Source organism: Ningiella ruwaisensis, assembly GCF_004798935.1.
GTDB lineage: Bacteria > Pseudomonadota > Gammaproteobacteria > Enterobacterales > Alteromonadaceae > Glaciecola > Glaciecola ruwaisensis.
The window spans coordinates 230,687-346,029 of sequence record NZ_RAHT01000004.1 but is presented as its reverse complement, the minus strand read 5'-3'; the positions used below and the strand labels follow the sequence as shown (position 1 = coordinate 346,029).

103 protein-coding genes and 1 pseudogene (2 of these 104 running past the window's edge) are annotated in these 115,343 nt (G+C 43.7%); 55 read left to right on the top strand and 49 right to left on the bottom strand.

Features of this window, described 5'->3' with window-relative positions:
- Window positions 1-420 carry the 5' end (the start) of a signal recognition particle-docking protein FtsY gene (gene ftsY / locus D6V41_RS10610; RefSeq protein ID WP_241664516.1) on the bottom strand. 876 nt of this gene lie to the left of the window's left edge, so only the first 420 of its 1,296 coding nucleotides appear in the window; its start codon is at window positions 418-420; its stop codon lies off the left edge, out of view.
- A 100-nt stretch (window positions 421-520) separates the two neighbouring features.
- Here ftsY and rsmD point away from each other — a divergent pair, with 100 nt between their 5' ends.
- Entirely contained in the window at window positions 521-1,189 is a 669-nt protein-coding gene (gene rsmD, locus D6V41_RS10605) for a 16S rRNA (guanine(966)-N(2))-methyltransferase RsmD (protein WP_206663256.1), read from the top strand.
- Between the two features lie 76 nt (window positions 1,190-1,265).
- Here the strand turns inward: rsmD and D6V41_RS10600 are convergent, their stop codons facing one another.
- From D6V41_RS10600 to D6V41_RS10585, 4 genes are all read right to left on the bottom strand, one after another.
- Window positions 1,266-2,105: a hypothetical protein gene (locus D6V41_RS10600; protein ID WP_136251476.1), complete on the bottom strand. Its 840-nt coding sequence runs from the start codon at window positions 2,103-2,105 to the stop codon at window positions 1,266-1,268.
- Window positions 2,106-2,226: 121 nt separating this feature from the next.
- Window positions 2,227-2,808: a hypothetical protein gene (locus D6V41_RS10595; RefSeq protein ID WP_136251475.1), complete on the bottom strand. Its 582-nt coding sequence runs from the start codon at window positions 2,806-2,808 to the stop codon at window positions 2,227-2,229.
- A gap of 439 nt (window positions 2,809-3,247) precedes the next feature.
- Window positions 3,248-3,865, bottom strand: a complete 618-nt coding sequence (locus tag D6V41_RS10590; RefSeq protein WP_136251474.1) for a YjaG family protein — start codon at window positions 3,863-3,865, stop codon at window positions 3,248-3,250.
- A 38-nt stretch (window positions 3,866-3,903) separates the two neighbouring features.
- On the bottom strand, window positions 3,904-4,503 hold the full coding sequence (locus D6V41_RS10585; RefSeq protein WP_136251576.1) for a YhgN family NAAT transporter: 600 nt from the start codon (window positions 4,501-4,503) through the stop codon (window positions 3,904-3,906).
- Window positions 4,504-4,645: 142 nt separating this feature from the next.
- Here D6V41_RS10585 and D6V41_RS10580 point away from each other — a divergent pair, with 142 nt between their 5' ends.
- Window positions 4,646-4,828: a helix-turn-helix domain-containing protein gene (locus tag D6V41_RS10580; RefSeq protein ID WP_136251473.1), complete on the top strand. Its 183-nt coding sequence runs from the start codon at window positions 4,646-4,648 to the stop codon at window positions 4,826-4,828.
- Window positions 4,829-4,870: 42 nt separating this feature from the next.
- Here the strand turns inward: D6V41_RS10580 and pepB are convergent, their stop codons facing one another.
- Window positions 4,871-6,181, bottom strand: coding sequence for an aminopeptidase PepB (pepB, locus tag D6V41_RS10575; protein WP_136251472.1), 1,311 nt, complete (start codon window positions 6,179-6,181; stop codon window positions 4,871-4,873).
- 71 nt (window positions 6,182-6,252) lie between these two features.
- Here pepB and sfsA point away from each other — a divergent pair, with 71 nt between their 5' ends.
- The 7 genes from sfsA to panC all read left to right on the top strand — a co-directional run bounded on the left by sfsA (window position 6,253) and on the right by panC (window position 12,184).
- Window positions 6,253-6,951, top strand: coding sequence for a DNA/RNA nuclease SfsA (gene sfsA, locus D6V41_RS10570; RefSeq protein WP_136251471.1), 699 nt, complete (start codon window positions 6,253-6,255; stop codon window positions 6,949-6,951).
- A gap of 226 nt (window positions 6,952-7,177) precedes the next feature.
- A complete protein-coding gene (gene dksA / locus D6V41_RS10565) occupies window positions 7,178-7,624 on the top strand; it encodes an RNA polymerase-binding protein DksA (protein WP_136251470.1) in 447 nt (148 codons plus the stop codon).
- Window positions 7,625-7,641: 17 nt separating this feature from the next.
- Window positions 7,642-8,571, top strand: coding sequence for a tRNA glutamyl-Q(34) synthetase GluQRS (gene gluQRS / locus D6V41_RS10560; RefSeq protein WP_168711013.1), 930 nt, complete (start codon window positions 7,642-7,644; stop codon window positions 8,569-8,571).
- A gap of 54 nt (window positions 8,572-8,625) precedes the next feature.
- On the top strand, window positions 8,626-9,981 hold the full coding sequence (pcnB, locus tag D6V41_RS10555) for a polynucleotide adenylyltransferase PcnB (RefSeq protein WP_136251468.1): 1,356 nt from the start codon (window positions 8,626-8,628) through the stop codon (window positions 9,979-9,981).
- The gene (folK, locus tag D6V41_RS10550) at window positions 9,971-10,477 is read left to right on the top strand and encodes a 2-amino-4-hydroxy-6-hydroxymethyldihydropteridine diphosphokinase (protein ID WP_136251467.1); all 507 of its coding nucleotides are present in this window, start codon (window positions 9,971-9,973) and stop codon (window positions 10,475-10,477) included. Before pcnB ends, folK begins: the two co-directional genes overlap by 11 nt.
- A complete protein-coding gene (gene panB, locus D6V41_RS10545) occupies window positions 10,478-11,272 on the top strand; it encodes a 3-methyl-2-oxobutanoate hydroxymethyltransferase (RefSeq protein ID WP_136251466.1) in 795 nt (264 codons plus the stop codon).
- Between the two features lie 60 nt (window positions 11,273-11,332).
- Window positions 11,333-12,184 carry a pantoate--beta-alanine ligase gene (gene panC / locus D6V41_RS10540; protein WP_136251465.1) on the top strand — a complete coding sequence of 284 codons (852 nt, stop codon included), beginning with the start codon at window positions 11,333-11,335 and terminating at the stop codon, window positions 12,182-12,184.
- A 35-nt stretch (window positions 12,185-12,219) separates the two neighbouring features.
- Here the strand turns inward: panC and D6V41_RS10535 are convergent, their stop codons facing one another.
- The 12 genes and pseudogenes from D6V41_RS10535 to D6V41_RS10480 all read right to left on the bottom strand — a co-directional run bounded on the left by D6V41_RS10535 (window position 12,220) and on the right by D6V41_RS10480 (window position 23,133).
- Window positions 12,220-13,362 (bottom strand): hypothetical protein, encoded by a 1,143-nt coding sequence (locus D6V41_RS10535; RefSeq protein ID WP_136251464.1) that lies wholly within the window; start codon window positions 13,360-13,362, stop codon window positions 12,220-12,222.
- Between the two features lie 109 nt (window positions 13,363-13,471).
- The gene (gene hemB, locus D6V41_RS10530) at window positions 13,472-14,461 is read right to left on the bottom strand and encodes a porphobilinogen synthase (protein WP_241664515.1); all 990 of its coding nucleotides are present in this window, start codon (window positions 14,459-14,461) and stop codon (window positions 13,472-13,474) included.
- Between the two features lie 67 nt (window positions 14,462-14,528).
- The gene (locus tag D6V41_RS10525) at window positions 14,529-16,448 is read right to left on the bottom strand and encodes a sensor domain-containing diguanylate cyclase (RefSeq protein WP_136251462.1); all 1,920 of its coding nucleotides are present in this window, start codon (window positions 16,446-16,448) and stop codon (window positions 14,529-14,531) included.
- 2 nt (window positions 16,449-16,450) lie between these two features.
- Complete coding sequence (locus D6V41_RS10520; protein ID WP_136251461.1) at window positions 16,451-18,334, bottom strand: sensor domain-containing diguanylate cyclase; 1,884 nt, start codon at window positions 18,332-18,334, stop codon at window positions 16,451-16,453.
- Between the two features lie 11 nt (window positions 18,335-18,345).
- On the bottom strand, window positions 18,346-19,143 hold the full coding sequence (locus tag D6V41_RS10515) for a TatD family hydrolase (protein WP_136251460.1): 798 nt from the start codon (window positions 19,141-19,143) through the stop codon (window positions 18,346-18,348).
- Window positions 19,144-19,701: a hypothetical protein gene (locus tag D6V41_RS10510; protein ID WP_136251459.1), complete on the bottom strand. Its 558-nt coding sequence runs from the start codon at window positions 19,699-19,701 to the stop codon at window positions 19,144-19,146.
- Entirely contained in the window at window positions 19,694-20,455 is a 762-nt protein-coding gene (gene tatC / locus D6V41_RS10505; RefSeq protein WP_136251458.1) for a twin-arginine translocase subunit TatC, read from the bottom strand. Before tatC ends, D6V41_RS10510 begins: the two co-directional genes overlap by 8 nt.
- Before the next feature lie 80 nt (window positions 20,456-20,535).
- Window positions 20,536-20,832 (bottom strand): annotated as a pseudogene (gene tatB, locus D6V41_RS10500) (Sec-independent protein translocase protein TatB); the annotation flags it as partial.
- A 5-nt stretch (window positions 20,833-20,837) separates the two neighbouring features.
- A complete protein-coding gene (gene tatA / locus D6V41_RS10495) occupies window positions 20,838-21,113 on the bottom strand; it encodes a Sec-independent protein translocase subunit TatA (protein WP_136251456.1) in 276 nt (91 codons plus the stop codon).
- Between the two features lie 206 nt (window positions 21,114-21,319).
- On the bottom strand, window positions 21,320-21,895 hold the full coding sequence (locus D6V41_RS10490) for a glutathione S-transferase family protein (RefSeq protein ID WP_136251455.1): 576 nt from the start codon (window positions 21,893-21,895) through the stop codon (window positions 21,320-21,322).
- Window positions 21,896-21,947: 52 nt separating this feature from the next.
- Window positions 21,948-22,292: an iron-sulfur cluster insertion protein ErpA gene (erpA, locus tag D6V41_RS10485; RefSeq protein ID WP_136251454.1), complete on the bottom strand. Its 345-nt coding sequence runs from the start codon at window positions 22,290-22,292 to the stop codon at window positions 21,948-21,950.
- A 118-nt stretch (window positions 22,293-22,410) separates the two neighbouring features.
- Entirely contained in the window at window positions 22,411-23,133 is a 723-nt protein-coding gene (locus D6V41_RS10480; RefSeq protein ID WP_136251453.1) for a DUF6776 family protein, read from the bottom strand.
- A gap of 60 nt (window positions 23,134-23,193) precedes the next feature.
- Between D6V41_RS10480 and D6V41_RS10475 the strand changes: the two genes are divergently transcribed.
- Both D6V41_RS10475 and D6V41_RS10470 read left to right on the top strand, forming a co-directional pair.
- Window positions 23,194-24,876: a chloride channel protein gene (locus D6V41_RS10475; RefSeq protein ID WP_241664514.1), complete on the top strand. Its 1,683-nt coding sequence runs from the start codon at window positions 23,194-23,196 to the stop codon at window positions 24,874-24,876.
- A gap of 8 nt (window positions 24,877-24,884) precedes the next feature.
- Complete coding sequence (locus D6V41_RS10470) at window positions 24,885-25,313, top strand: CopD family protein (RefSeq protein WP_136251452.1); 429 nt, start codon at window positions 24,885-24,887, stop codon at window positions 25,311-25,313.
- Here D6V41_RS10470 and D6V41_RS10465 read toward each other — a convergent pair.
- Window positions 25,310-25,948, bottom strand: a complete 639-nt coding sequence (locus tag D6V41_RS10465) for a UPF0149 family protein (RefSeq protein WP_136251451.1) — start codon at window positions 25,946-25,948, stop codon at window positions 25,310-25,312. The two genes, D6V41_RS10470 and D6V41_RS10465, sit on opposite strands and share 4 nt — an antisense overlap.
- Window positions 25,949-26,023: 75 nt before the next feature.
- On the opposite strand from D6V41_RS10465, the gene D6V41_RS10460 reads away from it, so the two are divergent.
- Window positions 26,024-27,292, top strand: coding sequence for an Nramp family divalent metal transporter (locus tag D6V41_RS10460; protein WP_136251450.1), 1,269 nt, complete (start codon window positions 26,024-26,026; stop codon window positions 27,290-27,292).
- A 10-nt stretch (window positions 27,293-27,302) separates the two neighbouring features.
- On the opposite strand, the gene D6V41_RS10455 is transcribed toward D6V41_RS10460, so the two are convergent.
- Window positions 27,303-28,349 (bottom strand): murein hydrolase activator EnvC family protein, encoded by a 1,047-nt coding sequence (locus D6V41_RS10455; RefSeq protein WP_241664513.1) that lies wholly within the window; start codon window positions 28,347-28,349, stop codon window positions 27,303-27,305.
- A gap of 207 nt (window positions 28,350-28,556) precedes the next feature.
- Window positions 28,557-30,089 carry a 2,3-bisphosphoglycerate-independent phosphoglycerate mutase gene (gene gpmI, locus D6V41_RS10450; protein WP_136251449.1) on the bottom strand — a complete coding sequence of 511 codons (1,533 nt, stop codon included), beginning with the start codon at window positions 30,087-30,089 and terminating at the stop codon, window positions 28,557-28,559.
- 358 nt (window positions 30,090-30,447) lie between these two features.
- Between gpmI and D6V41_RS10445 the strand changes: the two genes are divergently transcribed.
- From D6V41_RS10445 to gpsA, 4 genes are all read left to right on the top strand, one after another.
- Window positions 30,448-30,876, top strand: coding sequence for a rhodanese-like domain-containing protein (locus D6V41_RS10445; protein WP_136251448.1), 429 nt, complete (start codon window positions 30,448-30,450; stop codon window positions 30,874-30,876).
- A gap of 48 nt (window positions 30,877-30,924) precedes the next feature.
- The gene (grxC, locus tag D6V41_RS10440; protein WP_136251447.1) at window positions 30,925-31,182 is read left to right on the top strand and encodes a glutaredoxin 3; all 258 of its coding nucleotides are present in this window, start codon (window positions 30,925-30,927) and stop codon (window positions 31,180-31,182) included.
- Window positions 31,183-31,258: 76 nt separating this feature from the next.
- Window positions 31,259-31,768, top strand: a complete 510-nt coding sequence (secB, locus tag D6V41_RS10435) for a protein-export chaperone SecB (RefSeq protein WP_136251446.1) — start codon at window positions 31,259-31,261, stop codon at window positions 31,766-31,768.
- A gap of 16 nt (window positions 31,769-31,784) precedes the next feature.
- Window positions 31,785-32,789, top strand: coding sequence for an NAD(P)H-dependent glycerol-3-phosphate dehydrogenase (gpsA, locus tag D6V41_RS10430; protein ID WP_136251445.1), 1,005 nt, complete (start codon window positions 31,785-31,787; stop codon window positions 32,787-32,789).
- Window positions 32,790-32,810: 21 nt separating this feature from the next.
- Here gpsA and trmL read toward each other — a convergent pair whose 3' ends face one another.
- The 4 genes from trmL to D6V41_RS10410 all read right to left on the bottom strand — a co-directional run bounded on the left by trmL (window position 32,811) and on the right by D6V41_RS10410 (window position 36,791).
- Window positions 32,811-33,275, bottom strand: a complete 465-nt coding sequence (trmL, locus tag D6V41_RS10425) for a tRNA (uridine(34)/cytosine(34)/5-carboxymethylaminomethyluridine(34)-2'-O)-methyltransferase TrmL (RefSeq protein ID WP_136251444.1) — start codon at window positions 33,273-33,275, stop codon at window positions 32,811-32,813.
- Entirely contained in the window at window positions 33,269-34,312 is a 1,044-nt protein-coding gene (locus D6V41_RS10420; protein ID WP_136251443.1) for an alpha/beta fold hydrolase, read from the bottom strand. The genes trmL and D6V41_RS10420 overlap by 7 nt, the downstream gene beginning before the upstream one ends.
- A gap of 185 nt (window positions 34,313-34,497) precedes the next feature.
- Entirely contained in the window at window positions 34,498-36,033 is a 1,536-nt protein-coding gene (locus tag D6V41_RS10415; RefSeq protein WP_136251442.1) for an ATP-binding protein, read from the bottom strand.
- Between the two features lie 32 nt (window positions 36,034-36,065).
- The gene (locus D6V41_RS10410; RefSeq protein WP_136251441.1) at window positions 36,066-36,791 is read right to left on the bottom strand and encodes a response regulator transcription factor; all 726 of its coding nucleotides are present in this window, start codon (window positions 36,789-36,791) and stop codon (window positions 36,066-36,068) included.
- Window positions 36,792-37,010: 219 nt separating this feature from the next.
- Between D6V41_RS10410 and D6V41_RS10405 the strand changes: the two genes are divergently transcribed.
- The gene (locus D6V41_RS10405) at window positions 37,011-37,853 is read left to right on the top strand and encodes a Spy/CpxP family protein refolding chaperone (RefSeq protein ID WP_136251440.1); all 843 of its coding nucleotides are present in this window, start codon (window positions 37,011-37,013) and stop codon (window positions 37,851-37,853) included.
- A 63-nt stretch (window positions 37,854-37,916) separates the two neighbouring features.
- On the opposite strand, the gene D6V41_RS10400 is transcribed toward D6V41_RS10405, so the two are convergent.
- Both D6V41_RS10400 and D6V41_RS10395 read right to left on the bottom strand, forming a co-directional pair.
- Complete coding sequence (locus D6V41_RS10400; protein WP_136251439.1) at window positions 37,917-38,498, bottom strand: DUF6436 domain-containing protein; 582 nt, start codon at window positions 38,496-38,498, stop codon at window positions 37,917-37,919.
- Window positions 38,499-38,557: 59 nt separating this feature from the next.
- On the bottom strand, window positions 38,558-40,051 hold the full coding sequence (locus D6V41_RS10395) for a methyl-accepting chemotaxis protein (RefSeq protein WP_136251438.1): 1,494 nt from the start codon (window positions 40,049-40,051) through the stop codon (window positions 38,558-38,560).
- A 342-nt stretch (window positions 40,052-40,393) separates the two neighbouring features.
- Between D6V41_RS10395 and argC the strand changes: the two genes are divergently transcribed.
- From argC to argA, 6 genes are all read left to right on the top strand, one after another.
- On the top strand, window positions 40,394-41,416 hold the full coding sequence (gene argC, locus D6V41_RS10390; protein ID WP_136251437.1) for an N-acetyl-gamma-glutamyl-phosphate reductase: 1,023 nt from the start codon (window positions 40,394-40,396) through the stop codon (window positions 41,414-41,416).
- Window positions 41,417-41,438: 22 nt separating this feature from the next.
- Entirely contained in the window at window positions 41,439-42,212 is a 774-nt protein-coding gene (gene argB / locus D6V41_RS10385) for an acetylglutamate kinase (protein ID WP_241664512.1), read from the top strand.
- 76 nt (window positions 42,213-42,288) lie between these two features.
- Window positions 42,289-43,212, top strand: a complete 924-nt coding sequence (locus D6V41_RS10380) for an ornithine carbamoyltransferase (RefSeq protein WP_136251573.1) — start codon at window positions 42,289-42,291, stop codon at window positions 43,210-43,212.
- A 45-nt stretch (window positions 43,213-43,257) separates the two neighbouring features.
- Window positions 43,258-44,472: an argininosuccinate synthase gene (locus tag D6V41_RS10375; RefSeq protein WP_136251435.1), complete on the top strand. Its 1,215-nt coding sequence runs from the start codon at window positions 43,258-43,260 to the stop codon at window positions 44,470-44,472.
- Window positions 44,473-44,556: 84 nt separating this feature from the next.
- On the top strand, window positions 44,557-45,960 hold the full coding sequence (gene argH, locus D6V41_RS10370; protein ID WP_136251434.1) for an argininosuccinate lyase: 1,404 nt from the start codon (window positions 44,557-44,559) through the stop codon (window positions 45,958-45,960).
- Between the two features lie 39 nt (window positions 45,961-45,999).
- A complete protein-coding gene (gene argA, locus D6V41_RS10365; protein ID WP_136251433.1) occupies window positions 46,000-47,325 on the top strand; it encodes an amino-acid N-acetyltransferase in 1,326 nt (441 codons plus the stop codon).
- 25 nt (window positions 47,326-47,350) lie between these two features.
- On the opposite strand, the gene D6V41_RS10360 is transcribed toward argA, so the two are convergent.
- The gene (locus D6V41_RS10360) at window positions 47,351-49,045 is read right to left on the bottom strand and encodes an NAD-dependent malic enzyme (RefSeq protein ID WP_136251432.1); all 1,695 of its coding nucleotides are present in this window, start codon (window positions 49,043-49,045) and stop codon (window positions 47,351-47,353) included.
- Window positions 49,046-49,079: 34 nt separating this feature from the next.
- Entirely contained in the window at window positions 49,080-51,863 is a 2,784-nt protein-coding gene (locus D6V41_RS10355; protein ID WP_136251431.1) for a penicillin-binding protein 1A, read from the bottom strand.
- Window positions 51,864-52,001: 138 nt separating this feature from the next.
- Between D6V41_RS10355 and pilM the strand changes: the two genes are divergently transcribed.
- The 8 genes from pilM (at window position 52,002) to D6V41_RS10315 (ending at window position 59,905) form a co-directional block, all read left to right on the top strand.
- Complete coding sequence (gene pilM, locus D6V41_RS10350) at window positions 52,002-53,066, top strand: type IV pilus biogenesis protein PilM (RefSeq protein ID WP_136251430.1); 1,065 nt, start codon at window positions 52,002-52,004, stop codon at window positions 53,064-53,066.
- Window positions 53,054-53,632 (top strand): PilN domain-containing protein, encoded by a 579-nt coding sequence (locus D6V41_RS10345; RefSeq protein ID WP_136251429.1) that lies wholly within the window; start codon window positions 53,054-53,056, stop codon window positions 53,630-53,632. The genes pilM and D6V41_RS10345 overlap by 13 nt, the downstream gene beginning before the upstream one ends.
- Window positions 53,633-53,634: 2 nt before the next feature.
- A complete protein-coding gene (locus D6V41_RS10340) occupies window positions 53,635-54,234 on the top strand; it encodes a type IV pilus inner membrane component PilO (RefSeq protein WP_136251428.1) in 600 nt (199 codons plus the stop codon).
- The gene (locus D6V41_RS10335) at window positions 54,231-54,764 is read left to right on the top strand and encodes a pilus assembly protein PilP (protein WP_136251427.1); all 534 of its coding nucleotides are present in this window, start codon (window positions 54,231-54,233) and stop codon (window positions 54,762-54,764) included. Before D6V41_RS10340 ends, D6V41_RS10335 begins: the two co-directional genes overlap by 4 nt.
- The gene (locus tag D6V41_RS10330; protein WP_136251426.1) at window positions 54,764-56,518 is read left to right on the top strand and encodes a type IV pilus secretin PilQ; all 1,755 of its coding nucleotides are present in this window, start codon (window positions 54,764-54,766) and stop codon (window positions 56,516-56,518) included. Before D6V41_RS10335 ends, D6V41_RS10330 begins: the two co-directional genes overlap by 1 nt.
- 252 nt (window positions 56,519-56,770) lie before the next feature.
- The gene (gene aroK / locus D6V41_RS10325) at window positions 56,771-57,286 is read left to right on the top strand and encodes a shikimate kinase AroK (RefSeq protein ID WP_136251425.1); all 516 of its coding nucleotides are present in this window, start codon (window positions 56,771-56,773) and stop codon (window positions 57,284-57,286) included.
- Between the two features lie 37 nt (window positions 57,287-57,323).
- Window positions 57,324-58,397: a 3-dehydroquinate synthase gene (gene aroB, locus D6V41_RS10320; protein ID WP_136251424.1), complete on the top strand. Its 1,074-nt coding sequence runs from the start codon at window positions 57,324-57,326 to the stop codon at window positions 58,395-58,397.
- A gap of 59 nt (window positions 58,398-58,456) precedes the next feature.
- Complete coding sequence (locus D6V41_RS10315; protein ID WP_136251423.1) at window positions 58,457-59,905, top strand: SPOR domain-containing protein; 1,449 nt, start codon at window positions 58,457-58,459, stop codon at window positions 59,903-59,905.
- A gap of 64 nt (window positions 59,906-59,969) precedes the next feature.
- Here the strand turns inward: D6V41_RS10315 and D6V41_RS10310 are convergent, their stop codons facing one another.
- Window positions 59,970-60,566, bottom strand: a complete 597-nt coding sequence (locus tag D6V41_RS10310) for a DNA N-6-adenine-methyltransferase (RefSeq protein WP_136251422.1) — start codon at window positions 60,564-60,566, stop codon at window positions 59,970-59,972.
- Window positions 60,567-60,930: 364 nt separating this feature from the next.
- On the opposite strand from D6V41_RS10310, the gene D6V41_RS10305 reads away from it, so the two are divergent.
- A complete protein-coding gene (locus tag D6V41_RS10305; RefSeq protein ID WP_136251421.1) occupies window positions 60,931-63,387 on the top strand; it encodes a putative bifunctional diguanylate cyclase/phosphodiesterase in 2,457 nt (818 codons plus the stop codon).
- Window positions 63,388-63,412: 25 nt separating this feature from the next.
- Here the strand turns inward: D6V41_RS10305 and D6V41_RS10300 are convergent, their stop codons facing one another.
- From D6V41_RS10300 to D6V41_RS10290, 3 genes are all read right to left on the bottom strand, one after another.
- Window positions 63,413-63,592: a DUF2970 domain-containing protein gene (locus D6V41_RS10300; protein ID WP_136251420.1), complete on the bottom strand. Its 180-nt coding sequence runs from the start codon at window positions 63,590-63,592 to the stop codon at window positions 63,413-63,415.
- Between the two features lie 16 nt (window positions 63,593-63,608).
- Window positions 63,609-63,920: a hypothetical protein gene (locus tag D6V41_RS10295; protein WP_136251419.1), complete on the bottom strand. Its 312-nt coding sequence runs from the start codon at window positions 63,918-63,920 to the stop codon at window positions 63,609-63,611.
- A gap of 164 nt (window positions 63,921-64,084) precedes the next feature.
- Window positions 64,085-64,726 carry a TorF family putative porin gene (locus tag D6V41_RS10290; protein WP_136251418.1) on the bottom strand — a complete coding sequence of 214 codons (642 nt, stop codon included), beginning with the start codon at window positions 64,724-64,726 and terminating at the stop codon, window positions 64,085-64,087.
- A gap of 376 nt (window positions 64,727-65,102) precedes the next feature.
- Between D6V41_RS10290 and rpe the strand changes: the two genes are divergently transcribed.
- The 8 genes from rpe to D6V41_RS10250 all read left to right on the top strand — a co-directional run bounded on the left by rpe (window position 65,103) and on the right by D6V41_RS10250 (window position 73,563).
- Complete coding sequence (gene rpe / locus D6V41_RS10285; protein ID WP_136251417.1) at window positions 65,103-65,765, top strand: ribulose-phosphate 3-epimerase; 663 nt, start codon at window positions 65,103-65,105, stop codon at window positions 65,763-65,765.
- Between the two features lie 9 nt (window positions 65,766-65,774).
- A complete protein-coding gene (gene trpS / locus D6V41_RS10280) occupies window positions 65,775-66,785 on the top strand; it encodes a tryptophan--tRNA ligase (RefSeq protein WP_136251416.1) in 1,011 nt (336 codons plus the stop codon).
- A gap of 6 nt (window positions 66,786-66,791) precedes the next feature.
- Window positions 66,792-67,370 carry an anthranilate synthase component II gene (locus D6V41_RS10275; RefSeq protein ID WP_136251415.1) on the top strand — a complete coding sequence of 193 codons (579 nt, stop codon included), beginning with the start codon at window positions 66,792-66,794 and terminating at the stop codon, window positions 67,368-67,370.
- Window positions 67,371-67,373: 3 nt separating this feature from the next.
- A complete protein-coding gene (locus D6V41_RS10270; protein WP_136251414.1) occupies window positions 67,374-68,576 on the top strand; it encodes an HDOD domain-containing protein in 1,203 nt (400 codons plus the stop codon).
- A 354-nt stretch (window positions 68,577-68,930) separates the two neighbouring features.
- Window positions 68,931-70,154: an aspartate aminotransferase family protein gene (locus tag D6V41_RS10265; protein WP_136251413.1), complete on the top strand. Its 1,224-nt coding sequence runs from the start codon at window positions 68,931-68,933 to the stop codon at window positions 70,152-70,154.
- 15 nt (window positions 70,155-70,169) lie between these two features.
- Window positions 70,170-71,207, top strand: a complete 1,038-nt coding sequence (gene astA / locus D6V41_RS10260; protein WP_136251412.1) for an arginine N-succinyltransferase — start codon at window positions 70,170-70,172, stop codon at window positions 71,205-71,207.
- A 53-nt stretch (window positions 71,208-71,260) separates the two neighbouring features.
- Window positions 71,261-72,745 carry a succinylglutamate-semialdehyde dehydrogenase gene (astD, locus tag D6V41_RS10255; RefSeq protein WP_136251411.1) on the top strand — a complete coding sequence of 495 codons (1,485 nt, stop codon included), beginning with the start codon at window positions 71,261-71,263 and terminating at the stop codon, window positions 72,743-72,745.
- Window positions 72,746-72,756: 11 nt separating this feature from the next.
- Window positions 72,757-73,563 (top strand): DUF1338 domain-containing protein, encoded by an 807-nt coding sequence (locus D6V41_RS10250; RefSeq protein ID WP_136251410.1) that lies wholly within the window; start codon window positions 72,757-72,759, stop codon window positions 73,561-73,563.
- A gap of 67 nt (window positions 73,564-73,630) precedes the next feature.
- Here D6V41_RS10250 and D6V41_RS10245 read toward each other — a convergent pair whose 3' ends face one another.
- Window positions 73,631-74,506, bottom strand: a complete 876-nt coding sequence (locus D6V41_RS10245; RefSeq protein WP_136251409.1) for a putative RNA methyltransferase — start codon at window positions 74,504-74,506, stop codon at window positions 73,631-73,633.
- Window positions 74,496-76,883, bottom strand: coding sequence for a DNA topoisomerase IV subunit A (gene parC / locus D6V41_RS10240; RefSeq protein ID WP_136251408.1), 2,388 nt, complete (start codon window positions 76,881-76,883; stop codon window positions 74,496-74,498). The genes D6V41_RS10245 and parC overlap by 11 nt, the downstream gene beginning before the upstream one ends.
- Window positions 76,884-77,057: 174 nt before the next feature.
- Here parC and D6V41_RS10235 point away from each other — a divergent pair, with 174 nt between their 5' ends.
- Window positions 77,058-80,273, top strand: coding sequence for a hybrid sensor histidine kinase/response regulator (locus D6V41_RS10235; protein WP_168711012.1), 3,216 nt, complete (start codon window positions 77,058-77,060; stop codon window positions 80,271-80,273).
- Here D6V41_RS10235 and D6V41_RS10230 read toward each other — a convergent pair.
- From D6V41_RS10230 to D6V41_RS10220, 3 genes are all read right to left on the bottom strand, one after another.
- Window positions 80,265-80,990 (bottom strand): DUF2982 domain-containing protein, encoded by a 726-nt coding sequence (locus tag D6V41_RS10230; RefSeq protein ID WP_136251406.1) that lies wholly within the window; start codon window positions 80,988-80,990, stop codon window positions 80,265-80,267. The two genes, D6V41_RS10235 and D6V41_RS10230, sit on opposite strands and share 9 nt — an antisense overlap.
- 87 nt (window positions 80,991-81,077) lie before the next feature.
- The gene (locus D6V41_RS10225) at window positions 81,078-84,236 is read right to left on the bottom strand and encodes an efflux RND transporter permease subunit (RefSeq protein WP_136251405.1); all 3,159 of its coding nucleotides are present in this window, start codon (window positions 84,234-84,236) and stop codon (window positions 81,078-81,080) included.
- Complete coding sequence (locus D6V41_RS10220) at window positions 84,233-85,537, bottom strand: efflux RND transporter periplasmic adaptor subunit (RefSeq protein WP_136251404.1); 1,305 nt, start codon at window positions 85,535-85,537, stop codon at window positions 84,233-84,235. Before D6V41_RS10220 ends, D6V41_RS10225 begins: the two co-directional genes overlap by 4 nt.
- 164 nt (window positions 85,538-85,701) lie before the next feature.
- Here D6V41_RS10220 and D6V41_RS10215 point away from each other — a divergent pair, with 164 nt between their 5' ends.
- From D6V41_RS10215 to D6V41_RS10200, 4 genes are all read left to right on the top strand, one after another.
- Window positions 85,702-86,349: a TetR/AcrR family transcriptional regulator gene (locus tag D6V41_RS10215; protein ID WP_136251403.1), complete on the top strand. Its 648-nt coding sequence runs from the start codon at window positions 85,702-85,704 to the stop codon at window positions 86,347-86,349.
- A 106-nt stretch (window positions 86,350-86,455) separates the two neighbouring features.
- Entirely contained in the window at window positions 86,456-87,472 is a 1,017-nt protein-coding gene (locus tag D6V41_RS10210; RefSeq protein ID WP_136251402.1) for an aspartate carbamoyltransferase, read from the top strand.
- Between the two features lie 3 nt (window positions 87,473-87,475).
- Entirely contained in the window at window positions 87,476-88,762 is a 1,287-nt protein-coding gene (gene hemL, locus D6V41_RS10205) for a glutamate-1-semialdehyde 2,1-aminomutase (protein WP_136251401.1), read from the top strand.
- Between the two features lie 8 nt (window positions 88,763-88,770).
- Window positions 88,771-89,817, top strand: a complete 1,047-nt coding sequence (locus D6V41_RS10200) for an adenylate/guanylate cyclase domain-containing protein (protein ID WP_241664511.1) — start codon at window positions 88,771-88,773, stop codon at window positions 89,815-89,817.
- Between the two features lie 49 nt (window positions 89,818-89,866).
- Here the strand turns inward: D6V41_RS10200 and D6V41_RS10195 are convergent, their stop codons facing one another.
- Window positions 89,867-90,784 (bottom strand): Dyp-type peroxidase, encoded by a 918-nt coding sequence (locus tag D6V41_RS10195; RefSeq protein ID WP_136251400.1) that lies wholly within the window; start codon window positions 90,782-90,784, stop codon window positions 89,867-89,869.
- A 47-nt stretch (window positions 90,785-90,831) separates the two neighbouring features.
- The gene (gene ggt / locus D6V41_RS10190) at window positions 90,832-92,535 is read right to left on the bottom strand and encodes a gamma-glutamyltransferase (RefSeq protein ID WP_136251399.1); all 1,704 of its coding nucleotides are present in this window, start codon (window positions 92,533-92,535) and stop codon (window positions 90,832-90,834) included.
- Between the two features lie 240 nt (window positions 92,536-92,775).
- Here ggt and D6V41_RS10185 point away from each other — a divergent pair, with 240 nt between their 5' ends.
- Window positions 92,776-95,370, top strand: a complete 2,595-nt coding sequence (locus tag D6V41_RS10185) for a hybrid sensor histidine kinase/response regulator (RefSeq protein ID WP_136251398.1) — start codon at window positions 92,776-92,778, stop codon at window positions 95,368-95,370.
- Between the two features lie 250 nt (window positions 95,371-95,620).
- On the opposite strand, the gene D6V41_RS10180 is transcribed toward D6V41_RS10185, so the two are convergent.
- From D6V41_RS10180 to mrcB, 4 genes are all read right to left on the bottom strand, one after another.
- Window positions 95,621-96,859 (bottom strand): ammonium transporter, encoded by a 1,239-nt coding sequence (locus D6V41_RS10180; protein ID WP_136251397.1) that lies wholly within the window; start codon window positions 96,857-96,859, stop codon window positions 95,621-95,623.
- Between the two features lie 26 nt (window positions 96,860-96,885).
- On the bottom strand, window positions 96,886-97,224 hold the full coding sequence (gene glnK, locus D6V41_RS10175; protein WP_136251396.1) for a P-II family nitrogen regulator: 339 nt from the start codon (window positions 97,222-97,224) through the stop codon (window positions 96,886-96,888).
- A gap of 601 nt (window positions 97,225-97,825) precedes the next feature.
- Window positions 97,826-97,984, bottom strand: coding sequence for a type II toxin-antitoxin system Phd/YefM family antitoxin (locus D6V41_RS18465; protein ID WP_277750972.1), 159 nt, complete (start codon window positions 97,982-97,984; stop codon window positions 97,826-97,828).
- Window positions 97,985-98,030: 46 nt separating this feature from the next.
- Window positions 98,031-100,364, bottom strand: a complete 2,334-nt coding sequence (gene mrcB / locus D6V41_RS10165) for a penicillin-binding protein 1B (protein ID WP_136251395.1) — start codon at window positions 100,362-100,364, stop codon at window positions 98,031-98,033.
- A gap of 183 nt (window positions 100,365-100,547) precedes the next feature.
- Between mrcB and D6V41_RS10160 the strand changes: the two genes are divergently transcribed.
- From D6V41_RS10160 to D6V41_RS10130, 7 genes are all read left to right on the top strand, one after another.
- Window positions 100,548-100,811 (top strand): DUF6489 family protein, encoded by a 264-nt coding sequence (locus D6V41_RS10160; protein WP_136251394.1) that lies wholly within the window; start codon window positions 100,548-100,550, stop codon window positions 100,809-100,811.
- A 15-nt stretch (window positions 100,812-100,826) separates the two neighbouring features.
- The gene (locus tag D6V41_RS10155; RefSeq protein WP_136251393.1) at window positions 100,827-102,626 is read left to right on the top strand and encodes a PHA/PHB synthase family protein; all 1,800 of its coding nucleotides are present in this window, start codon (window positions 100,827-100,829) and stop codon (window positions 102,624-102,626) included.
- Window positions 102,627-102,684: 58 nt separating this feature from the next.
- A complete protein-coding gene (gene phaR / locus D6V41_RS10150) occupies window positions 102,685-103,110 on the top strand; it encodes a polyhydroxyalkanoate synthesis repressor PhaR (protein ID WP_136251392.1) in 426 nt (141 codons plus the stop codon).
- Window positions 103,111-103,304: 194 nt separating this feature from the next.
- The gene (locus D6V41_RS10145) at window positions 103,305-104,054 is read left to right on the top strand and encodes a phasin family protein (RefSeq protein WP_136251391.1); all 750 of its coding nucleotides are present in this window, start codon (window positions 103,305-103,307) and stop codon (window positions 104,052-104,054) included.
- Between the two features lie 29 nt (window positions 104,055-104,083).
- The gene (locus D6V41_RS10140) at window positions 104,084-104,431 is read left to right on the top strand and encodes a phasin family protein (RefSeq protein WP_136251390.1); all 348 of its coding nucleotides are present in this window, start codon (window positions 104,084-104,086) and stop codon (window positions 104,429-104,431) included.
- A 170-nt stretch (window positions 104,432-104,601) separates the two neighbouring features.
- Window positions 104,602-105,819 (top strand): polyhydroxyalkanoate depolymerase, encoded by a 1,218-nt coding sequence (locus tag D6V41_RS10135; RefSeq protein WP_136251389.1) that lies wholly within the window; start codon window positions 104,602-104,604, stop codon window positions 105,817-105,819.
- Window positions 105,820-106,064: 245 nt separating this feature from the next.
- Window positions 106,065-107,258, top strand: coding sequence for a lytic murein transglycosylase (locus D6V41_RS10130; RefSeq protein WP_136251388.1), 1,194 nt, complete (start codon window positions 106,065-106,067; stop codon window positions 107,256-107,258).
- A gap of 67 nt (window positions 107,259-107,325) precedes the next feature.
- On the opposite strand, the gene D6V41_RS10125 is transcribed toward D6V41_RS10130, so the two are convergent.
- From D6V41_RS10125 to D6V41_RS18175, 3 genes are all read right to left on the bottom strand, one after another.
- Window positions 107,326-109,032: a S8 family serine peptidase gene (locus D6V41_RS10125; protein WP_136251387.1), complete on the bottom strand. Its 1,707-nt coding sequence runs from the start codon at window positions 109,030-109,032 to the stop codon at window positions 107,326-107,328.
- A 345-nt stretch (window positions 109,033-109,377) separates the two neighbouring features.
- Window positions 109,378-110,100: an acetoacetyl-CoA reductase gene (phbB, locus tag D6V41_RS10120; protein WP_136251386.1), complete on the bottom strand. Its 723-nt coding sequence runs from the start codon at window positions 110,098-110,100 to the stop codon at window positions 109,378-109,380.
- A gap of 186 nt (window positions 110,101-110,286) precedes the next feature.
- The gene (locus tag D6V41_RS18175; RefSeq protein WP_168711010.1) at window positions 110,287-110,460 is read right to left on the bottom strand and encodes a hypothetical protein; all 174 of its coding nucleotides are present in this window, start codon (window positions 110,458-110,460) and stop codon (window positions 110,287-110,289) included.
- Between the two features lie 121 nt (window positions 110,461-110,581).
- Here D6V41_RS18175 and purU point away from each other — a divergent pair, with 121 nt between their 5' ends.
- Together purU and D6V41_RS10110 are read left to right on the top strand one after the other, a co-directional pair.
- A complete protein-coding gene (gene purU / locus D6V41_RS10115) occupies window positions 110,582-111,430 on the top strand; it encodes a formyltetrahydrofolate deformylase (protein ID WP_136251385.1) in 849 nt (282 codons plus the stop codon).
- A gap of 199 nt (window positions 111,431-111,629) precedes the next feature.
- Window positions 111,630-113,831, top strand: coding sequence for a M3 family metallopeptidase (locus D6V41_RS10110; RefSeq protein ID WP_136251384.1), 2,202 nt, complete (start codon window positions 111,630-111,632; stop codon window positions 113,829-113,831).
- A gap of 100 nt (window positions 113,832-113,931) precedes the next feature.
- On the opposite strand, the gene D6V41_RS10105 is transcribed toward D6V41_RS10110, so the two are convergent.
- Together D6V41_RS10105 and D6V41_RS10100 are read right to left on the bottom strand one after the other, a co-directional pair.
- The gene (locus D6V41_RS10105) at window positions 113,932-115,236 is read right to left on the bottom strand and encodes a 3-deoxy-D-manno-octulosonic acid transferase (RefSeq protein WP_136251383.1); all 1,305 of its coding nucleotides are present in this window, start codon (window positions 115,234-115,236) and stop codon (window positions 113,932-113,934) included.
- Window positions 115,233-115,343: the 3' portion of an ATP-binding protein gene (locus D6V41_RS10100; protein WP_136251382.1), read on the bottom strand. It continues 2,181 nt past the right edge of the window; 111 of the gene's 2,292 nt are visible here — the last part of the coding sequence; its start codon lies off the right edge, out of view; its stop codon occupies window positions 115,233-115,235. The genes D6V41_RS10105 and D6V41_RS10100 overlap by 4 nt, the downstream gene beginning before the upstream one ends.

Below are 115,343 nucleotides of genomic sequence, written 5' to 3'. Positions count from 1 at the left end.
GATAAAACCACTGCCGATATTCTCTTTAGTGCGTGACAAACTCGCGCGTAATTTTGAAAAAAAACCGCTTTCGCTTTTCTCTTTTTGAAGGGCTGCTTCTTTATTTAATGGCTCTTGTTTTAGCTGCTCTTGTTTTAAGAAATCTTGGTTAGCAACTTCCGGACTTGCGGCTTCTTTTGTTACCTCTTCTTTTGTTACCTCTTCTTGAGTTTTCTCTTGTTGAGTTTTCTGGGTCTGCGTCGCTTTTTCCTGTGCAGAAGGGGCCCCATTTTCTTGCGATTCTTTTAGCTCAGTTTTTTCCTGCTCGGCTTTTTCCTGCTCGGCTTTTTCCTGCTCGGCTTTTTCCTGCTCGGCTTTTTCCTGCTCGGTGGGGAGCGCCTCTTTATTTTTCTCTTTGTCTTTTTTAAACCAGTTAAACAACGCAATGCTCCTAAGGTTTTACATAATACTAAGTACGCATCTTATCTTGTGCTGCGATTTCATTTACCATAAGTGCATTATAATAGCACTTTGAAGTGAAATGATGCCATTCTCAAAGCCCAAGCGTAACAAGTTCCGAAAAAAAACCGATTCAAATGCGATAAAACCCGGAGCAAAAGCGATTAACGCAAGACAAAGCGGACAAATACGGATCATCGCTGGTAAGCATAAAGGGCGAAAGCTCCCCGTTCGAATGGTAGAGGGTTTGCGCCCAACAGGCGACCGCACCAAAGAAACGCTATTTAACTGGCTAATGCACGATATTGTGGACGCACGCGTATTGGACCTTTTCGCAGGAGCAGGAAGCTTAGGCTTTGAGGCCTACTCCAGAGGGGCTAAAAGTGTGCTCATGGTCGAAATGGATAAAGCCAACGCCAAACAATTAGAAGAAAATCGATTACAATTACAAACAGGAAGCTCGGTCGAAGTACATTGCGATGACGCGCTACTCTTTTGTAAAAAGCTGTCTGCTGAAGTCTCTGAGTCTCCGCCTTTTGATATTGTCTTTATCGATCCGCCCTTTTCAAAGCATTTGGCACTGAAGGCCATAACGCAGCTATTTGACAACAGACTATTGCAACACGGTTCGCTTGTTTATTTGGAAACTGAACATGGGATAAGCTTGGATGCAACACTCGCCTCTAAGTTGAGCTTGCTAAGAGAAAAAGCCACGCAACAGGCCAGCATTAGGCTGTTTCGAGTAAAATAAATTAGCTATTTGCGGGTAAGGATAAAAAATGTCGAATTCGCCTAGTCTTAACATCGCGATTTTAATCAGTCTCGACTTAATCTGACATTTCTATTGCAAAATATTCGTTTATTTTTTCAAATACCTGGTTTTCTCTGCCTTCAGCAGGCCAACCAACAATCTGCGCTACTAACTTTCCGTCAGATAGAAAGTATATAGTTGGTGTTCCCCAGTATGTAATGAACGGCCAATCTTCAACTGCTTGAACGAAATTATATTCTATATGTGTATGTTCTTTATTGAATGAATAAACGTTAGAAAATCTCGACTCTTCGAATTGCTTGGTCAACCAAACAACCGAAAACTCCGAGCTTTGCAGTTCTTCAGCTCGTTTCTCATACCAACTGGTGAATCGTTTAGATGGACTACAGAGAGTGGAACCGACAACTACCAAAAAATTTCCAGAAGATAAATCTATGTAGTCTTCGTACAGAAGCTTTGGATTTGTTACACGTAAATACTTATGCCCCTTTTGTTGATTCTTTTTTTTACTCTTAATCTCCGGAATAATATAAGTAGAACTCTCACCAGAAATCAATTTGTAATTCTGTAGCTCGTCAAACTGCCAACCTTTCCACAATTTTTGCTCTAATTGTTTTCTGTAATTCTTATGATTGCTGTTGTCTTCAGAGATTTCAGAAACAAATTTTGAAAAAAGTAATAAGCTTGCATCAGTCGGAGCGTAAAAGTTTATATGATTTAACACCATGAAAAAAGTGTGTATTTCTTCATCAGACCAAGTTAACATCACTGTTGGGGAATAGACGTTTTCTATGCACATCGAAAATAGCTCTTGGAACTTATTTAAACGGTTGTCTAGCACAAACGTTTCGTCGCCCACTGACTCTTCTGAGGCAAGAGTGCTTTCTATCTCCAAAATTCTCTGCCAAGTATCGTTTATTGTCTCACAGCTAGCGAAAGTACTCTCGCTAGCTGTGAGACACAAAACAATTATACATCTGAATAACAACATGTAAATTTGTTCACATAACGTCAAATCAGCAACTGCTCATGCAAATGTATGTAGCTGTTTCTTGACAATTTGCTCTAGACACGCATTTATACCCCTTGTGGTCTTCCCCACCTATTCCAATTACACCACCAGAAAATCCATTAACTCCCATTGATGGTGAAGAATTGGGAAAACCTTTATTTTCAAGAAGCAAATAGTCTAGGGTTGTTTCAATTCTCGCATTTGTCAATACATGAACGACATGCTGTTTTCCGAAAAGCTGAAGCAATTTATAAGCTTGAGTGGGCGTTAGTTCGTTTTCCAAAACACTATAATTAAAACTTACCAACCCTGAATCATTAAAAACAAGACTATTTAAAAAAACAGCCTTTGAACGTTCAGACAATAAATTAAAACTACTATCAGACTGTAACGCATGAAATTCTGCGTCATTTTTGTTTTTAACAGGCGCCAACTCAAAAGCTATTTGGCGCTGTAAGGCGACCTCTTTGTGTACGGCTTTTGCTAATGAGGAGTCTGGCATTTCACCCAAAGATTTTGCCTCTAGACCAGAGGTAGCCACAAAAGCTAAAAATGCGAGGGTATATTTGAATATAGCTTCTTTCATTTAATCAATCCTTAATCCGTCCAGCTACTGCCTTGAAACTGGCTAAATGTAGTAATGAACGCTCCTGTGATGAAACGCTTCATGCTTTCATCGTAATCGGAGCTTATATAACTGTCAAGTGAGTCTTTAGTTAAAAACATCCAGAGCCACGGCAGGTTTATAGCATAACTAACCAACTCGTCTTTTCGCTCTAATTTGTCATCCGAGCGAGCTGTTTTCCGCTTGTCTGCTACTCAGTCGAAAAAAAGTATTATTTCATTTCTTGATCAATACTTAACGAACGACCAAAACGTTCTTTGCGCCGTTTTGGGCATACATCTTGCCGTCACCATCCCTTAAAGTCACATCAAATTTAAATGGTTTTTTGTAAATAAATCAAAAAATGTAATGCAATAAATGTATACACGCTATTACTTTAACCTAAGAATGCTGATGACCATTAAAATTCTATGCCTAAAGAGCTCACTCCACTATCTATTATATCTTTTCTCAAAGCCTTTATATCCTGGCTTTGAATACCTTTTTGCTCACAAAAGTCGAAAAGCGCTTTAAGCGAATCAATCTCATACTGCATAAGTGGATGTGCTTTAAGTTCAGCACCTGTCAATTCTTTATCTTCAAGCCCCATGATATGTCGCTCTACGCTACCTTGGCTAAGTTTTGCCACAGTTACAGCCTCGTTGGGTTCTTCATTGCTAATTAACTGGTATGACGCATGCAAAGCCATGCAAAAATCAAGTGCCGCGTAGGCCCCAAGATTATCGTAAAGCTGAACATCGGGCGTGATTTCTTCAAGCTTTTCCATCTGCACATCCACATTTAGCTTCATGGCTTTATTGGTGCTTACTTCCCATAAAAGATTCACAAGGTTTTTTGCTACATCAGGCCACTGGGCGTTGCGATTTGCATCGCTGAAGTCTGTCAATTCACAAAACAAAAGGTAGTTTGGCAGCATTCGTTGAATAAGCGCGCTACACAAAAGTATAGCACTCGATTTTGAGAGTGAACGGATTTGTGCAAACATATTGAGCTTGCTATGTGGTTCAGTGTTTTTCATAAACGACTCGTTTCAATAGTAAAAATAATACGCCCTGCTTACTGCATTACATGCTTGATAAACGATGTTACGCCATTCAAAAACATTTGTATGGCAATCATAACAAGTATCATCCCCATCAATCGCTCTACCGCTCTAAGGCCCTTCTCACCTAGCCATTTATGCACCTTGTTTGACATAAGTAAAATAAGCGCACTTAAGACCCACGCCGCAAATAGCGCAAGACTCCATTGCATCATTTGATCAGGCTCTTGATTTGCTAACAAAATTAGCGCAGCCATAGTGGATGGCCCGGCAATCATCGGTACAGCAAGCGGCACAATAAAAGGCTCTTCACCGGGCGGCAGATTCATCACGCCGCCTGGTTTTGGAAATATCATTCTCAGTGCAATAATAAAAAGAATGATACCACCGGCGATACTAACGGTTTCCTGTTCAATTTGTAAAAAGTCTAAGAGCGCCTGTCCGCTGTGCAAAAATACCATAAGAATGATCAATGCAACGATCAATTCTCTTAATACAACTTTCGTTTTTCGCTCTGGTTCTATACCTTTTAAAACAGACATAAAGATTGGCAAGTTACCCAGTGGATCCATAATCAAAAACAGCATTGTAGCCGCAGCTAACACTTCTAACATCATCACCAATCAACTCTTTATCTTATGAAAGCGCTAATAAATTGCGTAACCCGTACATTTAAAAGCAAGTTTTTTCTAATCTTTTGTATTTTCAGGTCGTTACATTGTAAACCAAAACTTATTTTTATATTTGGAGCAAATCATGTCACTAATGTCCGTAAGCGAAGTTGCTGAATTTCTTGAAGTGCAAGATGTTCGCGTACAGCGCCTTGAACGTGAAAGCCTGCTGTTGTCAAAAGACAAAGATGGCGAAGGCAATCCGCTTTTTGATAAGAACGACGTTGAAAAATATAAAGAACTTGCAGAAAGACTGGGCGGCCTGTAGTACTCGCCCGGTCTTTTCTTCTAACACTCAATAAGCAGCCAATTAAGCTTGTTCATTTATTAGTGCCGCAATGCTTCTTATTCCCATGCCGCTCCCACCGCTTGGCATTGTTTCCGTTCCGTCTCGATTGTAAGCTGCAGCTAAATCAATATGTAACCAGCCTTTTCCGTCTTCGTTGACAAAGCGCGATAAAAAACCAGCAGCATTGGATGCCCCACCTGCACCGCCTCCTTTCTGCGGTCGAGAATTCGCTGTATCGGCAAAAGGCGATGGGCATTTAAAGCGATGCGCCTTTGTTAAAGGTAATGGCCAGTGTGGCTCGTTCACCGATTCACTGACTTTTAAAAATCGGGATTGCAGCGCCTTATCTAAACTAAACAGGGCGTTATAGTCACGACCAAGCGCCATCACTGCTGCGCCAGTGAGTGTGGCCGCATCGATAATGACCTTCGCTCCAGATTCACTTGCCGCCATCAGACCATCAGCCAGTACCAATCGCCCCTCAGCATCAGTATTAACAATTTCTACTGTCGTCCCATTTTTATAGGTAATAATATCACCCAGTTTGTAAGCATGGCCGCTAATAAGATTCTCAGCGCAGCACAGAAACAGTTTAATTCTTTTTTTAGTGCCTTGCATGATGGCAAGTCCCATTGCCCCTGCCACTGTAGCCGCTCCGCCCATGTCGCATTTCATATCCAGCATACCTTCGCTGGATTTTATGCTGTAACCGCCACTGTCAAAGGTTATACCTTTTCCAACTAGTGCGTAATCTACTGTCGCGTCTTCATCAGCGCCAGGGTTATAGTCAATCTCAAGCAATACGGGGGGGCGCTCACTACCTCGACCTACTTCGTAAATGCCTTGCCAACCGGCTTGCTTTAGCTCTTCCCCTACCCATTTGCGTACACTTACCGCTGCATTATTTAGTCCACTTATCCAATCACTGACTTGTGATGATAAGGCTTCAGGACTCATTTGTTCAGGTGTTTGATTAACCAGGTCGCGCGTAAATCGTAAGGCCTGATACATTTGTTCTAGATCTGTTTTATCAGCGGTGTTACACCATTTTACTTCGCCTTTGGATTTTGGCGAACCAAAACCTAGTGCAAAAGCCCACTGCTGCTCTAAATCCCAATCACCTTCAAGCTTAGCGTCGCCAGTAAAGGAAGTACTTAGTTTTCTTGCGCATTTTGAAATGAGAGCCAGCGACTCTTGTTGCTCGTCTACAATTTGATTGTTATCTTGATTTAAATGAATAATCGCGCCGCTTTCATTGTAGGATAACGGGAGAGTAGCCTGAACATGGCTTGGGGCTGGGGTATTACTCAGTTTTACTGTAAATGCTGTCATTCTTCCTCCAGAATATGCGCGAATATTGAATAATGTTTGAAGCTAAACATTTTAGGCCAAGATAATAACAAATGTACAAGTTCACATCCGCATTAATTCAAGGCAAATTAGTTAAACGATACAAACGCTTTCTGGCCGACGTAGAACTATCAAGCGGCAACATAATAACCGCCCATTGCCCAAATACAGGCGCAATGACCGGTTGTGATGCCCCGGGCGCTGACGTATGGCTAAGTAAAAGCACTAACACCAAGCGCAAATACGCCTACACCTGGGAGTATTCATCGGACGGCAGTGGCAATAAAATTGGTGTGAACACGGCTAATGCAAATCGCGTTGTAAGAGATGCCTTGCTAAACAGGCGCATACCAGAACTAGCTCATTATTCCCGGCTACAGGCAGAAGTTAAACGCGGCGCCAGCAGAATAGACTTTAAACTCACAGAAGATGGCGCGATTGACGCGTTCTGTGAAGTTAAATCAGTGACTTTACGAAAATCAGACAATGCCTATTTTCCTGACGCAGTGAGCACACGTGGACAAAAGCATTGCCGCGAATTGGCTGAAATAGCAAAAAATGGCGAGCTAGCCTATTTATTATTTTGTATTCAATTGGAGAACATCAGGTCATTTGGCATTGCCCATTTTATTGATCCCAAGTATCAGGAAGCGTTTGAATACGCAAAAGAAAATGGCGTCGAAATGCTGGCGTATGGTTGTCAGATGACAGAACGGGGCATTGAATTAAGCCACAAGGTCGAAATTTCTTAGTAAAAAAAGATTGCAATTTCTAAAAAAATGACCATATTACCGTCCTTAATTTTTTTCGGGTAACCTTCAAGCGAAAACAACACGCTTGTATAAATAGTAAACAAATACTAAGGTGCCCGCGTCGGTGGACGATACATGTAATGACTTGTGAGGCCTTAAACAAGGCTTCATTGCCAAAATGGATGGCATCTGCGGTATACATGTTTTTTGCTTAGGAGAATGGCAAATGCCAACAGAAAAATCAAAATCAATTGGGCTTTTAGCCCTTGCAGAGCTGTCGCCTTATGAAGAGAAGGCGGGCGAAGAATATATGAATGATGACCAGCTCGGTCATTTTAAAAAGATTTTGTTTGCTTGGCGAGACCAGCTGAGAAAGGAAGTAGATCGCACTGTACATCACATGCAGGATGAAGCGGCAAACTTTCCGGATCCGGTTGACAGAGCGGCACAGGAAGAAGAATTTTCGCTTGAACTTCGCACGCGCGACCGCGAGCGAAAACTGATCAAGAAAATCGAGAAAACCCTCAAGCGCATTGAAGAAGATGATTTTGGTTTTTGCGACTCATGCGGAATTGAAATTGGGATCAAGCGACTTGAAGCGCGACCTACCGCTGACCTTTGCATCGATTGCAAAACCATGGCAGAAATTAAAGAGAAACAGCTCCAAGGGTAATGCACCCAAGATCACAATTGCAGTCTAATTATGTAGGGCGCTTTGCGCCCTCCCCCTCTGGCCCACTTCATTTTGGCTCGCTTATTTGCGCCCTTGCAAGTTATCTGCATGCCAAACAACATCAAGGTAAGTGGCTAGTACGCATCGAAGATATTGATACACCTCGCATAGATACAAAATATAGCCAGATGATTCTTGATTCATTGCGTGCTCATGGAATGCAGTGGGATGATGAAGTGCTGTATCAAAGCCAGCGTCATGCAATTTATGAAGATGTACTCGCTGATTTGCATTATAAAAAACAACTATATGCTTGCGAGTGCAGTCGCAGGCAAATTCGTGAGCGCACGCCCCCTGCTGCGCAATACTACGACCAGCATTGTCGTGAAAAAGGACTTGGCTTTGAGAACAAAGCTATTCGCTGGAAAAACAACGCTCATCGACAAATGTTTGATGATTTACACTACGGTAGGGTTACGGTAGAGGACAAGTTTGCCTTTGAAGACCCAGTACTTAAACGTGCAGACGGTATTTATGCCTATCATTTAGCGGTTATTGCAGATGATATCGCCCAAGGGGTTAATTTTATCGTGAGAGGCTCTGATTTACTCGATTTGAGTCCTCTTCACCTCAGCTTATTTGAAGCATTTCGTTACCCTGTGCCGCAGTTTTTTCATATTCCCGTTGCAGCCAGTGAAGCCGGTCAGAAACTATCCAAGCAACATCACGCGCCTGCCATTAAAAACGAACTGGCTTTAAGCAATTTGAAGAGTGCTTTGCACTTTTTAGCGTGCGAACATCGTGACATCGACCAAATAGATGATGCAGAAACACTTTTGTCCTGGGCAATTTCCCATTTTTCATTTGATAATATTTCAGCAAAAAGAGAAATTCTGGTTTCGCGTATAAATGACGTATACTGCTTATCCAGAGAAAATAAGAAATAACAATTTTCGTAAAATTTAAGTCAAGCAATTACTTACAGGAACGCACGCATTTTCATGACTCAAACCTCGCAAGAAAAGCCGCTACGCCTAGAAGCCACAGTAATAAAGCGTGATGACCATCACATGCGCCTGAGCGATTTAAGCCCAAACACGCAACGCGTGCTCAAAACCTTGGTTGCACATAATTATCAGGCCTATGCGGTCGGAGGATGCGTTCGCGATCGTCTGCTTGGGCTCAGCCCTAAAGACTTTGACGTTGTGACGAATGCAACTCCTGAGCAAATCAAAGCATGCTTTCGTAACTGTCGATTGATTGGCCGCAGATTCAGACTTGCTCATATTACTTTTGGCCGAGAAATAATTGAGGTCGCAACGTTTCGTGGCCATCATGTTGAAGATGCAAAAGATACGCATGCAAAGCAAAACCGCGACGGGCAACTGATTAGAGACAATATTTTTGGCACAATTGAAGAAGATGCGGCTCGCAGAGATTTTAGCTTTAACGCCATGTATTTTGATGCCACAAATGAAAACATCCTCGATTTTGCAAACGGTATGCATGCCATCAAGCATCAGCAAATTGAAATGATTGGCGATATCGCAACGCGGATCAAAGAAGATCCGGTTCGCATGCTGCGTGCAGCGCGCTTTAGCATTAAGCTCAATATGCGAATTGATGATGAAATGAAAGGTATTATTGCGGCTCATGCGCATCTACTTGCGAATATTCCGCCTGCACGATTGTTTGAAGAAGTCAGTAAGCTCTTACTATCAGGCCGCGGCTTTAAAACGCTACTTTCTCTGCAAGAGCTTGGCTTGTTTAAAGTCTTGTTCCCTATTTTAGATGGCATGCTTAATGACCCAAAAGGCAAAGAGCAACTGCTTATACAAAAGATGCTGAAAAATACGGATGAACGTATTGCAAACGATATGCGCATTACGCCTGCGTTCTTGTACGCTACGATTTTGTGGTATCCCATGGAAGAACGTGCACAGCAGTTAATTTTCGATACTCAGTTAAATCCGCATGATGCAATGAATATTGCCAGTGCGGAAATCATACAGCGTCAAGTCCAGCGCATAATGGTTCCCAAACGTTTCACCATTGTTGTTCGCGAAATTTGGTCTTTGCAGCGCCGTCTACAAAAACGCTTTGGCAAGCGAGTATTTCAGTTGCTAAGTCATCCGCGGTTTCGTGCAGCTTATGACTTTTTGCTCCTTCGTGCTGAAGTTGAAGGGGGTCAAACGCTTGAGCTCGCGCAGTGGTGGACAGACTTTCAGGAAGCAAAAGACGACAAGCGAGCCAACATGTTAAAAGCGCTCAATCCTAAATCCGGAAAACGCCCCAGAGGGGGTAAAAAGCGCACTAAACCTAAAACAGAGACAGGACAGCCGAGCAATGATGTCTGATACGGCTTTTATTGGCTTAGGTAGTAATTTAGCGCAACCGGCAGAGCAGCTAAAAGGTGCCCTACGTGATCTTCACCAGCATGAAAAAGTATCGTTGCAGCGTTGGTCTCATTTATATCAAAGTGCTCCCATGGGACCAAAAGATCAGCCTGACTACGTAAACGCGGTATGTCAGGTTACAACCTCATTAAGGCCCGAAGAACTGCTAGATGTGCTTCAAGCGATTGAGCAATCACATGGTCGTGAACGCAAAGGCCATAAATGGGGCCCTCGAACGCTTGATTTAGACATGCTGATGTTTAACGATTTGCGTTTAAATACTGAACGTCTAACCTTACCGCATTACGGTATGCGAGAACGCGAGTTTGTGTTAGTTCCCTTGTTTGAAATTGCACCTGATTTAATTATGCAAGATGGTTTACCGCTGGCCGCATGGATCCATAAATGCGGCTTGGACGGTCTTAAGCGACTATCTGAAAAAATTGAGATTGTTTAGATGAAAAAAGTTACCGTTTCCAGCTTGTTAAACATGAAAAAAGATGGCGAAAAGATCGCCGCACTTACCGCATACGATGCCAGTTTCGCCAAGCTTTTTGATGAAATGCAAATAGATGTTCTATTGATTGGTGATTCACTTGGCATGGTATTGAAGGGCGAAGATAGCACGCTTGGTGTCAGCATTGATGATGTGGCGTACCATACTCAATGCGTGAGAAACGGCGCTCAACGTGCTTTTGTAGTGGCTGATATGCCATTTATGACCTATAGTACTCCGGCACTTGCATACGAGCAAGCGGCAAAACTGATGCGCTCTGGCGCTAGCATGGTCAAACTGGAAGGTGGAGAATGGCTTTTAGAAACGATTCATGGCTTAGTGGAGCGCTCTGTTCCGGTGTGTGGGCATTTGGGCTTAACTCCGCAGTCAGTAAATGTTTTTGGTGGTTTCAAAGTTCAGGGCCGTGAAAAAGACAAAGCCGATGCGCTACTGCAATCAGCAATACAATTAGAGCAGGCGGGTATTCAGCTTCTTGTTTTAGAATGCGTGCCTGCATCGCTTGCAAAAAAAGTAAGTGAGGCACTTACAATTCCTGTCATTGGCATCGGTGCAGGTTGCGATACCGACGGGCAAATTCTGGTTATGCACGATATGTTAGGCATAAGCGCCAATTACATGCCTAAATTCAGTAAAAACTTTTTGATTGAAACGGGCGACATCCGAAAAGCTGTTCAACACTATATAGACGATGTAAAATCTGCGGCATTTCCGGCAAGCGAGCATTGGTTTGAATAATGTAAGCTTGTTTTAACGATTCTGTCTCCACGCTTAAATAAGAGCGTTTCATGAAAGCTTATGCAAATAATCACCGATATTACACAACTTCGCGAGTTAAGACGAACCTGGCAAAGCGCTAAAGAAGCAATTGCGTTTGTACCCACAATGGGCAATCTGCATCAAGGTCATTTAGCGCTTGTTGCTGAAGCTAAAAAGCACGCAAGCAAAGTGGTTGTGTCTATTTTTGTTAATCCCTTGCAGTTTGGTCCCGACGAAGATCTCGACGCGTATCCCCGGACGATTGAGCAAGATAAATCCTCGCTTGAACGTTTAGGCGTGGATATACTTTTCATGCCTAGCGTTAGCGATATCTATCCGCGAGGTCTAGAGCAGCAAACCTTTGTTGAAGTACCTGGCTTGTCCTATATGATTTGTGGTGCAAGTCGTCCCGGCCATTTTCGCGGCGTGGCAACAATTGTGTGCAAGTTGTTTAATATGGTGCAGCCAAATATGGCGTTTTTTGGCGAGAAAGACTTTCAGCAATTACAAGTTATCAAAGCCATGGTGACAGACTTATCGATGAACTTGAGCATTCATGGCGTTGCCACGATGCGCGAGTCGGACGGTTTGGCAATGAGCTCCAGAAACAACTATTTAAGCCAGGAACAAAGAAAAATCGCGCCTCGCCTGTATGAGGTAATAAGCGATATGGCAAGCGCAATAGAAAAAGGGCGCCGCGATTTTTCAGTACTGATAGTGGGTGCAAGACAGCAATTAGTCGAGGCTGGCTTGAAACCAGACTATATTGAAGTTAGAGCCGCTGAAAGCTTGCTTCAAGTCGGCCATGAGGATAAGCACCTTGTTATCCTTGCCGCTGCGTTTTTGGGCAAAACGCGACTGATTGACAATATTCAGGTAAAACTGAACTAGGCGAGAAAATTCTCACCTAGTTCCGTGAAATAAACTTAAAGACACCTTTCTGGGAAATGGTAAACCGTTCTTGAACAACTTCTCCCGTTATGGTCAGTGGCGCAGGTTTGTACGCTGACAGAACGTACGCAAAACTGCGGCCCAGTTGGAGAGTCTCGTCGCATTGTAAGCTCATTAGATGACTCCAGTCCAGCACCTACAAAGCTTCCCCACGCTGGTTCCTCTGCCAATTCCGTCATTAAATCTCGATAACATGAAAATTCATCGGTTGTGGTATTATTTGATTGGTCGATTACGCCGTTTGGAAAAGCGTTATGAAAATCCAATCCATCGATTCTTGAAAAGTGCCTGTCGATTATCGGGTTTACTATAATAGATCCGGACCCCGGCCCAAAAATATTTCCCTTAAATTCTAAATCAAAAACCAAACGATTTCGATTATCGCCAACGATTGCAGCAACAGGTTTTTCTTTTGTATCCCATTGGATACTAAAGCCCACCGAGTTCTGACCTAACTGCACACCCAAACCTGAAATGTCTACATCTTCATGAGCGTCGTAGGGATTGGTTCCCTGCAGTTGGGAGACAACTTCACGAGCTACAAAATCAAGCACTGCTCTTTGATCTTGTGGATTGCCCATAAACTCCTGAACAATACTACACGATGCCGAGCCTGAAGATGAGTTATTCATAAATGCATTAGAATGTTCTGTAAACGTATTGTGGCTCGAACTTCCTAAAAAGTTTTGCGGTGCTGTAAGTTGTAACAAGCCATTATTTGTTGCAGCAACTACATCATCAAAAAAGGTAAAAAACGCACTCGCTGTTTCACGCTCCTGAGTAGACATTGTGCGTGCTTGTGCATCAACCTGAATCATATATTGCTGCGGATAACTCGCTCTGACAACGTATTTCCATGCGAGTTTTTGCTGAGGATTTAATATAACCACTGTTTTGGAGGTTGGGTTACAAAACATAGGCGTTTCACCAATGATTGCCGGACCTCCTCCTAAGTCTGTAAATTCGCATTCTGGCTGAATAAATTTTGTTGCAGCTCGGGCTTTCGCTTCTGCCTGACCACAATCATGACAAACATAAGCGTCAATCATCTGTGCATTAGACAATGCAGAGGCAAATATGAAACCAGTAGCAGTTAATCGTTTAATAAATTTAAGCATATCTAAATTCCTTTTTTTACTTCAACGAAGTTTTATGTTACCCCCCCCCCTCGTCGCCATGTCAACCAGTCATTGCAAACCAATCATTCAAAGTTTTTTATTATGAAATTCAGTTATTTAATATCTCAGCCGCCTGCTTGGCAAAGTAGCTCAAAATACCATCTGCACCTGCTCTTTTGAAGCACAGCAATGATTCGAGAATGACCGCTTCTCTTTTTAAGTAGCCTTTTTCAAAGGCAGCCTGATGCATGGCATATTCGCCACTCACCTGATAGGCAAAAGTGGGCACTTTAAGTTCTGACTTACAGCGCTGCACAATGTCTAAATAAGGCATGCCGGGTTTCACCATTACCATATCGGCCCCTTCTTCTAAATCAAGCTCAATTTCATGTAGTGCTTCGTCAGAATTCGCCGGATCCATTTGGTAAGTTTTTTTATCGCCGCCTTTGATGTTAGCGGCCGAGCCGACTGCGTCTCTAAATGGACCATAATAGTTAGAGGCATATTTTGCGGCATAGGCCATGATGCAGGTGTTTTCCCAGCCTTCGGTCTCAAGCGCCATTCGAATCGCTCCAATCCTGCCGTCCATCATATCTGATGGTGCAACGATGTCAGCTCCTGCCTCGGCATGTGACAAGGCTTGCCTGATTAACACTTCTGTGGTTTGGTCATTTAATACATAGCCTGCTTCATCAATAATGCCGTCTTGCCCGTGAATGGTAAAAGGGTCAAGTGCAACATCGCTTATCACCGCAATTTCGTCGCCAAATTTGTCCTTGAGTGCCTTAATCGCCTGCTGTGCAATCCCATTAGGATTGAAGGCCTCAGATGCGCTTAAATTCTTTTTGTCTTGCGGCGTTACCGGGAACAATGCGAAGGTTTTTACGCCAAGAGCGACACACTCACTCACTTCTTTAATCAGTAAGTCAATACTTAAACGCTCAATGAGTGGCATGGAGTGTATCGCCTCACGCTCACTTTTACCTGGCAACACAAAAACGGGATAAATAAGATCACTTGTACCTAGCGAATGCTCACTTACTAAGGAGCGCAGCGTAGCTGTGCGACGAAGACGACGTAAACGGGTGTGAGGAAACATAGCGATCCTTCCTGGTTTTTTCATGAATTTTGTAAATTCTGACTAATTTTTTTAAAAAAGCAGCAGTTTAGTTTGCAGAAACGACTTGATTGCGTCCGTTTTGTTTAGCGGCATACAACAGCGTGTCCGCTTTTGCGAGCATGTCTTTGTAGTCTTTTGGACGCGCCAAAATGCTGCAGGTGATACCAATACTCACGGTGCACGTAATCACCTGTTCGTTATGAACAATCTCAGTTTCACTAAGCTTAAGTCTAACATCTTCCATTAGTTTGGTCATAGACTCTAAAGACAAATTCTGCCCAACAACAATAAATTCCTCGCCTCCAAAACGACAAGCAAATAAAGCATGTTTTTCACAGAAATGATGCAGCATATTCGCAAATGTCTTAAGCACGGCATCGCCTGCCTGATGACCATGTTTGTCATTTATTACTTTAAAATGGTCGAGATCTAAAACTGCGATCGCTAATGGACGTTGATTGTCGACGGAATATTCACTTGCACATGCAATGTGCTCACTAAAAAGGTATCGATTAGGCAAACCGGTTAATCCATCCACATTGCGCATGTGCTTGAGTTCTTGGCTTGCTTTCGACAAATGCTGCAATGCAGACTCCAATTGTGCAGTTTGCTCCTGAACCTCTCGTTCCAGCTTATCTTGCGCATGACGCTGTGTTTCAATCAAGCTATCTTTCGCCTTTAGCATCTCCCGCTCTTTAACTAAGGCAAGCTCCCTATCTCGTCTTGTCAGCCGTTGATTAATACGATACATATTAATCAGCGCCAAACCAATTAAAAGCGTCTCCAGATTAAAGCCTGCAATAATCAAATAAGTCGGTGCTATATCCAGGCTAATAAAATTAAACCTTTCCAAAATAGAAATTAATGCAGAGCCAAACACAATCAGCCAGACGACAGAGAAGAAAACGCTTCGTTGTCTATGTTGACTTGCGCAGTTCAGGCAAATAAAAAACGTCAGGCCAGTAAAACATGCCAAACTTATTATGCTAAGACTACTTAACCAGGCCTGATAGTAAAAAATACCCAGAAAAATTAATGCAACATAATATTTTATTTGCCATCGAATCAAACGTGAACCTACATCGGAACGCTTTTTGAAACCCAGAACCTCCTGAGTAAAGAGCAATAGAAACAGCATCATAATATTGATTGAAAGGGTGCTAGCCGTTTGTTGCAAGTAAGGTATGTCTGGCCAGAGATAATGATAAGCAAAGCCAGTAGCGGCCGCTATATGAAGCGCAAACGCTAATAAGTAACCAGCATAAAAGGCATATTCTTTGTTATTCGATGTTGCAAACATCAAAAGCGCGTAACAAAAAAGTGCGAGTATGTAACCAAACACCAATCCGTAAAAAATGTTTTCATCACTTGAATATTTTAAATACTCAGCAGAATTCCAGATTTGCGCATTCAGGTTTAATAACACAGAGGTTTGTGCCCGGATATAGATGTCGGCGTCTTGATTGTGCTGAGGGAGTTCAAGCATAAAGTTTGAGGCAGCAATCGGGCGCTTTTCAAATAGCTGCTTGTCACCTAAGATGTAATGCTCAAATACACCATTTTGTTTGTCGACAAAGTATATCTCCAGGCTATCGATTAACACATCTTCAAAAAGCAAAAGTTGCTGCTCTAGGTTGGATCCGCGTTTTAAGGGCAAGCGCAGCCAATGTACTTTCGTTGTTGCACCAAAGTTAAATTCGTTAACCGCTTGCCAGTGCGTTGCCTCTAAACTCAGTACATCGTGAATATCGTATTCGCCAGATTCATCTATAAAAAGTTCAACTTGTGTTAAGGTTTGGCCGATGTGTTTTTCTTCACTAAGACTGAGAGTGACATAGACCAGTAACAAAAACGATGCTAAAACAAAAAAGTAATTCAAGCTTTGGCCGAAAAAGGAAAGATTTACACCTTGATTTTGCTGCTCATGCGCAGGACTATCAGCTTCGAAATCAGTTATAAATGCCATCGCTATAAGGCCTGCGCAATAACTTTATTACGGCCTGACTCTTTCGCTTCATATAGAAGTCTATCGGCCTTATCTAGCAAGGCTTCCTGCTCTTTATCTCCAGCGATTTCTTTTGCGCTAAGACCAATGCTTACCGTCATTTTTATAGACTGATTTTCAAACTCTGCCGGAGATTGCTCGAGAGCTTTGCGGACCTTCTCCATTAATGTCTGCGCCCCTTCTAAATCCGTTGCAGGCAGGATTGCGACAAACTCTTCACCTCCATAACGGCAAATAACGTCTGAGGGACGTTTGATATGGTTTTGCAAAATACTTGCGAAATGTTTGAGGCAAGCATCGCCTGCAATGTGACCAAAGTTATCGTTAATTTTTTTAAAGTGATCAATATCAAGCATGGCTAATGCAAGGGGTCGCTTTTCTCGTCTCGAGCGCCTGGATTCTGCTAATAGTCGCTTGTCAAAGTAGCGTCTGTTCATTAACCCAGTGAGCGGGTCAATGGCGCTGAGTCGCTCTAGTTCTCTGTTCGCTTCTGAAAGCTCACGAAGCGCAATTTCCAGTTCTAGGGTTCGCTCCTCAACACTATATTCCAATGCCTCTTTTGTTTGCATTTGTAGCTGTAACAGTTCATCTTTTGCAGCCATCGCTTTTCGTTCATTTTCTACTGCTAAGGCTCGGGCAGTTTCTGCTTGCTTGTACTGACTTGAAAAACTAATCGCCAAGGCCAGGGCAAGCAAAAGCGTTTCTGCAATTGCGCCTACCATCAGTAAATAACTGGCATCAATAGGTAATTCGTATAATCCAAGGTTTTCGAGCGTCAGAGCAATGCCTGAAATCAAAAGTGCTGCCCAGGCACCTGAAAAATAGCGAGCAATTAAATTGCCTTTGAAGGCTAAATTGAGACTTGCTATCAAAATCACAGGCGTAGTCACCGCAATCATGATAAGAATACTTTTGAGCAGTATGGAATAGGGTAAGAAAAAGCTCAAAATGGCAAGAATAATAAAGATATACTTCACTGCATTGAGTATTTTATTGGCGCGTTTGCTTGTATTTTTTAGGTCCAGCACTTGTGCTGAAAAAATGATGATCAGGATTAAAGTGAAACATGCGAAAAGCGTAATGGCACGCTCCTGAAACCAAATGTTATTCGACCACAAATAGCGAAAACCTATGCCGTGTAAGGTGGCAGTTACCATTGCCAAACTAGTGACATAACCAGTGTAGACAGCAAAGGTTAAGTTGCGAGTAGTAGCGTAGATAAACAGATTGCTTAACGCCATTGCAATCATGTATCCAAAAAACAAGCCCATAAAGAGCTTATGCGAACCACTGTACTCAATAAAATCACCTTTTTCCCAAAGTCTGGCGGGCACCTTAATAGGCCCCTCGCTTTCTACGCGCAAGAGGATCAGGAGTTGATTGGTAGTGGTAATGATCGGGAACAGAAACTGCTCATGCTGTATCGGTCTATAAACGAAAGCTTTTTTATCGCCGGCGGTATATGTCGCAATCTCTTCTATGATTCGTCCATTTTCATCAAGCGCATACACCCAAATATCAAGCTGATCCAACAAGCCATAGTTAAGTTCAAAAATATACTGTTCTTTTTCAGCGACCTGCCCAGGGGAAATACGCACCCAGTGAGGGGCATCCGATAGACCCAAATTGTCTTTCACCAAAGGACTGAAGCGGCTTTCATGGATATTTATGATTGACAGAGGCTCAAGCTCTTCACTGACGACAAAACTTGATTCAAGGGAAATGCTTTTTTCTTCTATTGTCGAGGTCAAAGAAACCGTAAGCGCAAGCAATGCAAACACAAACAACGAGACTAAAGCAACGATCCAGTAGCTTCTGTCAGTCGGTATGACCTGATTGCCTTGCATTGACTTCCTCTTTATTTAAATAGAGAACACGCATTCTCATAAGCAGCTAGCGCAACTTCACCCACGCTAATGCCTTTAAGTTCAGCTACTTTTTGCGCAATAGCTGATAAATATTTTGGCGCATTATCTCTTTGCCGTGGCCTGAGCGTCTTCGGAAAAAGATAAGGGGCATCTGTTTCAAGCAGTATTCGTTCTAGCGGGAGCACTTTTACAGCGTCTTGAAGGGTCTGACCTCGTTTGTCGTCGCAAACCCAGCCAGTTATACCGATATAACAATCAAGCGCCAAATAGGCTTTTAATTGTTCAACTGTACCTGTAAAACAATGAGCTACCTTAAACGGCAAGCTACTACTGACATGCTTTAACATACCATGTTGCTTTTCAAACGCTTCCCGCTCATGCAAGTAGACGCCTTTGTTAAGACTTTTTGCTAACTGCAACTGCACGTCAAAAGCCTTGAGTTGCGCCTGTGGACTGGAATAATTGCGATTAAAATCAAGCCCGCATTCGCCTACAGCACTTATCGTATTATCGGCTAAAATCTGCTCAAGTTTAGCCCAAGTGACTGGATCGGCTTGTTCTGCATAGTGAGGATGAACACCCGCCGTTTGATGGAGGAAAATAGGGGATGCTTGCGTTGATTGCTCGGTATTGATTTTACGACACAAGTCTCGAGCGGCGAAAGACTCTTCAATATCACTCGAGATAACGAGGATATCACTGACGCCGGCCAATTTACTCTCGTCTAAAACTTGAAGAATATCGAAACGCGGGTCAAGTAAGTTGACACCGGTATCAAACCACCTCACTTACTTTACACGCTCGACAAGCACTCTGCGATTAGAGCCGGAGCGCTTCAAATAATGAGAAGTTAGCGCACCCTTTTCAATGATAATCGTGTCATCTTCCCTAAAAGGTGCGCGACTGGTTTGCTTTTCACGCCATGCTTGTCCGTTGGCAAGATAAAACGTACGAACATCGCGAAGGTTTTTCGATATGTCAACGATTGAACTTTGAATACTTTCCAGGGTGTCTTTTTCTTCAAAATCTTTTTTTAAGTCTTCGGCACCAAATTGTTCAATCATCGCTTCCTGGCTTTGGGCCGCTGTTATGCTCTCACTAAGACCATTGTTATTTAAAGGGGCGTCTGTGATGCTCGTGTTGATGCTTTGTCCATTTACTGTTGCTCTAAAGACTTTGTCGTAACAGGCTAAACGCGCTTTATCTTCCTCTATCTGAATACAAGCCTCAACGCGGCTCGTCATTGAAGATTCATGCTCATTTGCAAAAGCAGGGACTGCAAGGCAGCAGATAAAAAAACTTTTAAGCGATATCACCAGACAGCTTGCATTAAAGCGCTTATTCATGACTTTCCTCCGTTTGAGACTCTGCTTCCTCTCCCTGCTCGCGTTTTTTAGTATACAAACCGCCAACTAGTACACCTATTTCAAAAAGCAACCACATGGGTAAGGCAAGAAGCGTTTGGGAAATAACGTCAGGCGGTGTCATTAACATACCCACCACAAACACACCCACAATCACATAGGGGCGCTTTTTTCTTAAACTTGCAGGTGTGGTTACGCCTGTCCAGCACATCAAAATAATGGCGACAGGTATTTCAAAGGCAACGCCAAAGGCAAAAAACAGTTTTAATACAAAATTTAGATAGCTGGATATATCGGTACTGATTAGCACTCCGTCCGGTGCAACACTGTTGAAGAACATAAATGCAAGCGGAAAAACAACATAATAAGCAAACGCCATTCCCGCATAAAATAATAGCGTGCTGCTTATAAGCAAAGGCGCAATAAGCTTTTTCTCGTTGCGATATAACCCTGGAGCAACAAAACCCCACACCTGATAGAGTACAACGGGGATCGCGATAAAAAAGGAGAGAACAAGCGTTAGCTTAAAGGGAGCCAAAAACGGTGATGCCACATCGGTAGCTATCATACTAGCCCCTACTGGCATGGCGGCAACCAAAGGTTCGGCTATGTAGGCATAAATATCTTGCGCAAAATAAAACAAGCATAAAAAAACAATAAATACTGCCAGCAATGCTCTCAGTATTCTGGTGCGTAGTTCAATTAAATGCGAAATAAAACTGCTGGGTTCACTCATTTCTTATCGTCTTCATCAGCGACTTTTGGACTTGCATCAGGCGCGTTGTCTTTCGCTTGTTCACCCGTTCTCGTTTTGTTTTCCGACTTATAAGGACGCTGAACGGATTCCGCTGCGCGCTTTAGCTCATCAACGCTTTTTTTAATATCACCGCCAATATTATCCATACCAAGCTTTTCAGCTTTCTTGAGATTTTCATGCAGTTCGTGGGTTTTTAGCTGCTCGGAAACTTCTTGCTTAAAACCATTGGCAACGCTTTTGATACTTTTTATGGTATCCGCAGTTGAGCGAATAAACGAAGGTAAACGCTCCGGGCCAATCACCAATAAGGCAATAACACCAATGACCAAGATTTCCCAAAAGCCAATATCAAACATAGGTACTAGTCTTTAGTCGTCGCTTTTTCAGTGCTTTTTGTGTCTTTTTCGGCAGTTGTCTGATTAGTAGGCGATGTTTTTTTGTCTTCGACGGCTTGAAAATCAGCATCTTGTGAAGCGCTCTCTTCTGACTTCTTGTCGTCATCTTCACTTATGGCTTTTTTAAAGCCTTTAAACGCCGATCCTAAATCCGTTCCAACATTTCTCAACTTTTTTGTTCCGAACAGAAGTACCACAATTAAAAGAACAATTAATATTTGCCAAACGCTTATGCCACCCATAGCGACTCCCTTAAAACTGCACAATGTTGATAGGTGTTTCCAATCATTAGCTAAGTAATTGACACTAATGAACAAAAACACCTAATTATTTCAAAGACTCTTATAGGATTATTAAGTTTGAGTCTACACCATCGCAAAAATATTTTGCCTTCGACAAGTATATCATTGCTTGTACAAAGGCATTAAAAAAATTTCAGGGATTTTGCTTAGTCTTTTCTTGGATCGGTCTGTTGCACGCTCTCAATACTCAAACAGCGCTGATGGAAGTCCATTAAATTTGGATAGGAAGACAGCTCAAACAACTCTCTGAACGCAAGCCAGTCAATGAGTGCAAACAAACTCATACACAAGAAATGCCACTCTTTGAAAGCTTGAGTATTCACCATATGCTCAAGATGCTCAAACACCGCTTCAATGCGCTCGCGCTGTAGTTTAAAATAAAGCGCGTCAGCCTCGGTATCAATTCCTGAACGTTTCAGTAAAAACATCTGCACAAAAGAATCACCTGCTGCATCCACCTCAGTAAGCAAGTTTTCTTGCTCAACATTGATGGATTCTACTAAGCCCTTATCGGCTAAATAATTAAAGATGACCCGCGAATCCAATACGATTTGCGTATTGTCATCCAGCATAGGGATTTTTAAGGTAGGATTATGCTTTTTAAGCATTGCTCTATCTTTTGGTGCGTAAATATCTACCACCACAAACTCATGCTCAATTTCAGCCATTAACAGCCGTAGTCGTCGCACATATGGACTAGGTTTCGATCCGTACAATTTCATAATTGTTCCTTAAATGTAAAACCCGCTTGTTGAGCTTGCAGTGTATGGAATACTAAATACTGAAGGACGCACCACACCCACAAGTTGTTGTCGCATTTGGATTGTTTACCAAAAAGCGCGATCCTTCCAAACCCTCAGTGTAGTCTACAATGCCACCCACAAGATATTGCAGGCTCATAGGATCAACCACTAGCGTAACGCTTTCTTTTTCAATCGTCATATCACCTTCGTTTACTTTTTCATCAAAAGTGAAGCCATATTGAAAGCCGGAACAACCGCCGCCAGTAACATAAACGCGTAATTTAAGGTTTGGGTTCTCTTCCTCTGCTATCAAAGTTTTGACTTTCTTCGCCGCCGCATCAGAAAATTCAATCGGCATAGCCGTTTCTACAGACATCTATTGCTCTCCGAGATACTTTGCATATTTAACAAAACAGCATTGCACCCTTTATCGATTATCTTATCTTTCATAAGAGTGCGGGATTATCTAATACCTGACTAGTTTAATCAAGTATTCACTCTGTGGTGCTCTCTTCAGTACTGAGGGCTTCATTCCAGGTAATACTTGTATTGTAGTCACCCTGCTTGCGTTTATATTTATAGACACTTGCTCGAATTTCAAAGCGTTCAACGATAAAATTTTCAGGGATAGTAAACGATCGGGAAATGACCTGAAAATATTTAAAACCAAACTTTAATGGTTCATCACCTCCAGACATCAGAGTGGAGAAGTCATATTGCTGCGAATTACCGTTTAATGCACCATGAACCCAAATTTCAAGCTCTCCGCTCACACTCGCTTTTATATTTTCGTGCTGAAGCAACACCATACTTAGCGAAAAAGTATTGTTCACGGGCGTAGGACTGACTTCAAGGCGCTCGACAACAAACCCGTCCTGCGTTAGTTCTGGTGCCATAACACGCTGATAAAAGCCTAACTGCTCTTTCAACTGTGAAATTTGCTGCTTTGCTTCCATGAGAGTTTTTTGATGCTGCTGGTTAGCCAAATTTGCAACATCCAGCGCTATTTTATTGCTGTTAATTTGTGAAAGTAGTTGCTGATTCTCTTCAGTAAGCGTTTTAACGTTTTGCTGTAGTATCTGTAAATTATTGCTCTGCTGCTGTCCCTGCCAAGACGCTGTGACATATCCCAAATAAAAAATAAGACCAATAATGAGCAGAATCACCCCATAAAATCTGACAAAGCCTAAACGCCTTTTATCAATTCCAAAAATCAAAAACCTCTCCTTTATCAAGGGATTATGATATGCTTGTCCCTTCATTAAAAGGTGATAAGCATGTCGTCACGTTCACAAATGTTGCAGTCGCTTCGCGCGGCGCTCTCGCACCCGAGCACATCTGTTCAACTCTGCCTGGTTGGGCTTGCAGGCGGATTAATAGCTGCGTTTGTGATCATTATATTTCGTTTAATCTTGTCATTATTGCACGTGTCTTTGCTTGACGGAATCGGCAATTACGCGCATTTAGATGATGTTCATCGTCTCGCATTGCCTATTATTGCTGTCATCCTAATTATTATCGTGGCGAAATTTACCGGATTCAAACACTATCGAATGGGAATTCCTTTCGTTATTCACCGTGTAAAACAGTTTTACGGCCACATACCTCTTCGCACAACAATCAATCAGTTTTTTGGCGGCATATTAGCCTTAGCAAGCGGCTTTGTAGTAGGTAAAGAGGGGCCAACTGTTCATTTGGCTGCTTCTGCCAGTCATTATGTCGGTCGATTTTTACGTTTGCCTTTTAACAGTCTACGCATCCTGGCTGGTTGCGGCATTGCAGCAGGAATTTCCGCAGCATTTAATACCCCTTTCGCTGCAGTAATTTTTGTTATGGAAGTAGTGCTTAGGGAATATAAGGTCCATATTTTTATTCCCATCATGCTTGCTGCTGCATGCGGTTCGGTGCTCACCCGCGCCGTGTTCGGCGATGTAAGTGAACTGAGCTTTTTAAATTTTGAGCCGGTTGCAGTCAGTCAGCTTCCCTATCTAGTGTTGATGGGCGCAATCATCGGCATTTTCGCGTCTGCGTTCAATAAGCAGCTGATGTGGACGATGCAAATTTTCAGACCGGTTAATATGATTGGTAGACTGCTAATTGCAGCTGTTATAACCGGTACCATGGGCTACTTTATGCCGCAAAGCTTAGGCGCAGAGTTTATAAATGTGGATAAACTACTGACCAGTGATTTTGAGGTGAGCTTTCTTGTCGCTATATTTGCCGCCAAATTCTTTTTAGCGGTGGTAGCGATTGCACTTGGTGTTCCAGGTGGCATCATTGGCGCGGTGATGGTAATTGGCATGCTTTTAGGTGTGTTATTACTGCAACCGCTTAATGTAATTATTGAGCATGATATGACCACTACCTATGCTCTATTAGGTTTGGCAGGCTTTTTAGCGGCTGTATTACATGCCCCTATGGCGGCACTTTCAGCGGCAATGGAATTGGCAGCCAGTCCACAAGCTGTTTTGCCCTCGATGATTGTAATCGTGAGTGCTTATGTGACTGCAAAGCAGCTATGCAACAATAAATCTGTCTTTATTCAGCAGCTTGATTATCAAAACTTGCCCTACACTACTTCTCCTATTCGGGACATGCTGCAGCAAACCGGTGTCTTGGCAATGATGAAAACGGATATTAAACATTTCAGCATGGCGCAAGACAAAGATCTCTATGACTTTTTGCAGGCGCATCCAGATAAAACGGTCATCAATCAGGCTTCGGACAAATTATCTTCTGCCAAAATCGTTGAGCTGAATATCAGTTTAGACGACAACCAACAACCTATCACCATGCACGAAACAATTGTATTGAGCGAACAACACACCATTGCCGATGTACACGATGTGTTGCAAACTAAACGTCAGGGTGCGGTTATCGTTGTTGATCATAATCAGAGCATCATTGGCGTGATCACCTGGAATATGGTGCATAACTATTTGCTTAGGCAGCAACATTAGGAGTTGATGTGACAATACTATGGCTAAAAGCCTTCCACGTATTTTTTATGATTGCCTGGATGGCCGGTATTTTTTACTTACCACGATTATTTGTTTATCACGCTGAAACAAGAGAAAAAAGCGTAAGCGAACAATTCAAGGTGATGGAGAGACGGCTATGGTTATTTATCACCCCGTTTGCTTTACTTACTCTCGTCTTGGGTGTCGCCATCATCTACATCTACGGCCTTGACTGGCTTCGCGCAAGCGGCTGGCTTCATGCAAAACTGACCATTGTTACCTTGTTCTATATTTATCATATGTATCTTTGGCATTTGGTGAACGTCTTCGCCAAAGATGCCAACACGCACAGCCCCCGGTTTTATCGATTTCTGAATGAAGTACCTGTTCTAGCACTGCTGGCAATCGTTGTACTGGCAATCTTAAAACCGTTTTAACTGGCGTTTTGGGGTGTCTGCTCAAAAGTCTCGAATTGATTGGGCAGATGCTGTGCCAATTTGCCTGATATTGTCACGTATTGCGTCAGGGTAGCATCTAAGGTTTCAGCAATTGCCGGCAAGCTTGTTTTAAGTTTTTCAATATCATCGCCTCGCTCTTTCGCTTGGGAAATCGCTGCATTGATGTCTGCGAATGTGGAAAATACAATCAAACAGTGTTTCAAATCTTTCGCCAACTTCGGCGCCGCCTCTGGCTCGTTTTTTTGCATACGTTGCCAGGCGTGCCGCCACACCGATTCGCTTGACTGGTGAGCGAGCATCAATCCTTTGCAATATTGCTCCAGCTCAAAGGATTCATTGGCATCTTTAAATTTCGCGTAATTTGGGAGTGTCATTTTCGCGCTTTTCATTTCAGCCAATACATGCTTAAAATGCGAAAACAATACGTCAAACAATTGCTGCGCCTGCTCATTATCGCGTATCTTATTATGCGTTTTGATTACCCATGGTAGCCAAGTATCCGGTAGCGGAATTTCAGGAACGGCGCAGGCACCTGTAATCGCCCCCTCAACAAAATACTGTGTGTGAAGAAAGTGCACTTGCTCTTTATTTGCATACAATTGTGAAAGGGTCATGCCAAACAGTTGTGTTAATGTTTCAATACATGCAATCATACCTTAAGAACTCGCAAATACAATCAAGGAGTTAGCGTGCGCTCAGCAGTCAAAGGACTCATTGTAACTGCCGCTTTTATCGGCCCGGGTACTGTCACCACGGCTTCTATCGTAGGCGCTGAATTAGCGTATCAATTGGTTTGGGCTTTGGTATTTGCTCTAATTGCCACCTGCGTTTTACAGGAGATGGCATCACGTCTTGGCAGAATAACAGGTATAGGGCTTTCTGAAGCTATTCTTACACAGTCATCAAGCCGTCTCTGGCAGATTTTGGCAAGTTTTCTTATTTGTACAGCAATTGGAGTGGGCAATGCGGCATACGAAGGCGGCAATCTAACCGGGGCAGCGCTCGGACTAAGTGCCAGCTTTGGGCTAAGCATTGAAATATGGGCAATAATACTGGGGATTATCGCCGCTTCCCTGCTGCTATCAAATGCATATAAAGTAATTGAAGCCGTTCTGGTTTGCCTGGTTGGCATTATGTCGGTGGTTTTTATAAGCCTGATGTTTGTTGCCGGCATAGATACATCCGCGCTTGTCGCAGGAATAAGAATGGAATCGTGTCTGTTTTCTGATTTTGCCTTGCTATTGGCTATTATCGGCACCACGATCGTACCTTACAATCTATTTTTGCATGCAGGAATGAGTGCAAGAGATCGTCAACTGGAATTAGGTAATAGGGCGTTTCCTTTACAAAATAAAGAACAAAACAAGCAACAAAATACCGCGGAAAACACCGAGCAAAATACGCAGCAAAACATGGAAAGTAATGCAGGCCTTTTTGCGTCCATTGGAATAGGAGGCTTAGTTACTTTTGCCGTCATGTCATCAGCAGCAACGGCCTACTTTTCCACAGGATTAAGCATCGACACCAGCAATATCGCTGCCCAACTGGAGCCGCTTTTAGGCGAATATGCCAAATTATTCTTTGCGCTGGGGTTGTTTGCTGCAGGTCTAACAAGCGCAATTACCGCACCTCTGGCAGCGAGCTATGCAATTTCAGGCTTGTTTAAATGGCAAGCTCAGCTAAGCGATTGGCGCTTTAAAGCGGTGAGTATTTCAATCATAGTTACTGGAGTGATGGTATCGGTTTCTGGCATTAAACCCTTCGTACTTATTGTACTTGCGCAAGCCACTAATGCTATTTTGCTGCCTATTTCAGCTATACTTTTACTGATTGTGTGCAACAATAAACGCTTGATGGGCGCGCATCGAAATTCGGGTTTGAACAATATGCTGGGGATTTTCGTTGTGATGGTCGTATTGTGTCTTGGCGCTTATAAGCTTTTTCAACTCGTGACTTAATAGCGAAGATCTAGCTTCGTCGTAGCCATTGGCTGGGATCAAGCGCTTTTCCTTTATGTCGAATCTCAAAATATAAGCCCGGTTGCGCCTGGCCACCACTATTGCCTACCAGGCTTATGGTATCACCGGCTTCAACACTATCACCAACGCTTTTCAGTAAGGCTTGATTGCGACCGTACACACTCATATAACCCTCACCATGGTCAACAATGGTGACCAATCCAAAGCCTTTTAGCCAATCTGCATACAAGATTTTTCCGGCAGCTACTGAATTAACGGGTGTTCCGGCCGCAGAGTTAATAACTATTCCTTTCCAGCGCACCTGTCCTTGTCGACGTTTACCAAATAAACGGTTTATGCTCCCTGAAGTTGGGACCTGAAGCTGTCCTTTCAAACGAGTGAGTCCCGATAAAGCGATTTGAGCTTGCTGACTTTTTTGCGCAGCGCGCCTGGCTTCAAGCTCTGCCTGCTCAATGGCATTCAATAAGCTTTGCTCCTGGCGCTCTAACTGGGCAACACGAGCCTGGTCAGACTCGATTTCGGCATTTAGCTTTTTAAGTGAGGCATTACGCGCCTGCTGTCGCTCTCGCAAAGATTCTGCTTGTTTGCGCTGCTGCGCAATCAAAATAATTTGCTGATTTTCTTTCTCGTTTAACTCATTTTGAACTCTTTCCAAGGTTGATATCAAACGTCGAAATTGGGTAATTTGCTCCAGTCGCGCATTGTTAAGGTACTGATAGTAAGTAATTACCCGCTCAAACTTTCCGGCTTCATCTTGGTTAAAGATCATCTTGGCAAAATCATAGTTACCAGCCATAAAAGCGCTTTTGATTTGATTCGCCAAAAAGGCTTCCTGTGTGTTTATTTGCGATTGCGTCTGCTTTTTTTCCGACTCCAATTTATTAATTTCGGAACGAGTAACTTTAAGCGCATTGTCAGTTTGATTAAGTTGCGTTGCCGCTTCAGCGATTTGAAGTTCAGCAAGCTTAAGCTCTTGTTGCAACCTTTCAGAATCTTCCAGTTTTTCTTCTAATTGCGCTTTTGTCTGTTCAATCAATGACTGAATGTTTTCTAAATCAAGACGAGAGTCCTGAGCAAGAGAATGAGGAGAACAAATACAAAACAGAAAGAGTGTGACAAGGTAAAAAAAAGTGGGCCTGCACATACGCAACAAAGATATTTGTAATTCGTCAAATATGTTTAGTTTGCTAGTAAAATGTGACCCACTATTTATATGCATCTGCAACAACTATTGTCTCAATGTCTAGTTATCGAGCGTTACGATAGGTTTGCCCGTCATTTCTTCAGGTTGCTCCATTCCCATCAAATGGAGCATGGTAGGCGCAACATCACTTAACGTGCCACCTTTTTGAGCGCTTGCCTTTCTACCAACGTAAATAAATGGCACAGGTTCGGATGTATGAGCAGTGTGTTCAACGCCAGTGCTTGGGTCAACCATTTGCTCCGCATTGCCATGATCGGCAGTGATCAGACATTCACCGCCCACTTCCTGCAAGGCATCGACAATTCGACCGATACAGGCATCTACCGCTTCACAAGCTTTCACAGCCGCATCAAAATTGCCAGTGTGTCCTACCATATCGCCATTAGGAAAATTGCAAATAATCGCATCATACTTGCGAGCGCGAATGGCATCGCATAGCTTATCGGTTAATTCTTCTGAACTCATTTCAGGCTGTAAGTCGTAGGTCGAAACATCAGGCGACTTCACTAAAATTCTATCTTCACCTTCGTATTCATCTTCTTTCCCACCGCTGAAGAAAAAGGTCACGTGCGCGAATTTTTCGGTTTCAGAAATACGAAGTTGAGTCTTGCCGTTTTTTGCAAGCCATTCTCCCATAACATTCACCAAATTTTCTTGCCCAAAGGCGCAAGGTACTTTAAGCGTGGTTTCGTACTCGGTTAGCATCACAAAATGCGTATCCGGAACGCGGTTTCGCTTGAATCCTGAAAAATCTTCATCAACTAAGGCATGTGAAAGTTCACGGGCGCGGTCAGCTCTAAAATTCATAAACAAAATAGTGTCGCCATCCTGCACGCCAGGATAATCTCCTATTGTCGTTGCCTTAACAAACTCATCGCTTTGATCGCGCTCGTAAGACTCAGCGATAGCGGTGCAAGCGTCCTTGGCCTTGTATTCACCTTTCGCATCTACAATTAAGTTATATGCTTTTTCGACTCTATCCCAGCGATTATCTCTGTCCATTGCAAAATAACGACCCACAATAGACGCTATTTCCACTCCCTCAAGTTTGTCGCATAACTGCTGAGCTTGAGCGAGGTATTTTTCTGCGCTGCGCGGTGGAGTATCACGACCATCTAAAAATGCATGCAAATACACACGTTTAGCCCCTTTTTTGTGAGCAAGGGAAAGTGCAGCAAAAATATGGTCTTGGTGGGAATGCACGCCGCCATCTGACAGTAAGCCCAATACATGTATTGCTTTATCATTTGATATTGCGTGGTCCAGGCCATCACTGATTGCTTTATTTTCACCAAATTCGCCATCATTAATGGACTTTGTAATTTTGGTGAAGTCCTGATACACGACACGACCTGCACCTAAATTCACGTGCCCCACTTCCGAATTGCCCATTTGCCCCTCAGGCAAGCCTACGTCAAGACCTGAGCCTGAAATTAATGTTGAAGTATATTCGCGAGATAAACGATCCAGGTTGGGCGTTTTGGCAGCCGCAATAGCGTTATTTGTTGTATCTTCTCTATATCCCCAACCGTCTAGGATAAGCAGGGCCAATGGCTTTTTTTGCGATGTCATTTCAATCCTTTTACTTTCGTCTGAATGATATGTGAATAATTAAAGCACGCTCGAATACTACAATCTATCAGTTATACAATTTATCAGCAATAAGTCAGCAATAAGGGACCAATTCATCATCATTATTGAAAATCATCCCTTTGCTCGTCAAACACGGTGGCAGCGTGCTTTGACTTAAGGCGTGTTTTTTCACTCGGTTTTCTATATAATTCGCGTTCGTTTTTGCCAGTGCTAGATTGTTAATGCAGTTCTGCGTGTGTGAATCGACTGAATTGTTTATGTGGTTTGCGCGGTTTTGCGTACATAAACCACTATAACTATTGTTATCAATATCCGTAGTGAGCAGGAATCCGTCTTCATGGAACAGGTCTTAGAATTTGCAAAGTCCACCCCCATTTTATCCATTATATGGGTTGTATTGCTGGTGTTGGTGATTTACTCCTTTATCAGCCCACTTTTATCGAAAGTTAAACGTGTTGACAATCACGCTGCAACCTTAATGATAAATAAACAGGACGCCATTGTTCTGGATATCAGGCCTCTAAAAGACTACAAAGCCGGTCATATAGTGGGCGCCAGACAAATAAAGCCAGAAGAAGTGCGCGAAGGAAATTTTCAGAAACTTGAAAAATTTAAATCGCAACCCATTATCGTTGTTTGCGCTATGGGCAACCTTGCCAGCGGTGCAGCGAGTAAAATGAGTAAGCAAGGTTTTACAGAAGTAGCCGTTCTTAATGGCGGAATGAATGCATGGCAGTCAGCTGGTTTGCCCGTCACTAAAGCATAACGACTTGAAGTTCAATCGGCAGCAAGACAAATAAGGTTCAATCAAATTATGCAAAACGTAGTAATTTATACAAAAGACTATTGCCCCTACTGTAGCCGTGCTAAAGCACTTTTAACGCAAAAAGGTGTCTCGTTTACTGAGTTTGATTTAATGCAGCAGCCAGAATTAAAAGCTGAAATGGTCGAAAAGGCTAATGGCCGCACAACCGTGCCACAAATTTTCATAGGCGAGACTCATGTGGGCGGTTGCGATGACTTATTTGCGCTTGAAGGCTCAAAGAAACTCGATGCGCTGTTAAGTGCATAAAAATATAAATGGTAGTTCGCCAGTTTCAACCAAAAACTGGCGTTTTTTTAAACACTCAATTCAATAGGTAATACCCATGGCCGAAGATGCTAACAACTCAGCAGGAGCGCAAGCTCAACAACCGCAAGAAGCGCAGTTTAATATTCAGCGCGTTTACACCAAAGACATTTCATTTGAGTCACCTAATGCGCCGGCCATCTTTCAAAAAGAATGGAAGCCAGAAGTTAAACTTGACATAGACACACGCACGCAAGAGCTCGAGAAAAATCTTTATGAAGTGGTTTTATCGGTCACTGTGACTGCGACTCTGGGAGAGGAAACAGGCTTTTTGTGCGAAGTGCAGCAAGCCGGTATTTTTGCTGTGGGTGACATGCCTGATGCCAATAAGGCGCACTTGCTTGGTTCTTTTTGCCCGGGTACATTATTTCCATACGCGCGAGAAGCAATTTCAAACCTTGTAAATCGCGGTACCTTCCCAGCTTTAAATCTGGCTCCTGTAAACTTTGATGCAATATTTGCCGCGTATATGCAAAAACGTCGCGCGCAAGAAGGTGCTCAAGGCGAATCACCAAAGCTTGATGCTTAATTAGTTGTAACGCGTGATGACTCATAAAGCAAGTGTAAGTGTTTTTGGCGCAGGCTCTTACGGCACTGCACTTGCTTTTTGTTTAAGTCGAAACGGCCATCCTACCTATCTTTGGGGGCGAAGCGCGAAAGACATTGTTGCTATGAATGCCGTCAGAATGAATGAAAAGTATTTAGATGGTTTTCATTTCCCAGAGGCTTTGCACCCCGTTTCCGACCTCAAGCAGGCCGTTGAAGCCAGTGAGTATTTGCTGGTTGTGGTTCCAAGTCATGCGTTCGCGCCGATGTTAAAAGAGCTTGCACCGTTAATTAAACCTCACCATAAGCTTATATGGGCGTCGAAAGGCTTAGAGCCTGAAACCGGGCGACTCTTGCAGGAAGTGGTCGTTGATATCTTGGGTGAACACATTCCTAAAGCCGTTTTGTCAGGCCCCACCTTTGCAAAAGAAATGGCTGCTGGCATGCCCACCGCAATTACGCTGTCGAGTAATTGTCCTGATTTGGCAGAGAGCTTTAGTCAAATGCTACATAATCCCAAAAACTTTCGCGTGTATTTAAATGATGACCTGGTAGGCGTGCAATTGGGTGGCGCAGTTAAAAATGTAATTGCGATCGGCGCTGGCTTGGCAGACGGCTTAGGTTTTGGTGCAAATGCACGAACGGCGCTTATCACTCGTGGTTTAGCCGAAATGAAGCGCCTGGGTATGAGCTTGGGGGCGAGCGCAGAATCATTTATGGGGATGTCGGGTCTTGGCGACCTGGTATTAACTTGTACCGACAATCAATCCCGAAATCGCCGCTTTGGTCTGGCTCTGGGTCAAGGCATGAGCGTAGAAGATGCCATTGAAAGTATCGGACAAGTGGTTGAAGGATACAGAAATACTGACGAAGTGCATATTCTTGCTAAAAAACAACATGTTGAAATGCCAATTTGCGAGCAAATCTATAAGGTACTTTACGAGGGTAAAGACGCCAAAGCGGCAGCTCTGGCGCTTTTAGGGCGAGAGCAAACGACAGAATAGTGAAACCTATAATAAGACTTGCTATATTGCGCCAGTAAAGGCCAGTTGCCGCCAACTTTCGTAAACGATAACCGATACAGCGTTAGATAAATTCATACTTCGACTTCCGGGTAACATAGGAATACGTACACAAGATTCCTTTCCAATATCATCAACCAAGCATGCGGGTAAACCGCGTGTTTCTGGTCCAAACACCAGTGCGTCTCCTTGTGAGAACTGCACTTGGTGATGATATTTTTTACCGTTAGTTTCGATCGCAAACACCCGTTTGGGCTGCTGACTATCAAGGTAATCTTTAAAACTTGAATGTCGCTGCACGCGAGCAAACTCATGATAATCAAGCCCCGCCCGACGCAGCTTTTTAGCCTCCCAGTCAAAACCCAAAGGCTCAATTAAGTGCAAAGAGTACCCAGTGTTTGCGCATAAACGCACAATATTACCCGTATTCGGTGGAATTTCTGGCTGATATAAAACGATATCTAACATGACTGCTCTGTATTGAAAAAATTAAAAATAGCGCGGATAGCTTTTAAGCGATAAGCATCTTGCTCAAAGAGAATTTCGTGCTCAGAGCCTACAATCTCCAATTTTGTTGCATTTGGCATTTTATTGATTACTCGAGTCATGCTCTGATTATCCACAATTCTATCTTTACTCGCCTGAAGGATAAGCGTAGGTATCTGAATTTTATCTGCCTGCTTTTCAATTTCATCCATCGCGTTAAGCGCAGCATTGAGCCACTGAAAAGTGACACCACCTAACTGGGCTTCTTTATTCTTCGCAAACCATTGCTTAAATATCTTGTAGCGTACTTTACTTGAAGTCAGTTTATTCTCTTCAAAAGGTAGTTCCGTATATTGGCTTTGACCTAAAAAGTAGCCTGCCGGAACCTTCAATAAACGATGGATCTGAGAACCAAATAAAACAATCAATTTGGCGACTAACTTAGGTATTGGGGCGCTTATCCCAAACATTGGCGCACATAAAGCCGCCTTTGAAAAAGAAATTGCCTGACCGCTGGATGAATTGATATGTTTTAATGCTTGCTCCTGTAACAGTAAAGCACCTATTGCCGCACCCATTGAGTGCGCCAGCAAATAATTAGCTAAGTGCCCCTGCTGTGCCTGCGCTTTAGCGGGTATAAGTACATGCTTAAATAAGTCTTGAGTATCATGAAGATAAGTAGAAAAATGATCGATATAACCCATTTGTGGATCATCAATCAGGCGACTGGACTGCCCTTGGCCGACATGATCAAAGCAAAAAACTGAAAAACCATTTTGGTAGCATTCATAAATAATTTCAGCGTATTTTGACACCGCCTCAGCTCGCCCGACCAGAATGACTATCCAGGCACGGGCCTCAGGCGCTACGCACAACCTGTAATGAATAGACGGAGTGCGTTTACTGCGCGCGTGCGCCGTAGTAACTTGATAATAACCGCTTTGTGTATGTTCATCCAAAAACTTTGGCAAAACCGAACGGTACAGATCATCCAAGTTTGATTCATCGCTAATATACAAGACTGCGTTTTTCCACTGAAATTTTCTACTTAAGTTTTTCCAATTAAGGAAAGTATACTAAGTGATACTGTGTAGAGATATTGTGTAGTGATAATACGCTAAATAATATCGTACTTTTAATTGAAAAGCTCATCGCGCAACTCCGTCGAGTTATTATTCGACAGGCTTTTTTTGCTGGCATTCGCTTACTTTTGTTTGCACGGCAAGGTGATACAAATGCATAAACCTCCGAGCGTCGCTTTAGATGCTTCGACTTTTCCATTATGAAGCTCAACAGCCGCCTTCACGATAGCAAGCCCCAAACCATGATTTTCGCTTTGTATTTGCTTACCTGGCTTTTGTTCGCTTTGGCTTGAATTTTGGACTGAGTTTTGGCTTGGGTTTTGGCTTGAGTTTTGGCTGGAAGCCGCCTGATAAAATGGATCAAAGAGCCGTGGTAAATCCGATTGCGCCACGCCGCGACCATCGTCACTGATACGGATAGTTAAACCTTGAGACTGAGAAGCATCGTGATCAAGCACACGAAAATCTATTTCAACTTTTGAATTGGCAAAGCGAATCGCATTTCGCGCTACATTTTCAAGCATACTGACTAGCGCCTCTTGGTCTGCTTCAATAAAGACCTCAGGCATTGCATTTACTGAAAGCTCAATATCGTTGGCATGCGCTTCAAACTGCAAATCCTTGATACTCTGAGAAAAGATATCATGGCAAGGCAACAATGAGAAAGCCTGCTTTCGTTCGCTCAAGCCCGCATTGATATTTTGAAAGCGTGTCAGTTTTAGGATCTGCGCAATTAACCTGTCCATTGTAATGACTTCCTGCTCAATACGCTGTAAATACTGAGCACCATGTGAGACCAGCTCTTGTTTACTTTCCATTAGCATGGCGGCCGCTAACTGCAAGCGGGTGAGCGGCGTTCGTAACTCATGAGAAACGTTGGCCAATAAAGCTTGCTGATGCTGCATGCTGGCGCCAATTTTGTCAGCCATAAGCTCGAAATCACGCGCCAATTGTCCTATTTCATCCTGTCGGGTTTGGGCTAACTGCGTGCGAACATCCAATTGCCCATCGGCATACTGCTTCGATATTTGTTGCAATTGTTTAATGGGCGCAGTCAAGCGCTTGGCTAAAAGAAAGCAAAGTAAAGTGCCGACACATAATATGGCAAACAAAGCAATCCCTACTGCCTGAAACTCTCGCTCCTCACGTTTGAGCAGTCGACCAACAAACAGTGCATGTGAGGCTTGCTCATCGCTTAACATCAGTCCATTTTTTTTCGCTTGTGACAGCGAAAATTTAAATGGTCCGATAAACTCCATATTCGGCGCTTTAATGTGAAAAGGCTGCTCTGCTTCTGCCAACTCAACAAGAGGATTTTTTGGTGGCAGTATAGGCGACGGAAAGCCTAAAATAAGCGCATCTGTTTCCAATTCCACAACTAAAAGCTGAAAGCGGCCGCGACTGGCGACTCGTCGTAAGGCTCGCGGTAAAGGGGTTTCTCTTTGAAGCGCTAAACCAAGCATTCTGATGGGCCCTTCAACGCGCTCTAAATCTGCTTGCGTGGGTTCTGAAATATCGACAGGTGGCGCTAAAAATCGCGCAAGCAAAAATACAACGATAATAAGTGCGCAGACTGATAGCCAGAACCACAGGAAGATTTTTCCGAAAATAGAACGGATGGGGTTAAAACGTGACAGCCACGCGATTGTCTTTTTCACTGCTCTTTCATCACTGCTTCTTTTTCACTTTTTTAATGGCTATTTGCCACCATCATATAGCCGCTCCCTCTGACGGTGCGAATTACATTATCAACGCCTGCTTCACTGAGTTTTTTACGAATGTTGCTCATATGCATATCAAGACTTCTGTCGAAGGGCATCAGTCGTCGTGAAAGTACCGACTGACTCAGGTGTTCTTTAGATAAAAGATGCCCTTTGCTTCGCATTAAATGCAGTAGAAACAAAAATTCTGTTCCTGTCAAAGCAAGTGTTTGCCCTTTTACCTTAACTTCGCGGGTAGATTCGTCTAAAACAATATCATGTAGCTCCATTTTGCTTTGTTTGATAAAGCCTGAGCTAGGGTCGAGCCGTCTGGTCAGTGCTTTGATGCGAGCTAATAACTCTCTATGATTAAAGGGTTTTGGCAAATAATCATCCGCACCCAATTCAAGCCCGAGTATTTTATCGTAATCATCCCCTTTAGCGGTGAGCATAATAACCGGAATGGCAGAAAACTGGCGTAATTGCTTGAGTAGCTCAAAGCCATCTAATTGCGGCATCATCACGTCTAATAAAAGAAGGTCATATCCACCGCTTTTGAGCAACTCTAATCCTTTTAAGGGAGATTGCTCCGCACTCGCGTTTAGACCTTGCTGATTGAGATAGTCACACAGCAAATCGCCTAAAGCCTTATCATCATCGATAAGCAATATTGTATTTGCCGTTTGGTCTACTTTTTGAACGCCGGTGTTTTGCATCGCCTATCCTACATCCCTATTTTTAAAACCGATTAAGCTTCATTACTGAGTTATTATGACTCGACAGACGCAGATTTTCTGGCATCTTTACGAAATCTTTACCTTTGCTATGCACAACTTTACTTGCGCTTTCCTATTATAAAACTGAATAAAAGCCGCAGTGAGCATATTGCGGATACATTTTTTAAAAAATTAGCGAAATATAATTGGAGCGTATTTATGCACATATTAGCACCTATACATGAACTTAGGTCCAGCTTTGCAGTAAGCTTGGTCAAAGGTCCTGCATTCAAAGCGGCTGCGCTGGCAAGTTTAATGCTTATAACCAGCGTTAGCCTGGCACAAAGCCCTTATAAGCTTTTTGAGCGACTCGATCTGACACAAGCGCAACAGCAAGACATCAGGCAAATTCTTTCACAAACCAAAGCAGATAATGCAATATACCGAGGTGAACGCGATACCATGCAAAGCGATATGCAGGTATTAATGCAAAAAAGCAGTTGGGACGCACAGTTAGCGCAACAAATAGTGAGCACTCGTGTGGACCACTCAACTGAAGTCGCTCTGAATATTGCCAATGCCAAACATGAGGCCTATAGCCTTTTAAGCAATGAACAAAAAGCTGAATTGGCAAAGGTCTTAAATAATGCAAGCGATATGGATAAACGAGCAAAGCCAGGAAATCGCGAGCGTCGATTGGATATCATGAAATTGGCTAAACGACTAGATGTGAGCGACTCACAGCTTAGCCAATTACAAGCAATCAAAGAGCAACAACAGTCTTATAATCAAGCGCATCGTAGTGAATTCAAAACATTTAAAGATGCAGAGCAAACATTGATATTCAGTGACGAATTTAATACTGATGCATGGCTAGCATTACAAGCGCAACAAAAGCAGGCTAAAATTGAATTGGGTGTGCAACAAGCCTATTTCCAGTATCAAATGCTAAGCGTACTTGACGATTCGCAACGCGAAACATTGCAAACCATGATGGAAAATATGAAAAATCGCGACGGGAAAAAGCCAAAGAGAGAACGCAATCATCAATTAGGCAGTTAAACAGTTAAGTGACAAGTCAGGGTATCGATTAATCGCATGGGCTTATTTTTGACAAGCCCATTTTTATGATTGATGACAATAACATCCTCTTGCCTCTGCGCGAATAATAGCGCGAGAAAATTCATGACTATTGAGCGTCAATGCATTGGGCTCTAAAAACCTTTGCTTAACGACTTCGTTGACTTCGCCTGAGCGTCCAAAACAACCACTACCACTTGAATAGGGGCCAAAGTATGCAAGCTCCCCATTCGAATCAATCACCGCCACTGCGGGCGTGGAAGGAACATAGTGTTTGAGAATCGCTATCTTGCTCACATTTAAAGTGTTGATATGCACATCACTATCTTCAAGCATGCTATTAAGGGTATTAATGTGCGCTTGTGCCAAGGTTTGGCAAAAACAAGGCTGCTCAGACTCAAAATGAATCAAACGTTTAACTGGATTTTGTGCGCTTTGCTCGTTAGTGAGCTCATTGAGTAAATCGCTAAAGTTTGTTTCAAACTCAAGCGACATTAACTGTTGGGACAAGCGCAAATCATGATCAAAAGCTTTAGTAGTTTGTGTATTCATCGAAAGCACAAGAAATGAAGCGCCGGCAAACCAAATAATTGCAAGACTCCATTTCAATATTACCTTGCCATTCATGTGTCGCCAGTCGCCTTTTTGCCGTCTGAATATGCTAGTTGCTTCATAACACTCAAAGGTTACATTTTAAACTTGCTGAGTTGTTCACCAAGCTCATTGCTAATGCGGTTTAATGCAATAATGTCTTGTTGAAGGCTTCTCACCTGTGCGCGTTCATCTACAAACAGTTCGTTTAAATATTCTGCCGACTGGCTGATAGACGCAGATGTGTTAGCTTGTGTTGTGGCGGAGCCCGCAACGTTGGTCACGTTGCTGTTTACCACCGCAATGGTGTCTAATACCTGCTGCATGTTGTTCGTAGCAAGCTCTGATGACTCAACAGCAATATTCACCATATCCACGCAGTTATTCATATTTTCGACGCTATGGTTGGCGCTTGCGGTCAATATTGTTGTAATTTGCTCAATTTCTTCTGCACTTTCCTTTGACTTTATAGCAAGGTTTCTCACCTCGTCTGCTACCACTGCAAACCCCCTTCCGTGTTCGCCAGCACGCGCAGATTCAATGGCTGCGTTTAAGGCGAGCAAGTTGGTTTGTTCTGCTACCGTTTTGATCGACTGCATAACCTCTGCAATATTTTGGCATTTGCCGCTGAGATCGCTTATGGCTTCTGAGGTAGTTTGTAAAGTGGATTTTAACTGGCCAATGTTGTTGCGGCTGTCAACAATTGCTGTACGTGTTTCTTCTGTTTTGCCTTTGGCGTTCTCAGCGTACTGGTTTGCATCTTGCGACAAAGAAGCAACATCTTGAATGCTCGTGGTCATATGGCGCATGGCTGACGAAATAGAACTGACTTGTTCGTTTTGCGCATCTACGGTTTGGTCAAGCTTATCAGACGATGTCTTTACCTTTTCAGCAAAACAAAGCAACTCTTCGCCTAGTTTGTAGACTTTACTTACCAGCTCTTTCACCGTGGTAACCATCAGGTTGAAATGACCTAGATGGCTGACTTCTTTTAGGTGCATATCATCAAGGTCAATGGAGCCATTTTCCCCAACCATTCGCTCCACGGATTGTTGCAAGGCCAGAGCGGCATTTGCTTCAACGCGGGATTTGTGAGTCATAAATGCAAGTACAACACACTCTATTATGGCAAAAGCAGCATGGATCAATAGAATTAGAAAGGCAGGCTTACTATCTTCAAATACAATGAGGTTTCCGCCTAAATGTTGCACAACAAATCCGCCGATATGATGCACTGCAACTACAACCGTGCCTGTGACGATAACTTTCCAATCACGGAAGAAACTTAAAAAAGCCAGTATCACAAACACCTGAAAATGCATTTCAGTCATTCCCATCGTTTGCTGAATGTGTAGCGCTGCCATTAATTGTGTTGCTACTGCAACCACATGACGCGTCAACGCTGATTTATATGCACTTAATCCTAAATATAATGCGGGTGCGATGATGATCGCACCGATACCCATACCTAATGCGAGCGTGTCGGTGAGATAGCCAATTATTGCGCTTATTACAAACTGGGCAAGCAATACGTAGCGAAAAATAGTATGCGTGCGTTTGTATTCATCGTTTAAATTAATATTAATCACCCTTAGCTCCAGCAACAAGGTATAGACTGTGTAATAATTTATCGGCAAAGCAGTCAAAATTTATAGTTTAAGTTTTATAATTTATTGTCATCTAGCGATATGTTTGAGCGAATAAATTGGATATTTATTGATGCACTTGTCAATTATATGCATTTTTAATCAATTTTATTGCATATATATTTTATTATGCTAAGCTCTGCGCTCTTTAATACTGTGCAGCTTAAACCGCAATGATATTCGCCATGACAGCGTTTGCATTGAACGCAATTAGGCAAAATTGCATGATCACACAACCGGCTTTGACTTATCAGTAGTTAGAGCATAAAAAAGTATAAATTTAGAATGTTAAAAACATGCGTACTAGGTGCAAGTGGATACACTGGCGCGGAATTGGTTAATATTATTCATCGGCATCCCGAATTTAGCTTGGATGCGATTTATGTGTCTGAAAATAGCCAGGATGCAAACCGTGCATTTTCTCAAGTACATCCTGCCTTTGCTCATACCTGCGACTTGAAGTTACAAGCGCTTAAAGGGAGTGAATTAACGCAAATCGGAAATGCTTTTGATGTCATTTTTATGGCCCTGCCTCATGAAGTTAGCCATGACTGGCTGCAAACGCTCAGCAACACAAAAGCAATGATTTTTGATTTATCTGGCGCTTTTAGATTAAGTAACGCCGATATTTTCGAGCAGTTTTATGGTTTCAAGCATCAACACGCTGCTATGTTGCAAATGCGCGCATATGGTCTGGCGGAATGGTACGCAAAAGAAATTGCAGAAGCGGCAAAACTGGTTGCAGTCCCCGGGTGTTATCCCACTGCATCGTTACTTGCGTTAAAACCGCTTATTAATAACGGTCTGCTAAGTCCATCTCAAGTGCCTATCATTAACGCAGTAAGTGGGGTAAGTGGTGCAGGACGAAAAGCATCCATGACAACCAGCTTTTTTGAAGTCAGTCTTCAAGCCTACGGCGTTTTAAATCACCGTCATACACCTGAAATTGAAGAATTTGCAGGCACGCCTTTAATTTTCACGCCGCATTTAGGGGCGTTTAAACGTGGCATATTGGCTACCGTCACCGCTTTTTTAGATGAGTCTGTTATGGATTCCCACATTGACCAAGCCTTCAACGAGGCCTATGAAAATAAACCACTCGTTCGCCTATGTGATAGTTGGCCAAAAGTTGATCAGGTCGCAAATACCCCATTTTGTGATATACACTGGGCGTTTGATAAGCACAAGCGCTGCGTAGTGGTAACAAGTGCCATTGATAATCTCCTTAAAGGGGCTGCCAGTCAGGCAGTTCAGTGCGCAAATATCCGCTTTGGATTGGATGAGACAGCAGGTTTAGTTACGCAATGATTGAAATCAAATGACAGATAACATGCTAGTCTTAAAGGTTGGCGGGCGATTTTTCGATGAATTGAACCTGCAAGCGCAAGCAAAGCACCCTCTTTTACATGCAGTAAAGACGCTTCAGTCGCAAGGCAAAAAAGTGGTATTAGTCCATGGCGGTGGCGATCAGGTGCAACAACAGCTGGCGGCGTTGAACTTGCAAAGCCATAAAGTCGATGGATTGCGTGTCACACCATTTGAACATATGCCAACAGTAAGCGGTGTATTATCCGGCTATTTAAATAAAACACTTGTTGCTCATAGCACCAGTATTGGGCTTACACCAATGGGATTAACACTTGCCGATGCTGATATCGCAAAATGTACTCAAGTGAGTGAAAGCTTGGGTGCCGTTGGCCAGCCCGAGGGGAAAAGCTCTCGCTTACTTAAGCTATCATTAGACAACGGCGTGTTGCCTATTATTGCTTCAATTGGCGCAGATACAGACGGCAGACTTTACAACGTTAATGCAGACCATGCTGCAACCTGCATTGCTCAGCTCCTTGGCGCTCGCCTCATACTCTTATCTGATGTTGAAGGCGTGCTTAATCAGCATAAAATAAAATACAACAGTCTGAGTGCCATGTTAATCGATGAGTTGATTGCAAATAAAGTGGTAACCGACGGCATGATTGTGAAAGTACAAGCGGCCCAAGACGCCGCAAATATGCTTAAAAGCGCCGTCACGATAGGGAGTTGGAACGATGCCGGAAAGCTATGTCTTTCTGACGGCGTGTTTGGCACCCAAATTCAGCCTGACTAAAGGTATCTTAATCGAGGCGTTACTAAAATACGATCTCTATTAAATAAGATGAAAGCTTATGACAAAAGGACACACAATGCATCAGGACTTACTCACATTTATTGATTGGACAAGCGAAGAAGCGAAACGCCTTCTCGATTTTGCCTTGGATTTAAAGGCGCATCCTGATAAATATGGAAAAACCTTGGCGGGTAAGTCTGTCGTCGCGATTTTTGAAAAACCGTCTCTCAGAACCCGAGTAAGTTTCGATATTGGTATTCACAAGCTCGGCGGCCACATGGTTTACGTCGATAGTCGAGGCAGTGAGTTAAAAAAACGTGAAGATCCAATTGATATTGGTGCCAACGTTGCCCAATGGGCTGATGCCATTGTGGCGAGAGTATTTTCACACAATACGCTTGAAGCACTGGCAAATGGGGCAGAAATTCCGGTAATTAATGCGCTATGTGACTTGTACCATCCCTGTCAGGCACTGGCAGATTACATAAGCATGCGTGAGCATCTCGGCGGAATAAAAGGAAAAACGCTTGCCTATATCGGAGATGGCAATAACGTCACCCATTCGCTTCTCATATTAGGTGTACTTTTAGGCTGTCACCAAATAGTTGTAACGCCTAAAGGACATGAAATTGACCAAAGTATTCGAGACAAAGTCACTCAACTTGCTATGGCCGAAGATGTTGGAGTGCAGTTTCTAAATGATATTGACGAGTTAAGTTCATGCGATGTGATTTATACCGACACCTGGCTGTCTATGGGTGACAATACGCCGCTGGAGACCATCAAAGCGTCGTTTATGCCATACCAGGTTAATCGTGCGTTGATGGAGAAAACCAAGGCGCAATTTGCCATGCACTGCCAGCCGGCTCACCGTGATTTGGAAATTACAGGTGAAGTGATGGATTCGCCTCAATCGCTATTAATGGCACAAGCAAATAATCGATTGCATGCACAAAATGCAATTTTGAGCTATTTATTAAATGAAAATTTACAGTTTTAGTCTTAGATGAAGTGCAATCACTACAACCCTTAATTAGGAAACAACATGTCAAACATCAATAAAGTCGTACTTGCCTATTCGGGCGGCTTGGATACTTCCGCAATCGTTCCGTGGTTGAAAGAAAACTACCATTGCGAAGTTATCGCATTTGCCGCTGATGTGGGTCAAGGTGATGAAGAGTTACAGGGGCTTGAAGAAAAGGCCATTGCAAGCGGCGCGAGCGAATGCCATATCGTTGATTTGAAGGAAGAATTTGTTAAAGACTTCATTTACCCCACAATTACCACCGGCGCAGTTTATGAAGGTGAGTACTTACTCGGCACTTCAATGGCGCGTCCCGTGATTGCAAAAGCACAGGTAGAGGTTGCAAGAAAGGTGGGTGCAGATGCCTTAAGTCATGGATGTACGGGTAAAGGAAATGACCAGGTACGATTTGAAGGTACGTTTGCTGCGCTCGCCCCTGATTTAAAAGTGATTGCACCTTGGCGTGAATGGGATATGGTCTCGCGTGAAGATCTACTAAACTATCTGGCAAAACGGAATATAAAAACAAGCGCTTCTGCCACCAAAATTTATAGTCGCGATGCAAACGCATGGCACATATCGCATGAAGGTGGTGAGCTAGAAGATCCATGGTGTGAGCCAAGCAAACAAGTATGGACCATGACGGTAGATCCGATGGATGCGCCCGACTCACCAGAAACAGTCAGTTTGCGTTTTGTAGAAGGTAAGCTAACTGAGGTCAACGGCGAAGCACTTTCCCCGTATAATGCGCTTGTAAAACTTAACCAAATCGCCTCCGCGCACGGAGTCGGTCGAATTGATATTGTAGAAAATAGACTCGTAGGCATGAAATCTCGCGGTTGTTATGAGACACCGGGAGGAACAGTCATGGTTAAAGCCTACAAGGCGCTAGAAACCCTGGTTTTAGATAAATCTGCTCTCAAGTATCGAGAACAAATCGGCCTTGAATTTGCCCACGTAATGTACGACGGCCGATGGTTTACCGCGCTTAATGACGCACTTTTAGCCGGTGCGGCGAGTTTTGCCAGACTTGTTACAGGTGAAATTGTGGTGAAACTTTATAAGGGCACCGCAAGCGTTATCCAACGAAAATCACCCAATAGTTTATATTCAGAAGATTTTGCAACCTTTGGGGCAGATGATGTCTACGACCAGTCTCATGCTGAAGGCTTTATTCGCTTGTTTAGCTTATCGAGCCGAATTAAGGCACTTAAAGCGCAAGGCAGTACAAAATAAGGCACTGCAAAATAAGGCAGTGCGAACTAATGCAATGCGAGAAAATAAACCTTACGTCACTTGATTAATAACTAGGAGCAAAATATGGCCTTATGGGGTGGACGATTCAGCGGTAGCGCAAGCCAAATGTTCAAACAAGTCAACGACTCTTTACCCTTTGATTATGTTATGGCAAGCGAAGATGTAACTGGGTCGATTGCATGGTCCAAAGGCTTGCTTCGCGCTGGCGTGCTAAGCGAGGATGAGCAGCAGACACTTCAGCAATGCCTTGAAACATTGCAGCGTAGTATTGAGGCCGATAATGTCGATTTTAGTGACTCAGGTGAAGAAGATATACACAGCTTTGTTGAAGCCTACCTGACTCAAGCGCTAGGCGATTTAGGACGTAAACTCCATACAGGACGAAGTCGAAATGATCAGGTTGCCACAGATTTTCGTCTTTGGTGCAAGCGGCACCTTAATTTGCTTAAACAGGACATTATTAATCTGCTTGATGCGCTTCTAAAATGCGCAAATCGACACGATAAAGCAATCATTCCCGGCTATACACATTTACAACGCGCGCAGCCTGTGCTTTTTGCACATTGGTGTTTAGCATACACCGAGATGTTAAAACGGGATATCTCTCGCATTGATGACTGCATAAAGCGCCTGAATCAGTCTCCACTTGGTTGTGGTGCGCTTGCAGGCACCACGTTTGAGGTGGACAGAGAAAGCATCGCGCAGGATTTAGGGTTTGATAGCCCTTGTCTGAATAGTCTTGATGCTGTATCAGACAGAGACTTTGTACTTGAACTCCTTTTTTGTGCAAGCACAGGCATGATGCATTTATCCAGAATGGCTGAGGATCTTATTTTTTATAATTCAGGAGAAGCAGGCTTTTTGCAACTTAGCGATGCCGTCACATCCGGCTCGTCTTTAATGCCACAAAAGAAAAATCCGGATGCACTAGAGCTGATGCGCGGTAAATGCGGTCGTGTTTTTGGTCATTTACAAGCTTTGTTAGTTACAATGAAGGGCCTTCCCTTGGCATATAACAAAGACATGCAAGAGGACAAAGAAGGTGCCTTTGACGCAGTCAACCAATACCATATTTGCTTGTGTATTGGTGTTGAAGTATTGGAGGGCTTGAACCTGAATCAAGAGCGCACGCGTCAAGCTGCTCAGCAAGGATATGCAAATGCCACTGAACTTGCCGATTATCTGGTCAATAAAGGCATTCCCTTTCGCACTGCTCACGACCTTTCCGGTCAGGCTGTTCTTGAAGCGATCAATGAAGCTTGCGCTTTAGAGGAATTATCGCTCACTCAACTTCAGGAAATTCATCCATCGATTGAAGATGATGTTTACGCATGGCTTGAACTGGATGCTGTTATCAATAAGCGCAATCAGCTAGGTGGCACAGGATACGATGTTGTTACCAAGGCGCTTTATCTCGAACTTGAGAATCTGGATAAATTAAAGTCCAGTTTCAGCTCTGCAACTTAAATGAAACAACACTTGTCGGCACACACGGGATAGCCATAAATGACACTTTCACACGAAGACAGTATTCGTTTATTCAGAAACTCAGCACCCTATATTAATGCTCACAGAGGTAAAACCTTTGTGGTCATGTTTGGTGGCGAGGCGGTGCTTGATCCAAACTTTCCTCGCTTAATACAGGATATAGCCCTCATTCATAGTTTAGGAATGCGCATTATTATCGTGCATGGCGCTCGTCCACAAATCGATGAGCGACTGTCTTTTCGTGATGTCCACGGGCAGTTTGTCGACGCGCTTCGCATTACCAATAAACCAACTCTGGAATGCGTTAAAGATGCCGCCGGATCATTGCGAAGCCAAATAGAAGCGCTTCTTACTCTTGGCTTACCTAATTCTCCTATGCATGGTGCACGCATTCGCGTATGTTCCGGTAACTTGGTGATAGCCAAACCCATTGGGGTTAAAAATGGAATTGACTTTGAGCACACCGGTTTGGTGCGCCGCATAGACGTTGAGGGGATTAAAGACCAGCTTGATGACGGCTCAATTGTGCTTTTGTCTCCAATGGGTTACTCACCCACAGGCGAAGTGTTTAATCTTTCTCACGAAGATGTTGCCACTCAAGCCGCAATTGCAATGAAAGCGGATAAACTTATTACGCTTTCAGAGTACGACGGTCTTTATAAAGTGGACGAACATGAAAGTGAAAAATTTATTCGCACCATTGAATTACAAACGCTTGAAGGCTTGGTTAAAGAGAATAAGATTGTTGGCGAAATCACCTGTTTAACGGCCATGATGGCAGCCGTTGAATCGGGTGTTGAACGCGCGCATTGCGTCAGTTTTAAAGAGAACGGCGCCATTCTCAAAGAGTTATTCACACGAGACGGTGGAGGCACACTTGTACTTCAAAACCACTATGAACAGCTTCGCGGCGCGGTGATAGATGATGTTGGCGGTATTCTGAAGCTTATAAGACCACTTGAAGAAAGTGGCGCCTTGGTCAAACGCTCACGGGAGCTTCTGGAAAATGAAATCAGCCAGTTTACGGTCATAGAGCGAGACGGCATGATCATCGCCTGTGCGGCCTTGTATATGTATCCAGAAGATGCAAGCGGTGAGATAGCTTGTGTAGCAACACACCGCGATTACCGGGGCCAAAATCGTGGAGAGCGCTTGCTTGAGGCGATGAAAGCAAAGGCGGCACTTAATCAACTCAAACGCATCTTTGTGTTAACCACTGTGACTGGTCACTGGTTTCTGGAGCAAGGCTTTGAGGAAAAAAGCATCGACACCTTACCTCCAAGTAAACAGCAAATGTACAACTTTACGCGAAACTCAAAAGTTTACATGCTCGAGCTGGATTAACCGCCCTTAGCAATATAAACGCAAATCACAGGCTCACGCGTTTATAGGGTCGATACTCCGCGCGCCAAAAGTGTTTTTCAATGCGCTCTTTGAGCATGTCGTCAGGGACAGTAAGCGCTAAATCCTGCTCCATTGCTGTTTTCGCTACCTCAAATGCAATGGCCTTGCTTAATGCCGTGATTTGAGTGAGAGGCGGCAGTAACTCGTCAGACACACCATTTGCCATCGGAGAAGCATCTGCCAGAGCATTACTTGCCGCCATGATCATTTCATCACTAATCAGACGGGCTTTTGCTGCAATCACCCCTAAACCAATGCCCGGGAATATATAGCTGTTGTTGCATTGTGCAATGGGATAAGTTTTGCCTTTATATTGTACCGGCGCAAACGGGCTGCCTGTAGCGATTACAACATTGCCATCAGTCCACTCAATGACCTGCTCGGGACGTGCCTCAACCTGTCTTGAAGGGTTACTTAATGGAAATATGATAGGGTGAGAGCAGTGATGCTGCATCGCTCTTATGACTTGCTCGGTAAATAGTCCCGGTTGCCCGGAAACACCGATAAGCAAGTCGGGTTTTGCACAATTCACTACGTCTAAAAGTGATGCGTATTCGCCACTATATTGCCAGCTGGCAATGGCTGCTTTTGGCTGTTGCAGGGCTTGCTGAAAATCCCGAAGTCCTTCCATGCCCTCAGTTAACAAGCCGAAGCGGTCTACCATAAACACTTGTGCCCGAGCCTGCGCCTCACTCAACCCTTCAAACTGCATTTGCTGTACCAGCATTTCAGCGATCCCACAGCCCGCTGAGCCTGCCCCCACAAATACGACTCGCTTATCCGATAATCGTGTGCCGCGCGCTTTGCAAGCCGCTAAAATTGTACCTAAAGCCACTGCCGCTGTGCCTTGGATATCATCGTTAAAGCAGCAGACTTTTTCGCGATAGCGATTTAGCAAAGGCATGGCATTGGGCTGCGCAAAATCTTCAAACTGAATCATGGCCTCTGGCCAGCGACGCTGCACTTCGTTAATAAATATATCCAAAAACTCATCGTACTGATCTTGAGAGATACGCGGATGGCGCGCTCCCATATACATTGGGTCGTCTAAAAGTTTTTGATTGTTTGTGCCAACGTCGAGCATAACCGGTAAGGTATACGCAGGGCTTATACCTCCGCAGGCGGTGTACAGCGAAAGTTTTCCGATAGGAATGCCCATACCGCCAATTCCCTGATCGCCTAAGCCAAGTATACGCTCACCATCTGTCACAACAATGACTTTCACTTTTCGCTTGGTGGCATTTCGCAAAATGTCTTGCAACATGTGGCGCTCTTCATAACTTATAAACAGCCCTCTTGAAGAGCGATAAATGTCTGAAAACTGCTCACACGCTTCACCTACCGTCGGAGTGTAGATAATCGGCATCATTTCATCGATATGCTCTTGAACTAACCGATAAAACAGGGTTTCGTTATTGTCTTGAATTGCTCTCAAATAAATGTGCTTATTCAAGGGCTCGGAAAAGCTGCTGTATTGTTTGTAAGCCCTATCCACTTGCTCTTCAATAGACTCATAGCGAGGTGGCAATAAACCTAGCAGATTAAATGATTTTCGCTCGCGTTCGGTAAAAGCGCTTCCTTTGTTAAGTAAAGGTGTTTCTAATAGCGCTGGCCCTGCGTAAGGAATATATAAAAAATCGTTATTGTCGCTTGTCGACATAGTTTATTGTCACCTACATTGTTGTGTGTCTAGATTAAAAAATATCATCGAAAAGCGGATCTTCCTCCGTCTCCCGTTCTTCCTCTACGGGTAAAGATAAGTCCGAATCTTGTACAAAAGTATTGGGTTCTGTGCCTTGAACAAAATACTCAAACATTGAGGAAGAATCAGTACGCGTGGTTAATTTTCCGGTTTCCCTGTCAATCCGCACCCGTACTATGCCTTCAGGTATCATTTTAGTTTCTTCCGGTACATCTTCCAGCACCGATTGCATAAAACGTATCCAGGCAGGTTGTGCCGCCTTTGCGCCATCTTCGGCACCAATCAGGGCATTTCCAATCCAATTAAAACGCTCAGGGTTTCGATTGATTAAGTTTTGGTTGCGGGTAGCGCGTCCCAATTCACGGGCTGGGTCGTCAAAGCCCACCCAGGCAGAAGCAACCAGTCCTGGCGCAAAGCCTGTAAACCAGGTGTCTCGTGCATCATTTGTCGTTCCGGTTTTACCGCCAATATCGCTTCTCTGGTCTAGTAAATTGCGTGCACGCCAGCCTGTCCCTACCCAAAACGTTTTTGTATTCCAGCTCCCGTTCGCTCGTACTGCGGTGCTTAGCATTTCTCTGACTAAAAATGCAGTTTGTTCACTGAGCACTCGAGGCGCTGAACGAGACTTAGAAATCTTGGTCTTGTTGTTTTCGTCGCTTTTCAGGTCGCTTTTAGCGGCGCCTAGAGCATTGCCCGCACCTTGCGCACTAAATTCTTCTGCTAACTGCGCTTCTAACTCGGCCAGAGAGAGCGGTTCACTATTATGAGTGTTATTTTCTGCCATGGAAGAATCAAGGGATGCTTGTGCAGTGCGCGTATCATCAACATTAAGATGGTCACATGGATCGCATGCCAGCAACGGCTCTGCTTCCCAAACCAAGTCACCACTTCCGTTTTCAATACGCTGAATAAAATACGGTCGAACAGCAAAGCCACCGTTGGCAAAAATTGCCATCGCGCTTGCAACCTCAAGGGGAGTGTGCGAACCCGAGCCCAAAGACATCGTCTCATCGCGCGGCACCTCCTCCCGTAAAAAGCCGAATCGGGTAATGTAATCACGTGTTTTATCTAAGCCAACGCCGCGCAACAAGCGCACCGAAACCACGTTTTTAGATTTACCCAACGCTTTGCGCATGCGAATTGGACCATCGTATACGGCCGGGGAGTTTTGTGGTCGCCATGCAACTCCTGAAGATGCATCCCACTGATTAATGGGTGCGTCATTGATAATTGAAGCAAGCGTATATCCGTTATCGAGTGCTGCAGAATAGATAAAAGGTTTGATATTTGAACCCACCTGCCGTTTAGCCTGCGTGGCACGATTGAACTGGCTATCGTAGAAGTCGTAACCACCCACAACTGCTTCTACTGCCCCATCAAATGGATTTAATGCGACAAATGCGCCAGACGCATCAGGCATTTGTGACAATTGCCACTGTCCATCATCAAAACGCTTGCGCACATATACCACCATGCCTTCATGGAGGATATCAGCAGCACGCTCTGGTTCATTGCCTTGTGCGCTATCGCTTATATATTCGCGCGCCCAGTCCAGGCCTTGCCAATCCAGTAGAATCGTCTCACCGTCTTGCTTGAGTACGGTCGCACTTTGCTCTTCCAGGTTTAAAACAACGGCCGGTACTAAGGCACCAATCGCTTTAAACTCGGCCAAAGCATTGATTAGTTCCGCTTCAGTCAAAGGAGAAAAGTTCCCATGTTGCTCTTGAATTTGCTGAGCTTCTTCGGGACTAAGTGGTTCGGATACGCCGTACTCTTTTAGACTTTCTTCGGTCAATGGCTTCCAAAGCACAGCAATGGGCCCGCGAAAGCCGTGTCGTTCATCGTAATCATGAAGATTTTGGACTACAGCGCGTTGCGCTGCCTCCTGTATATCCGAATGCGCCGTCGCATAAACATTAAATCCGCTGGTTTCTGCTATCTCTTTTCCATAGAGCGCGACCATTTCGTTATAGACCATGTCGGCCAGATATGGCGCGTCCACTTCTATTTCAGCACCATGTTTTTTTGCGCTTACCGGGGCGTTAGCGGCTTCATCAAACTCTGCTTGGGTGATATAGCCCTCATCAAGCATGCGCAGCAGTACAATGCGTCTTCGCTCTTTGGAGCGCACTGGATTGGATATTGGATTAAGTGCCGAAGGCGCTTGCGGCAAACCTGCCAGCGTCGCAAGCTGCGCTAAATTCAGCTCATTAAGCGATTTACCATAATAGACTTGTGCGGCTGCACCAAAGCCAAACGAACGATGCCCAAGTTCAATTTTATTGAGATAGAGCTCTAATATTTCATCTTTACTGAGTTCTTGCTCCATATGGTAAGCAATAAACACTTCTTTTATCTTTCGCGAAAACTCCTTTCTTCGATTGAGAAAGAATCCGCGCGCTAGCTGCATCGTTAAGGTACTTGCGCCCTGTCGTTTTTCACCCGTCACCGCCAAGCTAACAACGGCTCTCATCACGCCGATTGGGTCTACTCCCATATGCTCATAAAAGCGACTATCTTCGGTGGCAATTACAGCATGCTTTAATGCTTCTGGCACTTCTTCAAGCTTTACCGGGATGCGGCGTTTAACCCCGTACTGTGAGATCAGTTTTCCATCTTGCGTGAAAATTCGCATAGGAGTCTGCAGCTCAACATCTTTGAGCACTTCAACACTGGGCAAGTCGTCTTTTAAATAAAAATACATACCCAGGACAGATACGACACCTAAGCATAAACCCAGTAAAACGAGGATGAACAAGACTTTTATATACTTCACAGTAAGTTAGCTACTCAAAAAAATTCAAAAATTTACTCAAATTTTATACGTATGTGTCGTTAACAACTACATAGACGTTTTTAAATCCCAGTATTATACCCGCGTATGATACTTCAACTAACTACAGGCCGCCATTGAATGAAATCGCTTTTTCAAAAAAAGGCTAAGACAATTATTGGTTTAGACATTGGTACAAAGTTCGTTAAAGCGATCAGTCTAGACATGTCTGGCAAACAATGCAAAGTACTAGCGTTTGCATGCGAGCCCATCACCGGCACAGCCTTCGCTGAGCGTGAAATTAAAGATTTCGATGCCATCAGTAAAGCGCTGAAAAAAGTGCAAATCGCTATGAAATCGCAAGGCAAGGAGTGCGCTATTGCGGTAGCAGGCTCTTCGGTAATCAGCAAAGTTGTTTACATGGAACCTGACCAAAGCGACTTTGAGCTTGAAACACAAATCGAACTTGAAGCCGATAGCCTCATTCCTTATCCCTTAGATGAGGTGTATCTTGATTTCCAGGAAATCGCCCCCTCTAAAACACATGTGGGTAAAGTCGAGGTCTTGTTAAGTGCTGCACATAGAGATTTGATTGATGGTCGAATTACCTTAGTAAGAGAAGCGCCTTTTGAACCGGTGATTGTCGATATCGAGTCCAATGTGCTAGCAGATACCTTTCTTGCATTTGGTCTAAACAGAAAAAACGAAGCAGGGGTCTGCATTAACCTTGGTGCATCCATGATGCAGGTTTGCGTGACTGAGCAGGGACGAGTGATTTACAGCAAGGAACATGGCTTTGGAGTTAATAGTTTCATCAACGATTTGGCGATGCTGAATAATCTGGAAACCCAGGATGTTGAATCTCAACTAGCCAGCAACACAGCACCAGATAGCTGGTTTAGCGACACTTTACCCTCTTTTGTTTCGAGTGTGCAGCAACAAATACAACGAGCCTTGCAAATGTATGTAGCTACCACTCACAAGCAAATGCCAGCAGCCTTTCACTTAAGCGGTGGTGGAGCCAATCTTCCCAATATTGCTGAATCGTTGAGCAAAGACATGGGTATGGATGTAAGTGTGTTTAATCCCTTTGAACAAATGACATTTGATAGCAAAGTGAATCAAGAAAAGCTTCTAGGCGTCGCGCCTCAACTAACCATCGCGACTGGCTTAGCAACAAGGAGTCAACAAGCATGGCAAAAATAAACCTATTGCCATGGCGTGAATCGCTACGGCAGCAACAAAAGCAACAATACCTCATTTCACTTGGACTGATTGCTGTGCTTGTGTTTGGATTATTCTGGCTTGCCGGTGAAATTATTGAGCAGCAAATCCGCAACCAGAATGCACGAAATGATTATCTACGCAAAGAAATCACCGTGTTGGATATGCAAATCGAAGAAATCAAGCGCATTAAAGAAGCAAAAGAAGAAATCGTTGTGCGCATGGCCTTGATTGAGCAGTTGCAGGTAAGCCGAAACGTAACGCCTATCGTCTTTGAAGAATTAGTGCGTACGGTTCCCGCTGGTGTGTCTTTTAACTCGCTCACGCGAAACGGCAATCAATTAAAGTTGATTGGTATCAGTGAATCAAATAATCGCCTTTCGGCATTTATGCGAGCCTTGGAAGAGTCAGATGTATTTGTGAATCCGGTACTCTCGTCCATCGTTGCTGATGCAAGCACATCTAACGCAATCAGCGATTTTGAATTAACCCTTTCCTTAAGTGCCAAGTTTGCGCCCACGGAGAAGTCTTCCGAGAGAGGTAAATAGTCATGAATTTTGATTTTAGCAAACTCAAAGAAGTCAACGATCTCGATTTTGAGCAAGTTGCGATTTGGCCGAAAGAAATAAAAATTCTGGTAGCACTGGTATGCAGCATTGTTGTGGGTGCCATTTGTTATTACGCAATCATCAGCGGCAAATTGCCTCAAATGGAAGCCGCCCAGAAACAGGAAACTGATTTACGTCAAGAATTTGAAAGTAAATACCGTATTGCTGTCAATCTTGAAGCGTACAAAGAACAGCTAGCACGAATTGAGAAAGACTTTTCATCGATGCTGAAGTCACTACCTACATCGAATGAAACGCCTGGATTACTTGATGATGTTACCTTTGTGGGAACGGATGCGGGTTTATCTTTTAAGCTATTAAACTGGCAACAGGAAATACCAAAAGAGTTTTATACCGAACTTCCTATCGAAATAGAAGTAGTGGGGGCTTACCACGAGTTTGGTCAATTTACATCTAATGTTGCCAACTTACCGCGAATTGTCACGCTACACGATTTTGAAATTACCCGTTCGGGCAATGAGCTATCGCTTCGTATGCAGGCAAAAACTTACCGCTCGCAGCAAACGGAGGGCATGCAATGAAGCGTTTAATGTTTGGACTTGCTAGCACCCTAATCTTAAGTGGATGCGGCGCAAGTATTGATGATTTGGTCGCTTACACCGAAAAGGTCAAAGCGAATACCCAGGTAAGCATTGAGCCTTATCCTGAGTTTAAAGAATTTGAAAGTGTCGCGTATTCAGCAGCAAATATTCGTAGTCCGTTTCAACGCGCAGCAACCGATGCCGCCCCTGTTGAAGTAGCTACGACGCCAAATTGTATACAGCCTAATCGACAGCGTTCAAAACAAAAGCTGGAACGATTTGGCCTGGATGCCCTGCAAATGTCAGGTGTACTTTCAATAAACGGCAAGCGTTTTGCATTAATTAAGGCAAATGATGGCAGTTTGCATCGCGTTTCAGTGGGCAGCTACCTCGGTCTCTTCCACGGTAAAGTTATGCAAATTACTGAAAATGAAATAAAAATTCGTGAAATGCTCCCAGATGGAGCAGGTTGTTGGCAGGAAAAAACCGCCACGTTAAGCATGTCGTCAACGACAGGGGATAATACATAATGGCTGAGCAATTCATTTTTAATAAACGACTCAATCGACGTAAGCCTATTTGGTACGTATTCGTAGCGATTGTCATTGGCGTTGTAACCTTTGGCGTAGTTGCGCAAGAGGACCCCGTCGCACTGATAGACCCTGCTGGTGACAAAAACCTTGCAGAAGCTGTTATTCTGAATAACATCGAGTTCGACAGAAAAGGCGATACTGCTCAGATCATCATCGACTTTGAGAACGGTGTGCCTGATGTAGCCATGGTTGAAGCACTTGGAAATATCTCTTTGAGTTTTGACGAGAGTCAATTACATGACGATCAGTACGTTGAGATTGACGTAAGTCAGTTTGGCTCAATGGTATCTAGTATCGAAACCTTCCAAAAAGATTTGATTTCCAAAGTGGATATTCGCTATGAAGGGCAAGTTAAGGTTGAAAAGCAGGTAACGGATACCGGTTATGTATTTGAAGTGACTAAAATCACCAAAGATGAAATCGCTGAAGCAGAAGGTAAAACCTACACAGGCGCGCCAATATCTTTGGATTTCCAGGATGTACCGGTGCGTCAGGTATTACAAATAATCGCTCAGGTAAATGGCTTTAACCTGGTAACGACTGATACGGTTGATGGCAATGTCACCATAAGTCTCACTGCGGTTCCCTGGGACCAGGCCCTTGACATGATCCTCAAAATCCGTGGGCTCGATAAGCGGCTAGAAGGCAACATACTGTTAATAGCGCCGCGTGAAGAGCTTACTGCTCGCGAGACGCAAGAATTACAGTCTAAGCAACAGGTGCAAAGCCTTGCTGAATTAAGATCAGCCAACATCCGGGTCAATTATGCAACTGCAGCAGGCCTGGCCGAAATTCTTAAATCGCAAGATGGCGGTATTTTGTCAGAGCGTGGCACAGTGAGTGTAGATGAGCGAACCAACACCTTGCTAATTCGCGATACCCAGGAGTCCATCGATGAAGCCAGACAAGTTGTTGAAACCTTAGATATCCCTGTAAAACAAGTCTTGATTGAATCGCGCATGGTCACGGTACGTGAAAATGCCGACGAGCAACTGGGCGTGCGTTGGGGATTCACAGGCGTAGGCAGCGATAGTAGCGTGTCGGGCGGGATCGTAGGTGCAGACGTTGCGGGTGCGGGCATTGTTCCGGACATCACTGACCGTTTAAACGTCAATTTACCGGTTGCAAACCCTGCTGGACGAATTGGCTTTCAGATTGCCAGTTTGGTAGATGGAAATATCCTGGATTTGGAATTAAGCGCGCTGGAATCTGAAAACAAAGGTGAGATTATTGCTAGTCCGCGCATTACAGTAGCAAATCAACAAGAAGCTTATATCGAACAAGGTACCGAAATTCCGTTCGTGCAAGCGGCCTCTTCTGGAGCCACAGCGGTCGAGTTTAAAAAAGCAGTATTGAGCCTGCGAGTAACGCCCCAAATTACGCCAGATAACCGTATCATATTGAATTTGGTGGTCACTCAGGATACTCGCGGCGAGACGGTATCAACCTCCACAGGACCGGCAGTTGCTATTGATACTCAGGAAATCAGCACACAGGTTTTGGTAGAAAATGGTGAAACCATAGTATTAGGTGGCATATTCCAGCAGACAAGCACTGATGATGTTTCAAAAGTTCCTTTGTTTGGTGATTTGCCTATTGTTGGAAATATCTTCAAAACGTCACAAAAAATTGAAGAAAAGCGTGAACTGTTAATTTTTGTTACACCAAAAATTATTACCGAAGGCTTTTAATTTTAGATATTTTTCAGTGATTTAAAGAATAAATGCCGATGATTTGTTTGTATTTCATCGGCATTTTCATTTATAGGCTTGCAATAGTCATGCAATCATTGAGATAATCCGCCCTCTCGATTTTTCCCGAGGAGATTTTTCGTTCATAGCAAGGCCACTTGTTATGGTCACAGTTGGCTTCGCTCAATGACTGAGTGCTGCGCTAAACTAGCCAACTCTAACTCAATAAATAAAGATGTGAATTAGCAAAATATGGCTGAAAAACGTAACGTATTCCTAGTCGGACCTATGGGTGCCGGAAAAAGCACAATCGGTAGACATCTCGCAGATGAACTTCACTTAGAATTTTACGACTCTGACCAAGAAATTGAGCGTCGAACCGGCGCCGACATTGCATGGATTTTCGATTTAGAGGGAGAAGAGGGTTTTAGAAAGCGTGAAGAGAATGTGATTCACGATTTAACAGATAAACAGGGCATCGTGCTGGCAACAGGTGGCGGCTCTGTAGTATCCAAGGCTATTCGTAATCGCCTTTCCGCCCGCGGCATTGTTGTTTATCTTCAAACAACCATCGATAAGCAAGTCGCACGAACGCAACGAGACAAGCGTCGTCCTTTATTACAAAATGACGATCCGGAAACGGTTTTACGCAGCCTGGCAGAAGAGCGGAATCCACTTTATGAAGAGGTGGCTGACTACATCGTCGAAACTGACGAACAAAGTGCTCGCGCGGTTGCGAATCAAATCATCAATAAAATTGGTTTGTGATACACGACGTGATTTAAACTACTCAGGAAGGGAACCCATGCCTACATTAACTGTTGAACTAGGCGAGAGAAGCTATCCCCTATATATTCAAGCCGGCATATTAAATGATGCCGGCTTTTTATTATCGGAAATCAAGGCTTCACACGTCATCATTGTAAGCAATACCGTCGTTGCGCCATTGTACCTGTCAGAAGTCGAACAAAAACTCCTCGCGTCAGGCAAGCGCGTAAATAGCATCATTGTCAAAGACGGCGAGCAAGAAAAGACGCTCGCTACATTTGAACGTGTTCTTTCTGAACTGTTGTCATTGCCCGCTTCGCGCGATGCTTGTTTAATTGCCCTTGGTGGTGGCGTCATTGGTGATCTGACGGGCTTTGTAGCCGCTTGCTATCAGCGTGGGATAGACTTTGTTCAAATACCAACCACCCTACTCTCTCAGGTTGACTCTTCTGTAGGAGGGAAAACTGCTGTCAATCATCCCCTTGGGAAAAACATGATTGGCGCCTTTTACCAACCTAAAGCCGTGTATATTGATACCACGACACTGCGCACTCTGGACAAGCGAGAGTTCAGCGCAGGAATGGCCGAAGTCATCAAATACGGTATTATCTACGATGCTGAATTTTTAGCATGGTTAAACAACAACACGCAGGCCATTCTTTCCAAACAAGATGACGCACTTAGCAAAATGATTGCTCGCTGCTGCGAAATAAAAGCTGAAATCGTTGCTCAGGATGAGCGGGAAAGTGGACTACGCGCCTTGTTGAATTTAGGCCATACTTTCGGACACGCAATTGAAGCTGAACAAGGCTACGGCACATGGCTACATGGTGAAGCGGTTTCTGCTGGTATGGTACTTGCTTTGCAGTTGGCAAATATGCGGGGTGACATATCTTTGGCACAGGTGTCAGAAATCAGCGACCTGTTGCAGGCCTTTGACCTACCTACATCAGGACCGGCATCGATGAAAGCCGCTGATTACATTAAACACATGCGCAGAGACAAAAAAGTGCTAAACAATCAGATGCGTTTTATACTGCCCAAACGTATAGGTAAGGCCGAGCTTGTAAATGATGTCACCGAAGCAGAACTCGAACAATTGTTAAACTAAAGACAAGCATACGCGTCTACTAACAATCGTCTATTGGGAACAATGCTTAGGAAATTTTGGTGTCGCAGCTACAAGAACGTCTACAACACTTAGTGCATTATTCATCACAGCTTATATTCGTAGGCTGTGACTCACCTGCGTTGCAGCAGCGAAGTTTGAGCGACTTTTTGGCGAATCAGCCTGAAAGCAACGAAGTATCCTTTTTTACTGCCAGCGCACAGCAGCATTCAGCCGATTATCGAAGGCTGATTTGCAGGCAGTTGGCTGATCATCAGGTTGGCAGTTTCGTGCGGCCATTAAGAGAGCTGTTGCAAGACTTGCCAGAACAAGCCGGCACGTATCTGGTCTGCATCACTCAGGCGCAGTACCTTGAAGACAGTTTTGTGCTGGAGCTATGGGATTGGGTGACCAATGCGAAACAGCAAAATGATAATATACATATCAACGTTATCTTGTTTGCTCAACAAGCCTGGACCCAAAAAGCCGAGAATCTGCTTCCCTCCCACCAAACCAATAAACCGGTTTTATTGTCGTCTCAATCCCTTGATGCGGTTGGATTTGATGTTTCCGCACTAGAAAACCTAATGGCGCAAAAGCGCGCGTTTTTTGGGAATGAGACTCGTCAATCGATTATCCGCAAAAAATGGTTTATCGCCGCCGTGTTGTTCTCTTTTGCGGTTATTTTCATTGCTCTGATTACCTGGCAATACCCTGAACACGTGACACAGTTTTTGAGAACGGGGAAACTGGACACGCCTCCTTCGACCGAGGCACAAATACAGAAAGAGGACGCTGTTACAACACTTCCGCAAGCTGAGGAAACAAGCGAACTACTTGAACAGACAGAACAAGAGAGTAGCATTAACACTCTATCTGATTCGAGCTTGCAAACTCCGCTTGAAATTGTCTCGCCCGACAGCCTTCCTTTATCCGTCACTGAAGAGTTATTAGTCAGCAACTGGCAGTCAGAAAAAGAGGAAAACCCTACGACAGAACTGACACCAAATTCGGCAGTTGAAAGCGGATCGCAATCGAATAATCCCAGTATCGTCGAGGATGATTTTCAGGTTGAGGATATCGTTTCAGTTGCACAATTGAATGAACAATTTTCGCGAGAGCTACAATCAGAAACCGCCGACACTGCTTCATCCGAGGCAATTCAGGAGCCGTATCAAAGTGATTCTGAGCAAACAATGGATCAGGCATATCAGTTTGATGAGCCTATTTTGTTGAATCAGGACGCATCTGGCATTGCCTTGCAGCTATCTGGTATACAAAACCGTCAGGTGCTCGATAATTATATTGTCAGCAACAATCTGCAAGATGACGTGTGGGTTTATGAGACCATCAGATACGGAGGCCCGTGGTTCGTGGTGTTATACAATCGTACTTTTTCAAGCGTGGATGAGGCCTCAGCCGCCATTGCATCCCTACCCGAAAATATTCAGGCGGATGGCCCTTTTGCTAAACGCATTTCGCAAATACAAAGTGAGATACAAACGCGATAAGATGCCCTGCATTGTGCAGTTCATCAAAACTTTGGATAAACGACAGCGCCAAGTAGCGCTAAAACTAGCAAAGATGCTTTAACACCGCTCCTTCGGTTTTGAATACGCGCTTGAAGGCACGCACATTCGAACCGAAATATAAAAAGGCCTGCCCTCGCGTATTGCCAGAAACATGTTTACCGTCTCTGTTTTCAAACGCAATACGCTTACTGACCAGGCAAAGCGCTGCAGACTCATCCAAGAGATGCTGAAACCACTTCGTTTCAGTGGCGTTATTAACTAAAACTATCGCCTCACTGATCTCCCCTGCTTTCAAATGTTGAATAAAACAAGCAATTGATGCATTAATTAACTGCCTGCTGTAAGGCGGGTTCATAAAAACTGTGCCTGGTGTTTCAAACCACTTTTGCTTGAAAGCATCGCTAGATTCATCAAAAAACCGCAAGGCACCTACCACCTCGTTAGCCTGTGCACTCGAAAACGGGTCAAGTTCGATATCCCCAATGACGCGTTTTACTAAATTGATATATTTTTTCGGAGTAAACCACGCGTCAGAGTCACGGGTAAATGCACTATCGTGTTGCCCGTTTTGCATCGGCACTGCGCCAATATAACCAAGTTTCCGAGAGTCGGCTTTGTTTAACGGCAGTTTATCTTCCATTACGTGCTCTTATTATGTAAATTGCGGTTGCACTTCGATTTCAACAAGTACACAAAATCACATCACTTTGTGAAAAGTGTACCTACAGCCCCTAGCGTATTTGATCACAATAGACCCAAAACATACAGTTTTTTTTATCAAACACCCAGTTTTGTCAGAGCACGCTTCATTCACTGTATAAATTTTCTTCAGCCAAACCCAATTTATACCGCTTCCTCTCATTAGTTCGCGTTAATTGCCGATACTTTAATCAACATAGCGCGCATGAAGGCGTGGCATTCGCCTTCACTTAAGATACACTAACTGGCCCGAGTTCGGCCGCGGCATTGAACTGCTGCTCAAATGGAAGACTACGTATAAGCCCATGAATATTTTGCACGGCTTGCTGTCTAAAATGTTAATACTGGTTGTGGTAGTGGCAATTTTGTCACTTGCAGCTTCGTATACCTTTGTCTCCATTCAGCAAAAAAAGAACTTGGATGAAAATATTGAATCTCTAAAAGCGTCGCACCTTCGAGCGGCGTTTCAGATGTTCGAAAATCAGAAAAAAGAACAAACCTTATCGGCAGAAGAAGTGATCATGCTCAGTGATCTGTCGAGTAAATCCATTGAAGAGGTCAATCGCTTTTTTGAGTCGGTCTGGCCCCGGATACAACTAAATTTTGCACTATCGTCTATGGCATTTTCAAATGGTGAATCCAGCTACAGTTATGGTAGCTATCCTCATGAGCAAATGCGCGACATGGAAGCGAAAGCACGAAGTACCGGATTACCTGAATCAGATATTCTTTGCCATCTGACCTGCGATTTGGCCGCTTCTGTCCCTCTTGAATATCAAGGTGAGCGTTGGACGCTTTCTCTTTTAAGCGATTTGAACCCCTCATTTAACTTTTTAAACGAAGTCCTGGGCACCGATATAGGTATTCTGTCGCCATTTGAGCGACCTGCGCAGGATAATCTGACGCTCAAGCGCTACATTGCAGATTTTATGACTGGCTGGGCTGAAAATCGCGCCCTGCACGAAAAGGAGTTAAGCCTTCAAGACATTGAAACGCTTGAAAGCAAGGGTTTGCTAATAAACGTGTCGGGCATTGATTACTTTGTTTGGTTCGAAAAATTTAACGGAATTGGCGCGGATTTGACGCTGATGTTTGCGCGCAATGTGTCAACTAGCCTGGCTCAGCAGCGCGCACAAAAGCAGCAGGTTATTGTTATTTTTGTCACATTGACCTTTGGCATACTGCTATTTCTCATCCTGTTTTCGATTATTCCCATCTCAAAAATCAATCAGCTCAAGCGAGCAATTAAATTAATTGGCGCAAAAGAATATAACATCGCCCGTTATCGTTTAGGTAAACCAAGAAAGCGAGCACTCGCAGATGAACTGGACGACCTTGAGGATGAGTTTCGACATGCTATTGATGTACTCGAAACTTATGAACAAGAGTTGAGTAACTCGCAAAAGCGTCTGGTACGTCAAGCAACTATTGATAGTATTACAGGTTTATTCACACGCAACGTCTTGGTTGAAGACTTGGCAAATATGAATCAGGATGATTCAATTGAAAATGTCGCTATATTTTTTCTCGACCTAGATGGTTTTAAGCCTGTAAACGATAATCTTGGCCATGAAGCCGGCGATATCATGCTGAAAAAAATTGGCTACCGGCTAAAGGGAGTAGTGAATAAATTTATCCGTGTTTATCGAATTGGTGGTGATGAGTTTGTAATTTGCTACACAAATTATCGGTCTGACGAAGCGCTCACCTCTATGGCTGAAGCCGTCGTTGAGCTATTTTCAGCTCCTTTTCACATTTACGATAACAGCATTACCATTACAGCAAGTATCGGTATTGCCTATCAAAAGGCTAAAAATATTGAGCCGGACAGACTCTTACGCTATGCAGATATCGCAATGTATCAAGCGAAAGAAGATGGTAAAAACTGCTATTCATTTTTTAATGAGCAAATGCGTAAAAACGCACAGCGTCGTTTTACTATTAAAAATGATTTCGTTAGCTCGCTTGCGGCTGATCAACTATCGGTTGTTTTTCAGCCCGTAGTAAGTGCTCATGATCGCGCTATAACCAAATTTGAAGCACTGTGCCGTTGGAATCATCCTGATCTGGGCCATATACCGCCTCCTATTTTCATAGACGTGCTTGAAGAAAGCGAAAACATGAATACGCTGTTCGACTGGATAGTGGATAATGTGCTAAAAGAAATTCACTTTCTCGATAGTGTTGGATTAAGTGATGTGGTGGTTTCAATAAACTTAAGTCCATCTCAATTAGTCAACGATATGGCAATATCTACCATGTTATCGTTAACGACTAAACATGGTATCAATCCAAACCGTATTGAGCTGGAAATTACTGAAACATCATTGATTACGAGTTTTGATCAAGCCAAAGACTGGATTGAGATGGCCACCAGTCATGGGTTCAAGATTGCGATTGATGACTTTGGTGCCGGATATTCCTCTCTTTCCTACCTGACGGCGTTTTCATACGACACGGTTAAACTCGACAGGTCACTACTAAACAACATTGATAAAGATAAACGACAGCAGCGGATAGTGGGTTCGCTGACGCAAATGCTTCATGGTCTCTCTGTTCCAATTGTGGCAGAAGGGGCTGAAACAGAAGAGCACTTTGAACATCTTAGAAAATTAGGCTGCGATTACATTCAGGGGTATTTGATTTCCAAGCCCATAGGACACGAACAATTAAAAGCGTTTCTGGCTGATTATTTAAATGATTCTGAGAAATCGCAAACAGCGCAACCAATGAAATATGAGACCAATCAAGAGACGAAATAGAGTCGTAAGAAAGGCACGAAAGCGTTTATACCAAGAGTTTAACGACTAACATGATTGAAGCAATTAAGAGCACCAACATAAATACGCCGACAACAATGAAAGGTAAAATACTGCTTGATTGAGTAAAATCGTGTTCATAGTTTTTATGGGTTTGCACGCCAAAAAAACTTGCCAAAACACTTTTGATTACCTGCCAAATGCGCAAGAAATACGTCCTCTGATTACTGCGATTTGTTTCGATTTAATAGCTCAACTAAATCAAAATAATGAAACTGGCCAGATTCAGGAGATTTAAACAACCAGCTCACCCAATTTATCTGTTGACCGTTGCGATTGCATAGTTGTGCAACCTTTGCGTTGCCTCGCTGAGCTTGATGAGTGGATATTGCCGTTGATGTGGCGTAATTTTGTCCAGCATTGTGACAGGGAGCATTTGCAGTAGCCAACATCATATACACCGCCGCAAAAACCGCAAAACCTGACACGGACACCGTTATAAACAGGCGCTTCAAATACTTTTGAGCTTGGTGCATACCGAATCCTTTGGATGATTTAAAAAAACATCGACACAACTTTTTCTATTGTAGTTCAAAAAAATAAAAACGCCAACTGTTGAAGCTGGCGTTATTAAGGTCTTGCGTTTAAAAAACGGGTATAAGAGATAAATCCTTATACCCTTTAAACTATCCCACTTACTTTACAGGTCAAAACTTTTGGAAATCGTAAAGTAAATTGACTCATCGTTGTCTAAATCGCTATCGCTTTTGATAAATGCGACGCCAACGTCAAAGCCTTCTATTGAGGTGCCATACCCTACTTCGCCATAGTTTCCTTCGTAATCACCACCGAAGATACCCACTGTCGCGTAAAAACCTGCGTGTTCCGCTGTAATGCCTGTGAAAGTATAGGAATCATCCGGATCGCCTTCACCATCTCTTTCACCGAGGGTATATTCAACACTTAAAAAGCCGTAACCTGCGGAAAGGTTAATTTCATTATATTCTGTATCAAAATCACCGGTGTACTGATAAGTGGTTAAGCCTGCCCCAAGTGACAGTCCGTTTTCAAATTCAAAGCCATAGCCGCCATACACGTCTATTTCCAAGCCATCTTCAACGTCTGCGGCCCATACACCGCCATAAAAACCGCCTAATTCGACGTCAACACCACCATTGGCAGTAGCTGTGCTGTTTTGAACGATGCCACGAAAGTGATATTCCGTCATTAAACCCGCGTTTGCCGACCATGAAGCTTCAGCATGCGATTGATTGCTAATTGTTGACGTAGCCACGACTGCCAATAATGATGCCGCTAATGCCGTTTTTTTGATGTGTTTCATGTGTTTCTCCATTAGTTAAATGTGTTCAGTGCGTATTATTATTGTTATGACTTCGTCGTTAAGCTTGTTGCTTTAAAGTTTGCCGCTTGACCAACTTTTAGCAAAACCAGTGCCTAAAAATAAATAAAATTAAAATTGAATATAATTAGTTGAAAAATAATAACTTTTTATTCGGCACTGTGATTAAGACGGCAAGACAGAATGCTTAAAAAAGCCAAGTTCATCAATAATTTGCACCAAATTAAAACCTTCGCTCTAAAAAAGGGCAGTTTCTTGACTATTTTCTTTATCATTGCAGCAAGGTAGGGAAGTTCACTCTTTGCCTGCGTTAGAATCTTCGCTACACTTGAGCATTCGCTTGCTTACAGGAGCTAATATGTTTTCACCTTTAATTGCCCCATCAATACTATCAGCTGATTTTGCTCGCTTAGGTGAAGAAGTCGATGCCGTCCTCAACGCTGGTGCAGACATTATTCATTTTGATGTGATGGATAATCACTATGTCCAGAATTTGAGCTTTGGCCCGATGATTTGCAGTGCGCTTCGCAAATATGGCGTAACGGCAGATATCGACGTTCATTTGATGGTTAGCCCGGTGGACGATTTAATCGAGCGCTTCGCTGATGCAGGCGCGAGTATGATCAGCTTTCATCCAGAGGCAAGTTTGCACGTCGACAGGAGTCTGGCGCTGGTGAAAGATAAGGGCTGTAAGGTGGGCCTTGCGCTTAATCCGGCTACCCCGCTTAGCGTGCTCGACCACGTACTGCATAAACTGGACTACGTGCTTGTTATGTCAGTCAATCCCGGGTTTGGCGGGCAAACGTTTATTGAACATAGCATCGAGAAGATTAAAGCGCTAAAATCGCGCATCGATAAAGCCGGCCTGAATGTTCGAATCGAAGTGGACGGTGGCGTAAAGCTTGATAACGTAAAAGCTGTTCGTCAAGCTGGGGCCGATATGTTTGTAGCGGGTTCAGCTATTTTCAACACCGAGAATTATCAGCATACCATTAAAGAATTCAAACGATTAATAAGTTAGGAAATTGCAGTGACAAGTAAATCAAAGCCAGTCGTATTAAGTGGATGTCAGCCCTCAGGACAACTAACTCTAGGGAACTACATGGGCGCGCTCAAGCAGTGGGTGGATATGCAGTCAACACATGATTGCCTCTATATGATTGTAGACTTACATGCCATTACCGTACGTCAAGATCCTAAAGAGCTTCACAAAGCGTGCCTTGACGGCCTTGCACTGTATTTAGCTTGCGGGATCGATCCGGAAAAAAGCACAATTTTTATGCAGTCGCATGTGCCTGAACACGCACAACTGGGTTGGGTACTGAACTGTTTCACTCAAATGGGCGAATTAAATCGAATGACGCAGTTTAAGGATAAGTCGCAAAAGAATGTAAACAACATCAACGTTGGACTTTACGCCTATCCAGTATTGCAAGCGGCCGATATTTTGATTTATCAGGCAAACGAAGTCCCCATCGGTGAAGATCAAAAACAACATTTGGAACTCACCCGCGATATCGCCACTCGTTTTAACAATATGTATGGAGAAATATTCACACTCCCTGAGCCTTTCATTCCTGAATCAGGCGCTCGAGTCATGAGCCTGCAAGACCCTAGCAAAAAAATGTCAAAGTCAGATGACAATCCAAACAACATTATTGGCTTACTGGAAGACCCTAAAAAACTGGCGAAAAAAATTAAGCGGGCAGTAACCGACAGTGACGAACAAGCACGTATCTACTATGACACCGCTGAGAAGCCCGGCGTGTCAAACCTTCTTTCACTGCTTTCATGTGCAAGTGGAAAGCCCATTGAAAGCCTTGTCCCAGAATATGAAGATAAAATGTATGGGCACCTAAAATCAGACGTTGCAGACGCCGTAGTTGAACTTGTTACTCCTATTCAACATCGGTTTGCAGAGATTAGAGCCGATCAACAATACCTTCATTCCGTTATGAAACAAGGAAGTGCTAAAGCCCAGCGCATTGCGTCCGATACATTACATAAGGTGTACCAAACGTTAGGGTTTGTTGAAAGGTAGCCACCGGTGGTAGTAATAATCGATAACTACGATTCATTTACTTATAACCTAGCGCGCTATTTTGAAGAACTTGAACACCAGGTCACCGTTGTTAAAAACGATGCAATTACCATCGAGCAATTGCAGCGCATTGAATTTGATCACTTAGTGATATCGCCAGGGCCTTGCACGCCAGATGAGTCAGGCATATCCATGCCGGCAATAAAGGCATTTACAAAACACCTTCCTATCCTGGGTGTGTGTCTTGGACATCAAGCGATTGCTCAATGTGCTGGAGCTAATATTGTAAGGGCCGAGTTTATTCGGCACGGCAAAACATCCACCATACAATGTAACAGCCACTCTCGATTGTTTTCGCATTGCCCGGAGCGCTTTGAAGCCACCCGTTATCATTCTTTGATAATCGATGAACAAAGCCTTCCAGAGCAGTTCAGTATTAGCGCGTGGTGTCACGATTTTGGCAAAGCGGAAATCATGGCTATTGAAAACGCTAATGACCGACTTTACGGAGTGCAATTTCATCCTGAGTCGTTACTTACTGAACATGGACATCAAATTCTCAGGAATTTTTTGACACTTGGATAGTGAATGAAAAAGAGCGTTTCGCAATTAGCGGCCATATATAATGACCGATTTGAACAGATGTTGCTGTCGCTAGATGAAGCAATCATTTTGTCGGGTCAAAAAACTGAAGCGATGAAAATGTTCGAAGATTCTGAACAGGCAGAATCGCGTCGAAAATTACTCATGGTCGAAGAATTAGCGAATAAGCAGCGTGAAGTCGCTGCAACGGCCGAAAACAATTTCATGCACCAGATCGAGTCCGACTTTCACCGCACACTTATTCCTGACCTAGAAAATCGTTTTAATGATATTGAAGACGTGTTTTTCAACGTGCTTGATTTTGATCACTCGATTGGCAAGCTTTTAGACATTTTATATACAGAAGCCTGTTCAATCTCGCGTCTTGTTGCTTGCATTGAAAACGTCGAGTGGTTAAAAAAATCAATCATCAAATTTGTTCGCCAGCCAAAATATCGGCGCGTAGATTCCCAAGGTCATCCAATTATCCTAAGAACATTGCAAAGCGCCCTTAGCTTTATTGGCGTGGAATCACTGCGCTCCTTGCTGCCAGTGTTAATCGCAAAAAACTGCATGCCTCCGCATTCAGAATTTACGCCCGACCTGCAAAAGCACTTGTGGCTTTACACCATTGGCACTGGCAACATTGCGAAAGCTTTGGCGGAAAAGCGGAAAATCAAATCCCATTTCGGATTTAACATTGGGCTGCTATCGACCATTGGACGTTCAGTTATCGCATCATTATATTTAAGAAGCTTTGATGATAAACTACGTGAACGTATTATAGATGCCCGTAAACGAAATAACCCTAATCAGGCAAAAGCGCTTTCAGGTTTAAAACCCTCTCATAAATACATTATGACACTATGGCGCAAACACGCCGACAACATTAATGCCGCTGTTTTTGCTGAGCTTAATTGCCGATGGTTACAAATTGGAATTGGCTTTGAAGACTACACGGCAATACGCTCCATTAGTTACAAGTCACTTGAAGAGCAAAATTTACACCCTCTCACAAAATTGCTATTTAATGCTCAGGGCTACATGCAATTTAAAATGATGCAAACGCAAAAACTAATGAACAAAGAAGCATCAATGTTGTATTTGCGCAACTTTGGTATCAAATCAGATGATGTTGCAATCGTCACCAAAATCAATCTTACTGGCATTGAGCTTAAAATCAGCGAAGATGCCCCCGAAGAAATCTGATTTTGATTAACATTTTGCGTAAATGTACTGCAATAATTACGCTTTTATCATCTTGTTAAAAAAATTTTTTGCATGTTTATGCGCGCCATTACGTCAATTTAATTGACTTCCTTTCGCATATCTTTGCGCCTGAGGCATGCTTGTTCAACAGCCTGACAGCGAAACTTTGTTCTTTTCAGCTTAAACTTTAAGCGACTTTACCTGTGGTAATCGCACAAAAATAATTATTCATTGCTTATGCAAATATCTTCATTTCCTTTTAAAAACAAGACTTTTGCTGATTTACTGGTAGCGACTATTGCTTAATTTTCTGGCATAATATCGCTCTTAATCGAAGTGGAAATAGAGGTGTTTATGCAAGTTACCAGAGAAACTTTTAACGAAGTCATGGTGCCAAACTACAATCCTGCGGCGATGGTGCCAGTGCGCGGCGAGGGCTCGCGTGTTTGGGATCAGGATGGTGTTGAGTATATTGATTTTGCTGGCGGCATTGCAGTAAACGTATTAGGCCACTGTCACCCTGAGCTAGTAAAAGTGCTGAATGAGCAAGGTAGCAAGCTCTGGCATTTAAGCAATGTATTTACCAATGAGCCTGCGCTACGACTAGCGAAAAAGTTATGCGATGCCACGTTTGCTGAAAAGGTATATTTTGCAAACTCTGGTGCCGAAGCAAACGAGGCAGCCTTGAAACTTGCGCGACGTTTTGCTCTTGACCACTACGGCGAAGAAAAAGACCAGATTATTTCATTTACTAAAGGCTTTCATGGCCGTACTTTCTTTACTGTCACTGTTGGCGGCCAACCTGCTTATTCCGATGGATTTGGTCCAAAGCCAGGGGCGGTCGTACATAGCGAGTTTAATAATTTAGATGCACTTAAAGCCATAATTTCGGATCGTACTTGCGCGGTCATGATGGAGCCAATGCAAGGTGAAGGTGGAATTATTGTACCTGACATTGAATTTGTAAAAGGTGTACGTGAGCTTTGCGATAAGCACAATGCACTGTTAATTTTTGATGAAGTGCAATCTGGAATGGGTCGTACTGGAAAATTATTCGAGTACATGAATCTTGGCGTTACGCCTGATATTCTTACTTCGGCTAAATCACTGGGCGGTGGCTTTCCCGTTGGCGCAATGCTTACTACTAATAAAATCGCTGAAAGCCTAAAACCAGGCACGCACGGAAGCACTTACGGCGGTAATCCGCTAGCGTGTGCAATTGCGGAAAAAGTGTTTGATATCGTAAATGACCCCAAGATCCTTTCGTCAGTAGCGCACAAAGAAGCTTTGTTCCGTGAAAAACTGAAAGAGATTAACGACAAATACCATGTATTTTCTGAAATTCGCGGCAAAGGCATGCTCTTAGGCTGCGCAATGGCAGATGAATATAAGGGCAAAGCAAGAGACTTTATGATGGCCGCGAATGAGCAGGGCTTGATGTGTCTCGTTGCAGGTATGGATGTTGTTCGCTTCGCGCCTTCTTTAATTATTCCTGATGAAGATATAATCGAAGGACTTGCGCGCTTTGAACGTGGCATTGCAAAAATGCTTGAAACGCAAAGCCTTGAAAACGCCTAATAGGACACTAATCATATGTTGGTTATTCGCCCTATTCAGGCGCAAGATTACGATGCGCTTTATGAAATTGCCCAGGAATCAGGTATTGGTTTTACCTCGCTGCCGGTAAACGAGGCATTACTTCGGAAAAAGATTCTGGCAGCGCAAAATGCCTTTGCCAGTCAACCGGATACACCCGGCGTTCAAAGTTATCTGTTTGTGATGGAAGACACCGAAACCGGTGAAGTAGTAGGCACATCTGGAATCGAGGCTACTGTGGGCCTTACCGACGCATTTTACCACTATCACGTTGGTAAAGTGGTTCACGCCTCTCGTGAGTTAAACGTCCACAACACTGTAGATATCCTTACCTTTTGTAACGACTATACTGGCGTAAGCGAAATTTGTACTTTATTTTTACGTGAGAAAGCAAGAAAAGGGCATGCCGGAAGGCTATTATCAAAGTTTCGCTTTTTGTTTATGGCGCAGCATAAACAGCGTTTTGCAGACACTGTCATAGCGGAAATGCGCGGTATATCCGACGAAAATGGAACCAGCCCTTTTTGGGAGTGGCTCGAAAAGCACTTTTTTTCAATGGATTTCCCGACTGCCGATTATCTTACCGGTATTGGAAACAAAGTTTTTATTGCTGAATTGATGCCCAAGTATCCAATTTACGTCAAATTGCTCTCAAAAGAAGCGCAAGCCTGTATTGGTAAAGTGCACGAGAAAACCAAACCCGCGCTTCGTCTCTTGCAGCAGGAGGGGTTTAAAAATCGCGGTTATGTGGATATTTTTGACGCAGGTCCAACTGTAGAAGCTGATTTAGTGAATATCACAACTGTTAGAAATAGCAGGCAGTGCACAATATCAAAGCTCGAAGAGGTTCCTGAGACAAAAGAGGACCTGTACTTTATTATTAACGACAAGATAGCTGACTTTAGAGCCTGTGTTGCTCCCCTTGATTTTGATCACAACGGAGACGCAATAATCAGCCCCAAAACCGCTAATGCTTTATTAATAGAAGCAGGTAATAAAATCCGTATTTGTGCATGCGCACCAAAACGCGCATAACAGTGTTACCTTAATTTATCACACAAGCAATCTAAAACATTCCGGGAGTATGTATGCAAGCAGTCACTACCCATTTTATTAACGGACAGTGGATAGAAGGCGAAGATGCGTCTTTTCAATCCATTGACCCAGCGAAAAACCGTTCTGTATGGGAAGGTAAAGCCGCCAGTGCTGCCCAGGTCAATGCCGCGGTTAACGCAGCACGTGAAGCATTTGTTGACTGGTCACTGAGCCCCCTTGAAGACCGCATCGCAATCATAAAGCGTTTTGTCGCGCTACTAGAAGAAAATAAGCCGGCGCTTGCCAAGGTCATTGCTCAGGAAACAGGTAAACCGGAATGGGAAACAGCCACCGAAGTTGCCGCGATGATAGGTAAAGCCGCGATTTCTGAGCGAGCCTATCATGAGCGCACCGGAACAGTTGAAAACCCCATGCCTGCGGGTAAAGCAATTTTGCGCCATCGACCGCACGGTGTTGTAGCAGTTTTTGGACCCTATAATTTTCCTGGCCATTTGCCAAACGGTCATATTATCCCGGCCCTTCTTGCTGGAAACACAGTCGTATTTAAACCCAGTGATTTAACGCCGCTTGTTGCCCAGCATACGGTAAAATTATGGGAGCAAGCCGGACTACCGAAAGGTGTGCTAAACCTTGTGCAAGGTCAGGTCGAAACCGGTAAAGCACTGGCACAGCATCCTCAAATTGACGGTCTGTTTTTCACTGGTAGTTCGAACACTGGCAAACTTTTGCATGAGCAATTTGCGGGCAATCCGGGAAAAATATTGGCGCTGGAAATGGGTGGCAATAATCCACTTATTGTCACAAAAGTTAGCGACATTAAAGCTGGAGTCCACGATATTATCCAATCAGCGTTTATCAGTTCGGGCCAGCGCTGTACTTGTGCTCGAAAGCTTTTTCTACCTCGTACAACTGAAGGTGATGCGCTTTTAGAAGCCTTAATAAAAGCGACAAAGCAAATCAAAGTCGGCGATTACGATGCGCAAGATCAACCCTTTATGGGCGCGATGATATCTGCCAAAGCGGCAACGCTTATGGCGGCGGCTCAAGCCTCGCTAATTGAGTTAGGTGCAAAGCCATTAGTGGAATTAGTGCACAAGGATGAAAACACCGGTTTTGTTACTCCGGGGATCATTGATGTGACTGACGTGATTGACAAAATGCCTGACGAAGAACACTTTGGTCCTTTGTTAAAAGTCATACGATATACCGACATTGATGAGGCAATTACCCTTGCCAACAATACCAAGTTTGGGCTTTCTGCCGGTTTGTTATCTGATAAACGGGAAGACTACGATTACTTTCTACCGCGCATTCGAGCAGGTATTGTTAACTGGAACCGCCCCATTACTGGTGCAAGTAGCGCAGCGCCTTTCGGCGGCGTAGGTGAAAGTGGCAATCATAGAGCAAGCGCTTACTATGCAGCTGATTATTGTAGCTACCCAGTGGCCTCTGTAGAGCTTGAACAACTTGCTCTACCGGCATCATTAAGTCCCGGTTTATCTTTAGATATTGAATGAGGAAGGTCTAAATGCATAAAGACGTAAACAGCCTATTTGACGGACTTTGGCACAATTATCTCGCCATTACTCCTTCAGCAGAAAAAATACACGCATTGATTGGTGATAAAAGCGGCGAGTCAGATATAGTTAACGACCACATCGCGCTTAGAACCTTCAATATCGATAAGGTGAATATTGATAAATTAGCAGCTCACTTCAAAGCGGTGGGATATACGCAAGGTGGCGAATATGATTTTGCAGCAAAAAAGCTCAATGCCTTGCATTTCCAACATCCCGATCCCGAGCAGCCAAAGGTGTTTATCAGCGAATTGCGTGTGGATGAGTTAAGCGAAGAGGCGCAAACGATCATTCATCGCATGGTGGAGCAAATTGACCCATCGAGTGTTATGGATGATAATTTTCTTTATTCAGGCACCCATTGGCAGGTAAGCAGTGCTGATTATAAAACGCTTTTGGCTGAATCGGAATATGCAGCATGGATGGCGGCATGGGGTTATCGTGCCAACCATTTCACCGTGAGCGTTAATCATTTACGCAATATCAGCGAACTAAGCGAAGTAAATGAAATACTCAAACAGGCTGGCTTCGCGCTTAATACTTCAGGCGGTGAAATTAAAGGCGGAGAGGATGTTTGTCTTGCTCAGTCTTCTACAATGGCAGATAAGGCAGAAGTAAAATTCTCAGACAAACCCATGGTTATTCCTAGCTGTTTTTATGAGTTTGCACAGCGATACCGCTTACCTGATGGCAATTTGTATCAAGGCTTTGTTGCAGCCTCTGCTGATAAGATATTTGAAAGCACTAACGCGCAATAAGGCTGTTTTATTTCAATAAGCCTGTTTGAAACGCCCGGCATGGTCTGGGCGTTTTCTTTAAATCCGTTCAGCAAGCTTGAGTTTGCGAGTGTCTAAGGCAGAGCGTAAAGTGCGCATGCACCTTATTCAGTCTTTGCAGTAGCTGTTGTTTGTTTTCATCTGATATTCGATACAGAAAAGGTGTCATAGTCAGTAATGCATGACGTAAATCAGTGTTTGGAAGCGACACATCAAATGCTAAGTCATGTATTTGTGCATTTGAGAAGCCTTGGATCTCATCTGTTCGCGGCTCGTGCTTTAGTGATTTTTCATAAACAAACGCTTTAAGTTCTTCTAAATGAGATTCACCTGGCATAACTTCTAGCCACAGTCCGCCGGGCTTGAGTATCCGAGCTATTTCTTTCGCGTCACTCGGTCCAAAGACTTGCAACACGATATCCTGAGAATGCGTTTCCAAGGTAAGGTTGTAAGTACTCGCTACCGCATAGCTATTTAATTTATAAGTTTTGGCAGCTTTGGTTATAGCGAATTTTGATATGTCAACACCACTAATAGTTAGTGGATACTCACGCTCTAATTTTTCTTTAATATAAGCGGAGTAATAGCCCTCACCGCATGCGGCATCAAGTAGATTAAAGCTATGACATGTCAATAAAGACGCAGAAGCTCCGCTCGTTTGTGATAAATCATTAAGGTAGCTTTTTACGAGCGTTCGCAATCTATCAGCTAGTATTTCATATGCGCCGCTTTGAAGAAAAGTATGCCGGGCATTGATCATTGCTTTACTATCGCCCGGCTCCTTACTTTTTTTCTGATTAGCGAGCAATAAGTTAACATAATTATACTTTGCGCGATCATATTGGTGACCATTAATGCAAGAAAACCCGCTAGCGCTTTGCAAAAGTGAGCACTTGCAAACCGGACACATCCAATTACTCTTCATCAAAGTTTAGGTCGCCGCTACTATTTTCCTGTGGTTTTATGACAGTATTTTTTACTGCATTTGTTGTTTTTTCAGTTGTCTCTTCAGCCGTCTCATCAATGAGCTCATCCGTTGGCTGAGATTGCGCTAATAAAACTTCTACGCCATCTACTCTTTGCAAACCGCGAGGCAGCTTATTTCCGCGGCGTCCACGCTCACCCTGATAATGAGAAAGGTCACTTGGACTTAGCGTCATGATGCGCTTGCCGGCAATCACTTTAATACTTGCCCCTTCTGGTACAACTGAAAGCTGCGTGAGATATTCCTCACGACTTTTTGCTTTTGCGGAAGGGATATTCATCAGTTTATTGCCTTTACCTTTACCAAGCACAGGCAAATCCCTAAGCGGGAAGAGTAACATTCTGCCTTGATTTGAGATGCACAGGCACCAATCACTGTCTAGTTGTGAAACCGCTTGTGGACACATAATTTTTGCGCCAACAGGTAGTGAAACGTAGGCTTTACCTGCTTTATTCTTGGTTAGCATATCTTCGAAATGACCGACAAATCCGTAGCCTGAATCGGACCCAATCAGGTAAGCCTGCTCGCTTTTGCCCATAATAACGTATTCAGCGCGTTCACCACCTACAATGCTAAAGCGCCCGGTAAGTGGTTCTCCCTGGCTTCTTGCAGAGGGTAAAGCATGCGCGTCGCACGAAAATGTTCGACCCGAAGAATCTAAAAATACAGCGGGCTGATTGCTCCTTCCTTTCGCACTATGCAGATACGCATCACCCGATTTGTAACTTAAGTTTGGCGCATCGACATCATGCCCCTTGGCGCAACGCGCCCACCCTTTTTCAGAAAGCACTACCGTTACCGGCTCTGAAGGAACAAGCTCTTTTTCGCTTAGCGCTTTAGCCTCTCCACGCTCAACAATAGGTGAGCGTCTATCGTCTCCGTAGGTTTCTGCATCAGCCAGAATTTCTTTTTTAATTAATGTTTTAAGTCGTCTGTCAGAGCCGAGTAATAATTGTAAAGCATCTCTTTCTTTACTTAACTCTTCCTGTTCGCCCTTAATTTTCACTTCTTCAAGTTTTGCCAAATGACGAAGTTTTAATTCAAGAATGGCTTCAGCTTGCGTATCAGAAAGTCCAAATCGCTCCATGAGCACAGGCTTTGGTTTATCCTCATTTCGGATAATCGCAATCACTTCATCAATATTTAAAAAAGCAATTAACAAGCCTTCCAGGATATGCAGGCGTGCTAGCACTTTGTCTAAGCGATACTGCAAACGACGAGTGACAGTATCTTTTCTAAATACAAGCCATTCATTCAGGATGGACTTTAAGTCTTTAACCTGTGGACGACCGTCAAGACCAATCATATTAATATTAACGCGATAGGATTTTTCCAAATCGGTAGTTGCGAATAAATGCTGCATGACCTGCTCAACATCTACACGATTAGAGCGTGGAGTTACCACCAAACGCGTTGGATTTTCATGATCAGATTCATCGCGCAGGTCGCTAACGAAAGGCAGCTTTTTGGCCTGCATTTGTGCGGCTATTTGTTCAAGAATTTTAGCGCCCGATGCTTGATGAGGAAGAGCGGTAATAACAACCTCACCGTTCTCTTCATGATAAACTGCCCGCATTTTGATGCTGCCACGGCCGGTTTCATAAATTTTTTGAATATCCGCTTTCGGTGTAATCACTTCGGCATCTGTCGGATAATCTGGCCCTTGCACAAACTCTAAAAGTTCGCTTAATTCGGCTCGGCTGTTATCAAGTAATAACGCACACGCGTTAGCTAACTCTCTGGCATTATGCGGCGGAATATCGGTAGCCATCCCGACCGCGATACCGGTAACGCCATTTAACAGTATATGCGGTAAGCGAGCTGGCAATACTTTTGGCTCTTGTAAGGTACCATCAAAATTTGGCACCCAATCAGCCGTTCCTTGTCCTAATTCAGTTAAAAGAATTTCGGAAAACTTCGATAGTCGCGCTTCGGTATATCGCATCGCAGCAAACGATTTAGGATCGTCCGGCGCGCCCCAGTTTCCCTGTCCGTCTACAAGCGGATAGCGATAAGAAAAAGGCTGAGCCATTAAGACCATAGCTTCGTAACAGGCAGAATCACCGTGCGGATGGAATTTACCTAATACATCCCCCACTGTTCGCGCCGATTTTTTGTATTTTGCATTGTTGCTTAAACCTAAATCAGACATCGCGTAAATAATTCGTCGCTGCACCGGCTTTAAACCATCGCCTATGTGCGGCAAGGCTCTGTCCATGATGACATACATGGAATAATTTAAATAAGCGTCTTCGGTAAAGCGTCCTAGCGAAAGTTGCTCTATACCATCACTGTTTATTGTTATATCGTTATTCATAGGCTCTTAGTCGATTGACTGAAGTAAACTTATTACAAAGGAATTAAGATTATAACCCGCATGGTATCGCATTTTCTTAAAAAGAATAACTTCTCTTTGCATAAAGCGCTTTTTGATTGTTGCTATCGATTAAAAAGGTTTGCAAGAGCCTGTTTTATAGCGTTGCTGCTCACTGTGAGTCTGATTACCTCTGTGCTTGCTCAGCAAAATAAAATTGTGCTCAACGATGAAAATGCGCCTGCGCTGGTTACGCCAAAATTTGCCGTTTATTGGGATCAAGAACAAGGGGATCAAGGACGGGGAGGTCAGGGAAGAGGGAAGCAAGAAGCAGGGGTTCAAGACTGGGGAAACCCACTTCAAGGCACGAGACCATCTCCAGCAGAGCCTCTTGCCTTCAACGAATTCAAAGCAAAAAAAGACAGCTTGCCTTACGAATTTTCAAATCAGGCCAATTTTGGTTTCGTCCAAAATGGACTATGGTTTCATGCCAAAATTGAAAATCAAAGCGATATTGAGGATTGGGTGCTTTCCGTTCGCTTTGCCCAAATTAACGATGCGCGATTATACCTGGTGCATGAGGGCGAAACCATTTATGAGAAGACCGACGGGATCCTGAACAAGCACTCGCACTATGCCAATCCAACATTCGAAATAAGGTTTGAAAAAAATCAGACTGTGGATGCCTATTTGTATGTATCCGCTTCGAGTATGTCTCTTTTGGCGCCTATTTATCTGGAGCCTGAATCAGCACATAGCGTGACGAACAAAATCGATTTTCTGTTATGGGGGGGCTTTTACGGAACCATAATAATTTTGGCAATGTATGCCATAACCTTTTCTTTTAATTATCCGAGCCTGAGTAATTTACTGTTCTTTTTTCATATTTTTGTTGTGTTGAAGTGGCAACTTAGTTGGAGTGGGCATAGCTACTTGCTCGGTGATGCTTTTTTTGCCATTTTTAATTACGTCCGGCCTGAAGAAATTATTCTTCTGCTTGGAATTTCCAGTACGGCTTTTACGACGCAACTTTTACCCCGCAAAAAATTCAGTAGCCGCATTTACATCATGCAAATTGGCTTTATTGTACTAAGCATTATTGCGTTAGCTTTACTCAGTTTTAACGCGTTCTCAATCGAATGGCGTTTTATCATTACCTACACTCTAGGTTATGTTTGTCTGGCCGTTAATTTTTTAAGCGCTTTTCAAACGTTTAACAGTCAATATGCACCCGCACGTCCAATTTTAATAGCCTGGATTTTAATGGTAATAGGCGTTGTGTTTAGCACGCTTTATATATTTGGATATTTATCCACAAATACTTTCAATTCTCAGCTTTTTCAACTGGCATTGAATTTACAAGCGGGCGCATTTCTTCTGGGTATCGTCAGTAAAACGCAAAATGAGCTTGAAGACGAGTTGCTGCAAGCGAGAGCCGACGCTGAAAACAACTTCTTGATGGTGGAAGAGCAGAACGTGCATTTGGAGATCGCCCGTCGGGAGGCCGTTAAAGCGAGCGAAGTAAAGTCGCAGTTTTTGGCAAATATGTCGCACGAAATCCGGACGCCTTTAAACGCGATTATCAATTTTAGTAAGGAGTTGGAGTCAAAAGTGAATGTTGCAGAACGCGACGAGCACGTGAAGATTGTTAACTCAGCTGCAAAAGACTTACTCACACTGGTCAACGATATTCTAGACTTTTCAAAGATGGAAGCCGGACAGCTCACGCTGAACGAAAAGCCTTTTCAGCCTCGTGATTTGTTTGAAGATATTGCCGCTACCATGTCAAAGACCGCTCACCTTAAGCAATTGGAATTCATCTATGATGTTGACGATTTGCCTACATTTTTAGTGGGTGATGTATTCCGCGTTAAACAGCTTTTAACAAACTTACTCAGCAATGCCCTTAAATTTACCAATTATGGGCATGTTGCCTTAAGAGCAAAGGTAGATAGTCTAACGAGTCGAGAATGCGTTATACGCATCAAAGTAGAAGATTCCGGTATCGGTATTAACGAACAGGATTTAGACACGATATTTAAAGCATTTCATCAATTAGAAGACGAACTCAATCGCTCTTATCAGGGAACGGGCTTAGGTTTGGTTATCTGCCAGGAGTTGGTCTATTTAATGAACGGACATTTAAGTGTCAGAAGTGAACCAACCATTGGAAGCTGTTTTGAAGCAATTATTCCCTTTAAAGTTCAGTCTAGCCAACAAATTGGCAAGCCCGGCATATTACCTCATAGCTTGAACAGCCTGCCATTTTTAGGTCGTAAAGCTTTTGTTTATGACCGCTGGGGAGAGTCTCGGCGAACTATCGTCCGCCAGCTTCAGATTACCGGATTTGAGGTAAGCAGTTTCGAAAGTCTTGATTTGCTGATCCAAAAACTTGAGGCAGATAGTTATCTCTTTATTGTGTTATCACTTACCCAAACCAGCAAACGTCATTTTATTATTGAGCGAGTGAAACCTTACGCACCTGACAACACGATTGTCTTGTTCTCTGGACCACCGCCTCCTAACCCACTGATCAGCATGTTACCTGTTTCGACACGAGTAGTGCGCTTGCCATTAACGGCTCGAAAGGTCACGTCTATTGACTCGCCAGTGCACGCAATGCAGTTGTCTGAGACTGAAAAAAAGATAAAAGACCTGCCCAGCGCTAGAATTCTTGCTGTTGATGATATGGAGTTGAACCTTCGTTTGCTTGAGACCTGGATGAAAAACTCACCAATAACACTTGATTTGGCATACGATGGACATAGCGCCATCGAAAAGTGTGAGCAAATTGAGTACGACCTTATATTGATGGATATTCAAATGCCAGGATTAGACGGCATAGAAACGACAAAACGCATTCGCAAGTTAAGCCTGAATCGAGCCACACCAATAATTGCTGTCACAGCTCATGCTCTGGAAAAAGAAAAACAGCATTTTCTGGAGTCAGGGCTGGAAGACTTTTTATCCAAACCTATTGAACTGGATAGCTTAATTTCTCTGATCTATGAATGGTGTGATTTTCAAGATCATGACTCAGAAAAATTGCCGGAAAGTATTGACTGGGATCTGGCGCTTTCTCGCTCTAATCAGAATCCGGAAGTAGCAATGTCCTTTATGGACGATTTTGTCAGTCATTTGAACGACCATCGAAAAGACATTCAGCAATACGCAGAAAGACAAGAAATAAAATCCTTACTGGAAAGTGTCCACAAGCTTCATGGCGCGTGTTGCTACACCGGTGTACCCCGATTACAAATGCTGTGTTTTGAATTAGAAGAAGCGATAAAAAGAGACCCCACTTTTGCCTACGAAACCAAGGTAGAGGAACTATTACTTGAAGCCAATTTGTTAATCAATGATTGGGCTCAACGAAGGCAGTTCTTAATTTGAGACTTTTTCAATTTGTAGTTGTTTTACGTTGTCGTGGCATTCTCGAATCAGCATGACAAATTCCTCTGCGCTTCTATCAAGTTCATTTGTTGAAATGAATACATCATAACCTAAACCGGTTTGTAGTTTTCGCATGCGATTGGCAAACATTGCCGTAACGCCTCGCAGAATCGTTCCCTCTTTTGTCTTGTATTTGGCATCTTCGATGAGGTCATCACCATAACACCTGCCCCCTTCGCAATTGCTACGCTCTATTTGCGCAACCAGTGGACGTTGCTCCATTAGCAAATGCGTAATTAAGCGTGGTGAAATCTGAGATAAAAAGCGTTCAGGCTCTTTGAGTCTAAATCCAACCATTTCTAAGTCCACATGTTCGAAACCGCGATGGACGCGCGGTACATCGACGCGTTGAATATTTTCCCAGTGCAAGGTCCACCTGCCTAAGCGATGGTGGTAAGTGACCGACTCTCGGGTAATTTCGAGACTGTATTTCGGCTCTCTGATTTTAAAAAAACCCATCGTGAGTGCAATGATGCCAGCAGCAATAATCAGTACGCCGGCGAGGAAAAACAACGGCGGTAAAAATACAATCATAATTGCGCCAAGGCTCACACCTGCAGAGCCGATAAGCAGTGTGGTTAATCCATTGGTAGCCGATATCCCGCGAATAAAAATCGCGTCTTCGTTTTCATTTGTGCTTACTTCAGAGGAAGACATAAAAGTACATTATCATCATTAACAAAGCCCATATGATGATATACCGCATTCTCAAGCAAAAAGCACAATCGGTTTTCCACCATTTTGCTAATTGCTGAATACTCGTGTCATATATGCTTTGCGCTTTTCTCTTAAACGACATAAAAATGTAATGATTGTTGGAGTAAACACCAGAGAAAGTATCACAGAAAAGCCAACACCCCCAGCCAAAACTACTGCAAGCGGAGGCCAAAAGCTGCCTTCACTAAAAAGTAATAATGGGATCAAGCCACCCACGGTGGTAAAGGTCGTCGACAGGATGTGACGAGAGCAACTCATTGTTTCGTCCACGATGGCTGCAACATGCCCTTTCATCGCATCTGGATTACTGGCTATGGATGCGATGACAACAATTGAGCCATTAATTGCCACACCTATAAGTCCTGCACTCCCTAAAAGCGGATTAAATCCGATAGGTAAGCCAGAAAGCCATAAACTAAAAAAGCCTAGTCCCACCGATAAAATAGCCACAAGCACAATCACACCTGCAAATCTCACACTTGAAAAACTCAATATCAGGGAGGTGACCATTAATACAAGTAGCACAGGCGCGTAAGTTGCCAATTGTCCTATTGCTTGTTGTTGTTCATCCGCATCACCTGCCATTTTCAGGCGATAGCCAGGAGGCAAAGATAAACCCACTTCCTCTAACTCTTCTTTTAAACGATTGCTGGCTGTAATTGCAGGCACTGAGGGAAGTAAATAAGCTTGTATTTTATTAACGCGCTCGGAATTTTCTCGGGTAATACCACTAATACTTGGCTCAATTACAAAGTTACCAAGGCTGGAAACGCCCAATGGGCCTGTTGACGCGACATTTCGGTTGATCAATGGCAATGCTTCAACGTCTGATAATTGCCCTCTTTGAGAATCATTGATGCGCACTCTGACAGGCAGTTCTTCGGTCCCCTGTACGATGGTTCCGCCCGTTCTGCCGGCAAGCGCTGTTTGTAATTGTTGCGCAATGTCGTTTAATGACAGCTGTGCTAAATAACTGGTACTTTCGCTCACATCAAATCGAAGTTGCGCTTCGTTTATTTCAATTGAGGCCGTTGATTGCGTTAAGCCAGGCACTTTTGTCATGGCCAGGCGAACCTGCTGACCGAGCTCATCAAGTCTGTTTAAGTCTGGACCATAAATATCGACTTCGATAGGCGCCGCAATAGGTGGCCCCTGACCAAATTTGCGCACAACAATTTTTGCTTCTGGAAAACGGTTTTGCATCTCAAAGTGCATATTACGTACAAGCTTCTCGGCGTGTGCAACGCTTTGGGCCGTGAAAACCGCATTTGCAAACTCTGAACTATTATCTCTGGTCATCACCTGGTTGTAGTAAACAGAGGGTGTGGACGCTCCCACTAGCCATGTGAGTTGGGCAATACCCTCTTTTTTAATGAGGTAATTGTCAATCTCTCTCACAGTTTGATAAGTCCGGTCAATACCTGTGCCCGGCGGCATAAATACGTACATTTCAAACTGATCACGATCGGCACTAGGGAAAAATACGTTTTCCAGTTGCTTGGAAAGTAAAAAACCACTTAAACAAAAAGCAATAATCACTGGCAAAACAATCATCGGGGCTTGCACAAACCGTGCAAGTAAACTGGCGAAAGCCCTTGAAACGCTTGGCAATTGAAACCCTCTTCGATACCAGGCATGTTCAGTAGACGCATCTCTTGGCAGGTATCTGGCAGCAAGTGCAGCAATGATGGTCAAGGAGATACTTAAAGAACCGATTAGGGCCATAACAACGCTTATTGCAATTCCACCAATAAAATCGCCGATATTTCCATTTAATAAAAACACCGGCATAAAACCTAAAATGGTGGTTAAGGTAGAGGCAAATAATGGTGAAAAAAGATGTCGTATGCTTTTATTAAGCACTTCTAACCTGCTCAAGCTTTGGTCTTGCAAGTTTAAGCGAATTTCATCGGTGATAACTATCGCGTTATCAATCAGCAAACCAATTGCGATAATGATCCCAAATATGGACATCTGATGAATTTGCTGATTGAAAAAACTCAAGCTGAATACTGCAAAAGCCGCACATAAAGGAAGTGCCAACCCAACGATTCCAGAGGCTTTTATGCCCATAAAAAACATCACAACAAGCACAACCACAATTGAACCGAGCAGTAGATTTCCACTTAGTTCGGTAAGTCGAGCCTGTGTATATCTATTTTGTTCAAAAATCAGATTCGCTTGATAACTGCCATTAAATTGCTCGTTGAATTGCTGTGCTTTGTTTTGAATAGCGGCGGTCCACTTATCTACTCTCACCGTAGTTTGCATGCGTGCGGCGACAAAAATTGTCCGGGTAGAATTTAGCAGTGCAATTTCGGAGACGGGTAGCTGGGCTTGTCTTGATACGTCTGCGATATCCCCTAAACGCAAATAATCGCCCCTTTGGGTAATAATTGGAGTGCTCTGGATTGCAGAAAGCGACTCCAGTGGCTCTGCTACCTGCACACGAATGTCTCTTTGCTGATTGTACAAGACACCCGCCGGTAATTTTGCATCTGAACTTTGAATTCGTTCACTTACCTCTTGCAATGTCATACCAGCAAGGGCAAGTTTTTGTGCATCAAGCGTAACGGTAATTTCTTCCTGTGGCGCTCCATAAATCCGGACTAATTCAGTTCCACTGATATTTCGCAACAGATCTGCAAATTCTTCTGCCATTCGGGCATTAATGGTGATGTCGTTGGAGTCGGAGTATTGTGCTTCTATTGCGTAGATGACGGTAAAGGCTGTTGCTCCTCGTTTGTCTTCCAGAATAGGCGCCTGTGCGCCCGGTGGAAACCTGTTTGAGGCATCATCAATGGCGTCACGGATTTTAGAGAAAATTTGCTGGTTAGTGTTATTATCGACCCAGTCTTGCAGTTCAATCGACAAGGATGAAAACCCGGCTTTAGATGTCGATTTTATTTCCTTTATTTCATACAGTTGTCTTAGCTCATCTTCAAGGACATCGGTGACCAAGGCTTCTACTCGCTCTGCAGAAGCACCAGGATAACTTGTAAGCACAAGGACATTGCGTAAATCAATGCGAGGGTCTTCAAGTCGGGGGAGACTTTGAATGGCAGACAAGCCTGCTACCAACAGTATCACTATGCTTAAAGCGAGCAGATGACCGTTTCGAAAAAACGCCGTGTACCAGGGTTCTGTTTGGCTCTGATTTGGCTCTTTTTGTGCTGAAAGGCTCATAAAACTTCATCGACCTTTCGCTGAGCATACTTTTGCAGCGGATTGATTGGCTCGCTGCCTGTTTCGCTGGCTAGCGCTGGATTATCTCGCTCCACAATATTCGATACTCGCTGATTAGGCGTAAATCGGTGCGTGCCACTGATAACAATCCTATCTCCTGGTGCAATAGTGCCTGATACAAAAGCGCGATCACCGTCTAAATGCTCCAAAGAAACGGTTCTGGTCAGTAATCGTTCACTATCATCATCGTAAACCAGAAGCGTCCATAACCCCCTTACTCCGCTGGCCAATGCACTTACCGGTACCCACGTGCCTCGCTTTTCTTGTTCAATGTATACTGATATTTTTACCAAATCACCACTCACCATTGATGCAAGCTGCTCAAAACTCAAGTCACTTTTATCAATTTCAAAAAGCGTATCAATCGTACGTGTAGACAGGTTTCGCTGGCGCGCAACCGATTTTACAGTGGCCGGAATTGTAGACTCCCCGAGTTCCAGCATATAGCTATCTCCGGGAGAAAGACCAAAAGCAACGCGCTCGGGCAAACCAAAGCGAGCTTCAAGTGCGCTATCTGATAAAAGCGTAAAAACTGCCTGGCCGCTACTTAAGACCGTACCCTCATCAACAATTTGACGAAGCGCCTGTCCGTCAAAAGGCGCAATCAAGCTCGATTTAGCGATTTCTACCGCGAGGCTGTCTAAGCGCGCTTCGACTTCATTTACCACAGCAAGCGCCGCATCAAGCACAGCCTCACTCTCATCCAGACGCTGCTTAGGCTCGAGCTCTCTGCTGACTAAATCTGCGATACGTTTTAAAGAAAGCTCAGCCAATTTTGCATCGGCGTTTGCGCGTTGCAAACTGGCTTTAAGCTCGACTCTTCTTGCTTCAAGCCTTGTGATATCCAACTGTGCGAGCACCTGTCCTTTTTCAACCTGTTCGCCTTCTTCTACCAACACGTGCTTAAGGACACCTGCAAGTTCAAACCCTAGATCGGCAAACAGAGCAGACTCTACCGTTCCGTAAACGCTGCGCTTTCGCTGAAAACTTGACTGTAGACTGATAGGCGCGATGTGCACGGTTGAGTTTTCCAGCACAGCAAGTTCGTCATCTGAATAGGCCTGACTTAATCCGTCACCTGTAGCAAACATCAACAGACCCAATGACAGGAAACTAACAAGGCTTATTCCCAATAACAGTGTCAGTCCCTTTCCCAGAGTTTTGCGATCAGCATGCGATGAAGCCTGCTGATTCTCGGTATTAGGCTGTTTGATAGGAGAAGGCCCGGATTGAGATGACATGGTAAGCGCTCTTGCTCTGTTAAACCTTGATGGAGATCAATGCTAGATTATAAATACTAGACTGTCTAGTCTATTAATGTTAATTTTTATTATCTTGCGATTTTACATTGAACGCTTATGATGTTGAGTAAGCGCCTGAAGCCATTCTAAAGCGAGTAATAATCATGGCATCTGCTACCACAGAAATTAAAAAAAGCACCCCAGGAAGGCCAAAAAGCGCGGAAAAGCGCAAACAAATCCTTGAAAGCGCCGGAGAGCTATTTCTCAGCCACGGCTATGAGCGCACTTCAATGGAAATGGTGGCCAAGTCCAGTGATGTGTCAAAGCAAACCGTTTACTCCCATTTTAAAAACAAAGATGCGCTGTATAACGCGGTCATAGAAAGCAAGTGCATTGCATATCAACTTGAAACCGTCAGTATTTGTGACGCAAGTCGGTCACTAAGGTCCATTCTCACTCAGTTTGCCGACAAATTTATTAGGCTTTTAAGCGATGAGCAGGTGATCGCAATGTATAATGCGGTTATCGGAGAAGCATCAAATGCGCCTCATGTGGCAAAGCTTTTTTATGATGCCGGGCCAGTTCATAGTATCGAGCTTATCTGCCAACTCTTTCAAAATCACCCCGAATCACAACTGGAAAAAAATTTGGCGCATGAGGCGGCAGTCGATTTTTTCAACCTCTTGAAAGGTGAATATCATATGCGCTCATTACTGCACATGCCTTTTCAATTGGATGATGCCGCTATACAAAGGAAAGCGAATCGTTGTGCGCAGAAAACCGTGCTGATAATCAGACACTTGATGCAATAGCACTTGGAATGTTTACTCAATTTTGCTCAAATTTATCGCCTTTTCTCGCATACAAATACCATAGTTTGATACACTCTGGGCCATTCTAACTTAATCATCGAGAACCATGTCAGGCTTTACAGGTCAGCATATACTAAGTGTCAATCAATTTGACCGCGAGGCGGTTGAAAAGGTGTTTTCAGTCGCCGATACCATGCGCCCTTACGCGAACAGAGATAAACGCACGCAAGTATTAGACGGTGCAATTTTAGGCAACTTATTTTTTGAGGCCAGCACGCGCACACGGGTCAGTTTTGGTACAGCATTTAATTTGCTCGGTGGAGAGGTACGCGAGACTACCGGTATGAGTAACTCTGCCTTGGCAAAGGGCGAATCTTTATACGATACCGCTCGGGTTTTGTCGGGATATAGTGACATTATTGCCATGCGCCATCCACAAGCAGGCTCGGTAAGCGAATTTGCTCAGGGAAGCCGAGTTCCGGTTATTAACGGTGGAGATGGAGCGAATGAGCACCCAACGCAGGCACTGCTTGATTTGTACACCATCGCAAAAGAACGCGCCGCCTCAGGTGCCGGTATCGATAACTTGCATATTGCGATGATTGGCGATTTAAAATATGGCAGAACCGTACATTCATTAGCAAAAATGCTTACCCTCTTTTCTAATGTGCAGTTTACGCTTATTTCACCAAAAGATCTGGCGATGCCAGATAGCGTGTGTGATGCAATTGAGAACGCCGGACACACGCTGAGGATCAGTGAGCAATTAGAAGGTATTGTCGAAGCTGATATTTGCTATCAAACGCGTATTCAAGAGGAGCGCTTTTCTTCACAGGACGAAGCCAATAAATATCGAGGCAAGTTTCGTCTGAACCAGCAAATTTATACTCAGCATTTTAAGTCTCAAACCGTGATAATGCATCCTCTGCCTCGAGATTCCCGAGCAGAAGCAAACGAACTAGACAATGATCTAAACCTGCATCCTAATCTGGCTATTTTTCGACAAACCGACAATGGGGTATTAGTTCGCATGGCACTTTTTGCGCTGACACTCGGCGTTGAAGATAAGGTGAAAGACTTTGATCGCCCCGTCCACTGGTACACAAATAAGAGAACCATATAGTTTATGACTAAATCCGAAATTCTATTTGAACGCGCACAAAAAACCATTCCTGGCGGTGTAAATTCACCGGTCAGAGCCTTTAAAGCCGTAGGTGGAACGCCGCGCTTTATTCAGCGGACAGATGGCCCCTACATGTGGGACGTAGATGGCAATCGATATATTGATTATATTCAGTCCTGGGGGCCGATGGTTTTGGGACACAATAATGCGCAAATCAGACAAGCCGTAATAGCAGCCAGTGAGTTTGGGCTCAGTTACGGCGCGCCAACAGAAGCCGAAGTAGAAATGGCTGAACTTGTGGCCTCAGTGGTCCCGTCAATGGAAATGGTGCGCATGGTAAATTCTGGTACAGAAGCAACCATGAGCGCAATACGCATTGCCAGAGGCTACACCGGCAAGGACAAAATTTTAAAGTTTGAAGGTTGCTATCATGGTCATGCAGACGCTCTATTGGTTAAAGCAGGTTCAGGGGCGCTGACACTGGGTGTACCAAGTTCGCCAGGTGTGCCAGCCGATTACGCCAAGCACACTCTCACGGTTGAGTTTAATAATCTGGACTCGGTTGCTCAAGCCTTTGAACAGCACGGTGATGATATAGCCTGTATTATTGTAGAGCCGGTTGCCGGCAACATGAATTGTATACCGCCTGTTGAAGGATTTTTAGAGGGATTAAGGGATATTTGCGACCGCTATAACAGCGTTTTAATTTTTGATGAAGTAATGACCGGCTTTCGCGTCTCACGAGGTGGAGCACAAGAGCGTTATGGTGTTATTCCTGATATGACCTGCCTGGGCAAAGTTATCGGCGGCGGCATGCCTGTAGGTGCCTTTGGCGGCAAACGCGAGATCATCACTCACGTTGCGCCAACGGGTCCTATCTATCAGGCAGGTACCTTGTCGGGCAATCCGGTTGCAATGGCAGCAGGACTTGCTTCGCTTAGACAAATAACAGTAGATGGTTTTTACGATTCGATTTTTGAAAATACGGCCACTTTGGCACATGGATTTAAAGACCTTGCCCACAAGCACGGTATTCCGATGTCGGTAAATATCGCGGGCAGTATGTTTGGTATTTTCTTCACCGAAGAAGAGCATGTAACAAACTACCAGCAAGCCATTAACTGCAACACAAAGCAGTTTAATCAGTTTTATCACGCAATGTTGGACAATGGCGTATACCTCGCTCCAGCCTCTTACGAGGCAGGTTTTGTTTCAAAAGCGCATACCTCCGATATTGTTGCTGACACCCTTAATGCTGCAGATATTGCGTTTGCCAGTATCAACAAATAGGTGCATGCTTGCTTGAAATACTGCTTGGATTAGTTGTTATTTATGCGGTGATCATCACCGCAATGTTCCTACGTGAGCACGTGAATGCACAAAGTGAAAAGCTCATCCAAGAAAAAGTCATGGAAAAGCGGCAGGCGATGATGGACGCCACCATTGAAGCTAAAGCTGACGAAGCCATGCGTCTTCATCAGACCTTTCAAAAATTTGTGCCTCGCCAGTTTGTTGATCATTTTGCAAAAAATGGCGAAAAAAGTTTGGAGCTTGGAAGAGCAGACGAAGATAGAGTTGCGGTCCTCTTTTGTGACATACGAGGTTTTACTGCACTTTCAGAAAAACTCTCTCCGCAAGACCTAATGTATTTTCTAAACTCTTATTTTTTGCGGATGAACGCGCCCATCCATCAAAATAAAGGCTTTATTGATAAATTTATTGGCGATGCGATTATGGCTTTATTTGATAGCCCAGATGGCGGCGATGCTGACAAGGCCTCCGATGCAGTAAGAGCCGCTCTGGAAATTCAAGTCGCTCTGAAATTGTACAATAGCCATCGAGCGAACAGTAAATATGCGCCAGTAAAAAACGGTATCGGTTTGCATTTTGGGCCTGTTGTATTAGGCACGGTAGGCTCTGACGACAGGATGGATACCACAGTATTAGGCGATACAGTTAATGTGGCTCAACGTATAGAGGGACTTTGCCGCTACTTTAATACCGATATTATGGCAAGCGCCAGTACAATAAGCCTTGCAAATGAGATTTATCCCGTCGAATACCGTCTCGTTGACAATATTTTGTTTAAAGGAAAGAGTATTAGCATTCCCGTTGTTGAGGTGCTATCACACATGGACGATGAAAAAATCAGTCGCAAAAAATTAATTGGCGAGCATATTATGGAAGGTATTCGGTTAAGAGAAGACGGTTATTTGAAAACCGCTCATGCACATTTCATTAATTTGCGTGAAAGCTTTCCTGAAGATGAGGTGCTCCGGCATCACGTACTCACGTGCGAAAAAGCCCTCGAAAAGAAGAACTGGGACGGTCTTGTTCGCTTGTAATACTGAAAAAAATTTCAAGCAGAAGTATTTTCGGCTTAATTTTTCGCCTCTATAACAAAGCCTGAGAGCGTACAAAGGCAATGGATGGCGCAAAAAATGCAGCGCCTGTTTCAGCGTTGGTGTAATCCAGCAATTTATCGTAGTGTCCGTTTTGATCGCCATATATTCGGCTATGAAGTAAGTTTTTAAACGCGTTGGGATGATTTGCACAACTGACAAAATACAACCCTTGTACGCTCATGTTCCCGTAAGGCATGCTTTGATTAAGAAAGATTGGATATTCGCCGTTTGCTCCGGTAATTTTGGTTCGAAACGCATGTGACGATAGGCCCGAGTCGATAACCGGAAGATTATGCTCTTTTGTGCGCCCGATTATCCCTTCCTGCCTTTTTTCTGATAGTGCCTGCCAGCGAGTCATATCGTGTCGGTAGCGCTGAACGTGCACGTAACTTCCCCCTTTAAACGCGAGGTCTTCATCACCCACGGTGGCGATGGCGAATTTTTTCATGCCACGCGGATTATCCTCTGTGATCACAAAACCGGTAAGATCGCGACCATCTAAATATCGAAACGCCCGAATTTGCTCTACCAACTCAGTGTGTAGTCTCAAGCAGTCCATGATTTCAATACCGATAGCGTGGCAAATATCCAAGCGGTCAGCCCGTATCTGTACAAATAAATCGCAGGGAATGACTGGCGCACATCTATCTTCCGACTGCATATCAGGAAATGGAGAGAGCGCGCTTGGAGCATCCTCTGGGTACAGCTCCGACCAAAAATTCGTGCCTATAGCAACGACGCCTGAAACCATAGCTTCATAGTGCTCTTCGTCAAAATGATCGAAGATGTCTAAACACGTTGCTAATTTACTGCGAATAGCCTGCATGTCATCATCAACAACATTAAACAGCAGATACTGTGCATGCAGATTGGGCTCTGCACATATTCCTTTTTGAGCTTGTGTCATAGATACCGCAATGGCGCTTATTGTATGAGCGTATGGATTACTAACTGCTAATAACCCGCCGCCTGTCCGTCTTTTCTTGACTCTGATGCTCCGTAGTATACCTTATTTTTACTGTCATAAAGAATGGCTTGATATCCTCCAAATGCACCATTTACATCTCTAAGGGTGTGACCTAGCTTCATCAGTTCTCTGCGGGTTTTATAAGAAAAGCCTGATTCCAGACTGATATAGCCGCCGTCTGTCATCATCTGTCCTTCCGGCGTACTTGAGCCAGAATGCATTATTCGAGGGGCATCGCCAGCCTCTTGCAGATTCATACCAAAATCAATCATGTTAATAATAATTTGCGCATGCATTTGTGGTTGAGTCGCGCCGCCCATTACGCCAAAACTCATTAAAGGCTCGTTGTTACGAGTAACAAATGCCGGAATAATGGTATGAAAGGGTCGTTTGCCGGGGGCATATTGGTTAAAGTGACCCTCTTCCAAAGCAAACATTTCACCGCGATTTTGCAACACAAAACCTAAATCGGTTGGGATCATACCTGAACCCATGCCCCGATAATTACTTTGAATTAGCGAGACCATGTTACCGTCTTTATCCGCAACGGTGAGGTAAATTGTGTCGCCTTCGTATTTGCCAGCATCCAGACGTTTGGACGCTTGTTCAGGCGAGATAAGCTTCTGGCGCTCTTTGGCATACTCCTTAGAAATTAACCAATCAACCGGTATTTGATTAAAGCTTGGATCTGCGTAATATTTGGCGCGATCTTCAAATGCCAGCTTTTTTGCTTCTACAAAGGTATGTACAAACTCGGCAGAATCTCGTCCCATGCCTTCGATGTCATATAACTCCAATATATTCAAGATTTGTAGTGCCGCTATCCCCTGCCCGTTAGGAGGGAGTTCCCAAACATCATATCCGCGATAATTACTGGATACTGGCTCAACCCACTCAGAATAGTGTGCAGCTAAATCTTCATAGGATAAGAATCCGCCCTGCTCTTTCATAAACGCATCAATTACTCTTGCAATATCGCCTTTATAAAAGGCATCTCGTCCACCCGTAGCAATCTTTTCATAGGTGCTGGCCAGGGCCGGATTTTTAAAAATTTCACCTTTTTTGGGGGTTTTGCCATCAATGGTAAATGTTTCAGCAAAGCCCGGATAATCACCAATACGCTGTTGATTTGATTCAAAGTAGTACGCAATCAATTCGCTTACCGGAAAACCATTTCTTGCATATTCAATGGAAGGGGCGAGCAGAGTTTGCATAGGTTGTGAGCCAAACCGTTCATGCAACATAAACCAGCCGTCAACCGCCCCGGGGACAGAAACTGGCAAGGGGCCGAACTTGGGAATACTATCTAAGCCCTGCTCTTTAAAATATGACAATTCTAAACTTTGCGGGCTACGACCAGACGCGTTCAAGCCATATAATCGTTTGCTTTTGGCATCCCATACAATCGCAAATAGATCACCGCCAATACCGCATCCAGTTGGCTCTACTAAACCTAGCATTGCGTTTGCAGCAATGGCTGCATCAATAGCATTTCCGCCATTTTTCAATACGTCCAACCCAACCTGTGTCGCTAAAGGCTGACTGGTCGCCACCATTCCGTGCTGAGCAATCACTTCAGAGCGAGAAGCAAAGGTCTCTCCGGTAATTCTATCGTAAGCAAGCGCAGAAGCTGGTAAAAATAGAGATAACGTAAAAACGGTAAATATGCGACGACTAATGGATATATTCATGTCAGAAACCTTTTTATTGCGATTGTGCAAACTAACATCCTAATTTCACTATGTTTATACATTACGTTTAGCGCCAGTGATCCGCAAGTAATATTCATTATTCCCATGTCAATCGGAATTAGCAAAGCTAGCTTTACAGTGATTAAGCAAATGCATGACGATTTTCATCCTGACTCGTCAGACAATTTGGACAAAACGCCTCACTTAACTTTATACTAAAGTCTAAATACAGGAGGTACTTTGAATCGTTCACCCAACATAAGATACGCAATTTTGCTTTTAAGCATTTGCTGCATCGTTTTATCCAGCTATATTGCGTATTCAGTTTGGCATCAGTTCAATACGCGAGTCTTTAATGAATTTCACGAGGATAGTTTAGCCTTAAATTATCGACTTACTGCCGAGCTAAACGATATCGTTCAGATAGCGGTAAACAATGTCACACTTGCGGCTAATAGTCCTCTCTTAACCCAAAGTAGAGCGGAGCCAAGTTCCACGGCGGCAACAGAAGCACTTAAAAAGTCGTGGAAAAACATGCTTATGTCTTCTCCCTCGCTCTACCAAATACGACTATTGGATTTGCAGGGTGATGAAATTTACAGGTTGGAGCGAGATGAAGCTGGCGCGAGATGGGTGACGGGTAGCCAATTGCAGAATAAGCGCACGCGCAACTATTTTATCAAAGGACTTAATACCGACGCTTTAGTCTACCTCTCTGAGTTGGATTTGAATAAAGAGCAAGGCATAATCGAACGCCCTTTTCGCCCCACCATAAGAGCCACCGCAAAATACTTTGAACAAGAGCAAGTTGCTGGCTTGGTTGTGCTCAATTTTGATCTAAGAAGTGAGTTTGCCTTTTTTGCGCTCCAACAAAGCGCCCAGCCTCATTGGATTGTTAAAGAGAACGACTATTTTTTGTCTACACCAGACAATAGCGAGTGGGGCTGGCTATTAGAGCGCCCTGAGCATCGGTTAAGTAAACGTTTTGCGCATTTACTGGATATCGATTTGTCGCTCGTTACTGAAGAAAGGCGCTTGTCAGATACGCATATTCTTAGTGTGGTTACTATAGACTCAATCATGCCCGATGTTGCGCTGGAAGAGGACCGGTACTGGATAATAAGTGAACTGCCCCAGTCTGCGATTACTGCGCTTCAAACAAACACACTCTATATCATTATTGTTTTAAGCATTGTTGTTCTTCTCATTGTGATATGCGCGCGATATGTCGATAAACTGGCCAAGAGCATAAGAGAAAAAGAACTGTTGGCGATTGAACTAGCTGAAAAAGCGCAATCTTCCGAGCGAACCAAGTCACGGTTTTTAGCACAAATGTCGCATGAAATACGCACGCCGATGAACGGCTTATTCGGTTTATTGCAACTTACCTATGGAGAGCGGGATCAGCGAAAGATAAACGAAAATCTGAAAAATGCAATTAAGTCCTTTGAGACTCTACGACGGGTCATTGACGACATTCTTGATTTTTCCAAGATTGAAGCGGGTAAACTCAAGCTTGTTGAGCAGCCTTTTGCATTAGACCTGTCTTTAAGAGAAGTGAGCCAAACAATGAGCCGTGCAGCCTATGGCAAAAATATTGATATGTGGATTGATATTGACACTAACTGTCCCAGAGAGTGTGTCGGAGACATTATCAGACTCAATCAAATCTTGTTTAACTTAAGTAATAACGCCATCAAATTTACCAATCGGGGAGAAATCAGGCTTAACGTGAAGTTGCTGGCACAAAGCGACACGAGATATCACCTGGGATTCGTATTAAGAGATACAGGTATTGGCATGTCTCCGGCAGAGCTTGAGCAAGTATTTTCGGCATTTACACAGGCCAGCGATAAAACACATATTAAATTCGGCGGCACGGGTTTAGGCCTAACAATTGTCAAACAGTTGATTGAATTGATGGACGGCAGCATTACGGTTAGCAGTGAGCCTGGCAAAGGAAGCACCTTTGTTTTTGATATTTGGTTAGGAAAAGCTGAGAGCGAGCTTAAATTTGAGCAAAGCGATATGCGCATCGATACATATTTGCTCGAAATACTGTTGATATCTCACTCTGAAGTTGCCAAAACAATTATTCAAAAGCAGTGCGCAACGCTTGGATGGATTTCACGCTCTACCCATGAAGTGTCTAGTTTGGCAGCATTTAAATTTGCCAGCAATGACAATAAAAAAGCGGTTTTAATTGAAGATAGCATCCATCTTACAAAGAGTGATTTCGACGACATTACCCAGTTTAAAGCAAGATACCCGCAAGTTTTATTTGTGTTGATCAGCAAAACTACTAAACCAAGATTAACACTCAGCGAACAAAAGCTCTTTGATGTCATTATCAGTAAGCCCCTTACTCCCTCCGCTTTATACGACGAAATTGCCCCCTTTGTTAGCAATGCGCCAGCTAACCACATCGAAGAGAGCACGAGCAAGTCAAATGGCTTGGCAAACGCTCATATTTTGGTGGTAGAAGACAATGAAATTAATCAAATGGTTGCAGCAAGTATGCTGGAAAATGCAGGTGCAAAAGTGTCTTTGGCAAGCCACGGTGAAGAATGCCTTAACATGCTTTCAGATCAACCAGCGCAGTTTGATTTAATACTTATGGATATGCAGATGCCTGTAATGGACGGTATAAGCGCAACAAAGGCCATAAGAAAAAATGAAACCTACGACAGTATTCCCATTGTCGCCCTCACCGCTAATGCAATGGAAGAAGAAAGAGAGGCATGCATTGAAGCAGGAATGCAAGCTCACGTTGCCAAACCCATTGATAAAGCTGAATTGATCCAGACTGCTATTTTGGTGATTAGCAGGACCTAACGCAAAGCGCCGAATAAACGCAAAGCGCTCAAGAAACTTAAAGCGCCAAAGAAACTTAAAGCGCCAAAGAAACTAAAAGCAATAGCATCGTTTTAGCCCGTGGCTCCTCAACAAAAAAGTCCCGCTATCATGAACTATCACGTAATAGCGGGGCCGATCAATCCAACTGTCGTTGGTGGTTGCGTCTTGTTCTTCTTATTGTCTTATTATTCTTATTTTAGCAACCGTCTCCCTAGATATTCGTCTTCATTTAAGAGCGTGACTGTGTAAAGTCAGGGTAAGCTTCAAGCCCACACTCACTTTGATCCACCCCTTCAAACTCTTCTTCTTCAGATACTCTTACACCCATGACTGCTTTAATTGCCAGCCATACCAGTAAGCTAGTGAAAAATACCCAAACAAAGATAGTCAGCGCACCTACAATTTGACCGGTGAACGATGATTCACCGTTTGTGACAGGTACAAGCAATAAGCCAAGCAAACCTACCACACCGTGAACAGATATGGCGCCAACCGGATCGTCAATCTTCATTTTATCAAGCCCGACAATGCTGAATACCACCAGAATGCCGCCAAGTGCACCGAAAATGGTTGCTTGAAGCGCTGAAGGCGTTGAAGGTTCAGCTGTGATGGCAACCAGACCGGCTAGTGCGCCATTAAGTGCCATCGTTAAATCGGCTTTACCATATAAAATACGAGCTAACAGAAGGGCAGCTACCGAGCCACCTGCTGCAGCCGCGTTGGTATTCATAAAGACTACCGCTACCGCATTTGCAGACTCTACTGAGGCAGTTGCCAAAACAGACCCGCCGTTAAATCCAAACCAGCCCATCCACAATATAAACGTACCTAAAGTGGCAAGCGGTAAGTTTGCACCCGGAATTGCATTAATCTTTCCATCGGCAGTGTATTTACCTTTACGAGCACCCAGCACAAGTACGCCTGCTAAAGCCGCTGATGCGCCAGCCATGTGCACAATACCTGAGCCTGCAAAATCTGAAAATCCTAAATCGCCAAGTACGTACATACCAAATACAGCCTCGCCATTCCAGGTCCAGGCTCCTTCCATTGGATAGATAAATCCGGTCATCACAACTGCAAAAAGTAAAAATGACCAAAGCTTCATACGTTCAGCTACCGCGCCTGAAACAATCGACATCGCTGTTGCAACAAACACTACCTGAAAGAAAAAGTCGGCAGAAGGTGCGTAAGTTGCCGGGTCTTCAGCAACGCCAGTGGCGCCGTCGCCGGTAATGCCCGATAAGAAAAAGTCGCCGCTATACATAATTGCATAGCCGCAAACCATGTACATGATGCAGGCAATTGAATAGAGCGCGATATTTTTTGTTAAAATTTCAGTGGTGTTTTTAGCGCGAACGAGTCCAGCTTCCAGCATTGCAAAACCTGCAGCCATCCACATAACAAATGCGCCGCAAATCAAAAAGTAGAAGGTATCTAGTGCATACCCGAGTTCAAATGTGATTTCCATGATAATTCTCCGTAAGTTTTAACGCATTAAAGCGCGTCTGCGTCAGCTTCGCCGGTACGGATACGCACCGCTTGTTCAAGGTCGTAGACAAACACTTTGCCGTCGCCAATTTTTCCGGTTTTTGCTGCACCGACAATGGCTTCAACCAAGCGCTCAACTTGATCGTCCTGAACCGCTATTTCTAATTTAACTTTGGGAAGAAAATCGACTTGATATTCTGCACCACGATAAAGCTCGGTATGGCCTTTTTGACGGCCAAAGCCCTTTACTTCGGTGACGGTTAACCCATCTATACCAATCTCCGAGATGGCTTCACGAACATCATCCAGCTTGAAAGGCTTGATGATTGCAGTGACTAGTTTCATAAGTTGCTCCTGCTATTTAAGTGTGTTTGTGTAAAACGGTCTTGAATAAAGATTCGTCCTGCATTCACCAATACAAAAGCAGTGCCAATAAATTTAAACTATATATTTCATATACTTAAGGCAGAGAAAAACAGCGGAAGGGCAAATATTCGCACTACTTAGGTGCAAGTGTTCCAAAATGATCCTATTAACTAACGTAAGCATCTAGCGATATTGCATCGTTAGGTGTTCTGATTTAAACCGTGCAAGCGAAAGAGATCTGGAACTGTCATCGCCCAGAGTCATCCTCTTACATCACGCTGCTTATCTGACTTTTGCTAGTTCGTATTTTTTCATCTTCGTTCTTTATTAGGTTTACTGAAAATGGAAGACGCTTTAAAACTATTTTGATTAGAGGGTAGGCTTACAAATGTGCTATTTGCATGAAAGCACGGAAACTGCGGACTATCGATTAAATCCTCGCTAGCAAGCTTAGTTAATTGGATTGGCACTGTTATTTAGCCCTAAGTTTAGCTTCCTTTTTGATTTCGTCGATGTTTAACGTGCCGTAGATTCCACTATCCCTGCCTGCTTGCACTGTTGCCTGGAGAATTTGAGCTTTTTAGGTGGCATTTTCTCCACTAAATAGCAACATACCTTGCTCTTTACCATTGCGAGTTATTGATACTGGCCCAGATTGGGCCTTCATCAATAGTTCGCCGAAAGAGTTTTTAGCTTCTGTAGCTGTGACTGCTTTGATGCGTAATATCTCCAGCCGCATCTCAGTGGTTGTCTTCTCAAGACCTGTTACCAATTGCAGATATCAATCACCAATCAAAAATCCGCTCCAACCATGAACGTTCTTTTTTAGGCGCTTTTGGCGGATTATTTTGAACGGCGGCGCAGGTATCAGGGCTTGGCAAAGCATCTGAAATCGCCGGTACGCTGATAACATTTGGGCATCCCGCCTGCATGTTTGCCCCAGTCGTAGCATCAAAATGCGCAATCGTTAAACTATCAGGGAAGCGGCGCGACAAGGATTTGGGCGAACTAAGCTTTTCAAAAGCAATAAATATGGGCAAAGCACCCGTTGCGCCCGACATATTAACCGGCGTGTTATCATCGTGACCAACCCAAACACTCGTGACCAGGTTGCGATCAAAGCCTGAAAACCAACTGTCCCGATAATCGTCAGTGGTGCCGGTTTTTCCTGCCATATTGATGTTTGAGAACGCATTTTTGATGGCACGCGCTGTTCCCTCTTGTGTGACTTTATGCATCGCGTAATTAAGTAAATAGGTAGCATCTTCGTTTGCACGGCGCTGAGATACATCCTCGCGTTGCCAAAGTAAAATGTTGTCATGCGTTGTAACAGCATGAAGTGCATGCAAAGGTTTCAGTATGCCATTATTGCTTATGACCTGATAAATCTGATTTACTTCAAGAGGTGAGAGTTCTACTGCACCTAAAGCAAGAGAAGGCAGTGGCTCTACCGCTTTGTTGTATCCTAAGCGCTGAAGCGTCGCCGCCACTTCATCAAAGCCAATTTGCGCAGCAAGATTCACTGACGGCACATTGTAGGAATTAACTAAGGCATCAATAAGGGAAACTTCGCCTCGAAAGGTCTTATCGGCATTCTGTGGACGCCACTTTTTCCCGTCTTTATCATCAAATTCAACCGCCTCATCGGCCAGGCGTGAAGCAAGATTAAACTCATACGGATTTTCTAATGCTGCCAAATATACCACCGGTTTCATTAGCGAGCCGATTGGCCGATAAGCATAAAGTGCGCGATTAAAACCGGCAAAGTCTGTTTGCTTTGCGCCTACCATGGCACGAATGCCGCCGCTTTGAATATCGCTGACTACCATCGCTCCTTGAATATCAGGGAGCTTTCTGGATGTTTCAATATCCTTTAGCGTATTAACCAGTGCCTGCTCAGCACGTCGCTGTGCGTTGATGTCGAGCGTTGTGAAAACCTTTACACCAGAGAGTCTTGTATCTGCCGCAGGCACCACAGAAAATAGCTCTTCTCGTACTTTATCCATAAAAGCAGGATGCTTGCCAGATGCAAGGCTTGGACTTGCAGCGGTTTGCAAGGGTTGGTTAAGCGCTGCCTGGTATTCGCTGGCATTTAAATTTTGTGCATCAAATAAAACCCTAAGCACAAGATTGCGTCGCTCAAGCGTTCGTTCTTTGTGTCGCACAGGATGATAGTAAGAAGGCCCTTTGACCATACCCACCAAGGTCGCTATTTCAACCAAGGTAAGTTCTTTCAGTGGTTTGTTGAAATAAAAGTGACTGGCCAAGCCGAATCCGTGAACCGCTAATTTGCCGTTCTGACCTAAAAACACCTCATTTATATAGGCATTGAGGATCTCGTCTTTGTCATATCTGGCGTCAATCACAAGCGCCATTGCGGCCTCTCGTAACTTTCTGACGTAGCTGCGTTCGCGGCTTAAATAAAGATTTTTAACCAATTGCTGCGTGAGTGTGCTTCCACCCTGAACAGTTCGACCCGCGGCGATGTTTGCCAACAGGGCACGTGCAATCGACAAAGGAGCGATACCGTGATGCTGATAAAAGTCTTTATCTTCCACTTCAATCAACGCTGTTTTTAATAAGGGCGGGATATCATCATCACTGAGTAACATCCTGTCTTCTGACAAGCCTCCCACAAGGCGCGATATCAACCACGGCTCCAGCATTACGCTCCTTGCCTGCTCTTTGGTATCCACTAAAGCAAGCTCACCGATACGCGAACCTTCCCAGCTTACGTCTAAAATACGCTCTGGTGCTGCAATATTGCCGTACTGAAAGGCGCGACGATAAATTCTGAAGGTCTTAGTCGCGCCTCGATTTTCAATACTAAATTCACCTACTTCATCGGCTTTATTTACCTTTCGGTATCCCAAAAGCTTGAGTTCATCGATGATTTCTTTTGGCGTGATTTCCTGTTTGAGCTCTAGCTTGAGCGGTCTGGCATAAATTTGAGCAGGTACTTCCCACTTGTTTCCCGCAAAGCGCTCACGCACCTGTGCATCTATGTAGACAAGATAACTGCCAACAACAACAAGAAAAACAAAAGTGAGTTTAAAGAAGTGACGTTTAAGCCATCTGAACGGAGCTAGCAACACAGATGGTTTTTTTGATTTTGCCAAATTTACCTTACCTAATTAAATACTGCACAAAGCTTGCTTGAACGATTCTGCCTGTTGACATGAGCGCGCTGTTCGTTTTAAGACCAAAAACGCTTGCATTTTAGCTGATACCTTAGTCGAAAACACTAGACATTAGTCAGGCAGATGCTTAGGCTAAAAGTTCAACAATCCTAATTGGAACGGATGATGAAAGTTAAGATCAATCTAGAGCTAACACCTGCCGAAGCGCGAGAAATGTTTGGACTGCCAGATTTTAGCGAGTTACATCAGTCTTTAACAGCCGACTTAATGAAAAAGTGTCAGCAAGATCCACAAATGGCATTTGATACCTTTATTAAACCCGCTATGCAAAGCGGAATGTCAGGCTTTTCTGCCTATCAGGAAATGATGAGCAAATTTATGAACATGAGCACCGGCTCAACTGCCAAAGACAAAGGCAGTCAATAGAGAAGAGGAATTCTCATGGGAACTGATGAAAGCGAAATTCTCAGCTTTTTAGATAAGTATGCCACGGTATTTAATACCATGGCGCAAGATATTCTTAAACGGGCAAATAATGAGGGCGCGCAAAGCTATCCCAATCCTTTTAATCAAGAGCGACTGCAAAAGCTATTAAGCGGCGAAACGAAAATAGATGCCAACAAACTGGTTCAAAATCAGTTTGATTATATGCAAAAACAAACTGAACTGTGGCAGTTAGCTACTAAACAAATGCTTGGCGAGTCAGTTTCTGATGAGCAGAGCAAGGCCCATTCAAAAGATAAAGCAAAGCACAAAGGTGACAGGCGCTTTAGTCATCAGCAGTGGGACGAAAACCCCATTTATAACTACATTAAGCAATCGTATTTGATCAATGCTGAAATGGTCACTAACTTGGTTGATGCTATCGAATTTTCTGATGCTAAGAGCAAAGAACAAGCGAAGTTTTTTACCCGTCAATACGTGAATTCCTTATCTCCAACAAATTTTGTGCTTACTAATCCTGATGTTTGCGAAGAAATGTTGGCAACTAAAGGACAGTCGCTTATAAAAGGAATGCAAGCCTACCTTGAGGATTTGGAGCAAAGCCCGCTTGAAGCATTTAAAATGCGCCAAACCGATGCAAAAGCATTTACGCTGGGTAAAAATCTCGCGTACACCCCGGGAAAAGTCATATATCGAAATGAGCTCATAGAACTTATTCACTATGCGCCCACCACAAAAACCCAGCATGAAGTACCCGTGTTAATTACACCTCCCTTTATCAACAAGTATTATGTAATGGATCTGGAGGAGAAAAAATCTCTTGCAAAAGGTTTGTTAGACAGCGGCTATAACGTCTTTATGATTTCGTGGGTGAATGCAGATTCCGAGCAACGAGATAACAACTTTGTTGATTATATGAGAAAAGGCCCTCTGGCTGCGATTGAGGTCGTGAAAGAAATTACCCAAAAAGACCAGGTCAACCTGACGGGCTTTTGTGTTGGCGGAACACTCAGCGCAGTAACAGCCGCCTATTTGCGCGGCATGGGTGATAACAGTATTGCCTCGTTAACCCTTCTGACAACCTTGCTCGATTTTACAGAACCCGGCGAAGTAGGTAATTATTTTAGTGAAGATATGCTGCCAATGATTGAGCAAAATGCCGAAATTAAAGGCGTATTCGACGGTCGCATCATTGCTATGAGTTTTAGCTTGCTTAGAGAGAACTCATTATTTTGGTCGTTTTTTATTGATAATTATCTTAAAGGCAAAGATCCTGCGCCATTTGATATTTTATATTGGAACAGTGATTCAACCAACATTCCAGCCGCTTGCTTTAAACAATATTTGCGCATGACTTACTGGGATAATGCTTTTAAGGACCCGGGCAAGGTAAGTATTGATGGTATTCCAATTGACTTTGGCAATATTGATGTTCCCACTTATTTTTTAACAACCGTAGCCGACCACATCGTATTATGGAAAGGCGCTTACGAAGGAACAAAGCTAGTAAGCGGAGATACGCGTTTTGTACTGGCAGGTTCTGGGCATATCGCGGGGGTTATCAATCCTACCAATGGTGGCAAATACCCGCATTGGACAAACGACGAACTGCCAGAGTCCCCAGAACAATGGCTTGAGGGAGCAAAGGAGCAAAAGGGCTCGTGGTGGCAAGACTGGCATGCGTGGTTAAAGCCAAATGCGGGTAAACGAAAGACAGCCAGATTGCCTGGTAAAGACGAGTCTTATCCAGGTATTTGCGATGCACCAGGCACCTACGTACTGAAACGACTAGAGTAAATCGTGCTAATTGACTATCATTACACCGCATAGCCAATTAACGAGGCAGTAAATTTTTGTGATAATCATAAAGAAGTATCCAAATCGCAGACTCTACGACACAAGCAAAAGTCAGTACGTTAACCTTGAGTATATTAAAACCTTAATTAACGACCGTACTGAATTTAAAATCGTTGATTCAAAGACAGACGGTGATATTACTAAAAGCGTGCTTTTACAAATCATCAGCGAGTCTGAAACAAACGAAAACCAGTCACTGCTGACTGACGCTTTGCTAAAAAGTCTAATTCGATTTTACGACGGCGACATGCAAGTATTTGTTCGACAATATTTGGAACAAAGCCTTGTGCAATTTATTGAACAACAAGATAAAGTCCAGGGCTTAATGAAAAATATGGTCGACAATTCTCCAATTGGTCTTTTTACCAAGATGATGGAAAAGAATATGGAAGCCTGGCAGTACGACAAAAGTCGCAAGAAGTAATTACTTTTATTAATCATACACTTACATAAAAACAGTCTTTTCCCCATAAAGAATGTTGCACTGCAACAAAAAAGTCCTTGATCTTTTATTTAAATTGTCTATTATTCGAACATCAGCGATGTTGCAGCGCAGCATTTTAATGTATGCAGTAGATAAAAGCGCTTTCGCATTAATTTAATCAAGAGGTCAAGACAATGTTTGGTAACTTTTCTCAACAATTGAAAAAATCTACAAAGCCAGCCAGTACTTTGCTCGAAATGAATGCGAAAACACTTGAGCTAGTATCGAAGCAGCAGACGATTTTCTTTTCTGGTGTTATGACAGACAGCGTTAAGCTGCTTGAAACGCTATCTGATCAAACAGAACTTAAGGGCATGATTGCAGCACAGTCTGTTTACGCTGAGTCGGTAAGAGAACGTTTTACCAGTGCGTCAAAAAGTACCTATAGTGCACTAAATGCGATGCGCAACGACGTTGCCGACGTTATGAAAAGCTCTTTGGAAGACGCTAAAAACAACGCTCAAGAGGTAGTTGAGCAAGCGGTTAAAACAGCAACTTCTGGTACAAACATGCCAAGTGAGGCTGCAGCACCCGCTAAGGCAAAATCGGCCGCAAGCGCTAAGCCAGCAAAAGCAAGCAGTCCTAAAAAGCCTTCTGCTAAAAAGCCTGCCGCAAAAAAAGCAGTAGCACCTAAAAAAGCGGCTCCCGCTCCTAAAGTGCAAGCTAAGGCAGAGGCCAAAACTATTACCCCCCAAGCTACGCCACCTGTTATTGAAAAGTCAGCGGACAAAGCAGAGGGAAGTAAACCGACACAGAACAAACCAGCAGTATCTGCGTCAAAGGCGAAAAAACCAGCGCCGAAAAAAGCCGTCGCTTCGCTAAGCGCCGCAGATGTAAAAGCAAAACCTGCTGATGACAAAGCAGATACAGCACCAAAATCTTAATACACTTAACGTAAATTTGGAGAACGACAATGTTTGAACAATTAAATGAACAATTTAAAGAGTCTTTAAAGCCTGTAACAGAACTTGCCACTTTAAATATGACAACGCTACAAGAGCTGGCAGAAAAGCAAAATGCTTTATTTACCACGCTTTTATCTAGCGGCGCATCATTTGCTGAAACAGCAAGTCAACAGAAAGACGTTATGAGTCTTGCTGAAGCACAAAAAGCCTATCTTGAAAGCTTACAGGAAACTATCACTGAGTCTGCAAAAGAAACTTACACTTTGGTTTCTTCAGCGCAGCAAAAAGCAGGCGCAATGATAAAAGGCATGAGTGAAGAAGTTACAGCTAAAATGACGGCAGCTGCTAAACAGTAATCGATTTAACATCTTTGATGTTAATCATTTCATCATGTTTGCTCATTATTTATGAGTACATGCAGATAAACTCCAATTAACTGGCGAAGTAACAAAAGTTAGTTCGCCAGACTTGGAGTTTTTTTCGCCTTGTCGGAGAATCTTTTCGGAGAATCTTTTCGGAGAATATTATGAGTTATCAAGCATACGATTACCTTGCTCGCACCGGTCAAATGATGAACGAGGGCTTAAGTATTGTAAACGATATGATTTCCCATCCTTCGAATCCTCTTTCATATACATGGACGGGCCGTTTAACTCGTGCAAGCTTGGAAACCGCAATGCGTTTTACCAGGCGTTACGACAAAATGGGATTTGATATTGTCGAGGTCGAACGGCAAGGAAAAAAATATAAAGTACGTGAAGATATTGTGCTAAGTAAACCGTTTTGCGATTTGGTTCACTTTAATGCAGTCGGTCATACTGATAAAGATAAGGTATTGCTAGTTGCGCCGCTCTCGGGCCATCATGCAACGCTGCTAAAAGGCACAGTGCAAGCTTTGTTGCCTGAGCATGAAGTCTATATCACTGACTGGGCAGATGCTCGGGAGGTTCCTCTGGATGAAGGCCCCTTTAGTTTTGATTGTTACGTTTCGTATCTTATCGAGTTTGTGAACTATTTAGGTAAAGACACTCATATGATCGCTATCTGCCAGCCCACGGTGCAGGCGCTCATTGCCACCGCAGTAATGGCAGAAGAAAAAAATAAGAACACACCCAAATCACTTACGCTTATGGCGGGTCCTTTAGACACAAGCAAAAATCCGACCCGTGTTAACGAGTTTGCGCACCGTCACCCCATGTCGTGGTATAAAAATGTTGCGATCATGACGGTTCCCGTTGGTTATCCTGGTGAAGGCAGAAAGGTCTACCCGGGCTTTATGCAACTCGGTGGATTTATTTCCATGAATCAGCAGACTCATATGCAAAAATACGCCAACTACTTTCAAAACTTGCTGTTCGGCGAAGATGAAGATGCAGATAGATTTCGTGCATTTTACGATGAATACATGGCTGTTTTGGATATGCCAGCCGAATTTTATCTTGAAACAATAGAGCGCATTTTCAAAAATAACGAAATCGCCAATCGAACCATTACGTATCAAGGTAAACCCGTTGACTTTGACGCCATTAGCAATACCGCCTTGTTGACAGTAGAAGGCGCAAATGACGATATCTGCGGTCTAGGTCAAACCGAAGCAGCGCAGGATATTTGTCGCAACATTCCCAAAAATATGCGCAAACATCATGTTCAAGTAGGTGCCGGTCATTACGGTATATTCAGCGGCTCAATGTATCGCAAGAATATTCGGCCTGTTGTGACTGAATTTATCAATAAATACGCCTAGTTATTGTTGCAATTGCGCTTTAGATATAAGGCTACTCGCTTTTTAAGAGTAGCCTTTTTTATTTGCAGAAGATAATCGCCATTCAAACACAAAGCGCAGAGCGCTTGCGGCATCGAACTTTGTCGGATAGCATCTGTCAAAATACACACTTTATTTTTGGATAAGGAACATCTCGTTTGAATCGCCAAATTCTACGCTATTTCGCTCCGGTAATATTAATTACGCTCCTTGTAAGCTCCCTTGGTATGAGCGCAACATTTGCAAAAGCAGACGAGCTTCAAAATTATATTGAGCAGCAGCGCAGTCAATTTCCTGCTTGTCTTGACGAAAAAGCGAAACAGGCAATAGAAGCCGGCGTTAGCAATGAGCGCGTGAAAACCGAGTTTGCTTCTTTGACTTTTGTGCCACGTGTGATTGAACTGGATCGTTCTCAACCTGAATTTGTCTCAACTTTCCCTGATTATTTTAGTAAACGCGTCAATCAATGGCGCATTGATAGAGGGCGTGAAAAATATGCAGAGCATCGCTCTTTTTTAAATGAGCTGACCCAAAAGTACGGTATTCCCGGGCATTATTTAGTTTCATTCTGGGGGCTTGAAACCAATTATGGTGGCTACAAAGGTAAGATGTCGACGCTCGATTCACTTGCTACGCTTGCCTGTGAACCTCGCCGCGCCAGTTTTTTTACTCAAGAACTGTTTTTAGCCTTAAAACTCATGGACAGAGAAAAATTAGACAAGGCGCAAATGCAAGGGTCATGGGCCGGTGCAATGGGACACACGCAATTTATGCCTAGCGCGTATACGCATTATGCAATTGACGGGGACGGCGATGGTTTAGTGAATTTATGGGAAAGTGAAAAAGATGCCTTAGCATCCGCCGCGCATTTTTTATGGAAATTAGGCTGGACGCCAGGATTACGCTGGGGACGCGAAGTGTTACTGCCATCTGACTTTGACTACACGCTAGCCGGTGCTGAAAGAAAAACCGTTTCACAGTGGTCCGCACTTGGCCTTAAAAAAGCAGACGGCAGTGGATTAGGCAATGCCGACATTGAGGCAAAATTACTTGTCCCTGCTGGTTCAAAAGGGCCCGCGTTCTTAGCCTATGCCAATTTTCGAACCATTTTACGTTGGAATAATTCAGAGTTTTATGGCATCGCAGTGGGCCGTTTAGCAGATCGTATCGCCGGTGCCCCCGCGCTTGTTGCCTCATTACCTGAGCTACCAAGCTACAGCATTGCTCAAATGGCTCAGGTCCAGCGTAATTTAAATCAATTAGGCTTTGATGTCGGTGGCGCAGATGGCATCATTGGACCTGCAACACGCGCTGGAATACGTGCTTTTCAGGCACAAAACGGTTTGATTGCTGACGGTTTTCCTTCTCCTGAAACACTATTGCTTATTGCCGAGCAAGCAGAAAATTCATCGCTCAATTAACAGACAAATATGAAAACAGCCACAAGAAGTAAGCTTCTTATGGCTGTTACACTCTTATGTTGTCTGCTTATTCGTAACTATATCTCATTGTTACGTTACTATAATTTGAATAAGCTCGGATACCAATGTGGTAGGTACCTGCCTGTGGATTGTTGAAAGTACAGGTTTCGTTATTCCCGTTTCGATAAGGACGACAATCATAGCTATTGGTTTCAGGTTGCGAACCGCGTTTAATGTACAAGTCGGCATCACCGCTACCACCAGAAATACTGATTGTTAAAGTCGATACGCCCGCAGGAACATTCCATGTGTATCGCTTCCAATTATTGCGACTGTCAGAAAGATTGTTTAGTTGTCCACTGACCGGCTCAACACCACCGCCACCACCATCTGAACCACCACTTCCGTCACAGCCATTTGTTGCGATATAGTCATAAGCATCTCTTGCTTTGACAATCCCATTGCCGTAGAAATTATCTCGCCCGGCTGCGCCTTTGTCTTTTGCTGTGACATTTAGCGCGTTACGGATTTGTTGATTAGAGCACTGCGGGAAAAAACTCCATACTAGCGCTGCCGCACCTGCAACATGCGGCGTTGCCATTGAGGTACCACTGATTGAATTATAGGTGTTGGTGGGCCAAGTAGATGTGACTGATGTTCCCGGACCAGCAATCTCGACCTGATCATTGTACTGAGAGTATGATGCGCGGTTCTCACTCGAATCTACCGCGGCAACAGAGATAACTGCCGGATAGGATGCCGGATAGGATTTAGTACTGTTACCGGCGTTGCCCGCTGCAGCAACCAGCATGATCCCATCATCCACAAAACTTTGCATCGCATTGCGCTCAGCAGAGGATGAAGAGCCACCGCCTAAGCTCATGTTGACCACATTTGAGCCAGCGTCTTTACATTGGTCAATGGCAGTAATCAAGTCAGAGGCGAATGTCCATTGGCCACTGTCATTGAAGATTTTTACGATATGCATATTCACGCCCGGATATACACCAACAACACCCTCATTGTTGGAGATTGCACCAATGGTTCCAGCAACGTGTGTTCCGTGTCCATTGCCGTCGTTATACCAGTTACCTACCGAGCTATTATTTGCAACTCCCGAAAGTCCGTCATTGATTTCAGGTAGGTCTGGGTGACCATAGTTATAGCCAGTATCAATAACGCAGACTCTGCGACGGGATGTATCATTTTGATTAAGCTGAGTGCCCTGCACCATCGTAATGCCGTAAGGCGTGCTTTGCGCCATTAAGCTTCGTTTGGCATCAATTGAAATAGTGTCAATATTCGGATTGTCTGCCAACTGCGCAAGTGCCGTCTTGCTCAACATCGCCACCATCATCTTGTGGTTTTCCAAACTTCTGACAGGCTGTGCACCAGCGGCTTTTAAAATGTTTTGAGCATTTGCAACATTGAACTGGCCATTTTCTACCGCTTTGATAGCAGGCGTTCCTCCTCGAGAAAACCTATCTGTGGCGACTGCCTCGTCTTTCGTTTCTTTGAAACTGACAATATAGCGTTTGGCTAATTTTTCTTCGATGAGATCCTTGCCAGAGATGTTGCCGCCTCGGCCATAGGCAGCAGAGCGGCTAAGATCTGCAACTGCGCTATCGTTAAACGAAGCACTTTGTGAAGTATTGATCCTGTCGTCGGAGCTGGTCACTTCTACCGGTGAGGTGGCAGCAGCTACGCTAGTTGCCAAAAGCGAAAAAGCTAAGGCGCCAACGCCCGTGGCGACTTTTATTTTTATATTAGACATTCAGTGATTCCTATTTATGTTTTTGGATTGTGTTGATTGCTCAAAAATTAGGAGCTTTTTTACGCTACTCCCATAATAGAAATCACGCAATATAGATAAGGCATTGTTTTGAATGATTTTTTTAAATAGAAATTGTTACTTTTTCGCGACAATACACTTGAGAGGCATAAAAATTTAATAAAAAACAACGTATTAAAATCATTACAAACGTAATTAATTATTTACACTGTGCGTCAGATGTAATTTTTTTGTAAAAAAATCCGACAAATTTTAATCTGTCGGACTATTGTTGAGAATTTTTATGTTTGATAAGAAACAGTTAAACAGAAATACAAATGCCATACGTTAATACATGTGTTGGCCACCATTTATCGACAGCGTTGACCCCGTTATAAAACCCGATTCATCGTCTACTAAAAACGCGACGCTGTTGGCAATGTCTTCTGGTTTACCCAAGCGTCCAACGGGGATGGTCTTGATTATCTTTGCCAATACCTCTTCAGGAACGGCGCGCACCATATCCGTATCAACATATCCAGGCGCAATTGCATTCACCGTTATCCCTTTGCCTGCACCCTCTAAGGCTAAGGCTTTAGTAAAACCATGTATGCCAGATTTTGCAGCTGCATAATTAACCTGCCCATATTGTCCTGCCTGGCCATTAACTGATCCTACATTGATAATACGGCCAAATTGGCGCTCTCTCATCCCCTCAATCACAGCTCGGCATGTATTAAAACAAGAGGCCAGGTTGGTTTGAATAACGGCGTCCCATTGTTCAAAGCTCATCCTATGCATTGTACCATCCCGTGTTATACCGGCATTGTTCACCAACACATCGATTGGCCCGTACTCATTCTCTATTTTCGTTATCGCCTCTTGAACTGCATCAAAGTCAGATACATCAAATTTAACCGCTGGAATGCCCGTTCTTTCTGTGAATTCAGCAGCCTTTGCGTCGTTGCCCCCATAGTTAGCAACAACCTTGTAACCTTTCTTCTTTAAGGTAGTGCAAATTGCTTCTCCAATACCGCGTGTACCGCCTGTTACTAATGCTACTCTAGCCATTTTTTCTTTCCTTACTGTGCGTATATCCTGATTAGCATATACCTGTTGTGTCTAAAAAACATGCAATATTGTTATAACGCGTAAGAAATCGAGTTGTTATGCTACTTTGGTAGATTGATAAAATTTTAGAACGGGTACTTGATTTGCCGCAAAGACTTAAACGAACATTTTACAATTGATAATCGCTCATGCTGAAAAAACGGTAACAGGCAAATCTTCGGGCCCTTGCTCCAAGGCTATTTGCAAATCTTCGTCAGTAAATCCTGCGTTGGTAAGCGTCGCATATGCTATTTGTCTCGCAATGAAAGTTTGGCTAGTATCGCAGTAAGTAAGCAATGCTTTTTCGATATAACTGTTCATAATGGTAAAAAAAAATGATTAAGACTATAGTCTTAGTTACGCAACTTTCATGCCTCAGTTCAGTATATTTTTTGAACAATTTATAGATAATTGATTTTCTTATCATTTGGAGTAAGATTTTTTGAAACACACCGCTCGACTCGTGATTGACTGTCCTGATCAAGTCGGCCTTGTTGCCGCTGTATCTGAATTTCTTGCCGCTAACCGGGCAAATATTTTAGAAGCCAGTCATCATACTGACACACACATTAATCGTTTTTTCATGCGTCATGAGATTGAAGCAGATACAGATGAAGCAAGTATTTATTCGCTTCGTCAGTCTTTTTCAAAGCTTGCTCAAAAATTTGAAATGAATTGGTCGCTTAGCCATTCGAACGAAAAACAAAACCTGGCGCTTCTTGCTAGCCATGAGTCACATTGTTTAAATGACGTGTTGCATCGTTGGCACACAGGGGAATTGCAATGCAATATACCTTGCGTCATTTCAAACCATCCATCGATGGAACAATACGCTACTTGGTATAAAGTGCCTTTTCATTTTATTGATTTTAGCGACAAAACACGCGCATTTAATGAAATTGATAATTTGCTTGAGCACTATCATATCGATTTAGCTGTGCTTGCCAGATTTATGCAAATTTTGCCCACAGACTTGTGCGATAAATACGCACATCGCATCATAAATATTCACCATAGCTTTTTGCCCTCTTTTGCCGGTGCTAAGCCCTACCAACAGGCCTATGATCGGGGAGTGAAGCTTATTGGAGCGACTTGCCATTATGTGACGCCTGATTTAGACGAGGGTCCAATTATTGAGCAAGAAGTGATGCGTATTAGTCATAGCGATAGCGCCCAGGATATGGTGCGCAAAGGAAAACGCTGTGAAATCAATGCACTTGCAAACGGCATAAGATATCACCTGGAAAAACGTGTTATTGTGTGTCAGTCAAAAACCATTGTTTTTGATTAATGCGCGCTTAATTAACTTCGAATAGTTTGATATTGCTATTTTTTGAAACTCCCGTTGAAAGTTGTCACACGAGCGCGAATAATATTAATAAGTGCCCAGCCCAAATACGCTCACAAATTGCTTTGATAGGCAAACCTGATTGCGTACTTAAATAAGTAAGAGGCACCCTCCACTTAAGCTGTTTTAGGATCAACGACCGATGAAAAAACCTTTACTTTGTTTTGTTAGCGCCTCAGTCATAGCCGCGTTGAGCGCTTGCTCACCTGCGCCTGAGTCCGCCAGTACTGCTCAATCCACCACAGAAGCGGCTGAACAAGTCTCTGCTCAAGCTGACTACGACAATGTTCTATTAGCTGAGTATCAGGGCCCGTATGGCGGTGTTCCCGCCTTTGATAAAATGGATTTAGCACTACTCAAACCCGCTCTGGAAAAGGGTATGGAAATCGCCTTAGCTGATTACGAGGCAATTGCTAACAATCCTGAACCTGCTACCTTTGAAAATACGATTGTAGAGATGGAGCGGGCGGGCAGTGAATTAAACCGCGTATTCACTTATTGGGGAATTTGGGCATCTAATAAATCCTCGCCGGAGTTTCGCGCGATACAGCGAGAGATGGCACCAGAACTATCTGCATTTCAGTCTAAAATAACGCAAAATGCGAAATTGTTCGAACGAGTGAAAAGCGTTTATGAAAGTGACGCGCTTGCATCGTTAACAGAAGAAGAGCAGCGGATCATATGGATGGCTTACAACGAATTTGCCAGAAATGGCGCAATGCTTAATGAGGCAGATAAAGCACGCTATGCGCAAATCAATCAGGAACTTGCTGCACTGCATACGCAGTTTTCGAACAATGTCCTTGCTGATGAAGAAAATTACGTACTCTACATTACTGACGAGCAATTAGACGGTTTACCAGAGTCTTTCGTAAAAGCGGCCGCAACAATGGCTGAGGAACGCGGAGAGTCAGGAAAATATGCGATTACCAACACGCGGTCATCTATGGATCCATTTTTGACTTACTCTACCAATCGAGAGTTACGCGAAAAAGTATGGCGAACTTATTACAGCCGCGGCGATAACGGCGATGAGTTTGATAATAACGAACTTATAAAAGAAATCCTGACTTTACGTCATGAACGCGTCAAGTTGTTAGGATATGACAACTATGCGCAGTGGCGTTTGGAAGATCGTATGGCAAAAACGCCTGAAAACGCCATGGATTTGATGAACAAGGTCTGGCCAGCGGCGATTGCAAGAGTTGAAGAAGAAGTAGCCGACATGCAAGCCATTGCCGATGCTGAAGGTGATGACATTACCATCATGCCTTGGGACTATCGCTATTATGCGGAAAAAGTCAGACAGGAAAAATACGCGCTTGATTCGAACGAAGTTAAACAATACCTGCAGCTTGATAAATTACGTGAGGCGATGTTTTATGTTGCAGGGCGTTTATTTAACTTTGAGTTTACGCCAGTAAAAGAAGGCAAGGTACCTGTATTTCATGAAGACGTTAAGGTTTGGGAGGTAAACGATAAAACCAGCGGCAAATTTATCGGACTTTGGTATCTTGACCCCTTTGCAAGAGAAGGAAAGCGTTCTGGCGCATGGGCCACCACCTATCGTAGTTACACCACCTTTGATGGTGAAAAGTCGGTACTGTCGTCGAATAACTCAAATTTTGTAAAAGGCGCTCCGGGGGAAGCAACGCTTATTTCATGGGATGACGCAGAAACCTACTTCCATGAATTTGGTCATGCCCTTCACTTTTTAGCGGCAGATGTAAAATATCCATCGTCTCATTCAGGCGTGCGTGATTACACGGAATTTCAGTCTCAATTATTGGAGCGATGGCTGCTGACGGATGAAGTGATCAATCAATTTTTGGTGCACTATCAAACGGGCGAGCCGATTCCACCGGCCTTAGTTGCCAAAATCAAGCAGGCATCGACCTTTAACGAAGGCTTTAAAACCACGGAATATATGGCGTCTGCAATTATGGACCTACTTTACCATACGACCGACCCTGCCCTGATAGAGCCAGATGCATTTGAGCGCGAGCAACTGCAAGCCCTGGGAATGCCAGAAGAGATTGTGATGCGCCATCGTTCTACGCAATTTGGCCATGTCTTTTCAGGAGAGGGGTATGCAGCCGCTTATTATGGCTACATGTGGGCAGAAGTGTTAACCTCTGATGCAGCTGAAGCTTTTGCCCAAGCCCCTGGCGGTTTTTACGATGAAGAAGTAGGTGAGCGCTTAGTTAAATACCTATTTGCAGTAAGAAACGCAATGGACCCCGCAGAGGCGTATCGAAAATTCAGAGGACGCGATGCGAAAGTTGAAGCCTTGATGCGCGACCGTGGCTTCCCGGTAAGCGAATCAAAAGACGACTCAAAATAATTGGAAAGTCCTTACTAAGGACGTTTTGACCCTCGATGCATTGCTCGAAATATTAGGTGTATCGGGGGTTGTTTATAGCTAATCTCAGGTAAACAATTCGCTAGAGAAAAGGTTTAATGCTAGCGAATGTTGTCTCAAGCGCACCTGCGTTTTTATGGATCACTTGTAAACCCTGGCCGCCTAATTTACGTGACAAGGCTTTATCGCTTAAACACATGTCCGCAAACTGTATCGCTTGCTCTATTTGTTCAATAATTTTAAGGGCACCTGCCTGCACCAACATATCGCAAATCACCGGATTATTATATAAGCTGCTTCCCATCATCATAGGCTTTGCATACAAAGCACATTCAAGCGCATTATGTCCGCCTTTCGGCGCAATACTGCCTCCAATAAAGGCAATATCTGAAAGTTGGTAACAGGCTTTTAACCATCCCATCTTATCAACTAACAATACGTCCTCGATTGAAGAGCGAGATTCATCGCTGGCTTTAATCACATTGAGACCGGCAGCATTGATAATTTGATAAACCTCCTCAAAACGATGGGGATGACGAGGCACAACTATAAGTTTAAGCGCTGGATGCTTTAGTTTAAGCGCCTGGAACACCTCAACAATAAATTGCTCTTCGGAATCGTGTGTGCTGGCAGCGAGTAAAACAGGGATGCCATTTAACGCGTAAGTGTTTATAAAAAGGTGCGCTTTTTCAGCATCCTGCTCAGACGCTTTTATGTCAAACTTCATATTCAAAGTCAGTTTGAGCTGTTGTTTATACACGCCAAGTGATTTGAAATTGTCATAAGATGCCTGGCTTTGTGCTCCAATAACATCAAACTGACGAAGAGCCGGTCGAAATAAGGCCCGCAAACGCTGGTAAGTTGAAAAGGAGCTATCAGATAAGCGAGCATTGACTAAGCAAACCGGAATATTTCGTCTGACACACTGACGTAGCATATTTGGCCAAATTTCAACCTCTGTGACCAACACCAACTTAGGTTTAAGTACGCTGAAAAATCGAGACATAAACCAGGGAAGGTCAATTGGCAAAAACGTATGGTGCACGCGATCTTTAAATAGTCCGTAGGCATGAACTGCACCGGTAGTTGATGAAGTCGACACTGTGATAGAAATTTGAGGATATTCATTAAGTAGTTTGTTAATGAGGCCAGCGGCAGCATTTATCTCACCAACCGAGACGCAGTGCACCAAGATCCCCTGCGGCTTTGGCGTAAAATTCAAGCTACCAAATCGCTCGGAAAGCTTTCGTTTTTGCGAGAACTCCTCATCCAATATTAACTTTTTACGCAATAAGAAAAGCACAAGCGGAAAGAACAGGCTCAGTATAAGCGTGTATACATAGCGACTTAAGCGCTCAAAGACATTTTCTCTTTTAAATCGGGTCATAAATTTCGGGTGACAGTATCGATAAGCTCAGAGCGTGTAAATGGTTTGATAACAACGTCCACCATGCCAGCATCGTAGCAACGCTGTATATCATCTGCAAAACCATG

Bases quoted from the DNA above. Each gene is read 5' to 3' on its own strand.
- dksA (WP_136251470.1), top strand. From the start codon at position 7,178: ATGCCAACAGAAAAATCAAAATCAATTGGGCTTTTAGCCCTTGCAGAG.
- argA (WP_136251433.1), top strand. From the start codon at position 46,000: ATGACACTTTCACACGAAGACAGTATTCGTTTATTCAGAAACTCAGCA.
- D6V41_RS10295 (WP_136251419.1), bottom strand. From the start codon at position 63,920: ATGCACCAAGCTCAAAAGTATTTGAAGCGCCTGTTTATAACGGTGTCC.
- D6V41_RS10510 (WP_136251459.1), bottom strand. From the start codon at position 19,701: ATGAATAAGCGCTTTAATGCAAGCTGTCTGGTGATATCGCTTAAAAGT.
- gpmI (WP_136251449.1), bottom strand. From the start codon at position 30,089: ATGACATCGCAAAAAAAGCCATTGGCCCTGCTTATCCTAGACGGTTGG.
- D6V41_RS10340 (WP_136251428.1), top strand. From the start codon at position 53,635: ATGAATTTTGATTTTAGCAAACTCAAAGAAGTCAACGATCTCGATTTT.
- D6V41_RS10400 (WP_136251439.1), bottom strand. From the start codon at position 38,498: ATGAATGGCAAGGTAATATTGAAATGGAGTCTTGCAATTATTTGGTTT.
- aroK (WP_136251425.1), top strand. From the start codon at position 56,771: ATGGCTGAAAAACGTAACGTATTCCTAGTCGGACCTATGGGTGCCGGA.
- D6V41_RS10535 (WP_136251464.1), bottom strand. From the start codon at position 13,362: ATGCTTAAATTTATTAAACGATTAACTGCTACTGGTTTCATATTTGCC.
- folK (WP_136251467.1), top strand. From the start codon at position 9,971: ATGATGTCTGATACGGCTTTTATTGGCTTAGGTAGTAATTTAGCGCAA.
- astA (WP_136251412.1), top strand. From the start codon at position 70,170: ATGTTGGTTATTCGCCCTATTCAGGCGCAAGATTACGATGCGCTTTAT.
- D6V41_RS10135 (WP_136251389.1), top strand. From the start codon at position 104,602: ATGAGTTATCAAGCATACGATTACCTTGCTCGCACCGGTCAAATGATG.
- D6V41_RS10475 (WP_241664514.1), top strand. From the start codon at position 23,194: ATGTCGTCACGTTCACAAATGTTGCAGTCGCTTCGCGCGGCGCTCTCG.
- D6V41_RS10465 (WP_136251451.1), bottom strand. From the start codon at position 25,948: ATGACCCTTTCACAATTGTATGCAAATAAAGAGCAAGTGCACTTTCTT.
- D6V41_RS10330 (WP_136251426.1), top strand. From the start codon at position 54,764: ATGGCTGAGCAATTCATTTTTAATAAACGACTCAATCGACGTAAGCCT.
- D6V41_RS10580 (WP_136251473.1), top strand. From the start codon at position 4,646: ATGTCACTAATGTCCGTAAGCGAAGTTGCTGAATTTCTTGAAGTGCAA.
- tatA (WP_136251456.1), bottom strand. From the start codon at position 21,113: ATGGGTGGCATAAGCGTTTGGCAAATATTAATTGTTCTTTTAATTGTG.
- D6V41_RS10335 (WP_136251427.1), top strand. From the start codon at position 54,231: ATGAAGCGTTTAATGTTTGGACTTGCTAGCACCCTAATCTTAAGTGGA.
- D6V41_RS10405 (WP_136251440.1), top strand. From the start codon at position 37,011: ATGCACATATTAGCACCTATACATGAACTTAGGTCCAGCTTTGCAGTA.
- D6V41_RS10230 (WP_136251406.1), bottom strand. From the start codon at position 80,990: ATGTCTTCCTCTGAAGTAAGCACAAATGAAAACGAAGACGCGATTTTT.
- trmL (WP_136251444.1), bottom strand. From the start codon at position 33,275: ATGTTAGATATCGTTTTATATCAGCCAGAAATTCCACCGAATACGGGT.
- D6V41_RS10290 (WP_136251418.1), bottom strand. From the start codon at position 64,726: ATGAAACACATCAAAAAAACGGCATTAGCGGCATCATTATTGGCAGTC.
- D6V41_RS10110 (WP_136251384.1), top strand. From the start codon at position 111,630: ATGAAAAAACCTTTACTTTGTTTTGTTAGCGCCTCAGTCATAGCCGCG.
- panC (WP_136251465.1), top strand. From the start codon at position 11,333: ATGCAAATAATCACCGATATTACACAACTTCGCGAGTTAAGACGAACC.
- parC (WP_136251408.1), bottom strand. From the start codon at position 76,883: ATGAATAACGATATAACAATAAACAGTGATGGTATAGAGCAACTTTCG.
- D6V41_RS10375 (WP_136251435.1), top strand. From the start codon at position 43,258: ATGTCAAACATCAATAAAGTCGTACTTGCCTATTCGGGCGGCTTGGAT.
- argH (WP_136251434.1), top strand. From the start codon at position 44,557: ATGGCCTTATGGGGTGGACGATTCAGCGGTAGCGCAAGCCAAATGTTC.
- D6V41_RS10595 (WP_136251475.1), bottom strand. From the start codon at position 2,808: ATGAAAGAAGCTATATTCAAATATACCCTCGCATTTTTAGCTTTTGTG.
- D6V41_RS10225 (WP_136251405.1), bottom strand. From the start codon at position 84,236: ATGAGCCTTTCAGCACAAAAAGAGCCAAATCAGAGCCAAACAGAACCC.
- D6V41_RS10140 (WP_136251390.1), top strand. From the start codon at position 104,084: ATGTTTGAACAATTAAATGAACAATTTAAAGAGTCTTTAAAGCCTGTA.
- D6V41_RS10220 (WP_136251404.1), bottom strand. From the start codon at position 85,537: ATGTCATCTCAATCCGGGCCTTCTCCTATCAAACAGCCTAATACCGAG.
- D6V41_RS10380 (WP_136251573.1), top strand. From the start codon at position 42,289: ATGCATCAGGACTTACTCACATTTATTGATTGGACAAGCGAAGAAGCG.
- D6V41_RS10245 (WP_136251409.1), bottom strand. From the start codon at position 74,506: ATGAAGAGTAATTGGATGTGTCCGGTTTGCAAGTGCTCACTTTTGCAA.
- rpe (WP_136251417.1), top strand. From the start codon at position 65,103: ATGTTTTCACCTTTAATTGCCCCATCAATACTATCAGCTGATTTTGCT.
- ggt (WP_136251399.1), bottom strand. From the start codon at position 92,535: ATGAATATATCCATTAGTCGTCGCATATTTACCGTTTTTACGTTATCT.
- D6V41_RS10130 (WP_136251388.1), top strand. From the start codon at position 106,065: ATGAGCGCAACATTTGCAAAAGCAGACGAGCTTCAAAATTATATTGAG.
- D6V41_RS10360 (WP_136251432.1), bottom strand. From the start codon at position 49,045: ATGTCGACAAGCGACAATAACGATTTTTTATATATTCCTTACGCAGGG.
- D6V41_RS10305 (WP_136251421.1), top strand. From the start codon at position 60,931: ATGAATATTTTGCACGGCTTGCTGTCTAAAATGTTAATACTGGTTGTG.
- rsmD (WP_206663256.1), top strand. From the start codon at position 521: ATGATGCCATTCTCAAAGCCCAAGCGTAACAAGTTCCGAAAAAAAACC.
- pcnB (WP_136251468.1), top strand. From the start codon at position 8,626: ATGACTCAAACCTCGCAAGAAAAGCCGCTACGCCTAGAAGCCACAGTA.
- grxC (WP_136251447.1), top strand. From the start codon at position 30,925: ATGCAAAACGTAGTAATTTATACAAAAGACTATTGCCCCTACTGTAGC.
- astD (WP_136251411.1), top strand. From the start codon at position 71,261: ATGCAAGCAGTCACTACCCATTTTATTAACGGACAGTGGATAGAAGGC.
- D6V41_RS10270 (WP_136251414.1), top strand. From the start codon at position 67,374: ATGAAAAAGAGCGTTTCGCAATTAGCGGCCATATATAATGACCGATTT.
- D6V41_RS10590 (WP_136251474.1), bottom strand. From the start codon at position 3,865: ATGAAAAACACTGAACCACATAGCAAGCTCAATATGTTTGCACAAATC.
- glnK (WP_136251396.1), bottom strand. From the start codon at position 97,224: ATGAAACTAGTCACTGCAATCATCAAGCCTTTCAAGCTGGATGATGTT.
- D6V41_RS10445 (WP_136251448.1), top strand. From the start codon at position 30,448: ATGGAACAGGTCTTAGAATTTGCAAAGTCCACCCCCATTTTATCCATT.
- D6V41_RS10105 (WP_136251383.1), bottom strand. From the start codon at position 115,236: ATGACCCGATTTAAAAGAGAAAATGTCTTTGAGCGCTTAAGTCGCTAT.
- D6V41_RS10145 (WP_136251391.1), top strand. From the start codon at position 103,305: ATGTTTGGTAACTTTTCTCAACAATTGAAAAAATCTACAAAGCCAGCC.
- D6V41_RS10195 (WP_136251400.1), bottom strand. From the start codon at position 90,784: ATGACACAAGCTCAAAAAGGAATATGTGCAGAGCCCAATCTGCATGCA.
- sfsA (WP_136251471.1), top strand. From the start codon at position 6,253: ATGTACAAGTTCACATCCGCATTAATTCAAGGCAAATTAGTTAAACGA.
- D6V41_RS10155 (WP_136251393.1), top strand. From the start codon at position 100,827: ATGGGAACTGATGAAAGCGAAATTCTCAGCTTTTTAGATAAGTATGCC.
- D6V41_RS10215 (WP_136251403.1), top strand. From the start codon at position 85,702: ATGGCATCTGCTACCACAGAAATTAAAAAAAGCACCCCAGGAAGGCCA.
- argC (WP_136251437.1), top strand. From the start codon at position 40,394: ATGTTAAAAACATGCGTACTAGGTGCAAGTGGATACACTGGCGCGGAA.
- D6V41_RS10525 (WP_136251462.1), bottom strand. From the start codon at position 16,448: ATGGCATTTATAACTGATTTCGAAGCTGATAGTCCTGCGCATGAGCAG.
- erpA (WP_136251454.1), bottom strand. From the start codon at position 22,292: ATGTCTGTAGAAACGGCTATGCCGATTGAATTTTCTGATGCGGCGGCG.
- panB (WP_136251466.1), top strand. From the start codon at position 10,478: ATGAAAAAAGTTACCGTTTCCAGCTTGTTAAACATGAAAAAAGATGGC.
- hemL (WP_136251401.1), top strand. From the start codon at position 87,476: ATGACTAAATCCGAAATTCTATTTGAACGCGCACAAAAAACCATTCCT.
- pilM (WP_136251430.1), top strand. From the start codon at position 52,002: ATGAAATCGCTTTTTCAAAAAAAGGCTAAGACAATTATTGGTTTAGAC.
- D6V41_RS10520 (WP_136251461.1), bottom strand. From the start codon at position 18,334: ATGCAAGGCAATCAGGTCATACCGACTGACAGAAGCTACTGGATCGTT.
- D6V41_RS10410 (WP_136251441.1), bottom strand. From the start codon at position 36,791: ATGCAAAACACCGGCGTTCAAAAAGTAGACCAAACGGCAAATACAATA.
- D6V41_RS18465 (WP_277750972.1), bottom strand. From the start codon at position 97,984: ATGCGGCTGGAGATATTACGCATCAAAGCAGTCACAGCTACAGAAGCT.
- phbB (WP_136251386.1), bottom strand. From the start codon at position 110,100: ATGGCTAGAGTAGCATTAGTAACAGGCGGTACACGCGGTATTGGAGAA.
- hemB (WP_241664515.1), bottom strand. From the start codon at position 14,461: ATGTTTCCTCACACCCGTTTACGTCGTCTTCGTCGCACAGCTACGCTG.
- D6V41_RS10125 (WP_136251387.1), bottom strand. From the start codon at position 109,032: ATGTCTAATATAAAAATAAAAGTCGCCACGGGCGTTGGCGCCTTAGCT.
- D6V41_RS10310 (WP_136251422.1), bottom strand. From the start codon at position 60,566: ATGGAAGATAAACTGCCGTTAAACAAAGCCGACTCTCGGAAACTTGGT.
- pepB (WP_136251472.1), bottom strand. From the start codon at position 6,181: ATGACAGCATTTACAGTAAAACTGAGTAATACCCCAGCCCCAAGCCAT.
- tatC (WP_136251458.1), bottom strand. From the start codon at position 20,455: ATGAGTGAACCCAGCAGTTTTATTTCGCATTTAATTGAACTACGCACC.
- D6V41_RS10210 (WP_136251402.1), top strand. From the start codon at position 86,456: ATGTCAGGCTTTACAGGTCAGCATATACTAAGTGTCAATCAATTTGAC.
- D6V41_RS10160 (WP_136251394.1), top strand. From the start codon at position 100,548: ATGATGAAAGTTAAGATCAATCTAGAGCTAACACCTGCCGAAGCGCGA.
- D6V41_RS10490 (WP_136251455.1), bottom strand. From the start codon at position 21,895: ATGAAATTGTACGGATCGAAACCTAGTCCATATGTGCGACGACTACGG.
- secB (WP_136251446.1), top strand. From the start codon at position 31,259: ATGGCCGAAGATGCTAACAACTCAGCAGGAGCGCAAGCTCAACAACCG.
- gpsA (WP_136251445.1), top strand. From the start codon at position 31,785: ATGACTCATAAAGCAAGTGTAAGTGTTTTTGGCGCAGGCTCTTACGGC.
- D6V41_RS10250 (WP_136251410.1), top strand. From the start codon at position 72,757: ATGCATAAAGACGTAAACAGCCTATTTGACGGACTTTGGCACAATTAT.
- D6V41_RS10180 (WP_136251397.1), bottom strand. From the start codon at position 96,859: ATGGAAATCACATTTGAACTCGGGTATGCACTAGATACCTTCTACTTT.
- D6V41_RS10345 (WP_136251429.1), top strand. From the start codon at position 53,054: ATGGCAAAAATAAACCTATTGCCATGGCGTGAATCGCTACGGCAGCAA.
- aroB (WP_136251424.1), top strand. From the start codon at position 57,324: ATGCCTACATTAACTGTTGAACTAGGCGAGAGAAGCTATCCCCTATAT.
- D6V41_RS18175 (WP_168711010.1), bottom strand. From the start codon at position 110,460: ATGAACAGTTATATCGAAAAAGCATTGCTTACTTACTGCGATACTAGC.
- D6V41_RS10265 (WP_136251413.1), top strand. From the start codon at position 68,931: ATGCAAGTTACCAGAGAAACTTTTAACGAAGTCATGGTGCCAAACTAC.
- D6V41_RS10585 (WP_136251576.1), bottom strand. From the start codon at position 4,503: ATGTTAGAAGTGTTAGCTGCGGCTACAATGCTGTTTTTGATTATGGAT.
- argB (WP_241664512.1), top strand. From the start codon at position 41,439: ATGCTAGTCTTAAAGGTTGGCGGGCGATTTTTCGATGAATTGAACCTG.